The 113,075-nt window shown below is 70.5% G+C and carries 108 protein-coding genes (2 of these 108 only partly in view); 47 read left to right on the top strand and 61 right to left on the bottom strand.

All coding sequences use genetic code 11. From position 1 onward, the window contains the following. Both J4573_RS25165 and J4573_RS25160 read right to left on the bottom strand, forming a co-directional pair. Nucleotides 1–97 carry the 5' portion of a hypothetical protein gene (locus J4573_RS25165; RefSeq protein WP_208258290.1) on the bottom strand. It extends 317 nt beyond the left edge of the window, so only the first 97 of its 414 coding nucleotides appear in the window; its start codon is at nucleotides 95–97; the stop codon falls past the left edge of the window. Continuing rightward, nucleotides 94–1,095 (bottom strand): DUF4037 domain-containing protein, encoded by a 1,002-nt coding sequence (locus J4573_RS25160; RefSeq protein WP_208258289.1) that lies wholly within the window; start codon nucleotides 1,093–1,095, stop codon nucleotides 94–96. The genes J4573_RS25165 and J4573_RS25160 overlap by 4 nt, the downstream gene beginning before the upstream one ends. A gap of 123 nt (nucleotides 1,096–1,218) precedes the next feature. Between J4573_RS25160 and J4573_RS25155 the strand changes: the two genes are divergently transcribed. After that, on the top strand, nucleotides 1,219–1,608 hold the full coding sequence (locus J4573_RS25155; RefSeq protein WP_208258288.1) for a hypothetical protein: 390 nt from the start codon (nucleotides 1,219–1,221) through the stop codon (nucleotides 1,606–1,608). Nucleotides 1,609–1,675: 67 nt separating this feature from the next. Here J4573_RS25155 and J4573_RS25150 read toward each other — a convergent pair whose 3' ends face one another. Then, complete coding sequence (locus J4573_RS25150; RefSeq protein ID WP_208258287.1) at nucleotides 1,676–2,104, bottom strand: TIGR03667 family PPOX class F420-dependent oxidoreductase; 429 nt, start codon at nucleotides 2,102–2,104, stop codon at nucleotides 1,676–1,678. A gap of 12 nt (nucleotides 2,105–2,116) precedes the next feature. Continuing rightward, nucleotides 2,117–2,632: an NIPSNAP family protein gene (locus J4573_RS25145; protein ID WP_208258286.1), complete on the bottom strand. Its 516-nt coding sequence runs from the start codon at nucleotides 2,630–2,632 to the stop codon at nucleotides 2,117–2,119. A gap of 74 nt (nucleotides 2,633–2,706) precedes the next feature. On the opposite strand from J4573_RS25145, the gene J4573_RS25140 reads away from it, so the two are divergent. Continuing rightward, complete coding sequence (locus J4573_RS25140) at nucleotides 2,707–3,654, top strand: helix-turn-helix domain-containing protein (RefSeq protein WP_208258285.1); 948 nt, start codon at nucleotides 2,707–2,709, stop codon at nucleotides 3,652–3,654. Between the two features lie 45 nt (nucleotides 3,655–3,699). On the opposite strand, the gene J4573_RS25135 is transcribed toward J4573_RS25140, so the two are convergent. Continuing rightward, nucleotides 3,700–5,157, bottom strand: a complete 1,458-nt coding sequence (locus J4573_RS25135) for an MFS transporter (protein ID WP_208258284.1) — start codon at nucleotides 5,155–5,157, stop codon at nucleotides 3,700–3,702. Between the two features lie 241 nt (nucleotides 5,158–5,398). On the opposite strand from J4573_RS25135, the gene J4573_RS25130 reads away from it, so the two are divergent. The 4 genes from J4573_RS25130 to J4573_RS25115 all read left to right on the top strand — a co-directional run bounded on the left by J4573_RS25130 (nucleotide 5,399) and on the right by J4573_RS25115 (nucleotide 8,767). Further along, entirely contained in the window at nucleotides 5,399–5,599 is a 201-nt protein-coding gene (locus J4573_RS25130; RefSeq protein WP_208258283.1) for a hypothetical protein, read from the top strand. A 280-nt stretch (nucleotides 5,600–5,879) separates the two neighbouring features. After that, nucleotides 5,880–6,581, top strand: coding sequence for a helix-turn-helix transcriptional regulator (locus J4573_RS25125; RefSeq protein WP_208258282.1), 702 nt, complete (start codon nucleotides 5,880–5,882; stop codon nucleotides 6,579–6,581). 153 nt (nucleotides 6,582–6,734) lie between these two features. Next, nucleotides 6,735–7,745, top strand: a complete 1,011-nt coding sequence (locus J4573_RS25120; RefSeq protein WP_307796867.1) for an aldo/keto reductase — start codon at nucleotides 6,735–6,737, stop codon at nucleotides 7,743–7,745. Between the two features lie 92 nt (nucleotides 7,746–7,837). Continuing rightward, nucleotides 7,838–8,767, top strand: coding sequence for an MBL fold metallo-hydrolase (locus J4573_RS25115; protein WP_208258281.1), 930 nt, complete (start codon nucleotides 7,838–7,840; stop codon nucleotides 8,765–8,767). Here J4573_RS25115 and J4573_RS25110 read toward each other — a convergent pair. Genes J4573_RS25110 through J4573_RS25085 form a run of 6 tightly spaced genes read right to left on the bottom strand, consistent with a single transcriptional unit; the run spans nucleotide 8,764 to nucleotide 15,743 of the window. Further along, nucleotides 8,764–10,287: a beta-N-acetylhexosaminidase gene (locus tag J4573_RS25110; protein WP_208258280.1), complete on the bottom strand. Its 1,524-nt coding sequence runs from the start codon at nucleotides 10,285–10,287 to the stop codon at nucleotides 8,764–8,766. The two genes, J4573_RS25115 and J4573_RS25110, sit on opposite strands and share 4 nt — an antisense overlap. Nucleotides 10,288–10,296: 9 nt before the next feature. Further along, nucleotides 10,297–11,265 carry an NAD-dependent epimerase/dehydratase family protein gene (locus J4573_RS25105; RefSeq protein WP_208258279.1) on the bottom strand — a complete coding sequence of 323 codons (969 nt, stop codon included), beginning with the start codon at nucleotides 11,263–11,265 and terminating at the stop codon, nucleotides 10,297–10,299. Beyond that, nucleotides 11,262–12,779, bottom strand: a complete 1,518-nt coding sequence (locus tag J4573_RS25100) for a class I adenylate-forming enzyme family protein (protein WP_208258278.1) — start codon at nucleotides 12,777–12,779, stop codon at nucleotides 11,262–11,264. The genes J4573_RS25105 and J4573_RS25100 overlap by 4 nt, the downstream gene beginning before the upstream one ends. Further along, nucleotides 12,776–13,942 (bottom strand): cytochrome P450, encoded by a 1,167-nt coding sequence (locus J4573_RS25095; RefSeq protein WP_208258277.1) that lies wholly within the window; start codon nucleotides 13,940–13,942, stop codon nucleotides 12,776–12,778. The genes J4573_RS25100 and J4573_RS25095 overlap by 4 nt, the downstream gene beginning before the upstream one ends. After that, on the bottom strand, nucleotides 13,939–14,691 hold the full coding sequence (locus J4573_RS25090; RefSeq protein WP_208258276.1) for a glycosyltransferase family 2 protein: 753 nt from the start codon (nucleotides 14,689–14,691) through the stop codon (nucleotides 13,939–13,941). Before J4573_RS25090 ends, J4573_RS25095 begins: the two co-directional genes overlap by 4 nt. 2 nt (nucleotides 14,692–14,693) lie before the next feature. Continuing rightward, complete coding sequence (locus J4573_RS25085) at nucleotides 14,694–15,743, bottom strand: 3-oxoacyl-ACP synthase III family protein (RefSeq protein ID WP_307796866.1); 1,050 nt, start codon at nucleotides 15,741–15,743, stop codon at nucleotides 14,694–14,696. A gap of 190 nt (nucleotides 15,744–15,933) precedes the next feature. Here J4573_RS25085 and J4573_RS25080 point away from each other — a divergent pair, with 190 nt between their 5' ends. Beyond that, nucleotides 15,934–17,121 (top strand): cytochrome P450, encoded by a 1,188-nt coding sequence (locus tag J4573_RS25080; protein ID WP_307796864.1) that lies wholly within the window; start codon nucleotides 15,934–15,936, stop codon nucleotides 17,119–17,121. A 7-nt stretch (nucleotides 17,122–17,128) separates the two neighbouring features. Here the strand turns inward: J4573_RS25080 and J4573_RS25075 are convergent, their stop codons facing one another. After that, on the bottom strand, nucleotides 17,129–17,431 hold the full coding sequence (locus tag J4573_RS25075; RefSeq protein WP_208258274.1) for a hypothetical protein: 303 nt from the start codon (nucleotides 17,429–17,431) through the stop codon (nucleotides 17,129–17,131). A 31-nt stretch (nucleotides 17,432–17,462) separates the two neighbouring features. Next, nucleotides 17,463–18,191, bottom strand: coding sequence for a signal peptidase I (lepB, locus tag J4573_RS25070; RefSeq protein ID WP_208258273.1), 729 nt, complete (start codon nucleotides 18,189–18,191; stop codon nucleotides 17,463–17,465). 101 nt (nucleotides 18,192–18,292) lie between these two features. On the opposite strand from lepB, the gene J4573_RS25065 reads away from it, so the two are divergent. The 4 genes from J4573_RS25065 to J4573_RS25050 all read left to right on the top strand — a co-directional run bounded on the left by J4573_RS25065 (nucleotide 18,293) and on the right by J4573_RS25050 (nucleotide 22,988). After that, entirely contained in the window at nucleotides 18,293–19,453 is a 1,161-nt protein-coding gene (locus tag J4573_RS25065) for a steroid 3-ketoacyl-CoA thiolase (protein ID WP_208258272.1), read from the top strand. 60 nt (nucleotides 19,454–19,513) lie between these two features. Further along, nucleotides 19,514–20,524, top strand: coding sequence for an MBL fold metallo-hydrolase (locus J4573_RS25060; RefSeq protein WP_208258271.1), 1,011 nt, complete (start codon nucleotides 19,514–19,516; stop codon nucleotides 20,522–20,524). Between the two features lie 179 nt (nucleotides 20,525–20,703). After that, nucleotides 20,704–21,597, top strand: a complete 894-nt coding sequence (locus tag J4573_RS25055) for a 3-oxoacyl-ACP reductase (RefSeq protein WP_307796863.1) — start codon at nucleotides 20,704–20,706, stop codon at nucleotides 21,595–21,597. A gap of 137 nt (nucleotides 21,598–21,734) precedes the next feature. Beyond that, the gene (locus J4573_RS25050) at nucleotides 21,735–22,988 is read left to right on the top strand and encodes a cytochrome P450 (RefSeq protein ID WP_208258270.1); all 1,254 of its coding nucleotides are present in this window, start codon (nucleotides 21,735–21,737) and stop codon (nucleotides 22,986–22,988) included. A 26-nt stretch (nucleotides 22,989–23,014) separates the two neighbouring features. Here the strand turns inward: J4573_RS25050 and J4573_RS25045 are convergent, their stop codons facing one another. Continuing rightward, the gene (locus J4573_RS25045) at nucleotides 23,015–24,283 is read right to left on the bottom strand and encodes a cytochrome P450 (RefSeq protein WP_208258269.1); all 1,269 of its coding nucleotides are present in this window, start codon (nucleotides 24,281–24,283) and stop codon (nucleotides 23,015–23,017) included. Nucleotides 24,284–24,529: 246 nt separating this feature from the next. Here J4573_RS25045 and J4573_RS25040 point away from each other — a divergent pair, with 246 nt between their 5' ends. The 3 genes from J4573_RS25040 (at nucleotide 24,530) to J4573_RS25030 (ending at nucleotide 27,786) form a co-directional block, all read left to right on the top strand. Continuing rightward, nucleotides 24,530–25,825, top strand: a complete 1,296-nt coding sequence (locus J4573_RS25040; RefSeq protein WP_307796861.1) for a glycosyltransferase family 4 protein — start codon at nucleotides 24,530–24,532, stop codon at nucleotides 25,823–25,825. An 82-nt stretch (nucleotides 25,826–25,907) separates the two neighbouring features. Further along, nucleotides 25,908–26,669, top strand: coding sequence for a class I SAM-dependent methyltransferase (locus J4573_RS25035; protein ID WP_208258475.1), 762 nt, complete (start codon nucleotides 25,908–25,910; stop codon nucleotides 26,667–26,669). Further along, entirely contained in the window at nucleotides 26,659–27,786 is a 1,128-nt protein-coding gene (locus J4573_RS25030; protein WP_208258267.1) for a prenyltransferase, read from the top strand. Before J4573_RS25035 ends, J4573_RS25030 begins: the two co-directional genes overlap by 11 nt. An 85-nt stretch (nucleotides 27,787–27,871) precedes the next feature. On the opposite strand, the gene J4573_RS25025 is transcribed toward J4573_RS25030, so the two are convergent. Further along, on the bottom strand, nucleotides 27,872–28,564 hold the full coding sequence (locus J4573_RS25025; RefSeq protein ID WP_208258266.1) for a class I SAM-dependent methyltransferase: 693 nt from the start codon (nucleotides 28,562–28,564) through the stop codon (nucleotides 27,872–27,874). Between the two features lie 126 nt (nucleotides 28,565–28,690). Between J4573_RS25025 and J4573_RS25020 the strand changes: the two genes are divergently transcribed. The 5 genes from J4573_RS25020 (at nucleotide 28,691) to J4573_RS25000 (ending at nucleotide 32,842) form a co-directional block, all read left to right on the top strand. Continuing rightward, on the top strand, nucleotides 28,691–29,143 hold the full coding sequence (locus tag J4573_RS25020) for a pyridoxamine 5'-phosphate oxidase family protein (protein ID WP_208258265.1): 453 nt from the start codon (nucleotides 28,691–28,693) through the stop codon (nucleotides 29,141–29,143). 16 nt (nucleotides 29,144–29,159) lie between these two features. Next, nucleotides 29,160–29,351 carry a ferredoxin gene (locus tag J4573_RS25015; RefSeq protein WP_208258264.1) on the top strand — a complete coding sequence of 64 codons (192 nt, stop codon included), beginning with the start codon at nucleotides 29,160–29,162 and terminating at the stop codon, nucleotides 29,349–29,351. A 48-nt stretch (nucleotides 29,352–29,399) separates the two neighbouring features. Beyond that, the gene (locus tag J4573_RS25010; RefSeq protein ID WP_208258263.1) at nucleotides 29,400–30,485 is read left to right on the top strand and encodes a Zn-dependent alcohol dehydrogenase; all 1,086 of its coding nucleotides are present in this window, start codon (nucleotides 29,400–29,402) and stop codon (nucleotides 30,483–30,485) included. Nucleotides 30,486–30,670: 185 nt separating this feature from the next. Beyond that, entirely contained in the window at nucleotides 30,671–32,488 is a 1,818-nt protein-coding gene (locus tag J4573_RS25005) for a DUF8508 domain-containing protein (protein ID WP_243773525.1), read from the top strand. A gap of 168 nt (nucleotides 32,489–32,656) precedes the next feature. Further along, nucleotides 32,657–32,842 carry a hypothetical protein gene (locus J4573_RS25000; RefSeq protein ID WP_208258262.1) on the top strand — a complete coding sequence of 62 codons (186 nt, stop codon included), beginning with the start codon at nucleotides 32,657–32,659 and terminating at the stop codon, nucleotides 32,840–32,842. 251 nt (nucleotides 32,843–33,093) lie between these two features. On the opposite strand, the gene J4573_RS24995 is transcribed toward J4573_RS25000, so the two are convergent. Together J4573_RS24995 and J4573_RS24990 are read right to left on the bottom strand one after the other, a co-directional pair. Next, complete coding sequence (locus J4573_RS24995; protein ID WP_208258261.1) at nucleotides 33,094–35,772, bottom strand: hypothetical protein; 2,679 nt, start codon at nucleotides 35,770–35,772, stop codon at nucleotides 33,094–33,096. A gap of 112 nt (nucleotides 35,773–35,884) precedes the next feature. Beyond that, nucleotides 35,885–36,463, bottom strand: a complete 579-nt coding sequence (locus J4573_RS24990; protein ID WP_208258260.1) for a DUF1707 SHOCT-like domain-containing protein — start codon at nucleotides 36,461–36,463, stop codon at nucleotides 35,885–35,887. A 197-nt stretch (nucleotides 36,464–36,660) separates the two neighbouring features. On the opposite strand from J4573_RS24990, the gene J4573_RS24985 reads away from it, so the two are divergent. The 3 genes from J4573_RS24985 (at nucleotide 36,661) to J4573_RS24975 (ending at nucleotide 38,996) form a co-directional block, all read left to right on the top strand. Continuing rightward, on the top strand, nucleotides 36,661–37,248 hold the full coding sequence (locus J4573_RS24985) for a Uma2 family endonuclease (protein WP_307796859.1): 588 nt from the start codon (nucleotides 36,661–36,663) through the stop codon (nucleotides 37,246–37,248). Nucleotides 37,249–37,372: 124 nt separating this feature from the next. Continuing rightward, on the top strand, nucleotides 37,373–38,299 hold the full coding sequence (locus J4573_RS24980; RefSeq protein ID WP_208258259.1) for an NADP-dependent oxidoreductase: 927 nt from the start codon (nucleotides 37,373–37,375) through the stop codon (nucleotides 38,297–38,299). A gap of 22 nt (nucleotides 38,300–38,321) precedes the next feature. Further along, a complete protein-coding gene (locus J4573_RS24975) occupies nucleotides 38,322–38,996 on the top strand; it encodes a cupin domain-containing protein (RefSeq protein ID WP_372442884.1) in 675 nt (224 codons plus the stop codon). A gap of 88 nt (nucleotides 38,997–39,084) precedes the next feature. Here J4573_RS24975 and J4573_RS24970 read toward each other — a convergent pair whose 3' ends face one another. The 16 genes from J4573_RS24970 to J4573_RS24895 form a co-directional block, all read right to left on the bottom strand. Next, nucleotides 39,085–40,092 carry a sugar phosphate isomerase/epimerase family protein gene (locus J4573_RS24970; RefSeq protein ID WP_208258258.1) on the bottom strand — a complete coding sequence of 336 codons (1,008 nt, stop codon included), beginning with the start codon at nucleotides 40,090–40,092 and terminating at the stop codon, nucleotides 39,085–39,087. Then, the gene (locus tag J4573_RS24965) at nucleotides 40,089–41,234 is read right to left on the bottom strand and encodes a Gfo/Idh/MocA family protein (protein ID WP_208258257.1); all 1,146 of its coding nucleotides are present in this window, start codon (nucleotides 41,232–41,234) and stop codon (nucleotides 40,089–40,091) included. The genes J4573_RS24970 and J4573_RS24965 overlap by 4 nt, the downstream gene beginning before the upstream one ends. After that, on the bottom strand, nucleotides 41,234–42,286 hold the full coding sequence (locus tag J4573_RS24960) for an ABC transporter substrate-binding protein (protein WP_208258256.1): 1,053 nt from the start codon (nucleotides 42,284–42,286) through the stop codon (nucleotides 41,234–41,236). Before J4573_RS24960 ends, J4573_RS24965 begins: the two co-directional genes overlap by 1 nt. Before the next feature lie 38 nt (nucleotides 42,287–42,324). Continuing rightward, nucleotides 42,325–43,311: an ABC transporter permease gene (locus J4573_RS24955; protein WP_208258255.1), complete on the bottom strand. Its 987-nt coding sequence runs from the start codon at nucleotides 43,309–43,311 to the stop codon at nucleotides 42,325–42,327. Next, nucleotides 43,308–44,789, bottom strand: a complete 1,482-nt coding sequence (locus J4573_RS24950; RefSeq protein WP_243773524.1) for a sugar ABC transporter ATP-binding protein — start codon at nucleotides 44,787–44,789, stop codon at nucleotides 43,308–43,310. Before J4573_RS24950 ends, J4573_RS24955 begins: the two co-directional genes overlap by 4 nt. Nucleotides 44,790–44,869: 80 nt before the next feature. Continuing rightward, on the bottom strand, nucleotides 44,870–46,060 hold the full coding sequence (locus tag J4573_RS24945) for an ROK family transcriptional regulator (protein WP_208258253.1): 1,191 nt from the start codon (nucleotides 46,058–46,060) through the stop codon (nucleotides 44,870–44,872). Nucleotides 46,061–46,184: 124 nt separating this feature from the next. Beyond that, nucleotides 46,185–46,805, bottom strand: coding sequence for a GTP-binding protein (locus tag J4573_RS24940; protein ID WP_307796857.1), 621 nt, complete (start codon nucleotides 46,803–46,805; stop codon nucleotides 46,185–46,187). Between the two features lie 25 nt (nucleotides 46,806–46,830). Then, complete coding sequence (locus J4573_RS24935) at nucleotides 46,831–47,259, bottom strand: DUF742 domain-containing protein (protein WP_208258252.1); 429 nt, start codon at nucleotides 47,257–47,259, stop codon at nucleotides 46,831–46,833. Nucleotide 47,260: 1 nt separating this feature from the next. After that, the gene (locus J4573_RS24930) at nucleotides 47,261–47,698 is read right to left on the bottom strand and encodes a roadblock/LC7 domain-containing protein (protein WP_208258251.1); all 438 of its coding nucleotides are present in this window, start codon (nucleotides 47,696–47,698) and stop codon (nucleotides 47,261–47,263) included. Then, a complete protein-coding gene (locus J4573_RS24925; RefSeq protein WP_208258250.1) occupies nucleotides 47,695–50,244 on the bottom strand; it encodes a nitrate- and nitrite sensing domain-containing protein in 2,550 nt (849 codons plus the stop codon). Before J4573_RS24925 ends, J4573_RS24930 begins: the two co-directional genes overlap by 4 nt. A gap of 139 nt (nucleotides 50,245–50,383) precedes the next feature. Then, the gene (locus J4573_RS24920) at nucleotides 50,384–50,962 is read right to left on the bottom strand and encodes a GTP-binding protein (protein ID WP_243773572.1); all 579 of its coding nucleotides are present in this window, start codon (nucleotides 50,960–50,962) and stop codon (nucleotides 50,384–50,386) included. 145 nt (nucleotides 50,963–51,107) lie between these two features. Continuing rightward, nucleotides 51,108–51,488, bottom strand: a complete 381-nt coding sequence (locus J4573_RS24915; RefSeq protein WP_208258248.1) for a DUF742 domain-containing protein — start codon at nucleotides 51,486–51,488, stop codon at nucleotides 51,108–51,110. Between the two features lie 6 nt (nucleotides 51,489–51,494). Next, nucleotides 51,495–51,905, bottom strand: a complete 411-nt coding sequence (locus tag J4573_RS24910) for a roadblock/LC7 domain-containing protein (protein WP_208258247.1) — start codon at nucleotides 51,903–51,905, stop codon at nucleotides 51,495–51,497. Continuing rightward, nucleotides 51,902–54,604, bottom strand: a complete 2,703-nt coding sequence (locus J4573_RS24905; protein ID WP_208258246.1) for a sensor histidine kinase — start codon at nucleotides 54,602–54,604, stop codon at nucleotides 51,902–51,904. The genes J4573_RS24910 and J4573_RS24905 overlap by 4 nt, the downstream gene beginning before the upstream one ends. A gap of 151 nt (nucleotides 54,605–54,755) precedes the next feature. Further along, nucleotides 54,756–55,127 (bottom strand): DUF742 domain-containing protein, encoded by a 372-nt coding sequence (locus tag J4573_RS24900; protein ID WP_208258245.1) that lies wholly within the window; start codon nucleotides 55,125–55,127, stop codon nucleotides 54,756–54,758. Between the two features lie 6 nt (nucleotides 55,128–55,133). After that, on the bottom strand, nucleotides 55,134–57,572 hold the full coding sequence (locus tag J4573_RS24895) for a sensor histidine kinase (protein ID WP_208258244.1): 2,439 nt from the start codon (nucleotides 57,570–57,572) through the stop codon (nucleotides 55,134–55,136). 264 nt (nucleotides 57,573–57,836) lie between these two features. On the opposite strand from J4573_RS24895, the gene J4573_RS24890 reads away from it, so the two are divergent. Further along, nucleotides 57,837–59,552: an AMP-dependent synthetase/ligase gene (locus J4573_RS24890; RefSeq protein ID WP_208258243.1), complete on the top strand. Its 1,716-nt coding sequence runs from the start codon at nucleotides 57,837–57,839 to the stop codon at nucleotides 59,550–59,552. Between the two features lie 52 nt (nucleotides 59,553–59,604). After that, on the top strand, nucleotides 59,605–60,444 hold the full coding sequence (locus J4573_RS24885; RefSeq protein ID WP_208258242.1) for a sirohydrochlorin chelatase: 840 nt from the start codon (nucleotides 59,605–59,607) through the stop codon (nucleotides 60,442–60,444). A gap of 84 nt (nucleotides 60,445–60,528) precedes the next feature. Here J4573_RS24885 and J4573_RS24880 read toward each other — a convergent pair whose 3' ends face one another. The 3 genes from J4573_RS24880 to J4573_RS24870 all read right to left on the bottom strand — a co-directional run bounded on the left by J4573_RS24880 (nucleotide 60,529) and on the right by J4573_RS24870 (nucleotide 63,111). After that, entirely contained in the window at nucleotides 60,529–61,251 is a 723-nt protein-coding gene (locus J4573_RS24880; protein WP_208258241.1) for a tyrosine-protein phosphatase, read from the bottom strand. Between the two features lie 75 nt (nucleotides 61,252–61,326). Further along, nucleotides 61,327–62,136 (bottom strand): enoyl-CoA hydratase/isomerase family protein, encoded by an 810-nt coding sequence (locus J4573_RS24875; protein WP_208258240.1) that lies wholly within the window; start codon nucleotides 62,134–62,136, stop codon nucleotides 61,327–61,329. Between the two features lie 72 nt (nucleotides 62,137–62,208). Further along, complete coding sequence (locus tag J4573_RS24870) at nucleotides 62,209–63,111, bottom strand: SDR family oxidoreductase (RefSeq protein WP_208258239.1); 903 nt, start codon at nucleotides 63,109–63,111, stop codon at nucleotides 62,209–62,211. Between the two features lie 255 nt (nucleotides 63,112–63,366). Here J4573_RS24870 and J4573_RS24865 point away from each other — a divergent pair, with 255 nt between their 5' ends. Further along, on the top strand, nucleotides 63,367–64,449 hold the full coding sequence (locus J4573_RS24865) for an NAD(P)H-dependent amine dehydrogenase family protein (protein WP_208258238.1): 1,083 nt from the start codon (nucleotides 63,367–63,369) through the stop codon (nucleotides 64,447–64,449). 27 nt (nucleotides 64,450–64,476) lie between these two features. Here the strand turns inward: J4573_RS24865 and J4573_RS24860 are convergent, their stop codons facing one another. Next, nucleotides 64,477–65,142, bottom strand: coding sequence for a DedA family protein (locus J4573_RS24860; protein ID WP_208258237.1), 666 nt, complete (start codon nucleotides 65,140–65,142; stop codon nucleotides 64,477–64,479). A gap of 125 nt (nucleotides 65,143–65,267) precedes the next feature. Here J4573_RS24860 and J4573_RS24855 point away from each other — a divergent pair, with 125 nt between their 5' ends. Further along, nucleotides 65,268–66,188 (top strand): glutathione S-transferase family protein, encoded by a 921-nt coding sequence (locus J4573_RS24855; RefSeq protein ID WP_208258236.1) that lies wholly within the window; start codon nucleotides 65,268–65,270, stop codon nucleotides 66,186–66,188. Here the strand turns inward: J4573_RS24855 and J4573_RS24850 are convergent. After that, a complete protein-coding gene (locus J4573_RS24850) occupies nucleotides 66,175–67,197 on the bottom strand; it encodes a serine/threonine-protein kinase (RefSeq protein WP_208258235.1) in 1,023 nt (340 codons plus the stop codon). The genes J4573_RS24855 and J4573_RS24850 overlap by 14 nt on opposite strands. A 127-nt stretch (nucleotides 67,198–67,324) precedes the next feature. Here J4573_RS24850 and J4573_RS24845 point away from each other — a divergent pair, with 127 nt between their 5' ends. The 5 genes from J4573_RS24845 to J4573_RS24825 all read left to right on the top strand — a co-directional run bounded on the left by J4573_RS24845 (nucleotide 67,325) and on the right by J4573_RS24825 (nucleotide 73,973). Further along, the gene (locus J4573_RS24845; RefSeq protein ID WP_208258234.1) at nucleotides 67,325–67,993 is read left to right on the top strand and encodes an AIM24 family protein; all 669 of its coding nucleotides are present in this window, start codon (nucleotides 67,325–67,327) and stop codon (nucleotides 67,991–67,993) included. 345 nt (nucleotides 67,994–68,338) lie between these two features. After that, nucleotides 68,339–72,061: a multifunctional oxoglutarate decarboxylase/oxoglutarate dehydrogenase thiamine pyrophosphate-binding subunit/dihydrolipoyllysine-residue succinyltransferase subunit gene (locus tag J4573_RS24840; RefSeq protein ID WP_208258233.1), complete on the top strand. Its 3,723-nt coding sequence runs from the start codon at nucleotides 68,339–68,341 to the stop codon at nucleotides 72,059–72,061. A 95-nt stretch (nucleotides 72,062–72,156) separates the two neighbouring features. Beyond that, nucleotides 72,157–72,333, top strand: coding sequence for a DUF6104 family protein (locus tag J4573_RS24835; RefSeq protein ID WP_208258232.1), 177 nt, complete (start codon nucleotides 72,157–72,159; stop codon nucleotides 72,331–72,333). Nucleotides 72,334–72,415: 82 nt separating this feature from the next. Beyond that, nucleotides 72,416–73,249, top strand: a complete 834-nt coding sequence (locus J4573_RS24830; protein ID WP_243773523.1) for a DUF4097 family beta strand repeat-containing protein — start codon at nucleotides 72,416–72,418, stop codon at nucleotides 73,247–73,249. 1 nt (nucleotide 73,250) lies between these two features. After that, nucleotides 73,251–73,973: a PadR family transcriptional regulator gene (locus tag J4573_RS24825; RefSeq protein ID WP_208258231.1), complete on the top strand. Its 723-nt coding sequence runs from the start codon at nucleotides 73,251–73,253 to the stop codon at nucleotides 73,971–73,973. Here the strand turns inward: J4573_RS24825 and J4573_RS24820 are convergent. Beyond that, complete coding sequence (locus J4573_RS24820; RefSeq protein ID WP_208258230.1) at nucleotides 73,963–74,931, bottom strand: zinc-binding dehydrogenase; 969 nt, start codon at nucleotides 74,929–74,931, stop codon at nucleotides 73,963–73,965. The genes J4573_RS24825 and J4573_RS24820 overlap by 11 nt on opposite strands. Before the next feature lie 254 nt (nucleotides 74,932–75,185). Between J4573_RS24820 and J4573_RS24815 the strand changes: the two genes are divergently transcribed. Together J4573_RS24815 and J4573_RS24810 are read left to right on the top strand one after the other, a co-directional pair. Next, entirely contained in the window at nucleotides 75,186–75,488 is a 303-nt protein-coding gene (locus J4573_RS24815; protein WP_208258229.1) for a hypothetical protein, read from the top strand. A gap of 57 nt (nucleotides 75,489–75,545) precedes the next feature. Then, nucleotides 75,546–75,842: a hypothetical protein gene (locus J4573_RS24810; protein WP_208258228.1), complete on the top strand. Its 297-nt coding sequence runs from the start codon at nucleotides 75,546–75,548 to the stop codon at nucleotides 75,840–75,842. A gap of 64 nt (nucleotides 75,843–75,906) precedes the next feature. Here the strand turns inward: J4573_RS24810 and J4573_RS24805 are convergent, their stop codons facing one another. From J4573_RS24805 to J4573_RS24795, 3 genes are read right to left on the bottom strand one after another with little or no spacing between them, the layout of a single operon-like run. After that, nucleotides 75,907–76,707, bottom strand: coding sequence for an amino acid ABC transporter ATP-binding protein (locus J4573_RS24805; protein WP_279575573.1), 801 nt, complete (start codon nucleotides 76,705–76,707; stop codon nucleotides 75,907–75,909). Beyond that, nucleotides 76,707–77,669 carry an amino acid ABC transporter permease gene (locus J4573_RS24800; protein WP_208258227.1) on the bottom strand — a complete coding sequence of 321 codons (963 nt, stop codon included), beginning with the start codon at nucleotides 77,667–77,669 and terminating at the stop codon, nucleotides 76,707–76,709. The genes J4573_RS24805 and J4573_RS24800 overlap by 1 nt, the downstream gene beginning before the upstream one ends. Before the next feature lie 4 nt (nucleotides 77,670–77,673). Continuing rightward, the gene (locus J4573_RS24795; protein WP_208258226.1) at nucleotides 77,674–78,585 is read right to left on the bottom strand and encodes an ABC transporter substrate-binding protein; all 912 of its coding nucleotides are present in this window, start codon (nucleotides 78,583–78,585) and stop codon (nucleotides 77,674–77,676) included. 352 nt (nucleotides 78,586–78,937) lie between these two features. Between J4573_RS24795 and J4573_RS24790 the strand changes: the two genes are divergently transcribed. Beyond that, nucleotides 78,938–80,128, top strand: a complete 1,191-nt coding sequence (locus tag J4573_RS24790) for an NAD(P)-dependent malic enzyme (RefSeq protein ID WP_307796855.1) — start codon at nucleotides 78,938–78,940, stop codon at nucleotides 80,126–80,128. Between the two features lie 296 nt (nucleotides 80,129–80,424). Then, nucleotides 80,425–81,006, top strand: coding sequence for a CGNR zinc finger domain-containing protein (locus J4573_RS24785; protein ID WP_208258225.1), 582 nt, complete (start codon nucleotides 80,425–80,427; stop codon nucleotides 81,004–81,006). 72 nt (nucleotides 81,007–81,078) lie between these two features. Here the strand turns inward: J4573_RS24785 and sodX are convergent, their stop codons facing one another. Continuing rightward, the gene (gene sodX, locus J4573_RS24780; protein ID WP_208258224.1) at nucleotides 81,079–81,435 is read right to left on the bottom strand and encodes a nickel-type superoxide dismutase maturation protease; all 357 of its coding nucleotides are present in this window, start codon (nucleotides 81,433–81,435) and stop codon (nucleotides 81,079–81,081) included. Nucleotides 81,436–81,629: 194 nt separating this feature from the next. Here sodX and sodN point away from each other — a divergent pair, with 194 nt between their 5' ends. The 3 genes from sodN (at nucleotide 81,630) to J4573_RS24765 (ending at nucleotide 84,128) form a co-directional block, all read left to right on the top strand. Then, nucleotides 81,630–82,031 (top strand): superoxide dismutase, Ni, encoded by a 402-nt coding sequence (gene sodN / locus J4573_RS24775; protein ID WP_307796854.1) that lies wholly within the window; start codon nucleotides 81,630–81,632, stop codon nucleotides 82,029–82,031. A 184-nt stretch (nucleotides 82,032–82,215) separates the two neighbouring features. Next, entirely contained in the window at nucleotides 82,216–83,628 is a 1,413-nt protein-coding gene (locus tag J4573_RS24770) for a M1 family metallopeptidase (RefSeq protein ID WP_208258222.1), read from the top strand. 56 nt (nucleotides 83,629–83,684) lie between these two features. Continuing rightward, nucleotides 83,685–84,128: a GNAT family N-acetyltransferase gene (locus tag J4573_RS24765; protein ID WP_208258221.1), complete on the top strand. Its 444-nt coding sequence runs from the start codon at nucleotides 83,685–83,687 to the stop codon at nucleotides 84,126–84,128. 72 nt (nucleotides 84,129–84,200) lie between these two features. On the opposite strand, the gene J4573_RS24760 is transcribed toward J4573_RS24765, so the two are convergent. From J4573_RS24760 to J4573_RS24705, 12 genes are all read right to left on the bottom strand, one after another. After that, the gene (locus J4573_RS24760; protein WP_208258220.1) at nucleotides 84,201–85,457 is read right to left on the bottom strand and encodes an enolase C-terminal domain-like protein; all 1,257 of its coding nucleotides are present in this window, start codon (nucleotides 85,455–85,457) and stop codon (nucleotides 84,201–84,203) included. Beyond that, complete coding sequence (locus J4573_RS24755; protein ID WP_208258219.1) at nucleotides 85,458–88,496, bottom strand: glycoside hydrolase family 38 N-terminal domain-containing protein; 3,039 nt, start codon at nucleotides 88,494–88,496, stop codon at nucleotides 85,458–85,460. A 55-nt stretch (nucleotides 88,497–88,551) separates the two neighbouring features. After that, nucleotides 88,552–89,376, bottom strand: coding sequence for a carbohydrate ABC transporter permease (locus J4573_RS24750; RefSeq protein WP_208258218.1), 825 nt, complete (start codon nucleotides 89,374–89,376; stop codon nucleotides 88,552–88,554). Continuing rightward, entirely contained in the window at nucleotides 89,376–90,371 is a 996-nt protein-coding gene (locus J4573_RS24745; RefSeq protein ID WP_243773522.1) for a carbohydrate ABC transporter permease, read from the bottom strand. Before J4573_RS24745 ends, J4573_RS24750 begins: the two co-directional genes overlap by 1 nt. 8 nt (nucleotides 90,372–90,379) lie before the next feature. Next, on the bottom strand, nucleotides 90,380–91,657 hold the full coding sequence (locus J4573_RS24740; RefSeq protein ID WP_208258217.1) for an ABC transporter substrate-binding protein: 1,278 nt from the start codon (nucleotides 91,655–91,657) through the stop codon (nucleotides 90,380–90,382). A gap of 269 nt (nucleotides 91,658–91,926) precedes the next feature. Next, nucleotides 91,927–92,619 (bottom strand): FadR/GntR family transcriptional regulator, encoded by a 693-nt coding sequence (locus J4573_RS24735; protein WP_208258216.1) that lies wholly within the window; start codon nucleotides 92,617–92,619, stop codon nucleotides 91,927–91,929. Between the two features lie 36 nt (nucleotides 92,620–92,655). Next, nucleotides 92,656–93,651: an alpha/beta hydrolase gene (locus tag J4573_RS24730; protein ID WP_208258215.1), complete on the bottom strand. Its 996-nt coding sequence runs from the start codon at nucleotides 93,649–93,651 to the stop codon at nucleotides 92,656–92,658. Nucleotides 93,652–93,655: 4 nt separating this feature from the next. Beyond that, complete coding sequence (locus J4573_RS24725) at nucleotides 93,656–94,888, bottom strand: DUF5005 domain-containing protein (RefSeq protein ID WP_208258214.1); 1,233 nt, start codon at nucleotides 94,886–94,888, stop codon at nucleotides 93,656–93,658. Between the two features lie 17 nt (nucleotides 94,889–94,905). After that, nucleotides 94,906–95,727: an SMP-30/gluconolactonase/LRE family protein gene (locus tag J4573_RS24720; protein WP_208258213.1), complete on the bottom strand. Its 822-nt coding sequence runs from the start codon at nucleotides 95,725–95,727 to the stop codon at nucleotides 94,906–94,908. Nucleotides 95,728–95,731: 4 nt separating this feature from the next. Then, a complete protein-coding gene (locus J4573_RS24715; RefSeq protein ID WP_243773521.1) occupies nucleotides 95,732–96,571 on the bottom strand; it encodes an SDR family NAD(P)-dependent oxidoreductase in 840 nt (279 codons plus the stop codon). Further along, entirely contained in the window at nucleotides 96,568–97,551 is a 984-nt protein-coding gene (locus J4573_RS24710; protein ID WP_208258212.1) for a DUF4432 family protein, read from the bottom strand. Before J4573_RS24710 ends, J4573_RS24715 begins: the two co-directional genes overlap by 4 nt. Before the next feature lie 3 nt (nucleotides 97,552–97,554). Beyond that, nucleotides 97,555–98,754 (bottom strand): DUF5005 domain-containing protein, encoded by a 1,200-nt coding sequence (locus tag J4573_RS24705; protein ID WP_307796851.1) that lies wholly within the window; start codon nucleotides 98,752–98,754, stop codon nucleotides 97,555–97,557. Here J4573_RS24705 and J4573_RS24700 point away from each other — a divergent pair. Beyond that, nucleotides 98,726–99,745 (top strand): sugar kinase, encoded by a 1,020-nt coding sequence (locus J4573_RS24700; protein WP_279575572.1) that lies wholly within the window; start codon nucleotides 98,726–98,728, stop codon nucleotides 99,743–99,745. The two genes, J4573_RS24705 and J4573_RS24700, sit on opposite strands and share 29 nt — an antisense overlap. A 70-nt stretch (nucleotides 99,746–99,815) precedes the next feature. Here the strand turns inward: J4573_RS24700 and J4573_RS24695 are convergent, their stop codons facing one another. After that, nucleotides 99,816–100,577 carry a phytanoyl-CoA dioxygenase family protein gene (locus tag J4573_RS24695; protein WP_208258209.1) on the bottom strand — a complete coding sequence of 254 codons (762 nt, stop codon included), beginning with the start codon at nucleotides 100,575–100,577 and terminating at the stop codon, nucleotides 99,816–99,818. Nucleotides 100,578–100,709: 132 nt separating this feature from the next. Here J4573_RS24695 and J4573_RS24690 point away from each other — a divergent pair, with 132 nt between their 5' ends. Together J4573_RS24690 and J4573_RS24685 are read left to right on the top strand one after the other, a co-directional pair. Then, nucleotides 100,710–101,141 (top strand): ATP-binding protein, encoded by a 432-nt coding sequence (locus J4573_RS24690; protein ID WP_208258208.1) that lies wholly within the window; start codon nucleotides 100,710–100,712, stop codon nucleotides 101,139–101,141. Continuing rightward, nucleotides 101,138–101,956: an RNA polymerase sigma factor SigF gene (locus J4573_RS24685; RefSeq protein WP_208258207.1), complete on the top strand. Its 819-nt coding sequence runs from the start codon at nucleotides 101,138–101,140 to the stop codon at nucleotides 101,954–101,956. The genes J4573_RS24690 and J4573_RS24685 overlap by 4 nt, the downstream gene beginning before the upstream one ends. Nucleotides 101,957–101,968: 12 nt before the next feature. On the opposite strand, the gene J4573_RS24680 is transcribed toward J4573_RS24685, so the two are convergent. After that, nucleotides 101,969–102,424 carry a hypothetical protein gene (locus J4573_RS24680; protein WP_208258206.1) on the bottom strand — a complete coding sequence of 152 codons (456 nt, stop codon included), beginning with the start codon at nucleotides 102,422–102,424 and terminating at the stop codon, nucleotides 101,969–101,971. 94 nt (nucleotides 102,425–102,518) lie between these two features. On the opposite strand from J4573_RS24680, the gene J4573_RS24675 reads away from it, so the two are divergent. Together J4573_RS24675 and J4573_RS24670 are read left to right on the top strand one after the other, a co-directional pair. Beyond that, nucleotides 102,519–103,460, top strand: coding sequence for a diacylglycerol/lipid kinase family protein (locus tag J4573_RS24675; RefSeq protein ID WP_208258205.1), 942 nt, complete (start codon nucleotides 102,519–102,521; stop codon nucleotides 103,458–103,460). A gap of 292 nt (nucleotides 103,461–103,752) precedes the next feature. Further along, nucleotides 103,753–104,025 carry a WhiB family transcriptional regulator gene (locus J4573_RS24670; protein ID WP_208258204.1) on the top strand — a complete coding sequence of 91 codons (273 nt, stop codon included), beginning with the start codon at nucleotides 103,753–103,755 and terminating at the stop codon, nucleotides 104,023–104,025. A 255-nt stretch (nucleotides 104,026–104,280) separates the two neighbouring features. On the opposite strand, the gene J4573_RS24665 is transcribed toward J4573_RS24670, so the two are convergent. Further along, complete coding sequence (locus tag J4573_RS24665) at nucleotides 104,281–105,861, bottom strand: GAF domain-containing sensor histidine kinase (RefSeq protein WP_208258203.1); 1,581 nt, start codon at nucleotides 105,859–105,861, stop codon at nucleotides 104,281–104,283. Between the two features lie 61 nt (nucleotides 105,862–105,922). On the opposite strand from J4573_RS24665, the gene J4573_RS24660 reads away from it, so the two are divergent. The 3 genes from J4573_RS24660 to J4573_RS24650 all read left to right on the top strand — a co-directional run bounded on the left by J4573_RS24660 (nucleotide 105,923) and on the right by J4573_RS24650 (nucleotide 108,685). Next, nucleotides 105,923–107,101, top strand: a complete 1,179-nt coding sequence (locus tag J4573_RS24660; RefSeq protein WP_208258202.1) for an 8-amino-7-oxononanoate synthase — start codon at nucleotides 105,923–105,925, stop codon at nucleotides 107,099–107,101. Nucleotides 107,102–107,138: 37 nt separating this feature from the next. Then, nucleotides 107,139–107,927 carry a GntR family transcriptional regulator gene (locus tag J4573_RS24655; protein ID WP_372442883.1) on the top strand — a complete coding sequence of 263 codons (789 nt, stop codon included), beginning with the start codon at nucleotides 107,139–107,141 and terminating at the stop codon, nucleotides 107,925–107,927. 77 nt (nucleotides 107,928–108,004) lie between these two features. Further along, entirely contained in the window at nucleotides 108,005–108,685 is a 681-nt protein-coding gene (locus tag J4573_RS24650) for a Uma2 family endonuclease (protein ID WP_208258201.1), read from the top strand. Nucleotides 108,686–108,707: 22 nt separating this feature from the next. Here J4573_RS24650 and bioB read toward each other — a convergent pair whose 3' ends face one another. Then, nucleotides 108,708–109,703 (bottom strand): biotin synthase BioB, encoded by a 996-nt coding sequence (gene bioB / locus J4573_RS24645; protein ID WP_208258200.1) that lies wholly within the window; start codon nucleotides 109,701–109,703, stop codon nucleotides 108,708–108,710. Further along, a complete protein-coding gene (bioD, locus tag J4573_RS24640; protein ID WP_208258199.1) occupies nucleotides 109,700–110,422 on the bottom strand; it encodes a dethiobiotin synthase in 723 nt (240 codons plus the stop codon). The genes bioB and bioD overlap by 4 nt, the downstream gene beginning before the upstream one ends. 143 nt (nucleotides 110,423–110,565) lie before the next feature. On the opposite strand from bioD, the gene J4573_RS24635 reads away from it, so the two are divergent. Then, complete coding sequence (locus J4573_RS24635) at nucleotides 110,566–111,387, top strand: hypothetical protein (RefSeq protein ID WP_208258198.1); 822 nt, start codon at nucleotides 110,566–110,568, stop codon at nucleotides 111,385–111,387. Nucleotides 111,388–111,553: 166 nt separating this feature from the next. Here J4573_RS24635 and J4573_RS24630 read toward each other — a convergent pair whose 3' ends face one another. Then, nucleotides 111,554–113,075: the 3' portion of a carotenoid oxygenase family protein gene (locus J4573_RS24630; RefSeq protein WP_208258197.1), read on the bottom strand. Its footprint extends 164 nt past the window's final position; the window shows 1,522 of its 1,686 coding nt (coding positions 165–1,686); its start codon lies beyond the right edge, outside the window; the stop codon is at nucleotides 111,554–111,556.

The following is a 113,075-nucleotide window of genomic DNA, read 5'->3' as shown; positions in this document are numbered from 1 at the left end:
CGGGCACCCAGCGTTCCTCACCACGAGGGGTGAAGAGCTGCAGGGAGTCGGTGGCGGGCTGAGGGACGTTCACGTGACCCGTGAGTTGGACTCTCATCCGTACATGATGCGCAGAGAGGCCCGGCGCGTGGCGTCGGTGAGGGCCTTGACGTTGTCCGCCCACTGCTCGACCGAGCCGATCAGGGGAAGGGACCTGATGTGCGGGTCCTCGATGTCGGCCAGGAGCATCTCTGGGATCTCGTTCGTCGTGGTGCGGTAGGGGCGGTTGAAGAACGGGATCGTGGCCTTGTCGGGGGCGGGTAGGCGTTCGCGTTGGAGGTTGAGGAGTTCCTCTGCCGCCTCGGCCAAAGCCGCTTCCCGCTCCTGCCAGGTGGGGGCGGACATGACGGTTTCCACGGGCAGCGAGACAGGGAGTTGGGCGAAGACCGTTCCGCGCCACTTGGGATAGGGCGGCCACCTGCGGCACAGGACGAAGGCCAGGTGAACGATGTCGTCGGCCAGGCGGGCTGAGAGCAGGCGCGACCCGAGCTCGTCGCCCCGTTCGGCGGTACGGCCGACCATCGGCATGTACTCGGCGATGCGCTGCCAGGCGCAGGCCACGACGTAGCGTTCCAGGTCAGCCGGGTACCAGGCGAGCTGACCCCGGAGAGGCGCCAGGGTCTTGGTCTGGTCGGCGAAGACCGGCCCCGCGGTGACCTCAAGGATGCTCTGACCGGTGAGGACCAGCCAGTCCGCGGTGGAGAGGCCGTCGGTCGGGTCTACGCCCAGGCGCGATTCGGCGAACGCGCCGACCGTGGCCACCTCGACGTTGTGGGTCATCGCGTCGTCCCAGGTGACCGGGAAGCGGACGGGATGGTCCTCGTAGCCGTCGGGGAGGCCCTCCAGGCGGCGCAGGATCTCGGGGACGGCGTCCGGGTCGTCGGTGAGGACGGTCAGGCGGCATCCCCAGTCGTGGTCGCGGCTCAGCGCGTCGTCCAGGCCGAGGACGTCGGACCCCGAGCCCAGCCGCGCCGCCGCGTACCGGATGCCTTTCAGCAGCGGCGCGACGACATCGGCGTGGAAGGCGCGGGAAAGGCCGGCGCCCTGATGGTTCATGCCTCCAGGATCGCGCATCGGGTCTCAGCCGCCTTTCAGCCTCGGCCGAAAGGGGGCCTGTCCGAGCGCTTCATGTGATCCACGATGCCGGTTCGGACTGCTCCTGAACGAGGGGAATTCCTTATGAAGATCCGATCGCTGGCGGCGACCGCCGCCGGTGCCGCTCTGGCGGCCGGGACCTTGGTCGCCGCTGCGCCGGCCGCCTCGGCGGCCACGCTCCACTGCCCGTCGGGCGCCGCCTGCGGCTACCACCGAGGGCACACCAATCCGGACTGGCGGACCTGGGTCAGCTCCACCAAGCACCACTCGGCCAACAAGATGAAGAACAACGGCTACAAGGCTTACCTGGACGCCGTTTACGTCAAGTACAAGTACATCCACTACGGCGGCGGAAGCGCTCCCGACTGGAAGTACAAGCACACCTGCATCAAGCGCGGGAAGAGCAAGTACCTCAAGCACGAGTCGCCCTCGGACGCGGTCGTCTACTCGGTGAAGTGGGTTCACAGCTGCTGAGCCGCTGCGCGCTGAAGGGATGAAGGGATGAAGGGCCCTACCTCCGCGGAGGTGGGGCCCTAGCGCGTTAATTGATGCGGAGCCTGGTGGGAGTGACGATGAGGGCTGCCGCGAAAAGGTCGGCGAAGTCGGCCGGGGTGCCGAAGAGGGACTGCATGCGTTCGATGTACTTGGCCGTGTAGGCCGGGACCTCGTTGGCGGGCGGGACGTCGAACGCGCGCTGGACGGTGCCCTCCATGCGGACCATGTTGCGGCCGAGGTCGGCGCCGTCGAGGACCATGCTGACCTTGGGGTTGGCCTCGAGGTTCTTCAGCTTGGCCTTCTCGGGGCGGGTGTACATCAAGATCGTCTCGTCGTCGCGCATCAGGAACCAGACGGGGACGGTGACCGGCTGGCCGTCCTCGCGGACCGTGGTCAGCCAGGCGATCAGGTTGTGGTCGAGGCGGGCCTCGACGCGCTCGCGGTCGGCGGAGGAGAGGTGGTCGGTGAGCTTCATCGGTCGTGCCTTTCAGAGAGCGGAGGACAGGCGGAGGGCGCCCGGGATGTCGGTGCTGAAGAGGGAGACGTCGATGGGGCCCTCGTCGGTGCGGACCGGGAGGCGCGGGAAGTTGTTGGCCGCGTCGAGGGTGGTGAGGGTGATCAAGGCTCCGGGGGCGGGCGTCCCGGGCTGGTTGATCGTGATGGAGTGCGTGCCCTCGTAGGCCTGGGGGAAGTCGCCGGCGACCGGGCGGAGCAGGCGGGCGTCGGAGCTGTCGAGCATGGTGGCGTTGGCCGCGTTCGCGTGCCGGGCCCAGATCGGGCCGTTGTAGAACGCGTCGAGGGAACGGGCACGGCTCGGCATGTCGGGGAAGCCGCGGAGCCAGACGAAGCGGTCCGGGTCGTCCAGGTCGCGGAAGACGCCGAGGATCGTCATGCCGTCCTTCTCCTGCGGCTCGATCAGCTCCCCGACGAACAGGTCGATCAGCTCGTCCCGGCGCCCGGGATGGAGCGTGTACTGGCGGAGTTCGATCACGGTGAGGGTCACACCGACAACGATGGCCGGGCGCGGGCCAGGGGCGTGAGTGGCAAGACTGCCCATGTTCGTTGATAAATTGCCATATGGGCATCAGCGTGGCCGTGACCGTGACCGACGGCATCCCCGACTTCGAGCTCTCCATCGCCTGCGAGGTCTTCGGGATGGACCGGAGGGACCTCGCCGACCCCTGGTACGACTTCCGGCTGTGCGCCGCCGATCCGGGCTCGACGCGGACGCAGAACGGCTTCGTACCGGACACCCCGTACGGTCTCGACGGGCTGAAGGGCGCCGACACGGTGATCGTTCCGGCGCTGTGCAACGGCTACCCGCTGGAGGGCGAGGGGCCCGACGAGCGGCTGGTCCAGGCGCTGCGGGCGGCGCACGCGGCCGGGTCGCGGATCGTGTCGCTGTGCACGGGCGCGTTCGCGCTGGCGGAGGCGGGGCTGCTGGACGGGCGGCGGGCCACCACGCACTGGCTGTACGCCGACACCCTGGCCGAGTGGCATCCGGCGGTGAAGGTCGAGGCCGACGTTCTGTACGTCGACGACGGCGACATCATGACCAGCGCGGGCCGCAGCGCCGGGCTCGACCTGTGCCTGCATCTCGTACGGGAGGACCACGGCGCGCGGGTCGCCAACCAGCTGGCGCGGCGCATGGTGGCGCCGCCGCACCGGTCGGGCGGGCAGGCCCAGTTCGTTGAGGCGCCGATCCCGCAGCGGCAGGACGACCTGCTGGAATGGGCGTCCCAGCACCTGGACGAGCGGCTGACCATCGCGTCCATGGCGCGGCACGCGGGCCTCAGCTCCCGTACGCTCATCCGGCGCTTCCACGAGACGACGGGCATGACGCCGATGCGGTGGCTGCACACGCAACGGCTCGCCCTCGTACGGGAGCTGCTGGAGTGCACCGACCTGTCCGTCGAGCAGATCGCGCGCCGCGCCGGGATGGGGAACGCACCCAACCTGCGGCACCACTTCGTCCGCGCGACGGGCGTCACCCCGACCGACTACCGCCGCACGTTCAAGCAATGACGAAGGCCCCGCCTCCACCAGGAGACGGGGCCTTTCACCGTTCGATCAGTGCATCTCGCGCGCCTTCTTCGGGAGGAAGAAGCCGATCGCGACCGCCGCCACGGCCAGCCCGGCCGCGATCAGCGTGACCTGCTCGGCGCCGCCGAGCGCGTTGTGCGGGGCGTCGCCGCCCGCCGCGGTGAAGTGGTCGAAGAAGACCGTTCCGAGGACCGCGACGCCGAGCGCCGCCGCCAGCTGCTGGATCGACTCCAGCGAGGCCGAGGCCGAGCCCACCTCGTCGTCGGCGACCTCGCCCATGATGATCCCGAACAGCGGGACGAAGATCATGCCCATCCCGATCCCGAAGACCAGCAGCGGTGCCGCCAGATGCCAGCCGCCGAGGTCCACGCCGACGCTGCGGAAGACCAGGTAGACCCCGGCCATCCCGGCGATCATGATCGTCAGCCCGAGGTGCAGGATCTTGCGCCCGAGCCCCGGCGCCATCGCGCCGCCCGCCGAGCCGAGGAACGCGCCGATCGCCAGCGAGGACATCGCGACGCTCGCGCCGATCGGGCTGTAGCCGAGGCCGAGCTGGAGCATGAACCCGAGCGCCAGGGTGAAGCCGATGATGGCGATGAAGAACGCGACCACGAACACCACGCCCGAGGTGTAGGACCGCCGCGCGAAGACGCTCAGCCGCACCAGCGGGGTCTTTCCCTGACCCGCACGCCGCAGCTGCTGGATCACGAACACACCGAGCACCACCACCGAGGCACCGAGCAGCGCGAAGATCCAGGCTGGCCAGCCCTGCTCACGACCCTGCACCAACGGGTAGACCAGCAGCGCCATGCCCGCCGCCGCGAGGATCCCGCCGACCACGTCCAGCCCGCCGGTCCGGTCTCCCTTGCCGTTCGGCAGCGCCTTCAGCCCGCCGAGCACCGTCACCAGGCCGAGCGGCAGGTTGATCAGAAACACCATCCGCCAGCCGGTGCCGAACAGGTCGGCCTTGATGAACAGCCCCGCGACGATCGGGCCGAGAATGCTCGCCAGGCCGATCACCGGGCCGACCACGCCCCACGCCTTGGCCTGGTCCGGCCCGGGGAACAGATCACGGATCAGCCCGAACCCCTGCGGGATCATGACCGCCGCGAACACGCCCTGCGCCACCCGCGCCGCGATCATCGTCTCGGGCGAGAACGCCATCGCGCAGGCCACCGAGGCCAGCACGAACCCGGCCGCCCCGACCAGCAGCATCCGCCGCCGCCCGAACATGTCGCCGAGCCGCCCGCCGATCAGCAGCCCCGCCGCCATGACCAGCGTGTAGCTCGCCACGATCCACTGCAGCGAGGCGTACGACCCGCCGATGTCCTTCTGGATCACCGGGAGCGCCACGTTCACGATGCTCGAGTCGAGCAGGTTCATCAGCATCGCGGTGAGGATCGCGAACAGTCCGAGCCAGCGCCCGCGCGCCGGGGCGGCCGCGCTCACCGGCGTCGTGACCTGGGCTTCAAGTGTTGCAGTCATCCGGGGGATCTCCATCTCCAGAACGGGAACGGATCGCTTCGTTCTGTTTCCAGATTAGCAGAACGGAACACTTCATTCCACTCCAGCGCCCAAGATCTTTGCCCTGCCCGAGGCCTCGCCCGCTACCGGTCGACCTCGACCTCGAGGTTGAAGAGGTAGCCGACCGTCTCCTCATCGATCCGAGCCCTCAGCTCGGCGAACCCGCTCTCCGCGAACCGTCTGCACCGGGCGACACGGCGCCGTGATCCGGCCGGGTCGAGCACCAGGCAGCTCGCCAGGTCCGGGCACCCGAGCGTCCAAGACCCCGTCCGCGGGCACGATTCCGGCCGAGATCTTCGGCGTCATCTGGGGCCTGGGCGTCATCGCCATCGCGAACAAGCCGTTCCTCCGCCGCCTCTCCGCCAAGAACCCCGGCCCCGGCACCCACGCCCGCCACGCCTGATTTCGCCGCGCGCGGCGCTGTCCCCCGGTCGCGCCCGCGTTCGACGCCGCCGAGCGGCACAACCCAGCCGTGAAGTCTCCTCACTAGCCTGGCTGGGGTGATCGAGGGTTTGGGGCGGGTGGCCGCGATGTGCCGGGAGACGCTGGGTGACGGGCCGGGATTCAGACGTCCTCTGGCGGAGGACTCGTCCGTCGACATTGTCGAGATCACCTGTTGTGACGACCGGCGGTCGTTTCGGCCGCCGGTGTTGGTCTCCGGGCCCGGGGCCGGGGTCACGCGGATGCTGTTGGTCCGTTCCGGCGGGTTCTTGGCGCGGGTCAACGGCCGTGAGGAGTTCACCGACCCGGTCACGGGATTTGTGCTCCGCCAGGGCGATGAGGTGGCCTTCGCCCACCCGGCCCGCACCCGCGACATCAGCACGATGCTCGATCTCGGCCAGGACGTCTACGGTGACCTCCTGCCACCGGCCCGGAATCCTGTCGTACCGGTGACCGCCGCGCTCGACCTGGCCCACCGGCGGCTGGTCTCGGCCTGCCGGGCAGGAATTGACCGCTTCGAGGTCGCCGAGCGGGTGCATCACCTGCTCACCGTGGTCCCCGCCCCGCGCGCTCCGGCACGGACCGGGCGGCGCGCCGCCACCGTCCAGGCGCACCGCAGGCTGGTCGACCACACGCGGGCGGTGCTGATCGACGGGCCGCCGACGGTGAGCCTGGAGGAACTCGGCCGCCAGGTGGGCTGCTCCCCCTTCCATCTCAGCAGGGTGTTCCACCAGGTCACCGGGCAGACCCTCAACCACTACCGCAACCAGCTACGGGTCCGGGCCGTGGCCGAGGACCTCGCCGACGGACACTCGTCACTGCGGACGCTGGCGACCACGTACGGCTTCGCCGACCAGGCCCACCTGACCCGCGTGTTCCGACAGCACACGGGACAGGTACCCAGCGCGGTCCGGGCGATGCTGAGACCGGCCGGGCCCGGGTGAGTGGAAATGAACAGGAATCTTCTACGCCACCGCGGTACGTGCAGGTGATCATCATCATGAAGACCGTGACGTTCTCTGGCCTTTGAAGCACGGAGCGCGTTGCGGAAATGCTGTTCACGCTGCCATTGGCTAGGCCGATTGAGAGGGAACTGAGTGAAATACCGCACTATCGGCGCTGACCCGGCGACGCGGCGTGAGGTGAGCGTGCTCAGTCTCGGCGCGATGTTGTTCGGCACGACCACCGACGAGGAGACGTCGTTCGCGATTCTCGATCGGTATGTCGAGGCGGGCGGCACGTTCATCGACACCGCGAACAACTACGCGTACTGGAACACCGGCAGCCAGGGCGGGGAAAGCGAGGCGCTGCTCGGCCGCTGGCGGCGCAGCCGCGGCGTCGGCGAGGAGATCACCATCGCCACCAAGCTCGGCGGCCGGCCGACCGCCACCACCGAGCCGACCGGCTCCACCAGCAGGCTGGCCCCCTCAGACGGCGTTGAGGGGGTGAACGCCAAGGTGATCCGGGAGGCCTCGGCCGCCAGCCGCGAGCGCCTCGGCGTGGAGAGGCTGGACCTGTTGTACGCCCACATCGGGTTCCCGGACGCGCCGTGGCAGGAGATCGTTGAGGCGTTCGGCGCGCTGGTCGCAGACGGCACGGTCGGCCTGCTGGGCGCCAGCAACCACTGGGCGTGGAGCCTGGAGCGGGCCAGGAACCTGGCCGCCACCGCCGGCCTGCCCGGCTACGAGGTCCTCCAGTACCACCACAGCTACCTGCGGCGGCGGGGCGACCTGCCCAGCAGGCGCTCCCCGGACGGGGAGATCGGCACGGTCTCCGGTGACCTGCTCAGCTATGTGCGGGCCGAGCCCGGCCTCGCGCTGGTCGCCTACTCCCCGCTGCTGGGCGGCGCCTACGTACGCCGGGACAAGCCCCTGGACGCCGGCTTCGACCACGCGGGCACGCCCGCCCGCCTCTCGGCGCTGCACCAGGTGGCCGACGAAACCGGGGCGACCCCCAACCAGGTGGTGCTGTCCTGGCTCATCGGCGGCGAGATACCGATCATCCCCCTGGTCGGCGCGTCCTCGGTGGCGCAACTGGAGGAGAGTCTGGCGGCCGTGGACCTGGAACTGACAGTGGAGCAGCGCGCCAAACTGGACGCCGCACACTGAGCCCTCTGCTGTTCGGTAGCGTGAAAGTAGCCACATCTGACCGGGCGGAAAATCGGGGGCGGCCGCGGGAGCGTGACGGCTACGCTCGCCGGATGACGCAGGTCGGCCATCCGGAATTGCTGGAACGTGGGCACCCGTTCCGGCAGTGGAAGACGTGGCAGCTGCCCGGTGCGGAGCTGACGCTCACCGGCTATTCGCGTGCCAACGACAAGACGTTCTTTCATGTGCCGGAGCTGCGGTGCAGCCTTGACGCGGGGTTGTGCGAGGGGCGCCAGGTGGACACGGTCTTCCTCACGCACACACATCATGACCACGCGAAAGATCTGGACTTTCTCGCCGCCAAGGACTTGGGTGCGGACATCTACCTGCCTGAGGCGGCGGTGCCGTACGCGGAGGGTTATCTGCGGGCGTCAGCCGAGTTGAACCACGGGGCGAAGTACGATCCGGCGCTGGCTGGTCATCGGCTTCATGGTGTGAAGGGTGATGACGAGTTCGTCCTCGGGCGGCGTGGGCATGTTGTGCGGGTCGTTGAGTGCGAGCACAAGGTGCCTTGCGTGGGCTACGCGTTCTCTGAACGGCGCAAGGCGCTGCTGCCGGAGTTCGAGGAGTTGCGCCGGTCTTTGCCCAAGGCGGAGTTCGGCCGGGTCATGGCGAGTAAGCGGAAGGAAGGCATTCAGGTAGATGGGGAGGTCCGGCGGCCGCTGTTCGTCTTCATGGGCGACACGCATGTGAACGTCTTCGAGCGGAGTCCGTGGGTTCTGGATTATCCGGTCGTTGTTACTGAGTGCACTTTCCTTGATGATGCCGAGCTGGAGCGGGCGGATAGGGTCGGGCACACGGTGTGGAGCCGGCTCAGGCCTGTTGTTGAGGCGCACCCGGAGACCTTGTTCGTACTGACGCATTTCAGCTTGCGGCATTCGGACCGGGAGATCTTCGAGTTCTTCGAGCGGGAGCCGTTGGAGAACGTGGTGGTGTGGGCGCATCCCGAGAGCCGCCTGCCCGAGATGCACCAGCACGGTTAGTCGGCCATGCGCCAGGTGCGGCGGGGTTTGCCGTGCATGCGGCCTGGGACGCCTGGACGTTGCTGCCACGGGAGCGGGCCGGAGGGCGGGCGATAGGCGACGCCCATCGCGTCCAGGCGGGCGTAGTGGGCGTTGTTCATGCGGCGCTCGAAGTCGGCGTAGTCGCGGTCGTCTGGCAACGGGAGGTTCGACCAGGCGACTTCGGCGAACGCGGCCAGGCGGGGGAACGTCTGGTAGTCGGCCCGGGAGCGGCTCTCCACCACCTCGGTCCACAGGTTGGCCTGGGTGCCGATGACGTTGGACTCGTGAGGAGTGCCGGCCAGGCGTGGCGGGATGGGCTCGAAGCGGTAGACGTCCTCCAGGGTGTGCACCCAGCCGAACGGAACGGGCTCGTCGGGGTCGGAGGACTGGACATGGTCCAGATAGACCTCTTGCTGCGGGCACATGACGACGTCGTGGCCTGCTTCGGCGGCCTCCATGCCGCCGTAGTACCAGCGCCAGCACGCCACGGCGGCGCCCTCGGCCAGGCCACCCTGGAGGATCTCGTCCCAGCCGATGAGGCGGCGGCCGCGTGCGGTGAGCCAGCGGTCGAAGTGGCGGATCATCCAGGACTGGAGTTCGTCTTCGTTCTTGAGGCCCAGGTCGCGCATGCGGGCTTGGGCCGTCGGCGAGGCGCGCCATTCCTCCTTGCGGCACTCGTCGCCGCCGATGTGGATGAACCGGCTCGGGAAGATGTCCAGGACCTCGTCGAAGACGCCTTCGTAGAAATCCAGGACTTCGTCGGTGGGGGCTAGGGAGTGGGGGTTGAAGCCCCACTCAGTCCACACCTCCAGCGCGGCGGTGTCGATGACGTCGGCGTTGCCGAGCTCGGGGTAGGCGGCGATGGCGGCGTGCGAGTGGCCCGGCAGGTCGATCTCGGGGACGACGGTGATGTGGCGTTCGGCGGCGTAGGCGACGATCTCGCGCAGGTCGTCTTGGGTGTAGAAGCCGCCGTGCGGTCGTTCGTCGTAGGTGACCGGCTCGCCCCAGCCCAGGCGGGTCTTGCGGCGCCACGCACCGACCTCGGTCAGGCGAGGGTGCCGCTTGATCTCGATGCGCCAGCCCTGATCGTCGGTCAGGTGCAGGTGCAGGACGTTCAGTTTGTGGGCGGCCAGCAGGTCGACGTAGCGCAGTACGTCGTCCTTGGGCAGGAAGTGGCGCGCGACGTCCAGCATGAAGCCGCGCCAGTGGAAGCGCGGGACGTCCTCGATGCGGCCGTACGGCATCTCGAAAGGGTGAGGGGAGATGCGGGCGCGGCGGAACGCGTCGGGGCCCTGCAACTGCCGCAGAGTCTGAAGCCCCCAGAAGACGCCCGCCTCGTCCCCGCCGACGATCTCGGCGCCGGAGGCCGAGGTCGTGAGGGTGTAGGCCTCGGGTCCCAGTGACGGGTCGACGCGGGTCTGAACTTCGCCGGTGAACGGGCCGGACTCGCCGGTCAGCTCGAGGCGTCGGGGGGCGGGGATCAGGTACGCCTCGGGCATCGGGGCTCCTCACCAATCGGCGGCCCCGGCGAAGGTCGTCTCCTTGGGGTCGTAGCCAAGATTCTCACGCGCCGCGGTGATGTCGAGGGTGCGTTCGACGGACAGGTGGCTGATGGCGTAGCGGGTCAGGCGCGGCGGGCCGGGGCGGCGGGCGAGGAGGAAGGCGCCCTCCACGGCGGTGGCCACCGGGCGCAGAGCCGTATACGGGAGGTAGAGCGGGCGGGCGTTGATGCCGCGTTCGGCGAGGATCTCGCGGAACGCGTCGTCCAGCGTGATGGGGGCGGCGTCGGTCACGTTGAAGACGCCGGTGCCGACCGCGCCGGTGGCGGCCAGGACGCAGGCCTGAACGAGATTGCCGATGGACGTGAGGCTGACCAGGGTGTCCGGCGTTCCGGTGGCGGGCAGGAACGGGCCTCGGACCGAGGACAGGACGCGCGGCAGGAGGGTCGTGTCTCCCGGGCCGTAGACCGCGTGGGGGCGCAGGATGATCGCCTCGCGGCGGCGGCCTGCCCAGGGTGTCGGGCCCCAGCCGCGCATGCGGGCGAAGACCGCCTTCTCGGCGGCCATCTTGGAGGCGCCGTACGCGTTGAGGTAGCGCGTGACGGGCGCCTGGTCCTCGGTGGCCATGACGGTGGGCCGGTACGGGTCGTAGACGCTGGCCGTGCTGACGTGGACGAAGCGCGCCGTAGGGAAGGTCTTCAGCGCGTTCTCGGTGCCGCCGAGGTTGGTGATGAAGAACGTCGCCGCGGGTCCCCAGTCGGTCACCGTTCCCGCGCAGTGAACGACGGCGTCGACCTCGGGGGCGCCCGGGAGGGGGCCGGTCGTCAGGTCCCATGAGGTGTAGGTCGCGCCGCCGAGGTGGCCGGGCGGGACGGCGGCCCGGCGGCCGTAGGCGAACGTGTCGATGCCCTGTCCCGCGAGGGCGCGGCAGACCGCTCCCCCGACGAAGCCGGAGGCGCCGGTGACTGCGATCTTCATGCGTTCCCCCCTTGGACGAGTTCGCGGAGCAGGTCCCGGTCGAGCTTACGGCCGCGGCCCGAGCGGGGCAGCTCGGGTACGGCGACGATCCGGTCGGGCAGCGCGTCGTGGTCGATCACGTCGGGCAGGCGGCGGCGAAGGTGCGCGGGCGTCGCGGTGCCGACGACGGCGAGCACCACTTCCTCGTCGCCGGTCTGCGGGTCGGGCAGGCCGACGATGGCGGCCTCGGTGACGCCGTCGAGCGCGGCGATCGCGGGCTCGTACAGGCCGGGATAGAGGTTGAACTTGCCCCGGATCAGCATGTCCTTCTTGCGGCCCATGAGGACCAGGGCGCCGTCAGGAGAGAGGCGGGCCAGGTCGCCGGTGGGCAGTTCCTTCAGCGGCGGGTCGCCCAGGTAGCCAAGGCAAAGGTTGGGCCCGGAGAGGAGCAGTTCGCCATCGTCGGCAAGGGTCACCCCCACCCCAGGCAAGGGCTGCCCGAGCAGATCCCCGTCCGCGCCCGAGGCGGTGTGGGCGAGCTTCTCCTCGGCGGTCGCGATGGCGACGGGCAGGATCTCGGTCATCGCGTAGACCGACAGCACCCGGGCGTTCGGCGCGGCGGCGACGGCCCGGCGGAGGATCCCGGCGGGCGCGGGCGCCGCTCCCAGCAGAACGTGCCGGAGGGTCGCCGACAGCGTCGGGTCGGCGTCGAGGATCTCGGCGAGGTGGACCGGCACGCAGAACGTGTGGGTCGCGCGGCGCTGCCGGAGCTGCGTCGCGAACTCCAGCGGCGAGGCGAACAGCGGCGGCATCGACCAGCGGGCGCCCGAGATCAGCGTCGGCAGGCCGAGCATGAGCTGGTCGGTGTGCACGATGTCGCCTGGCCCGAGCGGGAGCCGCGCGCGGAAGAGGTCCAGCGCGGACGCGAGCGAGGACTGCGTGTGGACGACGGCTCGCGGGTGCGCGGTGGTCCCGGACGTGAAGATCACGGCGGCGGGCGCGTGCGGATCGGCGTCGTCCTCGCCACCGTCCGGCTCCGGCGCGCCCCCGCCAACGAGACGATCGAACGGGATGGCCGACGGAGGAACGCCGGGCAGGCGGCGACCCACGTAGATGTGGCCGGGGATGCCGAGGTCCGACAGGTCGGGGAGCAGCAGGCCGCGGCGGCGCGCGTACGCCCGGACGAGCCGGAGACGGCTGCCCGCGTAGAGGATCGACTCGGCCGCCGACCAGCGCGGATTGGCCAGCCGGAGCCGCGCGGTGAACATCTCCGGGCCGGCTCCGGGATCGGCGAAGACCACGACACCGCGCGCCGCGACCACGCCCAGCGCCAGGACCAGCGACTGAGGCGAAGGCCGCACGGAGAAGAGCACGCCGTCGCCGGGCTCAAGCCCCGCAGCGATCAGGCCGTGCCGCACGGCCAGGACCCGGCGGCGCAGCTCGCCGTAGGTCGTCTCGGCTCCGTCGCCCGCGACCAGCGCCACCGCGTCCGGCGTGCGGGCGGCCTGGTCGAGCAGCTGACGTACGAGCGTCACGAGGAGGCCTCCGATCGGATCACGAGGCGGCGGTAGGTCGGGATCAGCACGCCGCGAGCCGCCTCGCGCCGCGTGATGCGCAGCGGCGCGGCGGCCAGGACGGTCCGCGCGACGGCACGGATCTCGGCCATCGCCAGCGGGTAGCCGATGCAGAAGTGCGGCCCCGCCCCGAACCACAACCGCCGCAGCTCCCCGCCGCGCGAGGAGTCCACGTCGAACGGGCCGTACGCCTGGCAGCAGTTGTGCGTCGCTATCAGAATCCGGTCGCCCGGCTTCACCGCCACACCGCCGACCTCCACCCGGCCGTGCACGCTGCGCAGCATCACGGGCGTCGGCGTCGTGACCCGCATGGCCTCGTCGATCGCCCGGTCCAGCAGAGCCGCATCCCCAGAGGCCACGCGGTTCAGCGCGCCCGAGTCGTGCAGCAGCGCGACCAAGCGCGGCACGAGCGTCGCGACGGTCTCGGTGCCGGTGAGGAAGAACGCCCCGGCCGCGCCGCGCGCCTCCGCCTCCGACAGGCCCAGCGTGCGCATGCGGCCCATCACCGTGCTCTCGTCGCCGGACGCGTACGCCTTGGCGGCGATGTCGCCGAGCGGATCGAGGACGGCCCGGGCCCGTTCGACCTGCCGGTCTGACAGCCGCCGGGACCGCAGCGAGACCATCGAGACGATCTCCTCGCCCTGCTCGAAGAGATGCCTGTAGGCGGCCTCGTCGTGCGCCTCCAGGCCGATGACCTCGCCCATCACGGCGCCCGCCGTCACCCGCATCGTGTCGACGAGATCGACGACGCCGCCCCGCTCCAGCCGGTCACCGAGCCGCGCCAGAGGCTCGGCCAGGACCCGCTCGCACAGCGCTTCTGTATACGAGGGCGTGAAGAGGTCGGTCAGGCGCCTCCTTAGCGCGCGATGCCCCTCCCCCTCCATGTTGAGCAGAACGGACGGCCCGAGGATCGGTGTCCACAAATCCCCAGGCGACCCCGGCCCGTCCTTGCGAAAGGTCTCCCCGTTCATCAAAACCGACCGCGCCACGGCCGCGTCGTTCACCACGACACCGACCCCCGGCACGCGTACGACAGCCCCTCGCCGCGCGAGCCCGCGCAGCAACGGGTAAGCGAACGGGTGGGCTGCCATATAGAGCCGCCGTTCCCAATCCCTAGCCCTCATCGGATGTCCACCACATCGGGCTTGTAGCGGTGGTCGGCGTACCAGCCCAGCGTGCGCACCAGGCCGAACGCCCGCAGCCGCCGCACCGACCCGTACACCACGACGTCCTTGCGCAACCCGTAGGCGGCCGTCAGGTAGCGCACCCGGTTGACCAGCGCCCGGTCCTCGTGCACGTCCTCAATGCAAGTACGCGGGAAACCGCCCGCCCGCTCATACAGCTCAGCGGTGATGGCCACGTTGCAGCCGGGCATCATCACGTACGGTCCGAGATACATCGGGTCCTGGTTGCCCGGCCGGAAGCGCCCGAACATCGCGGCCATCTCGACCACCGCCGGCAGTAGCCGCCGTTCCCACAGCCGCAGCGCGAACTCGTCCGTGCGCGGCCGGAGCGGCCCGCTGACCAGCTCCAGCCCCTCGTCGAACGCCCGCTTCACCGCCCCGATCCAGTCGCGTTCGGGCAGGCAGTCGGCGTCGGTCCGCGCGAGGTGAGTCGCCCCGGCCGAGATGGCGTGCCGGATGCCGGTGTCGGCGGCGGCGCCGGTGCCCTTCTGCGTCTCGCGGACGATCCGCAGGTCGAGCTTGGGATGCTCCTCGGCGAACTCGCGCACCACCTCGGCGGTACGGTCCGTGCTGGTGTTGTCGACCACGACCAGCGTGAAGTCGGCGTCGGCCTGCTCGTTCAGCCGGCGCAGCGTCGCGCCGATCGAGCGCTCCTCGTTGTACGCGGGGACGACCACCCAGAGATCCATGATCACAGCTCCGCGAAGACGACGCCGAGGCTCACGCCGCCCGCCAGCCCGACCATCGCGACGCGGTCGCCGGGGCCGCAGCGCCCCTCCTCGATCGCGGTGGCCAGTTGCAGCGGCAGGGTCGCGGACGCGACGTTCCCGTGTTCGGGCAGGGTCACCACGAGCCGGTCCGCCGGTATGCCGAGCACGCTCCGCAGCACCTCCAGGTAGGGCATGGTCACCTGGTGAACGGCCACGACGGCGAAGTCGTCCCAGCCCAGCCCGGTGTTCTCCAGCGCACGGACGAAGATCTCCGGCCCGTTGGCCAGGAAGGCGTCCTTCAGCCGCCGCCCGTCGCCGCTGAAGTAGGAGTGCTCGGGGTCGCGCGGGTGCATCGAGCCGCCGCCGGGCAGCGTCCCGATGTCCCAGGCCGTCGAGACCGCCGCGAAGTCCCGGTAGAAGATCCCCGAGTCCCCGTCCGGCCCAGAGCCGGGCCCGAGGCAGGGCCCGGAGCCAGGCACGGCCTCGAGCAGCATCGCCGCACCCGCGTCCGACAGCGTGTAGCCGGCGAACGCGTCGACGAACTGCGCGCGGTCGCGCACGCTCCACCGGATCGCGCGCGACGGCGTCTCGCCGCCGCAGACCAGCACGCGCCGGTGCTGCCCGGTGCGGATCAGCGCGTCGGCCGTCTGGACGGCGTTGAGGAAGCTGTTGCAGGCGTTCTTGACGTCGAACACCGGGCAGGCCGCGCCGAGCTTGGCGGCGACGATGTGCGCGGTGGCCGGTTCGATCAGGTCCTGCGACGCCGATCCGAAGATCAGCAGGTCCAGGTCCTCGGGCGCCGTGCCCGCGTCGGCGAGCAGCTTGCGGGCGGCCTCCACCGCCAGGTCGGAGGCCTGCTGGTCGTCGCGCATGACATGACGTGCGCGGATGCCGGTCATCCGTTCGACGATCGTCGGATGCGGCCGGTAGCCGCCGCTCTCGGCGGCGACCCGGGCCTCGACCTCGGCGCTGGTGCGGGTCCGCTCGGGCAGGTGCGCGGCGACGCCCGCGATGCGGGTTCTGATGGACACGTGTACGTCCCCCGGGACTCGAAGATTTCGTCGGGATCAGCCTCACGGGGCCGGGGCTCCGGCGAATAGAGAGACCCTACGCAGGCCGACCGGGGCGCTGGTGCTCATTCGGACGTGAGTACTACCACTCACCCAAATGAGTCATTCCACGCGTCCCTGCCCGCCCGCACTGACCTGCACAATCATCCATGTGACAACGACCAGGACCAGGACCGGCCACGCGGAGCGCCATGAGGCGAGGCTGCTGTGGGCGGGCAACAGAGGCCTCTACGCGCTGCTCCAGGCGGCCCGCCACACCGGCCCGATCGCGCGCGTTCCCCGGCTCGGCTGGGTGGTGACCGACCCCGTTCTGGCCCGCCAGGTGCTGAACGATCACGCCGCGTTCGGGATGGCGGGCGAGGGCGGCGTAGGGCACCTGTGGAGCCAGCTGTTCGGGGACGAGATGGCGGCGTTCTTCGGCGGTGCCCGCCATGCCGAGCTGCGCACCGGCGCCCGCGACCTGTTCACCGAGGCGAGCGCCCGCACCCTGGTGGAACGCTCCCAGGGCGCCCACTACCGGGCCCTCGCCGCCCACCTGAAGGCAGGCGAAACGATCGACGTGGCCGACGCCACCCGGGTCCTGGCGGGCCGCCTGGTCTCCGACGTCCTCGGCCTCCCGAACAGGACGGACGACGACGCCTACCGTCAGGTCTTCGCGTCGGGGGAACGCCTCGCCGCGCTGGCCATGGGCACGACCGCCTCCACCGAGTTGGCCGATGACGTGATCCAGCAGGCCCGCACGATCGTCGAGGGCATCACGGCGAACGTCCCGGACGCCTACCTCACCGCGGGGCCGGACACGATCCTCGGCCGCTGCCGCGAGATGGGGCTCGGCCTGCCCCTCGCCAGGGGCCTGGCCACCCTGCTGGTGATCGCGGGCACCGAGACCGGCGCGTCCGGCACGTCCCGTACGGTCGCGCTCCTGCACGACACCGGCCAGCAGCACGACCTGCTCGCCGACCCGGCCCTCATGGAGAACGCTGTCCGGGAAGGCCTGCGCGTCTCGACCCCGGCCCCGGTGATCGGACGTCACGTCGCCCGCGACACCACCGTGGGCGGGCGTTCGCTCCGCGCCGGGGAACGTGTCCTGCTGCTCACCTACCTCGCCGACAACGGCGTGGGCCCATTCGACGTCCACCGCGAGTACGTGCCGGAGACCCGCCAGCTGTGGTTCGGCGGCGGCCGTCACCTCTGCCTCGGCGCCGCGGTCGCCCGCACCCAGATCACCCGGATGCTGGAGACGCTGCTGGTCACGGGCCCGTACCGCATCCCGTCCCGCCGCCCCGCGCGCGGGGTGCTCGTCCCGACCTACGCGAGCCTGCGCGTCGCGGCGGCCTGAACCGGAGTCACGGCAGCTTGAACTGGAGCTGCCACGACGGCCCGATCACCACGGCGAGGAGCACGGCCACCAGCACCAGCGCGCCGATGATCAACAGCGTCTTGGCCCTCGCCCGGTCGCCGTCGAGCCCGGCCCCGGAGCGAGCCGCCCGCGGCCTCCGCGACCGCCACCGCGCCAGCGGCCCGGGGCCACGCGGCCGCTTGGGCGGCTTCAGCGGCTTGGCACGGTCGTCGGCCGACGGTTCGGTGAAGGACGCCGACTTGACGAAGTCCTCGTCGAACGCCGGCGGCGGTTCGGAATCGGGAGCCATAGCCATACGACGCGCAAACCTCCGGATCAGATCACGTCCGGAACGCAGGATCTCGCGGCGCCTTCGACCCGCGCAACACCACGACCAGGACAACCGGCAGGCTGATCAGGAAGAGCACCGCGGCCACGGCCGCGACCAGCAGGGCGATCACCGGCACCGGCATCCCGGAGCGCGAGGGTGACGTGACCTCACGCCAGGAGGAGCCTTTCCCGGCCTCGATGACGCGGCCCTTGACGTTGCCGGCCTGCAGCGTTCCGCCGCCGGGGTCGCCCACATGAAGAGGGGAATGGGCCTGGAGCGGCCGGTTGTCCCCCATCACCCAGATGCGGCCGGGCGGGACCTTGACGTTGAACGGCCTGCTCAGCGCCGGGCCCGGCTTGACGTAGTCCTCGTGGAGGGCCCGCCCGTTGACGGTCAACTGCCCACGGGCGTCCGAGGCGACCTGATCGCCGCCGACGCCGATGACCCGGCTCATGTAGACCCTGTCCGCGCCGCCGCCGACGCCGCCGACGCCGCCCGCACCGCCCCATTCGGGGGCGGTCACCGTCACGACGTCGCCACGCCGCACGTCGTGCCCGCGCTGGACGATGACGCGATCCCCCACCTGGGCGGTGTTCTCCATCCCTCGCCCGGGAACGGTCATCACATCGGTCGATCCGACGACGACGCCGATGGCCGAGATGCCGACCAGGACCTCCAGGCCCAGCAGGGCGAACAGCAAGGGGTTGCGGAGGCCGCGGCCCCCTGAAGATCGGTTCACGGCCGAGAGGGTATGCCCGGCGTCCCGGGAAGGGAGGCTTTCGCGAGAAAATAGAACGCGTTATAGTTTTCGCGGCGAATGACGTTCTAGAAGGAGACCGCATGGGCACCCCGGTGATCGTCGAGGCGGTTCGGACGCCTCTCGGAAAGCGCAACGGATGGCTGGCCGGACTGAAGGCCCAGGCCGTCCTGGCGCACGCCATGCGGTCGCTGGTGGAACGGGTCGACCTCGACCCCGCGCAGGTGGAACAGGTTTTCGCCGGGTGCGTGACGCAGGCGGGTGAGCAGGGCGGCCACGTCGGCCGGTACGCCTGGCTGTACGCGGGACTGCCCTGGGAGACGGGCGTCACGACCATCGACGCGCAGTGCGGGTCGGCGCAGCAGGCCGTTCACCTGGCCGCTTCGCAGGTCGCCGCCGGTGTCGTGGACGTGGCGATCGGCTGCGGCGTCGAGGTGATGTCCCGGGCGCCGCTCGGGAGCAACGTGCTGCCCGCCAACCCGCGGCCCGACGACTGGTCGATCGACATGCCGAACCAGTTCGAGGCGGCGGAGCGGATCGCGCGGCGGCGCGGGCTGACCCGGGACGACCTGGACGCGTTCGGCGCCCGTTCGCAGCAGCGGGCCGCCAAGGCCTGGGCGGACGGCCGGTTCGAACGGGAGGTCGCGCCGATCGACGCGCCCGTGCTGGACGGCGAGGGCAACCCGACCGGCGAGACCAAGACGATCACCCGCGACCAGGGACTGCGCGAGACCACGGCTGAGGGGCTCTCCAAGCTCAAGGCCGTGATGGGCGAGAGCGGCCTGCACACCGCCGGGACGTCGTCGCAGATCTCCGACGGCGCCGCCGCCGTGCTGGTCATGTCGGAGGAGAAGGCGTTCGAGCTCGGACTGCGGCCGCGGGCGCGGATCCGCGCGCAGGCGCTGGTCGGCTCCGAGCCGTACTACCACCTCGACGGGCCCGTCCAGTCGACCGAGCGGGTGCTCGCACGGGCCGGGATGACGATGGGCGACATCGACTTCACCGAGATCAACGAGGCGTTCGCCTCGGTCGTGCTCTCCTGGGCGTCGGTCCACAAGCCCGACATGGACAGGGTCAACGTGAACGGCGGCGCGATCGCGCTCGGCCACCCCGTGGGCGCGACCGGCGCGCGGCTGATCACGACCGCGCTGCACGAGATGGAACGCCGCGACGCGGGCAACGCGCTGATCACCATGTGCTGTGGTGGCGCGCTGTCGACCGCCACCATCCTCGAGCGTGCCTGATGCCGACGAAGTCGGCCCGGGGGGCGCGTGGGGGGCCGTCCCCCCTTGAGAGGTACTGACGTGGGCCCGCCGGCGCGACCCCGGCCGGAGGAGCTGGGCGGTGGGCTGTGGAGCATCCCGGTGCCGATCCCGGGCAATCCGCTGGCGTACACGCTGGTCTACGCCCTGGAGAGCCCGCGCGGGCCGGTGCTGGTCGACGCGGGCTGGGAGCACGAGGACGCCTGGTCCGCGCTGCGCGACGGGCTCGGCACGTTCGGCATCGACATCGCCGACGTGTACGGGGTGGTGGTCACGCACCACCACCCCGACCACGCCGGCCTGGCGGGCCGCGTCCGGGAGGCGTCGGGCGCGTGGATCGCCATGCACCGCAACGACGTGGCGGTCATCCGGATGTTCCGCGAGGTGGTCGAGCAGGACGTGGAACGCAGTTGGATGCGTTCCACGCTCGCCCGCGCGGGCGCCGACGACGGCGAGCTGGCGGCGCACGGCAAGCGCGAGCACATCGACCCGCCCGCGCTGCCCGACCGCGAGCTGGAGGACGGCGAGCTGGCCGACCTGCCGGGGCGGCGGCTACGCGTGGTGTGGACGCCGGGGCACTCCCCCGGGCACATCTGCCTGCATCTGGAGGACGGCGACCGGATCTTCACCGGTGATCACGTGCTGCCGCGGATCACGCCGCACATCGGGCTCTACCCGTACGACCTGCCCGACGTCGATCCGCTCGGCGACTTCCTCGGCTCGCTCGGCCGCGTGGCGGGCATGAGCGTGAACGAGGTGCTCCCGGCCCACCAGCATCGCTTCAACGGGCTCTCCGAGCGCGCCAAGGCGATCGCCGAGCATCACGAGGAACGCCTCACCGAGATCACCGAGCTCCTCACGCGCGAGCCCGCGACGCTGTGGCAGCTGGCCGCCGGGATGCACTGGCGCAATCCCTGGGAGGCGATGGACCTCCAGTCGAAGCAGATGGCCGCGGGCGAGGCGGCGGCGCATCTGCGCGTGCTGGAGAAGCGCGGCAGGGCCCGGCGTTCGGGGACCGATGACCCCATCCGCTTCGTCCGCGCAGGCCTGTGAGCTCTTCAAACCGGTATAAACCACCCTTTTTCGTGGCGTAGGCCACAGTCGAATCTCACGTCTAGACTCTTGATGAGACTGGAGTCTCATGTGAGACTCGTTTCCATACGGGCGCGACCAAGCAAGCGATCGGTCATTCGTGTGCTGGACCGTGAGAAGACCGTGTGGAAGGGGCGTCAGTGACAGGTCAGGATGTGGGCCTAGCCGGACGGGTGGCCGTGGTCACCGGGGCCGGCGCGGGACTCGGCCGGGCGGAGGCGCTCGCGCTGGCGGCCGCCGGTGCCCGGGTCGTGCTGAACGACCTCCCGGGCGACGCCGTCGAGGCGGTCGCCGAGGAGATCGGCAAGGCGGGCGGCGAGGCCGTCGTGCACGCAGGCGACATCGCCGAGTGGTCGACCGGCGAGGCGCTGGTCAAGACCGCCGTCACCGAGTTCGGCTCGCTGGACGTCCTGGTCAACAACGCGGGGTTCACCCGCGACCGGATGCTCTTCAACATGGCCGAGGAGGAGTGGGACGCCGTCGTCCGGGTCCACCTCAAGGGCCACTTCGTCACCTCGCGGCACGCCGCCTCCTACTGGAGGGAGCGGTCCAAGGAGACCGGCGCCCCGGTCTACGCCCGCGTCATCAACACCGCGTCGGAGGCGTTCCTGCTCGGTGCCCCCGGCCAGCCCAACTACGCCGCGGCCAAGGGCGGCATCGCGGCCCTCACCCTGTCGACCGCGCACGCGTGCGGCCGGTACGGGGTGCGCGCCAACGCGATCTGCCCGCGCGCACGCACCAACATGACCGCGGACGTCTTCGGTCCGGCGCCCGAGGACGGGCCCGACCCGCTCTCGGTCGACCACGTCGCCCCGCTGGTCGCCTACCTGGCCTCGCCCGCCGCCGAGGGCGTCACCGGCCAGGTGTTCGTCGCGTACGGCGGCCGGGTCGCGGTGATGGCGCCGCCGACCGTGGCCGCGCAGGTCACCACCGATGGCATCTGGACCCCCGGCGACCTCGCCGAGGCCCTGAACCCGCACTTCGCCACTGGTTCGGCCGGTTTCAGCGCCGCCGAAGCCCTCAAGTTCAGCTGACCGACGGCTCCACCACTCGACAGCTCTCACAACTTCAGGCGCGAGCTCCACAACTTCAGGCGCGAAAAACCCCCTGGCAAACGCCACGTCCTGGCGTCAGCCTGCCCTGCCCTCCACCCCGGCGAGAAGGATCTCTCATGGCCCCCGAGATCGACATCATCGACCCGAACGTCTACGAGCGCGGCGGCATCCCGCACGAGCAGTTCACCTGGCTGCGCGACAACGACCCCGTGCACTGGCACCACGACCTGAACGACGGCGTCCCCGGCTTCTGGGCGGTGACGCGGCACGAGGACGTGGTGACGGTCTCGCGGAACTCGCAGCTGTACTCCAGCCACGTGCGCACCTCGATGTACGAGGAGTTCACCGACGACGAGGTCCTGCTCTACGGGATGATGATGCTGTTCCAGGACCCGCCGGACCACACCAAGAACCGCTCCAAGGTGAACCGCGGCTTCACGCCCCGCATGATCAAGCAGCTCGAGGGCCACATCCGCGACATCTGCAACGAGCTGATCGACGACGTGGTGGAACGGGGCGAGGCCTGCTTCGTCGAGGACATCGCGGCGCACCTGCCCGCGTACGTCATCTGCGAGCTGCTCGGCGCGCCGGTCGAGGACCGGCAGAAGATCTGCGACTGGTCCAACCACATCATCGGGTTCGCCGACCCCGAGCTCGCCGGGGCCAAGGAGAAGGCCAAGGTCTTCGCGGGCGAGCTGATGGAGTACGCCGCGCAGCTCGCCCACGAGCGCCTCGCCGAGCCCCGCGACGACATCGCCAGCACGCTGCTCAAGCCGGACGAGAGCGGTGAGCGGCTCAGCATCGAGGAGTTCCAGCTCTTCCTGCTGATGCTGATCATCGCCGGCCACGAGACGACGCGGAACGGGTCGGTCGGCGGCATGCTGGCGTTCTTCGAGAACCCCGATCAGTGGGCGAAGCTGAAGGCCGACCGGTCGCTGCTGCGCACCGCGCCGGACGAGATCGTGCGCTGGACGTCCCCCATCAACCTGTTCCGCCGTACCGCCACGGCCGACACCGAGCTGGGCGGCAAGCAGATCAGGGCGGGCGACAAGGTCGTCATCTTCTACGGGTCGGCCAACCGCGACGAGCGGGTGATCGAGGACCCGTTCACCTTCGACATCTCCCGGGACCCGAACCCGCACATCGGGTTCGGCGGCGGGGGCGCGCACTTCTGCCTGGGCACGCACCTGGCGCGCCTGGAGCTGAACGTCCTGTTCGACACGATCCTGGAGCGGATGCCCGACATCGAGCCGGTCGGCGAGCCGCGGCGGCTGCGGTCCAACTTCGTGAACGGCGTGAAGGAGATGCGCGTGCGCTTCACCCCCTCCACGCCGCTCGGCACCAAGGCCGCCGCCCTCAGCCGAGGCTGAGGGCAGGCAGGCAGGCAGGCTCGGGCTCAGCGAGTCTCCGGGCTGAACTCCACTCTCATTTCCTTGATCCCGTTGATGAAGTTCGAACGCAGCCGGCGAGGCTCGGCCGCGAGCCTGATGTCGGGCATGCGGTCGAGCAGCGCCTCGAACAGCACGCTCAGCTCCAAGCGGGCCAGATGCGTGCCGAGGCAGAAGTGAGGCCCGCCTCCCCCGAACCCGATGTGCGGGTTCGGGTCGCGGCCGATGTCGAAGGTGAACGGGTCGTCGATCGCGCGCTCGTCGCGGTTCGCGGACGGGTAGAAGACGACGACCTTGTCACCGGCCTTGATCTTCTTGCCGCCGAGCTCGGTGTCGGACAGGGCGGTGCGGCGGAACTGGTTGACCGGGCTCGCCCAGCGGACGATCTCGTCCGGCGCCGTGCGCAGCAGCGCGCGGTTGGCCAGCAGCCGCTGCCACTGGTCGGGGTGGCGGAAGAACGCGAGCATGCCGCCGGAGGAGGCGTTCCGCGTCGTCTCGTTGCCCGCGATGATCAGGATGAGCACGAACAGCGCGAACTCGTCGTCGCTGAGGGCCTCGCCACTGGCGTCGGGCTGCAGCAGCTTGGTCGCGATGTCGTCGCGCGGCTCGGCCCGGCGCAGCGTCGCGAGCTCGCCCGCGTAGGCGAAGATCTCGGCGGCGGTCTGCCGGCCGATCTCCTGGGACCCGAACTCGGGGTCGTCGGCCCCGATCATCAGGTTCGACCAGTGGTAGATCTTCTGCCGGTCCTCGACCGGGGCGCCGAGCAGCTCACAGATGACGTACGCGGGCAGCGGCGCGGCGATGTCCTCGACGAAGTCGGCCTCGCCGCGGGCCGCGACCCCGTCGATCAGCTGGTGCGCGATGTCGCGGATGTGCTGCTCGAGCTGCTTGATCATGCGGGGCGTGAAGCCCTTGTTGACCATGCTCCGCCGCTGGCTGTGCTCCGGCGGATCCATGTACAGGATCATCATCTGGTAGAGCGCGAGGTCCTCGTCGGTGGACTCGGGGAACATCGGGCCGCGCTCGTGCGAGGAGAAGATCTCCGACCGGCGCGAGACCTCCACCACATCGGCATGGCGGGTCACCGCCCAGAAGCCGGGGATGTCCGGGTGCGGGTCGGCGTGCCAGTGCACGGCGTCGTGGTCGCGCAGCCAGCGGAACTGGTCGTGCGGTACGCCGCCGCGTTCATAGGTGTCCTGGTCGATCAGGTCGATCGCCGGGGCGTCGTTCTCAGGGGTGTTCTGAGAGGTGTTCTCGGGGGTGTGCTCAGGGGCCATGCGAGCTCCCGTCCGGACCGGTCGCGCGGTCGAGTGACCGACCGGTCGCTTGCTCGGCAGTTTCCTAGAACACGTTCTAACATGAGACATAAGTCTCATCAAGGGTCCAGCCTGCGGATCCATACCGTTCCGGGGTCGCACATCCGGCCCAAGGGGCACGGGCGCCCATGTCCCACCATGCGACCGTCCGGTAACATCAATCAGCCGAAGTCTCGTGCTTCAGCAGGTCGATCAAAGGGGTGGTTCGTGAGCAGGGCCGAGGACGACGCGCATCGCGATCGATTGCGGATCGCCCTGCTCTCCTACCGGAGCAAGCCGCACTGCGGCGGCCAGGGAGTCTATCTGCGGCACCTCAGCCGCGAGCTGGTCGATCTCGGGCACACGGTGGAGGTCTTCTCCGGCCAGCCCTATCCGGAGCTGGATCGCAAAGAGATCACGCTGACCAAGATCCCCAGCCTGGACCTCTACCGCGACGAGGACCCGTTCCGCACCCCGGCGCTGAGCGAGTTCCGCGACTGGATCGACGTCCTGGAGTTCGCCCACATGAAGACCGGCGGCTTCCCCGAGCCGCTGACGTTCTCCATCCGGGCCCTGCGCGCGCTGAAGCGCCGCCGCCGCGACTTCGACGTCGTGCACGACAACCAGGTGCTCGGCCTCGGCAACCTCGGCATCGGCCGGCTCGACATCCCGCTGGTCACCAGCATCCACCACCCGATCAGCGTGGACCGCCGCATCGAGCTCGAGGCCGCGGAGGGCATCAAGCAGAAGCTCGGCAAGCGCCGCTGGTACGGGTTCGTCGCCATGCAGTCGCAGGTCGCCCGCCGCATCGGCCCGGTGCTGACCGTCTCGGGCTCCTCCAAGGTCGACATCGTCAAGGACTTCAAGGTCGACCCGCGCGACATCGAGATCCTGCCGCTCGGCGTCGACACCCGGATCTTCCACCCGCGCGGCCCGGTCTCCGAGCGGGTGCCCGGCCGCATCGTCGCGATGGCCAGCGCGGACGCCCCGATCAAGGGCGTGGACGTGCTGCTGCGCGCGGTCGCCAAGGTCGCCACCGAGCGCGACGTGCACGTGATCGTCGTCAGCCGCCCGCAGAAGGACGGCCCGACCGAGAAGCTCGTCCGCGAGCTCGCCCTCGGCGACCGGGTCCGCTTCGTCAGCGGCATCAGCGACGACGAGCTGGGCGAGCTGATGGCCTCCGCGGAGATCGCGGTCGTGCCGTCCCGCTACGAGGGCTTCTCGCTGCCCGCCGTGGAGCACATGGCGTCCGGCAGCCCGCTGGTCGCCAGCCGCGCGGGCGCGCTGCCCGAGGTCGTCGGCGACGCGGGCGTGCTCGTCGAGCCCGGCGACGTCGAGGAGCTGGCCGCCACGCTGCGCCGCCTGCACGACTCCCCCGAGGAGCGTGCACGGGTCGGCGAGGCGGGCCTGGCCAGGGTGCAGGAGCGCTACGCGTGGCCCGCCGTCGCCCAGGCCACGGTGGAGCACTACCGCGCGGCCATCACCCAGCGGAACTACCTGCGGCTCGCCGCGGGCAAGCAGTAGTAGGGAGTACGCGGCCCGCCGCGCACTCCCACCAGAGGGGACGTACCCGCGAGGACGTCTCCCGTACGGAAGGAGCACGACCCTGCTGACCGTGGATTTCCAGCGGTTCCGCGTCTCTCCCGGAGACCGCATCCTCGACATGGGATGCGGCGCGGGCCGGCACGCCTTCGAGCTGTACCGGCGGGGTGCCGACGTCGTGGCCTTCGACCTGGACGCCGACGAGCTGGCCGGCGTGGAGAAGATGTTCGGGGCCATGCGCCTGGAGGGCGAGGTCCCTGAGGCCGCCAAGGCCGAGACCGTGCAGGGCAACGCGCTGGACCTGCCGTTCCCCGACGACCACTTCGACAAGATCATCGCATCCGAGGTGCTCGAGCACATCCCGAACGACATGGACGCGATGCGCGAGCTGCTGCGGGTACTGAAGCCCGGCGGCCGGCTCGCCGTCACCGTTCCCAGCTGGCTGCCCGAACGGGTCTGCTGGGCGCTGTCGGAGGACTACCACACCGCCCCCGGCGGCCACGTGCGCATCTACACCCGCGCCGAGCTGGAGGCTAAGCTGAAGGCCACCGGCTTCACGGTGCGGGGCCACCACCACGCACACGGCCTGCACGCCCCGTACTGGTGGATCAAGTGCGCGGTGGGCGTCGACAACAACGACAACCCGCTCGCCAAGGCCTACCACCAGATCCTGGTGTGGGACATCATGAAGCGCCCCCTGGCCACCCGCCTGGCCGAGCGCGCGCTGAACCCCCTCATCGGCAAGAGCGTGGTCGTCTACTTCGCCAAGCCCCGCACGCCCAGCGCACCGGTCGCCGACGACCGGGAGACCGCAGATGCCGTCTGAGCTGAGCGCTCCCTCTGTCTCTGGCGTGGTCACCTCCGAGGAGATGCTGGCCACGGCCCACAGCATCGTCGCCCAGCAGGAGGAGTCCGGGGCGATCCCCTGGTTCACCCCGCTGGAGGGCGTACCCGGGCACGTCGACGCCTGGAACCACATCGAGGCCGCGATGGCGCTCACCGTGGCCGGCCTGCACGAGCCCGCCCGGCGGGCCTACGAGTGGCTGCGGTCCGTTCAGCGCCCGGACGGGTCCTGGCCCGCCAAGTGGGTGCTCGGCGAGGTCACCGAGCCCGGCGGGGAGTCCAACCACGCCGCCTACGTCGCGGTCGGCGTCTGGCACGAGCTGCTGATGACCGACGACGACGCGTTCGCCCGCGCCATGTGGCCCACGGTCCGCCGCGCGATCGACTTCACGCTGGGGCTGCAGACCCGGCGCGGCGAGGTCATCTGGATCCGCCATGAGAACGGCGAGCCCAGCGACCACGCCCTCCTCACCGGCTGCTCCTCGATCTACCAGTCGCTCCGCTGCGCCGTGGCGCTCGCCGAGCAGCTGGGCGAGCCGCAGCCCGACTGGGAGCTGGCCGCCGACCAGCTCGGCCACGTGGTGGCCGCGCATCCGGAGGCGTTCGCCGACAAGAGCCGCTGGTCGATGGACTGGTACTACCCGGTCCTCGGCGGCGCGGTCCGCGGCCGGGCCGCCGCCGAACGCCTCGCGTCCGAATGGGACACCTTCGTGGTGGACGGCCTCGGCTGCCGCTGCGTGTCCGACCAGCCCTGGGTGACCGCCGCCGAGAGCTGCGAGCTGGTCATGGCCCTGGACGCGGCGGGCGACCACCGCCGCGCCTTGGAGCTCTTCCGCACGATCCAGCATCTGCGCCACGAGGACGGCTCGTACTGGACGGGCTGGCAGTTCGAGAACAAGCGCCACTTCCCCGGGGACCGCTCCACCTACACCGCGGCCGCCGTCATCCTGGCCGCCGACGTCCTGGAGGGCACCTCGCCCGGCGCGAGCCTCTTCAAGGAGATCGCCGGGCGCCCCCTGGGCCCGTCCGAGGCCGCCGACCCCGACGCCTGCGGCTGCACCCTCATCTCGGTGGCCAACCCCATCCGCACCCGCCTCTGAGCCCCATCAATACGCCGATCTTGCTCTGAGCGCCCTCAAATGGGGAGTTTGAGGGCGCTCAGAGCAAGATCGGCGTTGTGCATGGTCAGGCGGGGGTGAGGGGGTCGGTGTCGTTAATGCGTTCCAGGACGCGCAGGGAGCCCTCCACGCGGCGTTCCTCGAAGGCGCCGCTGGCGATCGCGCGCTGGTAGACGTGGAACGGGGCCTGGCCGCCGTCGGCGGGGTCGGGGAAGACGTCGTGGATGACCAGGGCTCCGCCGACCTGGACCCACGGGGCCCAGCCCTCGTAGTCGGCCTGGGCGTACTCCTCGGCGTGGCCGCCGTCGATGAACAGCAGGGCCAGCGGGGTCTGCCAGAAGCGCGCGACGGTGCGGGACTGGCCCACGATCGCGACAACCTCGTCCTCCAGGCCCGCCGAGCCGATGTTCTTGCGGAAGACGGGCAGCGTGTCCATGCGGCCCGTGCAGGGGTCGACCAGGGACGGGTCGTGGTGCTCCCAGCCCGACTGGTTCTCCTCCGAGCCGTGGTGGTGATCGACGGTGATCACGGTCGTACCGGCCTGGCGGGCGGCGGCGCCCAGGTAGATGGCGGACTTGCCGCAGTACGAGCCGACCTCAAGCAGCGGGCCGTTCGCGCCGTACAGCGCGGCGGTCTCGAAGAGCGCCCGGCCCTCGGCGGGCGGCATGAAGCCCTTGGCCGCCAGGGCGGACCGCAGCAGGTCGGGGGGCATGGCAGGGGTGGTCGTCCCCGCCGAGGTGGACGCCATGGTCTCAGTCATCGATCTCCTCCGCGGGCACTTTATCCGGCCTTGAACATGCCCCGGCCAACGACCCCTCGAACCGAGATCCACATTGATGAGACTCGAGTCTTGCCGGGCCATACTGAAACGTGTTCTACTTTTCCGGTGAGCGAGCGTACCAAGATCGCATTGTCCGAGGACGAGGTGACCTCCCTGGTCGGGACCCAGCGCAAGCTGCAGCTGGGCACGATCAACCCGGACGGCACCCCGCACATGGTGACCATGTTCCACGCGGTCATCGACGGGCAGATCGCGTTCTGGACCTACCGGTCCTCGCAGAAGGCGCGCAACATCGCGCGGGATCCCCGCGTGACCTGCCTGATCGAGGCCGGCGAGGACTACTTCGAGCTGAGCGGCGCGCTGATTTACGGCCGTGCCGAAGTAGTGACCGATCCGAACCGGGTTCGGTATGTTGGCAGCGAAGTGGTCCGGCGCATGATGGACCTCACCGATGACGACGCGATCGCGCCCTTCGTGGAGGCCACCGCTGCCAAGCGCCATGCCTACCTCGTAGAACCTGTTCGCGTCGCCTCGTGGGACCACCGCAAGCTCACGTGAAAGGAACGAAACAGCGATGAGAGTAAGTGTCGATCCGCTGGTGTGCGAGGCCAACGCGGTCTGCGTCGGGCTGGCGCCCGAGGTCTTCGACCTGAACGACGACGACGAACTCACCATCCTCCAGCCCGAGCCCCCCGCGGACCAGCTGGACCGTGTCCGCCACGCGGTGCGTTCCTGCCCGAAGGCCGCGCTCACGCTCGACGAGTAACCCACCCCCGGGCGCCGTGTGCGCCCTCACCTCGATGTGGAGGCAGCCATGGCACGTGCCGCGGTCCTGCATGCGGTCGGCGACACCGAACTCGACCTGCGCGACGACGTCGGCACCGTCGACGCCGGTCCCGACCAGGTCAAGGTTTCGATCAAGGCGACCGGGGTCTGCCACTCCGACCTCTCGGTCATGACCGGCGTGCTCCCGATGCCGATCCCGGTCGTGCTCGGGCACGAGGGCGCCGGCGTCGTCACCGAGGTCGGCGCCCATGTGACCAACGTCCAGGTGGGCGACCACGTGGTCGTCAACTGGAGCCCGGACTGCGGGAAGTGCCCCGAGTGCCTGCGCGGTGAGCCGTACCTGTGCATGGCCTTCATCGGCGCGACCTTCACCGAGGCCCGCTTCACCAGCGACGCCGGGCCGGTGTTCGGCATGGCGGGCTGCGGCACCTGGGCCGAAGAGATCATCGTGCCGTTCCAGGGCGTGATCAAGGTCGCCGAGGACGTGCCGTTCGAGTACGCGGCGCTGCTCGGCTGCGGCATCCCGACCGGGGTGGGCGCGGCCATCAACACCGCCAAGGTCAAGCCGGGCTCCAAGGTCGCCGTGGTCGGCGCGGGCGGCGTCGGGCTGAGCGTGATCCAGGGCGCCAAGATCGCGGGCGCCTCGACGATCCTCGCCATCGACCCGAACGAGGCCAAGCACCCGATCGCCAAGCAGTTCGGCGCGACGCACACCGCGACGCTGGAGAACCTGGACGAGACCAACGGCCTGCTGACGCTGGGCCAGGGCTTCGACTACGTCTTCGAGGTCGTCGGCAAGTCCGCGGCGATCCAGACCGCGTGGGGCGTCACCCGGCGCGGCGGCGACGTGATCGTGGTCGGCGCGGGCGCGGCGGACGACAACTGGCAGCAGAGCGCGTTCTCGCTGCTGTTCGAGGGCAAGAGCCTCAAGGCCTCGCTCTACGGCGGCTGCGACCTGAAGCGCGACATCCCGATGTTCGTGGACCTGTGGCGGGCCGGCCGGCTGGACATCGACAGCCTGATCACCCGCCGGATCCGCTTCGAGGACCTGAACGACGCGGTGCAGGCGCTGAACAGCGGCGAGCAGATCCGCCAGGTCGTCCTGTTCGACTAGGACCCGGCCGAGCCGGAACGAGCACAGCCGGAACGAGCACAGCCGGAACGAGCACAGCCGGAACGAGCACAGCCGGAACGAGCACAGCCGGAACGAGCACAGCCGGAACGAGCACAGCCGGAACGAGCACAAAACGACATGGCGGGGCGGTCGCGCAGATCGCCCTGCCATGCCATTCTTTCTCCGTGTTTGCCAGGCTTGTCGCCGGGGCGATCATCGCGCTCCCCCTCGCTGCCCTCCCGCTCGGCCCGACCGCCGAGGCCGCGACCGTACGGATCCGGGACGTGCAGGGCGCTGCGCACAGATCGCCGCTGAACGGCAGGCACGTCACGGGCGTCGCCGGGATCGTCACCGCGGTCACCGGCAACGGCTTCTGGATGCAGGACCCCTCCCCCGACAAGAACGACGCCACCTCCGAGGGCGTCTTCGTCTTCACGCGCACCCGTCCGACCGCCGTCGTGGCGGACTCGGTGAAGGTCGAGGGCAAGGTCAGCGAGTTCCGTCCCGGCGGCTCCAAGACCGCGAACCTGAGCCGTACGGAGATCGACGCGACCAGGACCGCAGTGCTCGCGCACGGCCGGCCCCTCCCGGCCCCGATCCTCATCGGGCCGAAGGGCCGCAGGGCGCCCGGCGCGATCAACACCGGCCGCCTGGGCGACATCGAGACCAAGGGCGGCTTCGACCCCGCCCGCAACGCACTCGACTTCTACGAGTCGCTGGAGGGCATGCGCGTCCGGGTCCAGAACGCCGTCGCGGCGGGCCCCACCCAGGACGGTGAGGTCCCGGTGATCCCCGAGGGCGGCAAGGGCGGGCAGCGCCTCGGCGCCGCCCCCGACGACACCCGCCGGATCGTCCTCGACGACGGGCTGGCCGCCCTCCCTCCGGTGAGCACCGGCGACCGGCTGCCCGGCCCGGCCGACGGTGTGCTGGACTACGGCTTCGGAACGTTCAAGCTCCTGCTCACCGCCACCCCGCGCGCCGAACGCGGCGGGCTGGCCCCCGAGGCCACCCGGGCGCCGAAACCGGGCGAGCTCGCGGTCGCGACGGTGGCGCTGGAGAACTTCAGCCCCGACACCCCCGCACCGCGGCTGCGCGCGTACGCCGGGGACATCGTGCAGGGCCTCCGGTCGCCCGACGTCGTCGCCGTCTCCGGGCTGCTGGACAACAGCGGCGCCAAGGACGACGACACGGTGGTGGCCGACCAGACCGTCGCCGACCTGGTCACCGCGATCAGCGCCGCGGGCGGCCCGCCGTACGACTGGCGCTCGATCACCCCGCGCAACAAGTCCGACGGCGGCGAGAAGGGCGGCAACAACCGGGTCGGCTTCCTTTTCCGCACCGACCGCGGGTTGTCGTTCGTCGACTCACCCGCCGAGGGCTCCGACGACGGCCCCTCGGGCGACGACGGCGACACCGGGCCGAACCTCACCGCCACGCCGGTCAAGGCCGTACGGGCGGGCAAGGGCGTGCGCCTGTCGCTGAGCCCCGGACGGGTCGCGCCGACCGACCCCGCCTGGGCCGGAACGCGCAAGCCGGTCGCGGGCGAGGTGACCTGGCAGGGCAGGCGGATCATCATCATCGCCAACCACTGGTCGCCGCGGACCAGCGACGACCAGCCCGACTTCGGCCGCTTCCAGCCCCCGGCGCGGCCCACCGCGTGGCAGCGCGAGCCGCAGGCCCGCGTCGTCGCCGGGTTCGTGAAGTCGATCCGTGCGGCCGACAAGAACGCCGACGTGATCGTGGCGGGGAACCTCAACGAGACCGAGTCGACCGAGCCGCTGCGGATGCTCACCCAGGACACCGGCCTGCGGGACCTGCCCGCCGAGGTGCCCGCCAAGGACCGCTACACGGCCCCGGCCGGGGCGCTCGACCACATCCTGCTGAGCCCGGACCTCAGCCGCCGCAAGCACGAGTACGACATCGTCCACCGCGCCTCCGACTTCGCGGACCGGGCGGGCGACCACGATCCCTCGCTCGTGCGGATCGACTTCTCGGCGAAGTAGGCGTGCGGCGGCCCCGGCCGGTGCGAGCGTGACGAATCCACTACCTGAATTAGGGAAGGCCGAAGAATCGGCGCAGAACGGTACCGAATGGCACCGGTCGTTTTTCCCTGACCGGGGCGGGCACCGCTCGGGCGACACTCACCCCCGCTTCGGGAGGAGCCGCCCACCATGGCACATAGATTCCGCACGAGCTTCAGCTGGTTCTGGCTGATCTACATCGTCATCGGCGTATTCGTCGCGTGGGATCGCGGCTATCTGTACGCCGACCTGCTCCGGCGCATCGGCAGCGCGCTGCTGGCGATCTTCCTGTGGTTCCTCATCCTGCTCGGAGTCGATCTGCACATTCACGGATAGCGCACCGATAGCGAACCGATAGACAGGGCGCGTGAGCCGAACCTCGCGCCCGGGCCATAGTCGCCGAGTCATCACGGAGGTACGTTCCGAACATGGCTAAAGGTGGATGCAGTTGTGGACACGGCGGTAGCTGTTCATGCCCGAAGGGATGTTCCTGCGGCTGTAACGGCTAGCGCGCATCATCCGAACGCGCATCATCCGAACGCGCATCGACCAAGCGCGTAACGACCGAGCACGTGACAACGGACGGCTCAGGGAGCCGTCGTCCGCCACAGCGTCGGGGTCTCGCCGCGGTAGTCCGCGGTGAGCCCCGCCGCGGTCACGTCGTTCCCCGTGGCGGCGAGCGCCGTGAGGCGCTGGTCGCCCGGCCCGTCGAGGCCGCCGCCGCGCACGGGCGCCTGCCGCCAGGCGATGCCGTCCTGCGAGGTCCACAGCGCGACGTCCTGGCGTCCCGGCGCGCCCGCGACGCCCGCCACCAGGAAGCTCTTGGCGGTGGCGACGACGCCGGTGAGCACGGTCGCCTGGGGCGCGCCGGTCGGGACCGCCGCACGCCACGTCCTGCCGCCGTCGGCCGAGACGCCGACGAACGGCGCTCCTCCCGAGCCCGTGGCCACCAGGAGCCCGCCGCGCGCCGCCACCTGGTCGAACCCGCCCGCGCTCATGCCGGGCGGAACGGGGGGCTGCGCGGCGGCGGTCCACCGCACGCCGTCCGGCGAGGTCCAGGCGGCGGGCCGGACGCGCCCCTCGCCCGCCTTGCGCCCGCCGACCGCGACGAATCCCTTGCCCGTGCCGGTCAGGGCGGTCACGTCGTTCATCCAGGCGCCGCCGTCGAGGTCGCCGCGCCCGGCGTTGCCGCCGCGGATCCAGCGGCGCAGGTCGGGCGACTGCCAGACGGCGGCCGAGTCCCCGTCCCTGCCGACGGCGACGTAGCCGCCCGTTCCGGCGGTTGACGCCACCGGCGCCCCGTCGCCCGGGACCGGCGCCTTCTGCCACGATGAGCCATCGGCCGACGTCGCGACCAGTGCCTTGCCGCCGTTCTTCACGCCCGTGTCGCCGACCGCGAGCCACCCCTGCGAACCGTACGCGACGTCGCCGAGCCGTCCCGGGCCGAGGGAGGGGCCCTGGGCTCGCGTCCAGGCGGTGCCGCCGCCGGTCCAGGCCACCGCGTCGCCGTTGGTGCTGCCGACCGCGACCGTGCGGCCGCCCGCGCCCGGCGCCAGGGCCGTGACGGTACGTTCCGGACGGACGAAGTCGGGGACCTTGGTGAGATCGACGGGCTGGCCGAGGAGCGAGAGGTAGGCGTTCTCTCCGCGCCGTCCGGCGAGCACCGGCGCGCCGCCGTCCACCACCGTGAGGCCGCTCGCGACGGTTCCCTTGCCGCCCGACTCGGCGCTCGGCTGCCACATGCGGCCCTCGGCGCTGCGCAGCACGGCGTTCTGGTCGTCCTTGCCCGAGACCAGTACGGCGAGGCCGGCGGGCGAGCCGCCGATCGCGGCGACGCCCGTGTACTGCGGGGCGCCGACCTGGCCGTAGGGCGACCACGAGGAGCCGTCGGCCGAGCCGAGGACCACCCCGTAGCGTTCGGTTCTGCGGTGCTTCTTGCTACCGGTGGTGCGGCGGCCCTCACGTGCGAGGAAGAAGCCGCCCGGACCGGCGACCACGCCCTTGATCGGCCCGTACGAGCCCTGCCCCTGCGGTACGTTCACCCAGGTCCAGGTGCGGCCGCCGTCGGCCGAACGCCAGATGGCGTCGCCGCGGACGGTCTGGTCGGTCGTGCGCTTCTTGCCCTTGCGCTCGACGGTCTTGGTCACCGTCTTGCGGAACGAGCCGTGCGCGACGACGAGGTTCCCGCTGGCCGCGACCCGGTCCAGGCCCGCGATCGTGGCGTCGCTCAGGTGGTCGGCGCGCTGCCAGCCGCGCCCGTCCGCCGACGTCCACACCACGCCGCGCCCGTCGCCGGTGAACCGGCCGCTGGGCGAGGTGGAGCCGACCGCGACGAAGCCGGTGGCGGTACGGGTAACGGAGGCGACCCGGTCGGTCGGGCCGAAGGCCGCGCCGGTGCCGGGCGCCTGCCGGGTCCAGGTCTTGGCGTCGGTGCTGGTCCACACCGGCGTCTCGGACGTTCCGGCGCCGATCGCCACCCACGCGCCCGGCCCGCCCGCCAGCAGGCGGGGTCGTTCGCCGGGGGCCGGCTCGGAGCCGTCGGCCGCGCGCACCCGGCCGAGCCGCCAGGTCTGGCCGCGGTCGCCGGACCACAGGAACTCGGCGCGCGCCCGCCTGGCGCCGCCGTCCGCCGCCGCCTCGGCTCCGGCGGCGACGACCGTGCCGCCGGCCGCCGCGACCGTGGTGAGCTGCTGGGTGAGCCCGTCGGTAGAGGCCGCCGGGTCGACCGCGAAGATCGCACCGGCCGGGAGCGCTCCCGGCGTCGCCGCCGCGCGCCCCTCGTCCTCGTCGCCGGTCACCGCGTACACCGCGAACCCGACCACCAGCACGCCGCCGACCCCGAGCGCCAGCACGGCCCGCCCGCTCGGCACCTTCAACACGACCGGCACCCGCACCCGCGGCGCCGACCGCGCAGGCCGTGCCTTCCCAGGCGCCGCAGCCGTCTGCTCGGGCGCGGCCGAGGTCTTCGCGGGCGTCTTCCCGGCCGCCGAGCGCGCCCTCTTCCTCGGCGCGGGCGCGGGGGTGGGGTCGGGCTCGGCGATGAGGTGAACGGTCGGCCGCGTGCGCGTTCTGGTCACGGGGTCGAGGTCCAGGGGGGCGGCGGCGTCGTCGCCGGCGTTCTCCCAGGCCACGCCGGAACGGCGCCACGCCTCGTGCGACTTCGCCCACGGAGAGCCACCGCCGGAGGGGGACGCTTGGAGGCTCAGCCGCCGCCGGGTCTGCCGTGAGCCCTGCGGACCCGAGAGTTCAGGGGTCCTCGCCGTCACACGCGCTCCTTCGCCATTGCGATGACCACCATCAAACCGCGCCACTTCCGTCTCTGTGCGGACATCGGTTCGATCGGCAGCCATTTCAGGCTGCGGGAGCGTTCATATCACCTCAGGGGCGCGCAGGATGATCCTTTGCTTCGATCCTGCCCTTGTACGCGAATCCCTGCACGTGGATGACGGGTCCGCCGTCGGTCGCGCCGTGCACGTCGGTGGAGACCCCGACGCCTCCGGCGATGACGCGGGCGCCGGCGGGCACCAGGATCTCGACCGTGGACTTGTAGGCGAGCACCCGGATGGAGGTGATCGGGCTCTCCAGCTCGGCGGTGCGCAGATCGAGCACGGCGCCGCCCTTGTAGATGACCGACGTGTAGCGCTGCGGCACGAACCACCGGCCGACGCGGCGGACGTGGTCCTTGTAGGCCAGCTGGAAGCGGCTGCCGAACCCGGAGCGTTCCAGCCCGCTCGCGGAGGGTGCCGCGTCGACGGCGTCGGCCGCGCCCGTGGGAAGGTCGGCGGACAGCCGGTCCAGGTCCTCCTGGGTACGGGAGGCCAGCACGAGATCGATGCGCTCGTCCAGCTCGCCCTCGGTCAGCCTGCCCTCGGCATAGGCGGTGTGCAGCCTCACGAGGACGTCGTCCCGGTCCTTGTCCGAGGCGCGCACGGCCGGCCTGGTCCGCTCGACGCTCATCGCATCTCTCCTTCGAGGAAGAACGAGATGTATCTTAACTCGGCTCCCCCTCGTAATCCGAGAGATATGTGCAAAAAGCCTCAGTCGGCCGACACCCCGGCCGCCCCCGGCCGCCCCCGGCCGCCCCCGGCCGCCCCCCGACGCGCCCGGCGCCGCCTCCGGCCCCGGCCTGGGGATCTTCGCTAGATTCTGATCTCGTGGGGACCTCCGTGGGCCACGCTCATGGCCCGTACACGCTCTACGACCTGGACGCGATGCCGGACAACGGCCGTCGGCACGAGCTCGCCGACGGCTGGCTGACCGAGCTGCCCGGCGACATGTGGCACGACAACGCGGCCGAGGTGCTGAAGACCATCCTCAAGAACGCGGTCCGGCAGGACGGCGCCGACCTGCACGTGGCCGGGCTGCCGCAGGACGTCACCACCCCGGCCGGGGTGCGCAAGCCCGACGTCTTCGTGGTGAGCCGGGACGTCGCGCGGACCGCGCTGGAGAGCCGCACCCGCCGCACCTACTACGGGCCCGACCTGTTGTTCGTGGCCGAGGTCGTGTCGCCGCGCACCGGCAGCGAGATCAGCGACCGGGTGACCAAGGTGAACGAGTACGCGAAGATCGGCATCCAGCACTACTGGATCATCGACCTGGAGCCGCGCCCGAAGGTGACGGCCCTGGAGCTGGACTCGGGCCGGTACCGCGTGCGGCACAAGGTGAAGGCGGGCGACGAGCTCGCCACCGAGCACCCGTTCCCGATCGGCTTCGACCCGGCGCGCCTCTCCGAGATGGAGTGATCCCCAGTGATCCGGCCACCAGGGTTGGCCGGATCCTTTCACTTCTTGGCGATCCGGCCACTGTCGGCGGCCCGGCCTCATCGCGCAGGCTGATCTCGTCCCGTTCAACGGTTAAGGAGAGATCATGCGCGCCATCAGCCAGGACGTCCTCGGCGGCCCGGAGGTTCTGAAGCTGGTCGAGGTGGAAAAGCCCACGCCCGGCCCCACCGAGGTCCTCGTGCGGGTGCACGCGGCCGGGGTGAACCCGACCGACTGGAAGCACCGCGCCCACAAGATCTTCCTTGGCGATCCGCCGTTCGTGCTCGGCTGGGACGTGTCCGGCGTGGTCGAGGAGGTCGGGTTCGGCGTCACGCTGCACAAGCCGGGCGACGAGGTCTTCGGCATGCTGAAGTACCCGGAGGGCGTGGGCTCGCACGCCGAGTACGTGGTGGCGCCCTCGCGCTACTTCGCCCGCAAGCCCGCCAACATCGATCACGTTCAGGCCGGTGCGCTCCCGCTCGCCGCGCTGACCGCCTGGCAGGCCCTCGTCGAGGTCGCGGGCGTACGGGAGGGGCACCGGGTGCTGATCCACGCGGCCGCCGGAGGCGTCGGGCACCTGGCCGTGCAGATCGCCAAGGCGCGTGGGGCGCACGTGATCGGCACCGCGAGCGCGCCCAAGCACGAGCTGCTGCGCGGCCTGGGCGCCGACGAACTGATCGACTACCGCACGACCGACTTCGCGGAGGCCGTCCAGGATCTGGACATCGTCCTCGACACGATCGGCGGCGACTACGCCGAGCGGTCGCTGATCGTCCTGCGCCGGGGCGGCTCGCTGGTCTCGATCGCGGGCCGCCAGACGCCCGACCTGGACGCCGACGCGCGCGGCGTGAAGTGGGAGCGGATGCTCGTCGAGCCCGACCAGTACGCGATGCGCGAGATCGCCGCGCTGGCCGCCGAGGGACGGTTGCGCGCCGAGATCGACACCGTGCTGCCCCTGGAGGAGGCGGCCAAGGCGCACGAACGCGGCGAGACCAACCGCGCCACCGGGAAGATCGTGCTCACCGTCGCCTGATCACAGGGCTAGGCTTCCTAGGGTGCTGCTGCTCACCACGCTCGACGGCTGGCGCGACCAGCCCGGGCCCAGGTTCGTGCTGGAGGAGGCGGGCGCCGTCTGGGCCCCCGACGATCCGGCCGACGCCCTCCAGGTCGCCGACGACGTCTTCGCCGAGGGCCAGGTCCTCGCGGTCGAGATGGACACCGCCCCGCGCGGGGTGATCGACCGTTCGCAGGCGGGGCGGGTCCGGTACGCGCGGCGCGCCCCGCACGGGCGGCACGTCGCGCTGCTCGACCGGCCCGCCACCGCCGAGGCGCTGGACCTGCTCCCGCATCCCGAGGGCGGCTGGTTCCGCGAGACGTGGCGTACGTCGGCGGCCTTCACGCCCGACGGCTACCCGGGCGAGCGCGTCTCGGCCACCGGGATCTACTTCCTGCTGCCGCCCGGCGAGGAGTCGGTCTGGCACGTCGTACGGTCCGACGAGGTCTGGCTCTGGCACCGCGGCGGCCCGCTGACGCTCGTGCTGGGCGGGTCCGGCGAACGGCCGGGCGCCGAGGGGAAGATCACGCTGGGCGCGGACGTCGAGCGCGACGAGGTCCCCCAGGCCCTCGTCCCGGCCGGATTCTGGCAAGCCGCACGGCCCGCCGCGGGCGAGGAGGTCCTCGTCAGCTGCGTGGTCTCCCCCGGCTTCGACTTCGCCGACTTCAGGGTCTGACCCGCCCGTCGCCACGACGCCGCCTAGCCGTCGCCGCGACGCCGCCTACCCGTCACCGCGACGCCGCTAGCCGTCACCGCGACGCCGCCTACCCGTCACCGCCGAAGGCCGAGTCGAACGAGGCGGTGGGCGGCGTGATGGAGTTCAGCGCGCGGGCGAACTCCAGGGCCTCGGGGGCGCCCTGGAGCCGGTCCATGCCCGCGTCCTCCCACTCGATCGAGATCGGCCCGTCGTAGCCGATCGCGTTCAGCGCGCGGAAGCAGTCCTCCCACGGCACGTCGCCGCGGCCGGTCGACACGAAGTCCCAGGACCGGCGCAGGTCGGCCCACGGCAGGTGCGAGGACAGCCGCCCCCGGCGCCCGTCGCGCGCCCGGATCTTGGTGTCCTTGCAGTCCACGTGGTAGATCCGATCGGCGAAGTCGGCGAGGAAGTTCACCGGGTCGATGTCCTGCCACATCATGTGCGACGGGTCCCAGTTGAGGCCGAACGCGGGCCGGTGGCCGATCGCCTCCAGCGTCCGCTCGGTCGTGTAGTGGTCGTAGGCGATCTCGCTCGGGTGCACCTCGTGCGCGAACCGCACCCCGACCTCGTCGAACACGTCGAGGATCGGGTTCCAGCGGGCGGCGAAGTCGGCGTACCCGCGTTCGATCATCGACTCGGGCACCGGCGGGAACATCGCGACCGTGTGCCAGATCGACGAGCCGGTGAAGCCGACGACCGTGCTCACGCCGAGGCGGGCGGCGGCCCGCGCCGTGTCCTCCATCTCGCGCGCCGCCCGCTGCCGCACGCCCTCGGGCTCCCCGTCGCCCCAGATCCGGGCGGGCAGGATCGCCTGGTGGCGCTCGTCGATCGGGTGGTCGCAGACCGCCTGGCCGAGAAGGTGGTTGGAGATCGTCCACACCTTCAGGTCGTGCTTGGCCAGCGTCTCCAGCTTGCGCGGGATGTAGGAGTCGTCGGCGAGCGCCTTGTCGACCTCGAAGTGGTCGCCCCAGCAGGCGATCTCCAGCCCGTCGTACCCCCAGCCCGACGCGAGCCGGCAGACCTCCTCGAAGGGCAGGTCGGCCCACTGGCCGGTGAACAGCGTGACGGGTCTCATGTGGTCCTCCACGTTCCGGTCTCCGCGCTCTCCGCGACGGCCGCGAGGACCCGCTGGACCTGGAGCCCGTCGGCGAACGAGGGGCTCGGGTCGGTGCCGCCCGCGATCGCCGTGAGCAGGTCGGCGATCTCATGGGTGAAGGTGTGCTCGTAGCCGATGATGTGGCCGGGCGGCCACCACGCCGCCATGTAGGGGTGCTCCGCCTCGGTGACCAGGATCCGCCGGAAGCCCCCGGTCAGCGAGTCCTCGGCGGCGTCGTGGAACCACAGCTCGTTCAGCGACTCCAGGTCGAACGCCAGGCTGCCCTGTGAGCCGTTGAGCTCGATGCGCAGCGAGTTCTTGCGCCCGGTGGCGAAGCGCGTCGCCTCGAACGAGGCGGTCGCCCCGCCGCTCGTGCGCCCGATGAACAGCGCCGCGTCGTCCACGGTCACCGGGCGTGTGCCGCCGTCGTGCGGGCGCTCGTGGACGAACGTCCGCAGCAGCGCGGAGACATCGGTGATCTGCTGGCCGGTGACGAACTGGGTCGTGTCGATGATGTGCGCGGCGATGTCGCCGAGCGCGCCCGATCCGGCACGTTCCTTGTCCATCCGCCAGGTCCACGGCGCGCCGGGGTCGGCGAGCCAGTCCTGCAGGTACTGCGCCCGTACGTGCCGGATCGTTCCAAGGCGCCCCTCGGCGACCAGCCGGCGCGCCAGCGCGATCGCGGGCACCCGCCGGTAGTTGAAGGCGACCATGGACCGCACGCCGCGTTCCCTGGCCCGGTCCGCCGCCGCCACCATCGCCTCGGCCTCGGCGACGCTGTTGGCGAGCGGCTTCTCGCACAGCACGTGCTTGCCCGCGTCCAGCGCCGCGATGGCGATCTCGGCGTGCCCGTCACCGGGCGTGCAGATGTCGATCAGGCCGATGTCGTCGCGGCGCAGCAGCGCCTTCCAGTCGGTCTCCGTCGACGCCCAGCCGAGCTCACGGGCGGCGCCCTGCACCTTCGCGGCGTTCCGGCCCGCCAGCGCGGTCATCTCCGGCCGCAGCGGCGGATCGAAGAACGGCCCGACGCTCCGCCACGCATGGGAGTGGGCACGCCCCATGAAGGCGTAACCGACCATGCCGATCCCGAGACCGGGCGCGTTCTCCCCGAGCGCCGCCATCAGGACTCGAAGCCGAGCGGCAGGTAGCGGTCCACGTTCTGCTTGGTGATCGTCTCGGAGGCCAGCGTGATGGACTGCGGCACCTCCTGCTCGACCAGGTCGCTGAACCCGCGGCCCTGCGCGATCAGCCGGGCGACCTTGATGGCCGATCCCGCCATCGTGGGGCTGTAGGTCACCGTCGCCTCCAGCACGCCCCCCGACTTGATCTCGCGCATGGCGTTCGCCGAACCGGCTCCGCCCACCATGAAGAACTCCTTCCGTCCGGCCTGCTTGATGGCCGCGAGCACGCCCACGCCCTGGTCGTCGTCATGGTTCCAGAGCGCGTCGATCTTCTTGTGCGCCGACAGCAGGTTCGTGGCGACCTGGTTGCCCGACTCGACGGTGAACTTGGCGTCCTGCTTGGCCGTCACCGTGAATCCGTGCGCCTTCAGCGCGTCGGCGAAGCCCTTGCTGCGGTCCTGCGTGAGCGGCAGCGTCGCGATGCCCTGGATCTCGACGATGACCGGCTTGGCGACGCCCTTCTCCTTCAGCCGCTTGCCGACGTAGTTCCCGGCGGCGACGCCCATGCCGTAGTTGTCGCCGCCGATCCAGTTGCGGTACGAGAGCTTGTCGGGGAAGACCCGGTCCAGGTTGACGACCGGGATGCCCGCGTCCATCGCCTTGCGCGCCACCTGGTTCAGCTGGCCGCCGTCGTTCGGCAGCAGCACCAGCGCGTCGACCTTCGCCGAGATCAGCGACTCGACCGCGGAGATCTGCTGGTTGATGTCGTTGGTCGGCTCGACTGCCTTGAACGTGACGTCGGAGTACTGCTTGGCCTGTGCCTGCGCGTTCTTGGCGATGGCTGCGATCCAGCCGTGGTCGGCGGCGGGCGCGGAGAACCCGAGCGTCACCTTCTTGCCCGGCTTGTCGTTGTCGCCGCCCGCGGCGCTGATGTTGGCGGCGGGCGCGGGGTCCTTCTCGTCGTTGCTGGTGCAGGCGGCGGCGAGCGTGCCCGCGCCGATCATCGCTCCGCCGAAGAGGATTCCCCGGCGGCTGGGGGTGCGTGCGGTCATGACGTGCTCCAGGGGTGGGTGAACGAACTCCAAGAGGGCTATGTGGTGGTGCGCAGGCCGCGGCGCTGCAGCAGGACGGCGATCACGATGATCACGCCCTTGGCGATGAGCTGGTCGCTGGTCTGCAGGCCGTTCAGGATGAACAGGTTGGTGATGAGGGTGAAGACGAGGACGCCGAGGATCGAGCCCAGGAGCGTGCCGCGTCCGCCGGTGAGCAGCGTGCCGCCGATGATGACGGCGGCGATCGCGTCCAGCTCGTACAGGTCTCCGTGGGTGCTGGAGCCGGTGGTGGTGCGGGCCATGATGATGATCGCGGCGATGCCGCAGCAGAGGCCGGACAGCGCGTACAGCAGCACGGTGTGGCGCCGCACGTTGATGCCCGCGAGCCGGGCCGCCTCGGGGTTGCCGCCGACCGCGAAGGTGCGGCGGCCGAACGTGGTGCGGTTCAGCAGGATCCAGCCCGCCACCCCGACCGCCGCGAAGATGTAGACCACCAGCGGCAGCCCGAGGACCTTGGTGGTGGACAGCGACTGGATGGCGTCGTTCTCGGGCTTGATGAGCTGGGTCTTGCGGTCGGACATGCGCTGCGCGAGGCCGCGCGCGGCGACGAGCATGGCGAGGGTGGCGATGAACGGGACCATCCGCCCGTAGGAGATGAGCAGGCCGCTCACCACGCCCGCGCCGGTGCCGACGAGGACCGCGCAGAGCGCCATCACCCACGGCCCGTACGACTGGGTGGCGACCGTGGTCGCCCACACCGAGGCCAGCGCCATGACCGCGCCGACCGACAGGTCGATGCCGCCGCCGATGATCACGAACGTCATGCCGACGGTGATGACGCCGATCGTCGCGGCGAGCGCGAGGATGCCGACCACGTTGCCGGAGGTGGCGAAGTTGTCCGGCTCGGTGATCACCCCGATGATCGCCAGGATCACCAGCGCGGCCACCAGCCCGAGGTGGTGGATCTCGCCCATGCGGCCCTGCAGCGGGTTCTTCACGTTCTTGAGGGAGGTCGCGGGGTTCATAGGGCGGAGCCCTCCATGAGCATGTTCAGGACGCTGGGTTCGTCGAGGTCGCCGGCGGGCGCCTCGTGGATGAGCCGTCCCTCGCGGACGACCAGGACGCGGTCGGCGAGGCCGAGCACCTCGGGGACCTCGCTGGAGACCAGCAGCACCGCGATGCCGTCGTCGGCCAGCCTTCGGATCACGCCGTACAGCTCGGCGCGGGCGCCGACGTCCACGCCGCGCGTGGGCTCGTCGAGGATCAGCAGGCGGCGGCCGTTCAGCAGCCAGCGCGCGAGGACGACCTTCTGCTGGTTGCCGCCGGACAGGGTCGCGACGGCGCGGCGCGGGTCGTGCGGCCGGATGTCGAGGGACTCGATCTGCTCGGTGGCCTCGGCCTGCTCGCGGCGCCGGTCCAGCCAGCCGGCCGTGGCATAGCGGCCGAGCCCGGCGAGGCTGATGTTGGCGGCGATCGACTCGTTCAGGAGCAGGGCCTGGCTCTTGCGCTCCTCCGGCGCCAGGCCCATGCCGCGCTTCACGGCCGCGCCGGTGTCGCCGGGACGGACCGGGCGGCCCTCCATCAGCACGCGGCCGGACGTCGGGCGCCGCGCGCCGTAGATCGCTTCCAGGATCTCCGAGCGGCCCGCGCCGACCAGTCCCGCGAGGCCGACGATCTCGCCCGCGCGGACGCTGAACGAGACGTCCTCGAAGGAGCCCGCGAGGCCGAGGTTCTCGACCTTGAGCACCTCCTTGCCTGCGTTCTCGCCGGGGCGCTCGGGGAAGACGTACTCGATGTCGCGGCCGGTCATCAGCGACACGATCCGGCTGGTCGGCGTCGTCTTGGCGTCGAGGTCGCCCGCGACGGCCCGGCCGTCCTTGAGCACGGTCACCCGGTCCCCGATCTCGCGGATCTCCTCCAGCCGGTGGGAGATGTAGACGACGGCGACGCCCTTGGCGGTGAGCTCGCGGATGATGCGGAAGAGGTTGTCGACCTCGTCGTGGGCGAGCGCCGCGGACGGCTCGTCCATGACGATGAGCCGCGCGTCGTGCGAGAGGGCCCGCGCCATGCTGACCACCTGCTGGCCGGCGGCGGGCAGCCGCCCGGCCTCGCGGCGCGGCGGGATCTCCGGGTGCCCGAGCCCGGCCAGCAGCTCGCGCGCGGCCCGTTCGGCGTCGCCCCGGCGGGTGAAGCCGAACGCGGCGCGCTCGTGGCCGAGGAAGATGTTGTCGGCGACCGACAGGCCGTCCACCAGGTCGAGCTCCTGGTAGATGGTCGCGATCCCGGCGCGCATCGCCGCCGTCGGGTCGGCGAAGCGCGCCGGGGCCCCCGCGAAGTCGATCTCGCCTTCGTCCGGCCGGTACGCCCCGGCCAGGATCTTGATGAGGGTGGACTTGCCCGCACCGTTCTGGCCGAGCAGGCAGTGCACCTCGCCCGCGCGCACGTCCAGGTCGACGCCGTCGAGGGCGCGCACGCCCGGGAACTGCTTCACGATCCCCCGCATCCGCAGAAGCGGAGGCGGACTTTCCTGGCCCATGGGCCCTCCGGCGATGAGGAGGAATGGAGGTGGAGGAGAAAGGAGGGTTAGGAGGAGGTGGAGAAGACGTGGTCGCTGATGAGGCGGCCCGCGCCGATGACCCCGGCGGTGCCGGGCAGCTCGGTGAGCACGATGGGGAGGTTGCCGGTCGCCAGCGGGGCCGAACGGCGGTAGACGACGCTGCGGATCTCGGCGAGCAGGGTGTGGCCGAGACCGGCGACGCCGCCGGAGATGATCACGAGGCCGGGGTTGAAGAAGCTGACCAGGCCGGCGAGCACCTGGCCGACGTGCCGGCCGCCCTCGCGGACCAGGCGCAGCGCCTCGGGGTCGCCCGCGCCGAGCGCGTCGGCGACGTCGGCGGCGTTCAGCGCGCCCGCGTGCTCCAGCCGCTCGGCGAGGTGGGCGGAACGGCCGTCGCGGGCGGCGGCGAGCGCGTCCCTGGCGAGCGCGGCGCCGCCGAAGTAGGCCTCCAGGCAGCCGGCGTTGCCACAGGCGCAGACCGGGCCGTCGTCGTCGATGCGGATGTGGCCGATGTCCCCCGCGCTGCCGGAGACGCCGCGGTAGATCGTGCCGTCGACGACGATGCCGCACCCTATGCCGGTACCGATCTTCACCAGCAGGAAGTCGTCGACCTGGCGGGCGGGCCCGGCGTGCAGCTCGCCGAGCGCCATGATGTTCACGTCGTTGTCGACCAGGACCGGGCAGCCGAGCTCCTGGCCGATCGCGTCCCGGACCGGGAACCGGTCCCAGCCCGGCATGATCGGCGGTACGACCGGCATGCCGTCGCGGAAGCTGACCGGGCCCGGCACCCCGATGCCGGTGCCGTGCACCTGCGGGATCAGGCCCTCGTCGCGCAGCTTGCCGAGCAGGTCCAGCGCGCGGTCGAGCACGACGGTCGCGCCGAGGCGCACGTCGCACTCCTCGGACACGTGGCCGAGGACGTCCAGCTCGCCGCCGAGCACCGCGACGTCGATCGAGGTGGCGCCGATGTCGAACGCGACGAAGCGCAGCGCGGGAGACAGCCGGACGATCGCCGACCGGCGCCCGCCGCGCGAGGCGGCCAGGCCCGCGCCCTCGACCAGGCCGAGCTCCACCAGGCGGTCCAGCTCGGTCGCGAGCTTGGACCGCGACAGCCGGACGACGTCGCCGAGCTCGGCGCGTGAACGCGGGCCGTCATCGCGCAGCAGCTTCAGCAGCCGCGCCTGATGGGCGTTCTCTGGCCGCGCCGTCATCCGCATCACGCCGTCCCTTCGGGGGTCTTGGCGTGAAACGTAACGTGCTTTCGCTCACCTGAGAAGACCTTTACGTCAAATCAGGCGAACTTTCTCCAGTCGGAGAACAAAGTGAGGTCGGCGACGGCTCCTAGCCCACCGCCTGACGGCCGCTCATGGTCCGCATGATGTGCTCGACCAGGGTGATGAGCACGCGCTTGGCGTCCTCCTTGTTGCGCACGTCGCAGTCGATCACCGGGATGTCCGGGGACAGGTCCAGCGCGTCGCGGACCTGGTCCGGCGTGTGCACCCCGGCGCCGTCGAACCGGTTGACCGCGATGATGAACGGCAGGCCGCGGCGCTCGAAGTAGTCGACCGACTGGAAGCAGTCGGCCAGCCGCCGGGTGTCCACCAGGATCACCGAGCCGAGCGCGCCCTTGGCGAGCTCGTCCCACATGAACCAGAACCGGTCCTGGCCGGGCGTGCCGAACACGAACAGCACCAGGCCGTTCGGCAGCGTGATCCGGCCGAAGTCCATCGCCACCGTCGTCGTGGTCTTGTTCATGACCGCCGACGTGTCGTCGATGCCGATGCTCTTCTCGGTCAGCGCCTCTTCCGTCCGCAGCGGCCGGATCTCGCTGACCGCGCTGACGAGGGTGGTCTTGCCGACGCCGAAGCCGCCGGCGACCAATATCTTCACGGTGAGCGCGGACTCGCCCGAGGTCTGGGCGGCGTCCGCGTCAGTACCGCTCGAGGGGGGACGACCCCCCACACCCCCCGGACCGACTCCGTCGGGGCTAGAGCGCACGAATTCCATCGATCACTTCCTTGAGTACGCGCTCGCTGGGGAACTGAGCCACCGGCGCGGGGCGTCGGACGAGGATGAGCGAACGGTCGAGCAGGTCGCCGAGCAGCACCCGGACGACCCCGAGGGGGAGTTCGAGCTCCGAGGCGATCTCCACCACCGAGAGCGGGGTGCGGCAGAACCCCAAGATCATCTCATGTTCGGGGTCCGGCGCCCACCGGGTTCGCGGCATTCCGGGCGGTCCGGGCCGATCCGGATGCGCCCGGCCCTCGTCCGTGGTCTCGATCAGGGCGACGAGATCGAACTCGCCGCCGTCATAATGCGTGCGGCCGCCGGTGAGGGCGTAGGGGCGCACGATCGGCCCCGCTTCGTCGTCGAACCATGCGGATCCCCCGGACTCCGGACCGCTGGTAGGGGTCATGTCAGACTCCGCCTTGGTCGCCGCCGCGCGGACCGGCGGACAGGTGCTGGCCGACGCGGGTGACCAGCATCGCCATCTCGTACGCGATCACGCCGAGGTCGGCCTCGGCCTCGGCCAGAACGGCCAGGCACGCGCCACGACCGGCCGCGGTGACGAAGAGGAAGGCGTTCTCCATCTCGACGATGGTCTGCCGTACCGCCCCGCCGCCGAACGACTCGCCCGCGCCGCGTGCCAGGCTTTGGAAGCTGGCCGCGACCGCCGACAGGTGATCGGACTCCTCGCGTTCCAGCCCGCGCGAGGCGGCGATGCGCAGCCCGTCGCTGGACAGCACGACGGCGTTCTGCACCTGGGCCACTCTCTGGACCAGGCTGTCGAGCAACCAGTTCAGCTCGCCGTGCGGCGCGGCGGACTCCACACCGATCTGCTGGGCTTCGGTCATGGGCTCTGGTCCTCCTGGTCGGCGTTGTTCTGCCCGGAGCCGGCCGGTCCGGCCGCCTCCCGGCCGCGCTGCCAGCCTCGCTGCATGGCAGCCATCATCGATCGCATGGCCTCGGGTGATCGTTCGAGCTCGTCGGGCTCGGCCGCCGCGGCGAGGTCGGCGTCGACCCGTTCGCGCAGCTGCGGTGCCAGGTGCTGCTGCCGCCGGCGCTTGGGCAGGTCCCCGTCCGCGACCGGCTGCGGGGGCCGCGCGGGCGAGGGCGAGGGCTCCGCGGCAGGCGCCTCGACAGGCGCAGGCGACAAGGGCTGCGCGGGGCGGGGTTCCGGCGTGGGCGCGGACGGTGGAGGAGCCGCGGGCCGTGGCCGCCGAACGAGCGGAGGCGGCGGAGACGCGGGGGCCTGCTCGAGGGCGGGGACGGGTCCGGGGTCCTGCGGCTCGGCGACGAGCCGTACGACGCCGTTCTGAACGGGCGCGACCGCCTCGGCGGACTCGGGCAGGGCGCGCATCGGGCCGGTGCCCGCGCTACGGCGTGCGATCGGCTCGGGCTCGTCCGGCTCCACGATCAGCGCGCCGGGCAGCAGCGCGATCGCGGTGGTGCCGCCGTACGGCGACGGACGCAGGGTGACCTTGATGTCATGCCGCCGGGCCAGCCGCGCGACCACGAACAGGCCGAGCTGGGCGCTGTCGGACGGGTCGAACTCGGGCGGGTCGGCCAGGCGCGCGTTGGCCGTGACCAGCGCGTCCTCGCTCATCCCGAGGCCGCGGTCCTCGATCTCGATGGCGAAGCCGCTCGCCACCGGGTGCCCGGAGATCTGCACCGGAGAGTTCGGCGGCGAGTACGCGGTCGCGTTCTCGACGATCTCGGCGACCAGGTGGATGACGTCGGCGACCGCTGCGCCGAGCAGCGCCTTGCGCGGCAGCGGCTCGACCCGCACCCGCGGGTAGTCCTCGACCTCGGCGACCGCGCCGCGCACCACGTCGACCAGCGGCACCGGCCGCCGCCACGCGCGCCCGGCGCTCTTGCCCGCCAGGATGACCAGGCCCTCGGCGTGCCGCCGCATGCGGGTCGCCAGGTGGTCGAGGCGGAACAGGTCGGCGAGCTCCGACGGCTCCTCGGTGCGCCGTTCCATCGTGTCCAGCAGGCTGAGCTGCCGGTGGACCAGCGCCTGGTTGCGCCGGGCCAGGTTGACGAAGACCTCGCTGAGCCCCTCGCGCGCCGCCACCTCGCCGGCGGCCGCGACCAGCACCGCCTCGCGGGCGCGGCTGAACGAGTCGGAGATCTGCCGGATCTCGTTGATCCGGTAGTCGTACTCGGGCAGGTCGTCGGCCTCCAGCGGATCGGTCGGCTCGCCGTCGCGCACCTGCTGCGCCAGTTCCGGCAGCCGCTGCTGGGTGAAGTGGACGACGCGGCCCGCGAGCGTGCGGCACTCGCGCACCAGCCGCCGCGCGTTGCGGAACGCGATGTAGGCCGACACGATCACCGCGATCAGGCCGAGGCCGCCCGCGACGCCGAGCCGGACGAAGACGCCGAGCGCGATGCCGTTCGCCCGCTCGGTGACGCCCGCCAGGACCTCGTTCTCGAAGTCGAAGAGCTTGCCGTTGGCGGCGTCCGCGGTGGCCCGCCACGTGGCCGGGTCGACCGGCAGGGCGGTCGCCTGCGCACCGGGCTCGGTCCGCGGCGCTCCGGCGCCCGCGCCCTGGCCGGTCTTCGCGCCGCCCGTGCCGCCGGTGCCGTCCGTGCCGCCGGCGGGGATCGGATCGGGCGGCCGGATGACCTTGTCCTCCAGCGCCCGCAGCTGGCCGAACTGCGGCGAGGCGACCAGCTCGCGGTAGCGCGCGAGGTCGGCGGAACGCAGGTTCGGCGAGGTGTCGGAGTAGAGCGTGCGCTGCGCGCCGGCGAGCTGGGTGAACTGCACGCGTTCGAAGGCGCCGAACCGGCCCGCCGCCAGCGCCCCGGTGAGCAGCGCGTCCTCGCGCGACAGGTACTCGCGGGCGCGCCCGATCGTGGTGAGCGTGCGCGCGTCGATCGCGATGGTGCCGTTCTCCGGGACGACCGCGTTGTAGACGGCGAAGCCCGCGTCGATCATCCCGGCGTACTCGTCCAGGACCCGCGACCGTTCGGCGCCGCCGTCGTCCACCAGGCGGCGCACCGCGTCCAGCGCGCCCATCCGCGCCACCTGGGTGTCGATCCGGTCCCGTACGAGCGGCAGGACCGCGCCGCGCAGGCCCGAGTCCCGGCTGTAGCGGGTGACGGCCGCGCGGGCCGAGTCGGTCACGCGGCGCTGGGCGTCCAGCGCGGACCGGTCGCCGCCGCGTCCCGCGCCGAGCTGCCACAGCGACAGCCGCCGTTCCTTCTGCAGCGCCTCCATGAGCCGCTGCGTCGGCAGCACCGACTTCTGCTGGAAGGTGTGAGCACCGATGAGCTGTTTGGCGTCCCCGTAGGTGATGCCGGTGACGAACACCCACAGGGACGCGAGCGCGAGCAGCGGAACGAGGATCAACGCGATGATCCTCGCCCGGATCGACGCCAGGCGCCGGGCGAACATGCGGGGAAACCTCCCGATGCGGGGGTCTACGGGGGTCTTCGGATCTGCCGGAGCCTACTACGCCCAGGATCACTCAGGATGGGCGGTCCGCCACACTCGGCAGCGATCCGGAGACGTAGGGGAGCGGCTCCTGCGGGCCTCAGCCGGCCGGGGCGGTGGCCCCGGCGGTGCCCGGTTCAGACTCCGACCAGGTCAGCACGTGTTCGACCAGTGCGATCAGCACCTCCTTCGACGAGTCGCGGTGACGCACGTCGCACAGCAGCACCGGGACCCCGGGGTCGAGGTCCAGCGCCACCGAGATGTCCTCGGGACGGTGCCGTTCGGCGCCGTCGAAACAGTTGACCGCGACGACGAACGGGGTGCCGCGGCGCTCGAAGTAGTCGATGGACGGAAAGGAGTCGGTGAGCCGCCTGGTGTCGGCGAGCACCACCGCGCCGAGCGCGCCGAGCGCGAGCTCGTCCCACATGAACCAGAACCGCTCCTGGCCCGGCGTGCCGAACAAGTACAGGACCAGCCGGTCGGTCAGCGTGAGGCGCCCGAAGTCCATCGCCACGGTCGTGGTGGACTTGCGCTCCACGCCCGAGGTGTCGTCCACGCCGACACCGCGGTCGGTGAGCGGCTCCTCGGTGCGCAGCGGCCGGATCTCGCTGATGGAGCCGACCATCGTGGTCTTCCCCACCCCGAACCCGCCGGCGATGAGGATCTTCGTGGTGACCAGCGGCGGATTCCCGCTCGCCGTGCCCGTGGTCTCAGTTCTACCCGAGGGGGGACGACCCCCCACACCCCCCGGACCGGCTTCGCCGGGATCAGTTCTACCCGAGGGGGGACGACCCCCCACACCCCCCGGACCGGCTTCGCCGGGATCAGAGAGCCCGAAGGCCATTGAGCACCTCCCTCAACACCCCTGTCTCAGGCCGGCGGTCCACCGCCGGCTCGATCGCCGAGACGACCGTGACCAGTCCCTGGTCGCGCAGGTCGCCGAGCAGCACGCGCACGACGCCGACCGGCAGGCCGAAGTCGGCGGCGAGGTCCACCACCGACACCGGCCGCGTGCACCGGCGCAGCAGCCGCGCGTGCTCCGGGCTGTAACGCAGCCGGTCCCCCGGCTGCTCCCCGGTCGCCGTGACGACCGCGATCAGGTCGAACGTCTCGCCCCGCGGGCGGGTGCGCCCGCGGGTCATGGCGTACGGCCGCACGACGGGCCCGGCCTCGCGGTCCAGCCAACGGTCTCCCGGCGGATTCATCTCCGATCAGGCTCCGGGCGTGAACCGCGGGTTGGCCTGCAGATGCTGGCCGACGCGTTTCACCAGCACCGCCATCTCGTAGGCGATGAGGCCGGCGTCGGCGTCGGCCCCGGTCAGCACGGCCAGGCACGTGCCGTCGCCGGCGGCGGTGACGAACAGCAGCACCGCGTCCATCTCGATGATGGTCTGGCGGACGTTGCCGCCGTTGAAGTGCCGCCCGGCGCCGCGCGCCAGGCTCTGCACGCCGGCCGCCAGCGCGGACAGATGCTCGGCGTCCTCGCGGCCCAGTTCCTGGGACGCGGCGATGGCCAGGCCGTCGCGCGAGAGGATCACCGCCTGCCGCACCGCGGGCACCCGCGAGGCGAAGTCGTTCAGCAACCAGTTGAGTTCGCCGGTCGCGGTCGTGTTGTGCATCATCGGGCTTCCTCCCCGTTCAAGTCCGACGGTCCTGTTGTCGAGTCACCCGGCCCCGCGGCACGACCGCGGCGCCATCCCTGCTGGATCGAGGACATCAGCGATCGGGCCTCTTCTGGCGAACGCGCCACGACGCCGTGGGCGCTCTCCCCGACCGCCGGCGGCGTCGGCTGGCGGTCCGCACGCAGTTGCGGCGCCAGGTTCTCCTGTCTCCTGCGCCGTGGGAGTCCGGCGTAGGTATCGGCATTGTCCGTCGTCTCGGCCGGTTCGGTGGGCGATTCCTGCGAATTGCCGCCGTTGCCGTTGCCACTCCCGTTTCCGCTCCCGTTTCCGTTGCGGTAGGTGAGGGTGGGCTGCGGTGGCGGTCCGAACGCCTCCGGCCCGGTCAGTTCGTCGAACCACGGGTTGCCCGCGCCCGACCCGGTGCCCCCGATGAGCGCGGGCCGCGTCTCGGGCGTCCCCCACGGTCCCTCCAGCGGCGCCGAGGGCTCGTCGGCCTCGGCCGCCGGCTCTGCGGCGGGTTCCTCGGCGACCGGATCGGGTACCGCCGCCGGCGCCGGAGCCACAGGGGCGGCCGGGGCCTGGGATCGCGCCTGGAGCTCCAGCGACGGAACGGCCTGCGGTGGAACGGGTTCCATCGGGACCGGCCGCGGCGGCTCCGCGGGGACCTGCTGCGGCGCCGTGACGGTCTCCCAGGGCGCCTCGTACAGGCTGGCCGAGTCGGCGGGCTGGTGCGTGACGGCTCCCCGCCGCATCGCGCCGACGTCGCGCAGCGGCACGACCTCCTGCGACGACGACGGCTCGGCGGGCTGCTGCTGATCGGTGTCCTCCGGCGGCGGCGCGTCGATCTCGGCCACCGGCACGACGAGCTCGTGCGGCAGCAGGACGATCGCGGTGGTGCCGCCGTACGGGGACGGCCGCAGCGAGACCTTGACGTTGTGCCGGGCGGCGAGCCGCGCGACCACGAACAGGCCGAGCTGGTCGGTGTCCACCAGGTCGAACTCGGGCGGCAGTCCGAGCCGCCGGTTGATCTGGTCGAGCAGGTCGGGGCGCACGCCGAGGCCGCGGTCCTCGACCTCGACGACGAAGCCGCTGCCGACCCGTTCGGCCATCACCCGCACCTCGGTGCTCGGCGGGGAGAACGAGCAGGCGTTCTCGACCAGTTCGGCGAGCAGGTGGATGACGTCGGTGACGGCGGCGCCGAGCAGCCCGTCCTCGGACTCGGTCAGCACCGCGACCCGCGTGTAGTCCTCGACCTCGGCGACCGCGCCGCGCAGCACGTCGCTGATGCGCACCGGCTGGCGCCAGCCGCGGCCGGGCGTCGCGCCGGACAGGATGATGAGGCTCTCCGCGTGCCGGCGCATGCGGGTGGTGAGGTGGTCGAGGCGGAACAGGTCGTCCAGGTCGTCGGCCTCGGCGCGGCTCTCCAGGCTGTCCAGCATCGCCAGCTGGCGGTGCAGCAGCGACTGGTTGCGGCGCGCGATGTTGAGGAAGATGCGGCTGACGCCGTTGCGCAGGTCGGCCTGGCCGACGGCGGCCTGCACGGCGGTGCGCTGCACGGAGGCGAACGCCTCGGCGACCTTGGCGACCTCGGTGGTCTTGCCGCTGGCCGGCGGCGGCGACTCGGCGGCCACGTCGACCTTCTCGCCGCGGATCAGCCGGGCGACCACGCCGGGCAGCTGCCGTTCGGCCAGTTCCTGGGCGGACGCGCGCAGCGTGACCAGCTCGCGGACCAGGCCACGGCCGAACCGGACCGACACCAGGATGGACGCGAGCACCGCGATCAGCCCGAGGCCGCCCGCGATGATCAGGCGCGTCAGGATCTCGTTGCTGCGCTCGTCCTGGTCGTGGCCGAGCAGCTTGCTGTTCTCCAGCGCGGCGGTGGTGAAGCCGCCGAGGAGCGCCTTGACGTTGCCGTCCATCGTCTTGGCGTCGTCGCCGAGCCGGCCGTTCTTGGCGTCGGCGATCTGTTCCTCGGTCGCCTTCAGCCCCGTGTACGAGGAGGAGCTGAGCAGCGGCTCCCAGGTCCGGGCGTTGATCTTCGGGTCCAGGTCGGACTTGGCCTCGGCCCACAGCATCCGCTGCTGGGCGACCAGCCCGGCGAAGTAGCGTTGCTCGGCGGCGCTCATCCGGCCGCCGGTGATCTGCGCGCCCGCGACCAGCGCGCTCTCGCGCATGACCATGTCGACGGCCCGGCCGCCCGCGACCAGGCTGGACGCCCAGTAGTGCAGCCGGCCGTCGTCGGTCGGGGTCTGCTTGGCGGAGAACTCGAAGAGCGCGTCGATCGGCGCGTTGTAGGCGTCGAGCGCCTGCAGCCGGTTCACGCTGTGGCCCTCGACCGCCGAACGCGTGGCGGGCAGCGCGTCGAACTGCTTGAGGAGGGCCTGCAGCAGGAGCATCCGCTGCGCGCCGCGGTCGTCGGCCGCGTCGACCTCTTCCTTGGCTGCCTTGCGGAACATCGCGATCACACCGTCGGTGCGCGCGCGTATCCCGTCGAAGGTCTGCTTCGGCGCGGCGCTGCCCGCGCTGATGTACATCACAGCGACCTGCCGCTCGGCCTCCAGCGCCTGCGAGGTCTGCTGGAGCGGCTTGGTCATGCGATTGGTCGACTGCTCGCCACGGCGATGCTCCAGCGCGGCGCCCAGCGTCACGCTGGCTGCGAAAGCCCAGAGCGCGACCAGTGACAGCAGCGGAACGAGCAACAGCACAACGGTCTTCGACCGAATCGATCGTGTGCGAGGACTCATGACACCTCGTGGCTGTACGACCCCCGGTACGGCAAATTCCGACCGATCATAAGGCCTGGGACCCCGCCACATTCGCCACTTGCCGACATTTCCGGCACTTCCGGCGTCACAGGGCGCGGAGGCCGTCCAGGACCTCCCGCAGCACGCCGAGGTTCGGACGGTCCGCTGACCGCTCGATTGTGGCGATGGTCCGCACGAGTCCGTGGTCGCGCAGGTCACCGAGCACCACCCGCACGACGCCGAGCGGAAGGCCGGAATCGGCCGCGAGGTCGACCACCGCGACCGGGGTCTCGCAGCGCCGCAGGATGTCCTGGTGCTCGGGGCTGTAGCGCAGCCGGTCGCCGGGCGGCTCGCCGGTCGCCGCCACCACCGCGATCAGGTCGAACGTCTCGCCGCGCGGCCGCGTCCTGCCCTGCGTCATCGCGTACGGGCGGACGAGCGGGCCGGCCTCGCGGTCCAGCCAGCGGTCCTGGTCCATCGGCCGCTAGTCCCCGTCCGTCGCGCGTCCGCGCTGCCAGCCGTCCTGCATCGACGACATCAGCGAGCGGGCCTCCTCCGGCGTGCGCACCCGCTGCTCGCGCGGAGGCTCGGGCGTCTCCGGCCGCTCGTCGCGCAGCTGCGGGGCGAGACTCCCCTGCCGTACGCGTCGCGGCAGCCCCGCGTGCGTGCCGGGGTCCTGAACGTCGTCCGCGCGCGGAGGACCCGGCGCCTCAGCCGGCTCGGCGGACGCCTGCTCGGGATCGTCGAACCACGGATTGCCCGCCCGCCGCGGAGCCATCACGGGCGGCTCCGGAGGGAACGGCGGCGTCGGCGCGGCCATCATCGGCGGAGCCTGCGGCGCCGGGGGGTCCGGGGGCTCCGGGATCGGTGCGGACATGGGCTGGGACATCGGCCGCATGTTCGGGATCGGCTCGGCCGCGGGCGGCGCCGCCGGGACCGGGGCGGACGGGACCGGGGCCGTCATTGGCATCGCGGGCTCGGGTGCCGCCTCGGGCGCAGGCTCGGGGGCGTTCATCTGGTCGGCGGACACGACCAGTTCGTGCGGCAGGAGCACGATCGCGTTGGTGCCGCCGTACGGCGACGGGTTCAGCGAGACCTGGATGCCGTGCCGCGCGGCCAGCCGCGCGACCACGAACAGGCCGAGCTGGTCGGTGTCGACCAGGTCGAACTCGGGCGGCTGCGCGAGACGGCTGTTGATGCGTTCCAGCAACTCCGCCCGCATGCCGAGGCCGCGGTCCTCGATCTCCACCACGAAGCCGCTGCCGACGCGTTCGGCCAGCACGCGGACCTCGGTGTTGGGCGGCGAGAACGCGACGGCGTTCTCCGCCAGCTCGGCGAGCAGGTGGACCACGTCGGTGACGACGGCGCCCTGCAGGCCGTCGGTCGAGTCGGTCATCACCTTGACGCGGGTGTAGTCCTCGATCTCGGCGACGGCGCCGCGCAGCACGTCCACGATCCGCTGCGGCTCGCGCCAGCCGCGGCCGGGCGTCGCGCCGGACAGGATGATGAGGCTCTCGGCGTGCCGGCGCATGCGCGTGGTCAGGTGGTCGAGCATGAACAGGTCGTCCAGGTCGTCGGCCTCCGCGCGGCTCTCCAGGCCGTCCAGCATCGCCAGCTGGCGGTGCAGCAGCGACTGGTTGCGGCGCGCGATGTTGAGGAAGATCCGGCTGACGCCGTTGCGCAGCTCGGCCTGGCCGACCGCCGCGTCGACCGCGGTGCGCTGCACGGTCGCGAACGCCTCGGCGACCTTGGCGACCTCGGTCGTCTTGCCGCTGACGGGCGGCGGCGCCTCGGCCGCCACGTCCACGCTCTCGTTGCGCCGGAGCCGCCCGACGACGTTCGGCAGCCGCTGCTCGGCGGTCTCCTGCGCGGATCGGCGCAGGCCGACCAGCTCGCGCACCAGGCCGCGGCCGAAGCGCCACGACAGCAGGATCGACACGATGACGGCGAGGAGGCCGACGCCGCCGACCACGCCGAGCTTGATGTAGGCCTCGCGGCCGAGGTCGTCGGCGTGCTCGCCCGCGCGCTTGGAGTTGCCCAGGACCATCGCGTTGACCGACAGGACCAGCGGCTGGCCGACCGCCTGCCACTCGGCCGCCGCGACCGGGATCGGACCGGCGGTGCGGTCGGCGATCCTGTCCTCCATCGTCTTGAACGCCTGGTAGGGCTGGGACGCGAAGACCTGCGCGGTGCCGGTGTCGTAGACCTGCGGGTCGAGCAGCGAGCGCTGCTTCACCCACTGCGAGCGCTGCTCGCCGACGGCCTCGACGAACATCCGGTGCTCGGGCCCGGTCATCCTGCCCTTGGTGACCAGCGCACCGGCGACCAGCGCGTTCTCCCGCTGCATGAGCTCCATCGCGCGCCCGGCGGCGCGCGTGGACAGCGTCCAGTTGTAGAGCTCGGAGTCGTCGATCACGACGAGGCTGTCGTACAGCCGGTGCATGATGTCGACCATCCGGTCGTAGGCCTGGATCGCCTGCAGCCGGTCCACCGACCGGCCGTCCACCTGGGCGCGCACGCGGGCGAGCCCGTTCAGCTCGGTGAGCACGTCGGCGACGCGGTGCTCCATCGCGGCACTGGTCGCGCTGCGCGCGGTGTTCCCGGTCGACTCGCGGCGGAAGAACGCCACGGCCGCGTCCACCTTGGCGCGCTGGGCGCGCACGGACGCGGGCGGCTCCGGCGCGACGGCGCGCGGCGTGCTGAGGTAGATCGCCGCGGCCAGGCGCTCCTTGCCGAGCTCCACCAGCACGCCCTGGCCGCTGGGCGCGAACTTGCGGTCGAGCGTGTGGTAGCGGCGCTGCGCGAGCGCGGCCTGCCCGGTGCCCGCCGCCGCGTAGCCCCACAGGGCCACCAGGGACAGCAGCGGTACGAGCAGCAGAAGGGCGATCTTGGATCGGATCGACCGGGTGCGGGGGGATGTCAAGGCAACCTCGAACCGTTGAGCGGGGGCCCCGATCATAAAGGCCGGTCCGGATCCGGCCGCAACACCATGTCCGGCGATTTCGGTGATCTGTGACTCATCGAAAAGATTGGCCCAAATTGATCATCTGGTGCGGTCGCGGCACCCGGGACCACCGCCCGAGCAGGGGCGGAGCGGGAGGTGATTTGCCGTGATCGCCCCACTACGGGGCTTTGGATGCGCCATACTCGGCAACCCTGATCTTGACCGAGCGGAGGGCACCTGGACGTGGGTACGGACATCGGTACCGACAGGGCGAGGGCCTTTTCGGCGAGCACGCTCTGCGAGGCGTTCCAGATCACTTCGGCCGAGCGGGCCGGGCAACTGGCGGTCAGGTCGCACGACGGCGCCGTCGAGCTCACGCACGCGGCCCTCGGCGAGCGCGTCCGCGCGCTCGCGGCCGGGCTCGCCGGACTCGGTGTGGAGCGCGGCGACCGGGTCGCGCTCATGCTCACCAACCGGCCCGAGTTCCATCTGATCGACACCGCCGCGATGCACCTCGGCGCCGTCCCGTTCTCCATCTACAACACCAGCCCGCCCGCGCAGATCGCCTACCTGCTCACCGACGCCGCGCCGCGCGTCATCGTCACCGAGCGGCTGTTCGCGGACGCGGTACGGGCGGCGAACGTCCCGGCCGACCACCTCGTGATCGTCGACAGAGACGAGACCGATGGCGACGGCTTGGGCGTGGGCGACCGCGACGGTGCGGGCGACGGCGACACCGTGGGCGGCGGCGTGCTGGACCTGGCGGGCATCGAGGCGACCCCGGCGCCCGAAGGCTTCGACTTCGAGGCCGCGTGGCGCGCCGTACGGCCGGACGACCTGCTCACGCTCATCTACACCTCCGGCACGACCGGCCCGCCGAAGGGCGTCGAGCTGACGCACGCGTCGATGATGGCCGAGATCCGCGGGCTGCAGGAAGCCATGCCGGTGACGCCCGGCGGGCGGCTCATCTCCTACCTGCCGTCGGCGCACGTCGCCGACCGCTGGACCTCGCACTACTCGGGCCTCATGACGTGGGGCATGACCGTCACCACCTGCCCCGACCCGAAGGCGCTGGTCGGGGTCGCCGCGCAGGTCCACCCGACGTTCTTCGGCGGCGTGCCGCGCATCTGGGAGAAGCTCAAGGCCGCGCTCGAGATGCTCTTCCCGGCCGAGCTGGAGGCCGGCGACGCCGCCGCGGCGCAGAAGATCAAGGCCGCCATCGGGCTGGACCAGGCGGAGCTGTTCGTCGCCGGGGCCGCTCCGACACCGCGCGACGTGCTGGACTTCTTCGCCCGCATCGACATCCCGCTGCTCGAAGGCTGGGGCATGAGCGAGACCAGCGGGTTCGTGACCATCATCCGGCCCGGCGACCCGTGCCCCGGCTCGGTCGGCCCGCCGCTGCCCGGCATGGAGGTACGGCTGGCGGGCGACGGCGAGCTGCTGTGCCGCGGTCCGGTGGTCATGCGCGGCTACCGCGACCGCCCCGACCTCACCGCCGAGACGGTGGACGCCGACGGCTGGCTGCACACCGGCGACGTCGCGACCATCGACGCCGCCGGCCGGGTCACCATCGTCGACCGCAAGAAGGAAATGATCATCAGCGCCGGGGGCAAGAACATGTCCCCGGCCAACATCGAGAACGCGGTGAAGGCCGAGAGCCCGCTGATCGCCCACGCGGTCTGCGTCGGCGACAACCGGCCCTACAACGTCGCCCTCATCGTTCTCGACCCCGAGACCGCGGCCGGGCGCGACCCCGCCGATCCCGCCACGCAGGCGGAGATCGAGGCGGCGGTCGGCCGCGCCAACGCGCAGCTCTCCCGGGTCGAGCAGATCAAGAGGTTCGCGGTCATCGCCGACGACTGGGCGCCCGGCGGGGAGGAGCTCACCCCCACCATGAAGCTCAAGCGGAGGCCGATCGCCGCACGTTACGAAAGGGAGATCGAGCATCTCTATCGATAGCGAGACTGGCTCGGGACCGACACTTTTGCCTCGGGGCGTTACGATTCCCGCCGTGAGTCCCGATAGCCAGGCATCCGAGGCACTCCCCTCCCGGCGCCGTCGCAGCCCCCGTGGCGGACGGCACCGCGGCGAGGAGTCGTTCCTCCTGCCCCCCGGCTCCCCCGCAATGGTCCTTGCCGTCCCTCGCCACGCCACCGCACCCAATTCCATCGCCACCGATCTCGCCCGGCTCGTCGAGACCGAGCAGACCGGCCAGCCCGTCTTCCTGGGCTACCTCGACGGGAACGAGTCGCACCTGGCCACGGTCCTCGCCGGGCTGCGGCAACAGCGCGACGACGAGCCCGCGGCCGTGGTGGTCCCGATGATCACCGGACCGGACGCCGACACCGAGGCCGCCATCCGCAAGATGGTGGCGGACGCGCCGGTGCCCGCCGTGGCGGCCGGGCCGCTCGGCCCGCACCCGCTGATCGCCGAGGCGCTGCACGACCGGCTCGCCGAGGCGGGGCTGGCCCGCGCCGACCGGGTCCGCATGATGACCATGGTGACCGGCGCCAGCGGTGTGATCGTGGTCACGCCCGGCGACCACGAGGCGGTCCGCCAGGCGGAGGTGACCAGCGTGCTGCTCGCCTCCCGGCTGGCCGCGCCGGTCTTCACGGCGTCGCTGTCGGACCATGCCGCGCTCTCCGCGGCGGGCGAGCAACTGCGCGCGTCCGGCGCCCAACGGCTGGCGATCTCGCCGCACCTCATCGGGCCCGAGACCACGCCCGACCACATCGCGGCGGCGGCCGCCGCGGCGGGCGCGGAGTTCGCCGCGCCCCTCGGCCCGCACCCGGCCCTCGCCCAGGTCGCCGCGCTGCGCTACGTCGAGGCGCTGGCCAACGCCCTGGCCTGAGGGCTGAGCGCTGAGGCCTGAGCGCTGAAGCTCGAGGGCTGAAGCTTGAGGGCTGAAGCTTGAGGGCCCAGGAGCCCGAAGGGGCTAGGGCCCGACCAGGGCGGCGCGGAGCCGTTCGACGACCTCGGAGCCGACACCGGAGGCGCCGAGGAGAGCCGTCATGTCCCCGTGCCTGGCCCGCAGGTCGGCGATCAGCTCGCTCATCGTGCCGGTGTCGGCGGTCATCGCGTCGCGCGGCACGTAGGCGTAGGTCTCCTTGTACGCCGCGTGCCGTTCCAGGCGCGCCTGGATGCCGACGAGGTTGCGCCCGGTCATCGCGTAGTCGGCGACCACGTCCGCGTCGGCGACGCCGAGCGCGCCCAGCACGACGGCGCTCACCATGCCGGTGCGGTCCTTGCCCGCGGCGCAGTGGAAGACGGCGGCGCCGGGCGCCTCGGCGATCGCGGTGACGGCGTCGGCGAGGGCCGTGCCGGTCGTCTCCATGATGCGGGCGTAGCGCTGCGCGAGGCTGAGATCGGTGTCGCCCATGAAACGGCCGTTCACCTCGTTGATGATCGGCGCGCGGACGAACGCGGCCGCGCCCTCCAGCGGGTGCGGGCCGCCGTCATGGGCCCGCTCGAAGTCCGAGCGCAGGTCGATGACGGTGCTCACGCCGAGGTCGCGCAGGGTGGCGACGTCGGCGGGCGTGAGCTCGTGCAGGGCGTCGCTGCGGAACAGGCGCCGCCAGCGGATCGACCCGCCGTCCGCGCGGTAGCCGCCCAGGTCCCGGAAGTTGACGCAGCCCTCAAGGCCGATCTCCCGCTCCATGCCCGCCGGGCCCCCTCGGTGTCGACTCGTGCCGTTCTGATCGGTTCCGATCCCGGCACGAGTCAACACCCGTGGCTAGCGGTTCTTGAAGTCGGGGGCCCGCTTCTCCATCGTCGCGGTCATGCCCTCGACGAGGTCCTCGGTGAAGAAGGCCATCGTCTGGATGCCGGTCTCGGCGGCGAGCTGCTGCCGGAGCCCGGGGGCGTCCAGCGACATGTTGAGGAGCTCCTTGGTGCGGCGCAGGCCGTACGGGGACTTGGTGAGCAACTCGTCGGCCAGCGCGTTCGCGCCCTCCAGGTCCTTGCCCTCCTCGGCGAGCTCGGTGACGAGGCCGAGCTCGCCCGCCTTGGTCACGTCCAGGCGCTGCGCCCGGTAGAAGACCTCGGCGGCCCGTGCGGGCCCGATCAGGCGCGGCAGCAGCCAGGACAGGCCGCAGTCGCCCGCCGACAGGCCCAGGTTGGTGAACGGGACGACGAACCTGGTCGTGGGGTCGGCCACCCGCAGGTCGCAGGCGAGCGCCCAGGAGACGCCCATCCCCGCGACCGGCCCGTGCAGCGCGGCGATGACCGGCTGCGGGATCTCGCGCAGCCGCGCGGTGACCTCGGCCCCGCGCGCGATGCCGTGGTAGAGCCGCTGGATGCGGCCCTGCTTGACGGCGGACGAGTTCATGCCGTCGTCGCCGGCCTGCAGGTCCATGCCGGAGCAGAACCCGCGTCCCTCGCCGGTGAGGATGACGACCTGGGTCTCGTGGTCGCGCATCAGCTCGTTGAGGACGTCGAGCATCTCCTCGGTCAGCGCGCCGGTGACCGCGTTCAGCCGCTCCGGGCGGGACAGGGTGATCGTGAGCACCCCGTCCCGCCGGTCGAGCTTCAGGTCGGCGCTCATCGGCGCAGCCCCTCCCGCGTCGCGGGGGGTGTGGGGGGTCGTCCCCCCTCGAGCAGCACGTCGCTCATCTCGTCACGAGGTGAGCTGGGTGATCAGCGGGCCCATCTGCTCGCCGACGTTCTTGAAGACCGTCAGCGGGGAGTCGCCGTTGATGGCCGCCCAGTTGTCGCGGACGTCCTCGACCGAGAGGGTCTCCTTCTGGCCGTAGCCGGGGCCCTCCGCGACGAAGATCTTGGCGATCCGGCCACCGCCGACGGTGTAGACCTGCCCGGAGTCCTCGTTGCTCTCGTGCGCCAGGAAGGCCACCAGCGGGGTGACCTGGTCGACGCCGAGCTTGTCGGCGAAGTCGGCGGGCAGCAGGTCCTCGGTCATCCGGGTCCAGGCGACCGGGGCGATCGCGTTGGCCTTGATGTTGTACTTGGCGCCCTCGTGGGCCAGCGTCTTGGTGAAGCCGACCAGGCCCATCTTGGCGGTGGCGTAGTTGGCCTGGCCGAAGTTGCCGAACAGGCCCGCCGGGGACGAGGTGTTCACGATCCGGCCGAAGCCCTGCTCGCGCAGGTGCGACCAGGCGGCGCTGGAGACCAGGAACGAGCCGCGCAGGTGGACGGCGATGACGCCGTCGAACTCCTCCACCGACATGTTCTTGAACGACTTGTCGCGCAGGATGCCGGCGTTGTTGATGACGATGTCGACCTTGCCGAACGTGTCGACCGCGGTCTGGATGATCGCCTGGGCGCCCTCGGGGGTGGCGACGTTGTCGGGGTTCGCGACGGCCTCGCCGCCGTTCTTCTTGATCTCCTCGACGACCTCCTGGGCCGGTCCCGCGGAGGCACCGGAGCCGGACCGGTCGCCGCCGAGGTCGTTCACGACGACCTTGGCGCCGCGGGAGGCCAGCTCGAGGGCGTGCTGCCGGCCGAGGCCGTGCCCCGCCCCGGTGACGACCGCGACCCGCCCGTCGTAGCGCAGTTCCGACATCCTGTCTCCTCACATCGCACCGACTGCGTTCCCCGGCGAGATAACCGGGGGGTTACTTAGTACCACGTGGACCGAATCCCGCTCGGATTCGCCCCCTGTCATCTTCCCCACGCCTCCGGCCGGAACACGCCGACCCGACTGCGCTGGACGGTGCGACTTGCAGGAAAGTTGCGGCATTTGCGCCATTCTGCGGCTCGTACCGCGTAGTCTCCTGCCTCATCGCTCTTAGTGACGAGCACCGGAGGACTCCACCCCATGAATCCGGCCGCCCCGGAATCGGGGCCGAGCACCCGTGCCCTCCGCGTCGTCCAGTGGGCCACCGGAGCGCTGGGCCGCAGCGTGATCCGCGGCGTGCTGGACCGGCCCGACCTGGAGCTGGCGGGCGTACGGGTGTACGACCCGGCCAAGGTGGGGGTGGACGGCGGAACGCTGGCCGGACGCGACCCCGCGGGCGTCACCGCGACCGATGACGTGACCAGGATCCTGGAGCTGGACGCCGACTGCGTCGTCTACGCCCCCGGCCCGTTCGCGATGCCGTTCGACGACCTGGACACCGTCTGCGCGCTGCTCGCCTCGGGCAAGAACGTCATCGCCACGACCGGCTACGTCTACCCGCACTCGCACGGCCCGCGGCTCGTCAACCAGCTGGAGGACGCCTGCAAGCGCGGCGGCACCAGCCTGCACGGGCTGGGCGTCAACCCGGGCTTCATGTCGGACGTGATGCCGCTGACGCTGTCGCGGCTGGCCCGGCAGATCACCCACGTGTACGCGCGGGAGTGCTCGGACTTCTCCGGCCACCCGTCCTGGCGGATGGTCCACGACATGGCGGGCTTCGGCAAGAGCGAGGAGGCCTACCTGGCCTCGATGGGCGTCGCCCGCGCCGCCATGCGGTCGATCTTCTGCGAGAGCCTGCACCTGGTGGCCGCCGGGCTGGGCCTGACGCTGGACGAGATCGACACCGACGTGGTCTACCGGCTGGCGGGCGAGGACTTCGACGTCGCGGCCGGGCGCATCCCCCGCGGCACCGTGGCCGCCGCGCGCTGGACGTTCAGCGGGCTGATCGACCAGCGCCCGGTGGTCACCGTCGAGGCGGTCCACAAGTCGGACGCGGCGCGGATCTCCGACTGGGGCCGGCCCGGCTACTCGGTGCGGGTGCACGGGCGGCCGTCGATCACGCTCACGACCGGCGAGGACTGGGTGTCGAACGGGATCTCCGCGGCGGCCGCGCACGCGCTGAACGCGATCCCGGTGGTCTGTGCGGCCCCGGCCGGGATCCGCACGTTCCTGGACCTGCCGCCGATCCTCGGCCGCGCCTCGCCCCGCGTCACGACCGGTTGAGGTCCGGCAGCCGACTTTCTCCGGCTATCAGGAGCCGGTGAGCTCGGGGGCCTCCGCCGACTCGTCGGCGACGTCCTCGTCCTCGGCGTGCTCGCGGCGGTGCTTGCGCACGCTCCACACGATCACCGCGACCACGATGACCACGGCGACCGCGATCGTGAGGCCCCGGCTGGCCTCCTTGGCGAAGCGCTCGAACGCCTCGCCGGCGAAGAAGCCGCCGAGCGTGAACGTCACGACCCAGACCACGCCGCCGATGAAGTTGAAGAGCAGGAACTTCGGATACGGCATCTTCGAGCTGCCGACCAGCGCGGGCATCAGGGCCCGCAGCAGGGCGGTGAAGCGGCCGATGAAGACGGCCAGCGGCCCGCGGCGCCGGATCAGGTCCTGGGCCTTGGCGACCTTGGATTTGTGCTTGCGCATGGCCTTGGTGCCGAGCAGCCGTGGCCCGTACTTGCGCCCGATCTCATAACCGACCGAGTCGCCGACCACCGCCGCGACCAGCGCGATGATCAGAAGCAGCGTGAGCGAGAGCTTGTTCTGGCTGGCCAGGATGCCGCCCACGATGATCGCCGTCTCGCCCGGGAAGACGAACCCGAAGAACAGCGCCGCCTCGGCGAACACCAGGAACGCGATGAGCAGATAGATCAGCGCCGGCGGCAGTCCGTCCGTCAGGGCGTTGAAATTCTCCAGCATCGGTCCCCCGCCGCCCACTCCATGGGCTTATTCGCTTCGCTTCTGGCGTTTATCGTAGCCACGGGGACGGCGTGCCCGGATCCCCCGCGAGAACGATGATGCGGACCATCCCAGGAGGGATGCGGATGACCACCCGCGAGATGACCGACGGCCGCTTCGTCCGCCAGGCCAACCGCTTCACCGACAAGATCACCGCCGACGGCTCCAGCGGTTATCCCGCCGAGTCCGGCCGCTACCGCCTGATCGTCTCCTACGCCTGCCCGTGGGCGCACCGCACGATGATCGTCCGGTCCCTGCTCGGGCTGAAGGAGGTCATCAACCTCGCGGTGGTCGACCCGATCCGGGACGAGAAGGGCTGGCGCTTCCCCGACCGCGACCCGGTGACCGGCGCGAGCTTCGTGTCCGAGCTCTACCTGGCCTCCGACCCCGAATACCAGGGCCGCTACACGGTCCCGTGCGTCTGGGACACCCGGACGAGGCGGCTGGTGACCAACGACTTCCCGTTCATCACCACGATGATGGAGACCGAGTTCACCGACTACCTGCCGACCGGGGCTCCCGACCTCTACCCGGTCGAGCTCCGTCCCGAGATCGACGGGCTGAACGAGCTGATCTACGCCACCGTCAACAACGGCGTCTACCGGGCGGGCTTCGCCACCTCCCAGGGCGCCTATGACGAGGCCGTCGAGGCGCTCTTCGCCACGTTCGACCGGCTGGAGGAACGGCTGGCCGGGCGCCGCTACCTGTTCGGCGACGCGGTGACCGAGTCCGACGTACGGCTCTACCCGACGCTCGCCCGCTTCGACGCGGTCTACAACGGCCACTTCAAGTGCAACGTGCGGCGGCTGACCGACTACCCCAACCTCTGGGGTTACGCGCGCGACCTCTTCTCCATACCGGCGTTCGGCGACACCACGGACTTCGACCAGATCAAGCGTCACTACTACATCACTCAGCGCAACGTGAACCCGTCCGGGGTGGTGCCCAAGGGGCCGCTCATCGACTGGAGCGAGCCTCAGGACCGTGCGGCGCTCACTTCTGGCTGAGCAGAACGAACAGGGACCCCAGCAACAGCAGCACCATGCCGCCGTAGGCCATCAGGCCGCCCATCCGCCAGGAGAGCTCGCTCTCCTTATCTCTTACGGGCGCATCTTCTACGGGTGCCGTTTCTTCCACGGCCATGGGCAGATCGGCCCGGGTGCTGTCGATGGCCCGGGGTGAGGCCACCGACAGCAGTCCCGGGAGGGGGTCGTTGCTCACGGCCAGAAGGACGGCCTCGGCGACCCCGGCCTCCATGCGCTGCTGTGGGTCCCTGCGCAGGAGGCCTTCCAATACGGGGCGAAGTTCGTTGTCGGGGAAGGTGAGCTCCTCGTTCATCACGGCGCCGAAGATCGTCACCGGGTCCGTCCGGTGGAACGGCGCGCGGCCGGTCAGCGCCGCGTAGAGGGTGGCGCCGAGGGCCCACAGGTCCGAGGCGGGCTGGGCTCGTTCGCCCCGGATGCGTTCGGGGGCGATGTAGGCCGGGGAGCCCAGAACGGCGCCGGTCTGGGTAAGAGAGGCGTCCCCCTCGATCACCGCGATGCCGAAATCGGTGAGAACGGCCCTGTCCCCCGCCCCCAGGAGGACGTTGGCGGGCTTGACGTCCCGGTGCAGGATCCCCGCGCGGTGAGCGGCGCCGAGGGCGGCGAGCACCTGGCGGCCTATCCGGGCCACCCGCGCGGGCGGCAACGGCCCGTCCCTATTGATCACTTGCTGGAGCGAACGGGCCCGTACGAGCTCCATGACCACCCACGGCCGGCCGTCCTCCTCCACCACGTCGAAGACCGTCACCACGCCCGGATGGTTGAGCCGCGCGGCCGAACGGGCCTCCCTGACAGCCCTCTGACACAGGACCTGGCACTCGAATTCCCCCAGGCCAGGGGGCATGCGGATCTCCTTGACAGCGACCTCGCGGTCCAGGACCTCGTCCCGGGCCTGCCAGACCACCCCCATGCCGCCGCTGCCCACGATTTCCAGCAGCCGGTAGCGTCCGGCGACCACGGGCTCGGTGCTCATCACATAGGGGGTTCGTCCTGGGAGGCCGGGTGGATTGCCGGAGCCGGACGAAAGTTCAAGACTGGGTACATCCCGCCGTTATGCTGGCGAATTCCATCAGACCAGTCATGCGAAAGGCCCCTCGGCGATGCGCAGTTCGTTCTTTGGCAACATGGAGCAGGGACAGCTCCCCGGACACTTCACCCTCCAGAACTCCAAGATGCTCAGGGTGCACCTGAACGGAGACGCCCTCGCCCGCCAGGGCTCGATGGTCGCCTTCCAGGGGCAGATGGAGTTCGACTACGAAGGCTCCGGCGGTATCGGCAAGTTCATCAAGAAGGCCGTCACCGGCGAGGGCGTCCCGCTCATGCGGGTCAAGGGTCAGGGCCTGCTGTTCCTGGCCAACGACGCCGACGACATCCACCTCTTCTACCTGGAGAACGAGGGGCTCACGGTCAACGGGTCCAACATCCTGGCCTACGACTCCCAGCTCACCTCCGACATCCAGCGGGTCCAGGGCGCGGGCATCGCGGCCGGCGGCCTGTTCAACACCACACTGCAGGGCACCGGCTGGGTGGCGCTCACCACACACGGCACCCCGGTGATGCTGGACTGCGGCCGCGCCCCGACGTTCGCCGACGGCCAGTCCGCCGTGGCGTGGAGCACCAGCCTCCAGGTCGGCGTGAACCGCACCTTCAAGGCCGGCGCGCTGATCGGCCGTGGCAGCGGCGAGGCCATGCAGCTGGCCTACCAGGGCCAGGGCTTCGTGCTCGTCCAGGCCAGCGAGGGCCCGACCGTCGCCCCCCACACCCACTGATTTTTGGCTTTCACGGCCTCGGCCCACTCGCCTGGCGGCTCGCGAGCCGAACCGCAAAAGCGGCGGGCGCGACATCGCTTCGCGATCTGATCTGCGGGCCCCGGCCTTCGGCTTCGGGCCCGCAGATCAGGTAGCGCGCCCGCGTGGGCGGCTCAGGTCCGATCTAGCTATGGGGGCATGGGCCGATCTTGCCAAATCCGACCATGGGGATTAGGCAAGATCGGCTGGTTTCGGGCGATGGCGGGTGGTGAAGGCACGGCGCTTGCATATGTGACATCGAAGTGCGAGTAGCCTTGACTCGTCTCAGAACTCACCTGCGAGCTGCGGAAGAGGGCGATCTCCGCCGTGTCGACAGAGTCGTCGCATACAAGTGCCGACCCCAAGCACACAGATTTCGGCGCCAACGAGTGGCTGGTCGACGAGCTGTACCAGAAGTACCTCGAAGACCCCAACTCCGTTGACGAAGCCTGGTGGAATTTCTTCGCGGACTACCAGCCGGACTCCCGGCCGGCCGCGACCCCCACCCCGGGCGTACAGACCGCCAACGGCACGGCCGCTCCGCCGACAGCCCCGCCGACAGCCACCGCTCCACCCGCCAAGGCCCCCTCCACGGCGCCTCCGGCGGGCAAGCCCGCCGCCAAGGCCGCGGCCCCCGCCGCGCCGGCCGCCAAGAAGCCCGCCCCGACCCCGGTGCCCGCGGGCGCCGAAGAGGTCCGGATGCGCGGCGTCCAGGCCCGTACGGCCGCCAACATGGAGGCCAGCCTCACGGTCCCGACCGCGACCAGCGTGCGCGCCGTGCCGGCCAAGCTGTTGATCGACAACCGCATTGTGATCAACAACCACCTGAAGCGCGGCCGCGGCGGCAAGGTCTCGTTCACCCACCTCATCGGCTATGCGATCGTCAAGGCGCTCGCCGCGATGCCGGAGATGAACGCCGCCTACACCGAGGTCGACGGCAAGCCGGTGCTGGTGAAGCCCGAGCACGTCAACTTCGGCCTGGCGATCGACCTGCAGAAGGACGACGGCACCCGCCAGCTGGTGGTGCCGAGCATCAAGGCCGCCGACACCCTCGACTTCCGCCAGTTCTGGGCGGCCTACGAGGAGATCGTCCGCAAGGCCCGCAACAACAAGCTGACGATCGAGGACTACCAGGGCACCACGATCAGCCTGACCAACCCGGGCACGATCGGCACGGTGCACTCGGTGCCGCGCCTGATGCCGGGCCAGGGCACGATCATCGGCGTCGGCGCCATGGAGTACCCGGCCGAGTTCGCCGGTGCGTCCTCCGACACGCTGTCCCGCATGGGGATCAGCAAGGTCATGACGCTGACCTCCACCTATGACCACCGCATCATCCAGGGCGCCCAGTCGGGCGACTTCCTGCGCCGGGTGCACCAGCTGCTGCTGGGCGCCGACGGCTTCTATGACGACCTTTTTGAAGCGCTGCGCATCCCGTACGAGCCGGTGCGCTGGGTCCAGGACATCTCGGCGACGCACGAGGACGACGTCGCCAAGGTCGCCCGGGTGCACGAGCTGATCCACGCCTACCGGGTCCGCGGCCATCTGATGGCCGACACCGACCCGCTGGAGTACAAGCAGCGCCGCCATCCCGACCTGGACATCCTGAAGCACGGCCTCACCCTGTGGGACCTGGAGCGCGAGTTCGCGACCGGCGGGTTCGGCGGCAAGCCGACCATGAAGCTGCGCGACATCCTCGGCGTGCTCCGGATGGCCTACTGCCGTACGGTCGGCATCGAGTACATGCACATGCAGGACCCCGAGGAGCGCGCCTGGATCCAGGAGCGCGTCGAGGTCCCGCACGAGAAGCCCTCGCGCGACGAGCAGCTGCACGTGCTGCGCCGGCTGAACAGCGCCGAGGCCTTCGAGACGTTCCTGCAGACCAAGTTCGTCGGCCAGAAGCGGTTCTCGCTCGAGGGCGGCGAGTCGGTGATCCCGCTGCTCGACTCGGTGATCTCCGCGGCCGCGACCGAGCACCTGGACGAGGTCGTCATCGGCATGGCCCACCGCGGCCGGCTGAACGTGCTCGCCAACATCGTCGGCAAGTCCTACGGCCAGATCTTCGGCGAGTTCGAGGGCAACCTCGACCCGCGCAGCGCCCAGGGCTCCGGCGACGTGAAGTACCACCTGGGCGCCGAGGGCGACTTCGTGGCGCCCGACGGCTCCAAGATCCACACCTCGCTGGTCGCCAACCCCTCCCACCTGGAGACGGTCGACCCGGTGCTGGAGGGCGTCGTCCGCGCCAAGCAGGACATCCTGGACGTCGGCGAGGCGGGCTTCACCGTGCTGCCGGTCCTGATCCACGGCGACGCCGCGTTCGCCGGCCAGGGCGTCGTGGCCGAGACGCTGAACCTGTCGCAGCTGCGCGGCTACCGCACCGGCGGCACCGTGCACGTGATCATCAACAACCAGGTGGGCTTCACCACGGCCCCCGAGTACTCGCGCTCCTCGGTGTACGCCACCGACGTGGCGCGGATGATCCAGGCGCCGATCTTCCACGTGAACGGCGACGACCCCGAGGCCTGCGCCCGGGTCGCGCTGCTGGCCTTCGAGTACCGCCAGACGTTCAAGAAGGACGTCGTCGTCGACATGGTCTGCTACCGGCGCCGGGGCCACAACGAGGGCGAGAACCCCTCGTTCACCCAGCCGCTGATGTACGACCTGATCGACGCCAAGCGCTCGGTGCGCAAGCTCTACACCGAGGCGCTGATCGGCCGCGGCGACATCACCGTCGAGGAGGCCGAGGCGGCGCTGCGCGACTACCAGGAGCAACTGGAGCGCGCGTTCACCGAGACCCGTGAGGCCGTCAAGAAGCCGGCCGAGCCGGGCTCGGTGGTGAAGCCGGACGTCGAGGAGCGCATCCCGATCGACCACGGCTCGGCGGGCACCGCGATCTCCCAGGAGGTCGTGAAGCGGATCATCGAGACGCAGGTGACGCTGCCCGAGGGCTTCACCGTCCACCCGCGGCTCCAGCCGATCCTGCAGCGCCGCGTGCAGTCGGTCGAGGACGACGCGCTGGACTGGGCGACCGGCGAGATGCTGGCGATGGGCTCGCTGCTGATCGACGGCCACCCGGTCCGCCTGGTCGGCCAGGATACCCGCCGCGGCACGTTCGGCCAGCGCCACGCGGTGCTGGTGGACCGCAAGACCGGCGAGGAGTACACCCCGCTGCGCCAGTTCGGGCAGGGCATCTCCAAGTTCTACGCGCACGACTCGCTGCTCAGCGAGTACGCGGCGATGGGCTTCGAGTACGGCTACTCGATGACCCGGCCCGACGCGCTGGTCGCCTGGGAGGCCCAGTTCGGCGACTTCGCCAACGGCGCCCAGTCGATCGTCGACGAGTACATCTCGTCCGGCGAGCAGAAGTGGGGCCAGCGTTCGGGTGTCGTGCTGCTGCTGCCGCACGGCTACGAGGGTCAGGGGCCCGACCACTCCTCGGCGCGCATCGAGCGTTACCTGCAGCTGTGCGCCCAGGACAACATGACCGTGGTCTACCCGACCACCCCGGCCAACTACTTCCACCTGCTGCGCTGGCAGGTGCTGGCCGAGCGCAACAAGCCGCTGGTCGTGTTCACGCCCAAGTCGCTGCTGCGGCTGAAGGCGGCGACCTCGTCGGTCGAGCAGATCACCGCCGGCGCGTTCCAGCCGGTCATCCCCGAGGTCGACCCGGCGATCCAGCCGTCGTCGGTCAAGCGGGTGCTGCTCACCACCGGCAAGATCTACTACGACGTGATCAACGCCCGGAAGGCCGCCGGCGTGACCGACACGGCCGTGGTCCGGGTCGAGCGGCTCTACCCGCCGCCCGTCGAGGAGATCAAGGCCGAGCTGGCCAAGTACCCGGATGACGCCGAGATCGTCTACGTCCAGGACGAGCCGGCCAACATGGGCGCGTGGCCGTTCTTCGCGCTCAAGCTGCCGCAGCACCTGGAGGGCAGGCAGCTGGCGCGGGTCTCCCGCCCGGCGTCGGCCTCCCCGGCCATCGGCTCGGCCAAGCTGCACGCGGCCGAGCAGGAAGCCCTGCTGGGCCGGCTGTTCGACGAGAAGAAGTAAGCGCGAGAGCAAGGGCGTTCAGCCCGTTCCGGGGGCCTCGGCGCGCAGGTGGCGCGCCGGGGCCCTCGGCATATCACCTGAGAGAGATCACGAGAATGTACTTCACCGACCGGGGGATCGAGGAGCTGGTCGAGCGCCGCGGCGGCGAGGAGGTCAGCCTGTCGTGGCTGGCCGACCGGCTGCGCGAGTTCGTCGACCTGAACCCCGAGTTCGAGACGCCCGTGGAACGGCTGGCCACCTGGCTCGCCCGGCTGGACGACGACGAGGACTGACCCCGGGGGCAAACGCGATACATCTTGACTTTCGGTGAACGCGACATATCGTGTTTACTGAACGGTGGAGCGGACGGAAGGCATGCCCATGTCGCGGTGGACGATCGACGAACCGACCTCGCTGGACTTCGACGGCGTGGTGGCGCTCAAGGCCACGCTGATCTCGGGCAGCATCTCGGTACTGGCCTCCGACGAGAAGCCGTCGGTGCACATCGACTCGGTCGACGGCCCGCCCCTGGTCATCACGCACGAGGCGGGCATGCTCACCATCAGCCATGAGCGGATGTGGGAGGGCGTGCTGAGCTGGCTGCGCCAGCAGCGCTGCCGGGCCACCGTCACCGTGACCGTGCCGCGCGACTGCCCGGTCAGCATCAACCTCGTGTCGGCCGACGGCATGATCACCGGCCTGCACTCGCGTACCTCGATCAAGAGCGCCGCCGGGACCGTCACCCTGGACGGCGTGACCGGCGCCATCGACGCCAACACCGTCTCCGGCGCGATCGAGGCTCAAGGCCTGGACGGCAAGGTGTCCTTCACCTCGGTCTCCGGCGACCTGTCGCTGGCGGGCGGGGCGGTCGAGTCGCTGGCCGCCCGGACGGTGAGCGGCCGCATCGCCGCCGACGTCGACCTGAACCCCGACAGCCGCATCGACGTCAACACCGTGTCGGGCGAGGTGGTCCTGCGCGTTCCGGACTGGATCTCGGCGGGGGTCTCGCTGACCTCGGCCGCCGGCCGGATCGACACCTCGTTCGAGGGACTGGACCGGCAGGAACGCCCGTTCGGCCGGAACATCGCCGGGCAGCTGGGGGACGGCACCGGCCGCCTCTCGGTCAACTCGGTGTCGGGCCGCGTCACCGTCCTCGGACGCCCCTCGGACGACGCCCCCGCGATCAGCACACCCGAAATGGAGAAGTGAGTTGAGCCCCGTCTTCGGCCATGGCCGCCTCCGGCTGTACCTGCTCAAGCTCCTCGAGGAGAGCCCGCGGCACGGCTATGAGGTCATCCGGCTCCTTCAGGACCGGTTCCTCGGGGTCTACTCGCCCTCACCCGGCACGATCTACCCGCGTCTCGCCCGGCTGGAGTCCGAGGGCCTGGTCAGCCACGAGCTGATCAAGGGCAAGAAGGTCTACTCGCTGACCGACAAGGGCCGCGACGAGCTCGAACGCCGGATGGACGAGCTGGCCGAGCTCGAGGAGGAGATCTCCGCCTCGGCCCAGGAGTTCGCCCGCGAGGTCCAGCAGGACGTCCGCCAGACCGTGCGCAGCCTCCGCGAGGAGCTGACCGCCGCCGCCCGCGACATGCGCGACCAGGGCAAGACCACCTCCAAGCAGGCCTGGCGGGACGCCACCGACCGCCAGAAGGAGGAGTGGCGCCGCCAGAAGGACTACTGGCGCGAGCAGAAGCAGGCCTGGAAGGAAGAGTGGCGGCAGAACTGGGAGGACGCCTGGCGCACCGCGACCGGCTCCCAGGACGACCTGGCCCGCCTCAAGCTGGAGCGCCTGCTCGGGGGGTTCGTCGAGGACGTCCGTTCGGCCGTCAAGGACTCCAGCCTGAACGACGACGACCTCGCCGCCGTCCAGGCCGTGCTGGAGGAGACCCGCGACCGCCTGCGCGGCGAGGTCTTCCGCGCTAAGGAGTAAAGACGATCTTTCCGAAGATCTCGCCCTCGTGCATCGCGGCGAACCCCTCGTCCGCCCGCGCCAGCGGCAGCACCCGGTCGATCTTCGGCCGCACGCCCGTCTTGACCAGGAACTTCGCCAGCCGCGCCAGCTGCTCCCGCGTCCCCATCGTGGACCCGACGACCGACAGCTGCAGGAAGAACACCCGGTTGAGCTCCGCCGGCGGCACCTGACCGCTCGTCGCGCCCGACACCACGATCCGCCCTCCGGGCCGCAGCGACTTCAGCGAGTGCGACCACGTCGCCTCGCCCACGGTCTCCATGACGGCGTCCACCCGCTCGGGAAGCCGAGCCCCCGGCTCGAAGACCCCATCGGCGCCCAGTTCCAAGGCCCGCTTCCGCTTGGCCTCACTCCGCCCGGTCACGTACATGCGATACCCCGCCGCCGACCCCAGCGCAATCAGAGCAGTGGAAACACCCCCACCCGCCCCCTGCACCAGCACGCTCGACCCCGGCTGCAGCCCCGCCTTGTCGAAGAGCATCCGATAGGCGGTCAGCCAGGCCGTAGGCAGGCAGGCCGCCTCCTCAAAGGACAGCTCCGCCGGCTTGGGCACCAGATTCCGCTTCGGCACCGCCACCTTCTCGGCGAACGTCCCGTCATAGGACTCCGACAGCAGCGACCGCTTCGGGTCGAGCGTCTCGTCCCCTCCCCCACGATCCGGGTCGCCGATCACCGAGTGCACGATGACCTCGTTCCCGTCCTCGTCGACCCCGGCCGCGTCGCACCCCAGAACGATCGGCAGCCGCTCCTCCCGCAGCCCGACCCCCTTGAGCGACCAGAGATCGTGATGGTTGAGGGCGGTCGCCTTGACCGTGACCAGCGCCCACCCCTCGGGCACCTCAGGATCGGGCCGCTCCCCGAGCGTCAGCCCGTTCAGGGGATTGTCTCCATCGAACCGCGAAGCCGTGACAGCGAACATGCGCCCCACCTTAGGCCGCGGCCCCGGACGACGAGCGGCCCACCCACGGCTGAACACGGGGCCGGGGACATCACGCCAGGACTCCACGTCCTGAACGACTCAAAGCCGGAGCAAATTGAACAAATGGGACCTTCTGCTTGAATCTTCATATTTCGTGTGATCTACCCCACCTTGACTCCGCATTGGACCTCCGAGAAGATCTCTCCACCCAATCACGGGGAGAACCAATCCATTGGGACCAGCTGGAGTGTTGAATGCACTTGCGCCGAATCACCGCGCTGGGAGCGGCAACCGTTCTGTCCCTCGCCACCGCGACGGCACTTTCCACTCAACCGGCGTCCGCCGATCCCGGATTCTGTGGCGTCCGCGCCTTTGGACCGAAGGGAAGCGGCGCAAAGTGGATCTACGCGGTCCGGAACAAGTGCTCCAAGACGCACAGCTTCCGCATCGTTCTCTCGGCCGCGGGAAAGCAGGTCTGCAAGCCGATCAGCCCGAACGACTGGGAGGCCTGGTCGCTGATCACGCTCGACAAGAACTGGTGGGTCGAGGCCTGCTAGCACCCGGGCACCGTTCTCACCGCGGCAGCACAGACAGCGAGAGAAAGGCGTGATCGAATGACCAGGGCTCGAATCGCAACGCTCGGAGCAGCCGCCATGGTCGCCTTCGCGGGCGCGTCCGTTCCGATCCAGTCGGCGTCGGCCGACCCAGGCTTCTGCGGCGTTCGTTCCTTCGGACCGAAATACGGAGAGAACGACTACATCTACGCCGTCCGCAACAAGTGCTCGAAGAAGCACAGCTTTCGAGTGAATCTGGACGGCTGGAAGCTGAACTGCAAGACGATCGATCCGGGTGAGACCGACGCGTGGGCGTCCGTCCGATACACCACCAACTGGCGGGTCGAGGCCTGCTGATCACCGGCGAATGCCGAACGGCCCGTACACCTTTCCTTCGGTGTACGGGCCGTTCGGCTTCGACTCAAAGGACCTTGGAGAGGAAGTCCTGGGTGCGGGGGTGCTGGGGGTTGGTCAGCACCTCGCGGGGGGCGCCCTTCTCCACGATGACGCCGCCGTCCATGAAGACCAGGGAGTCGCCCACCTCGCGGGCGAAGCCGATCTCGTGGGTGACGACGACCATCGTCATGCCGTCCAGGGCGAGCTGCTTCATGACGTCCAGGACGTCGCCGACCAGCTCGGGGTCGAGCGCCGAGGTCGGCTCGTCGAAGAGCATCAACGCGGGCTCCATGGCGAGCGCCCGGGCGATCGCCACGCGCTGCTGCTGGCCGCCCGAGAGCTGGGACGGGTAGCTGTCGACCTTGTCGGCGAGGCCGACGCGGTCGAGCAGTTGCCTGCCCTTCTCGCGGGCCTCCTGGCGGGGAACCTTCTTGACCCCGACGGGCGCCTCCATGATGTTCTGCAGGGCCGTCTTGTGCGGGAAGAGGTTGAAGCGCTGGAAGACCATGCCGATCTCCCGGCGCTGGGCCGACACCTCACGGTCGCGGAGCTCGTAGAGCTTGTCGCCCTTCTGCTTGTAGCCGACGAGGTGGCCGTTCACCCAGAGGCGACCGGCGTTGATCTTCTCCAGGTGGTTGATGCAGCGCAGGAACGTCGACTTGCCGGAGCCGGACGGGCCGATCATGCACATGACCTCGCGCGGCTTGACCTCGAGGTCGATGCCCTTGAGCACCTCCAGACGGCCGAACTGCTTGTGCACCTGCTCGGCCTTGACCATCAGGCCGTCACTCGCGCCGCCGGTGTCCTTGGACAAGGGAACGCTCATCATGCACCTCCGCTGCCGCTGCCGAAGCCGAGGGCTCGCAGGCCCCTGCGTTTCTCTCCGGTGACGGCCGTGCCGCGCGCGAAGTGGCGCTCGATGAAGAACTGCCCGACCAGCAGAACACTCGTCAGGCCCGCGTACCAGAGGCATGCGGCCACGAGCATCGGGAACGGGAGGAACATCCGGGTGCCGACCGCCTGAAGACGGAAGAACAGCTCGTTGGTCACCGGGACGAATGCGACGAGCGCCGTGTCCTTGAGCATGGCGATGGTCTCATTGCCCGTCGGCGGGATGATCACCCGCATGGCCTGCGGCAGCAGGATCCTGCGCATGAGCCGCGTCTGGGACATGCCCAGGGCCTGAGCGGCCTCACGCTGGCCCGGGTCGACCGACAGGATGCCGGCCCGGACGATCTCGGCCATGTAGGCGGCCTCCGACAGCGCCAGCGCGAGCAGGCCGGCCATCAGCCCGCTCAGCAGGGTCGCGGCCTTGACGCTGAAGATCGTGGTGTTGAGGTCGATGCCCAGCAGGTCCCCGACCTGCTGCTCGAACGGGAACCCCAGCGTGTACTTCTTGTAGAGGATTCCCATGTTGCCGAACAGGATCGCCAGCACCAGCCGGGGCACCGCGCGGAAGAACCACGTGTAGAGCCACGAGACCGTGCTGAGGATGGGGTTGCTCGACAGCCGCATCACCGCGAGCACGATGCCCAGCAGGATGCCGATGATCATCGACGCGATGGTCAGGAAGACCGTGGTCCGCACACCCTCGATCACGTTCGGCCGGAACGCGTTGTCGACGATGATGTCCCAGTGGAAGTTCTTGTTCGTGACCAGCATGTGCACGAACATCGCCGTGAGCACGGCGAGGACGGCGACGGCGAGCCAGCGGCCGGGGTGCCGGACGGGCACGGCCTTGATCGCCTCAGGCCGCGCCCGCTCCGGTTCGTTGGTGGTATCCGTCATGGCGTCAGGGGTTGATGACCGACTTCTCGATGAAGCCGGACTTCAGTGCCCACTTGTCGGCGATCTGCTTGATCGTCCCGTCGGCGATCAGTGCCTGGACGGCGCCCTGGACGGCCTCGGCCAGCTGGGTCTGCTTCTTGTCGACCACGATGCCGTAGTTGAACGGGTCGTAGGCCTCGCCGAGGGTCTCGAGCTGGCCGTTGGTCTTCTTGACCGCGTACTGCACGACGGGGGCGTCGGCGAGCATCGCCTGGTCCTTGCCGGTGGCGACCGAGGTGGTGGCCTGGCCCTGGTCCTGGTACGGGTCGACGGTGATCCCGGGCTTGCTCGCGGACTTGCAGGCCTTCTGGCGCTTCGGAACGTCCTCGTCCGACTGCGTCGTGTCCTTCTGGACGGCGACCTTCTTGCCACAGGCGTTGTTGATGTCGATCTTGTCCGGGTTGCCCGACTTCACCAGCCACTGGGTGGCGCCCTGGAAGTAGCTGATCATGTTGACCTGCTTCTTCCGGTCCGGGTTGATGGTGAACGAGGAGATCGCGGCCTCGGTCTTCCCGGAGGTGACACCCGGGATGACCGCGGCGAAGGGCGCCGGGGTGAAGGTGGCCTTCAGCCCGAGCTTGCCCGCCACCGCCGAGATCACGTCGGCGTCGAAGCCGATCACGGTCTTGTTGTCGGTGTCGAGGAACTCCATCGGCGCGTACGTGGCGTCGGTGCCCACCGAGAGGTTGCCGTCGGACTTGACGTCGGCGGGGACCTTGGCGGCCAGCGCCTGGTCGGCTCCGGTCTTCGGAGTGACCTTCGTCGTCGGCTGCGCCGACTCGTCCTTCTTCTCGCCACAGGCCGACAGCGCGAGGGCGCCCGTCAGCACGAGCGCGCTCGCCGTCACGGCACGACGGCGCAGAGAACCGGTGTTCACAGGTCCCCCTCCAGGTTGGTTCGCCGGATCAGGAGATCCGATGGTCAGGTGCACATTTTGGCCTACACCTGGAGTGATCTGGATTAAGGGTCCGAAACAATCGGACAACAAGCCTGCTCAGCGGCCGTGCGGCGCGTCACGGAAGGTTACCCTAAGTTATAGTTCGGTGGCGTCACGTCACGTGAGTGATGGCCGCCACCTCACGACTCCAGCGGAATTCGAGGACGGGTGTGGCACAATCGGGCAACGGGTGACCCCCGTACGTCGCGAGATGTCCACGAGGTGACTGGCCACCAGACCAACATCACCGCGGCGGCATCGCCCGAATCCGCTTTCACTGACAGGGGTCGCTGTGGCTGCTGAGCCCATTCCCACCGAAACGTTCTCCTACGACGACGATCCGGCCTTCCCGCTGCACCGCGGCGGCAAGCTCGAGATGCGCTCGACCATCCCGGTGCGCAACAAGGACGATCTGTCCCTGGCCTACACCCCGGGTGTGGCGCGGGTCTGCACCGCCATCGCCGACCACCCCGAGCTCGCCTACGACTACACCTGGACCTCCAAGGTGGTCGCCGTCGTGACCGACGGCACCGCCGTGCTGGGCCTGGGCGACATCGGCCCGGCCGCCTCCATGCCGGTCATGGAGGGCAAGTCGCTGCTGTTCAAGGAGTTCGCCGGGGTGGACTCGGTGCCGATCGCGCTGAGCACCACCGACGTCGACGAGATCGTCAACACGGTGATCGCGATGGCGCCCAGCTTCGGCGGCATCAACCTCGAGGACATCAGCGCCCCGCGCTGCTTCGAGATCGAGGACCGGCTCCGCGCGGCGCTGGACATCCCGGTCTTCCACGACGACCAGCACGGCACCGCGATCGTGGCGCTCGCCGCGCTGACCAACGCCGCCCGCCTGATCGGCAAGCCGCTGTCGGAGCTGCGCGCGGTCGTCGCCGGCGCGGGCGCCTCGGGCATCGCGGTCTCGCAGATCCTGATCGAGGCCGGCATCGGCGACATCGCGCTGTCGGACAGCAAGGGCCTGATCTACGACGGCCGCGACGGGCTGAACCCGGTCAAGCAGCGGATCGCCGGGATCACCAACCGGTCGCACCTCAAGGGCTCCACCGAGGAGGCACTGAACGGCGCCGACGTGTTCATCGGCCTGTCGGGCAGCACCGTTCACGAGTCCTGCGTCGCCACGATGAACCAGGACGCGATCGTGTTCGCGCTGTCCAACCCGACGCCCGAGGTGCACCCCGACGTCGCGCGCCGGCACGCCCGGGTGGTCGCGACCGGCCGCAGCGACTTCCCCAACCAGATCAACAACGTGCTGGCGTTCCCCGGCATCTTCAAGGGCGCGCTGGACGTGCGCTCGCACTCGATCACCGAGGGCATGAAGCTGGCGGCGGCCCGCGCGATCGCCGACATCGTGGGCGACGACCTGTCCCCCGACTACGTGATCCCGAGCCCGTTCGACGAGCGCGTCGCGCCCGCCGTGACGGCCGCGGTGGCCGAGCAGGCCCGCCTGGACGGGGTCAGCCGGATCTAGCCCGGACGAACGACGATCTCCTGTCTTCATCACGGCCCGTGACCCGGACTGCGGTCACGGGCCGCGATCGTTCCAGCTCCGGTGCACGATCGGCCACCCAGCGTGATGACCTTGAAACATCCGCCGCGATCGCCGGACTCCGAGCAAATTGTCGGCTATGGACCGTGCCGACAGCACAATATTTCATATTCGGCCGACACGACTTCTGCTCGCCTCTCCCCCGAAGGTGTAATACTCGACATAGGGGAATGACCCTTACGATTCGCACGATCAGGTCGACTCCATCTGGAGCGCACGTGGACCTCGCCTCTTATGCAGACCTGGCGATCGAACTCGTCAACACGCAGAACCCGCCGGACGACACTCTGCGTGATCTCGAAGGGTTGCACGCCCTTCTGGAGATCCGGCCGCACCTGGGCGGCCGGACCACGCACCGTGACCTCGACGGCATGCGCGAGCTGCGCGCGGAGCTGCGCGCCATCTTCCTGTCCGCGAGCCGCGGCGACGAGGACGGCGCCATCGACCGGCTCAACTCGTTGCTGATCCAGCATCCGGTCCATCCGCAGATGTCGGGCCACGAGGGCTCGCGCTGGCACCTGCACCTGAACGAGGGCGGCTCGATCCCCGACCGGTACGCCGCCTGGGCCGCGATGGGCCTCGCCGTCAAGATCAGCGACCACGGCCTGAACCGGCTCGGCATCTGCCGCGCCGACGGCTGTACCCGGGTGTTCTTCGACACCACGACGAACCGGTCCCGCCGCTACTGCTCCGACCGCTGCGCCGGCCGCCCGAGCGTCGCCGCCGCCCAGCACCCCCCGAGACCAGAGGCTGCGTTTTCACTACCCCGGCCTACGGCCTCGCCTGGCGGCTCGGCCTGACCGGGCTCAGGCAAACGCGACATCGCTTCGCGATCTGAGCCGGGGAGCTCGCCTCCGGCGTTACTCCCCGGCTCAGGTAGCGCGTTTGCGCGGTGGCCAAGGTCGTCGCGAAACACTCCCTAGCCTGGTCGGCGGCCAGTAGCGCAGGGCGACGCGACCGACGATCAGGCCGTCGGGGACGGCGCCCCAGTCCCAGCTGTCCTGGCGGCCGGGCGCCTTCTGGTTGTCGCTCTCCAGCCACCAGCCCTCGCCCTCGCGATGGCGGGCGCGCTTGACGGTGAGGACGTCCGCCTCGTACGGGTGCCGCGCGACCACCACGTCCCCCGCCGCGACGTGCCGTCCGAGCCGTACGAGCAGCCAGTCGCCGGGTTTCAGCGTGGGCAGCATCGACTCGCCGGTCACGGCGACGGCCCGCCATGGCAAACGCATCTTTACCCCCTGCATAGGACGGCCGTTGGCGGATACGACAGACAGGAGACGGGCATTCCAGGCATGCCTCCGGCTGATCCCACGGGATCGGGACCTAGGCCCAAATACCGAGCGCCCTGCCCGTACCCGGCCGGAGCCACAAGAGTAATGTCGATGCCCTGAGCATGATCCGTAACGAGGGAAGGGAAACGCAGGTGCTCGTCAACCTTCTGCGTCCGAAGACCACGGTCTCCGCCCACTGCGACCTGCCGTGCGGCGTCTACGACCCGGCACAGGCCCGGATCGAGGCCGAGTCGGTCAAGGCGATCTGCGAGAAGTACGCCGCCAATGAGGACCCGGAGTTCCGGGCGCGTGCGATCGTCATCAAGGAGCAGCGCTCCGAGCTGGTCAAGCACCACCTCTGGGTGCTCTGGACCGACTACTTCAAGCCGCCGCACTTCGAGAAGTACCCGCAGCTGCACCAGCTGTTCAACGAGGCCACCAAGCTCGCCGGTGCCGGCGGCACCAAGGGCAGCCTCGAGGTCAAGGTCGCCGACGACCTCCTCGGCAAGATCGCGGAGATCGACAAGATCTTCTGGGAGACCAAGAAGGCCTGAGGCCTTCACCAGCGCAGCCCGCGGGGGCCGTCCGAGCACATCGGACGGCCCCCGCGGCGTGTCCCGAGCCGCATTGGTCCTCGCCACATGTCCACCATCGGTAACGCGCGAAACACCAAAAACTACTGACAACCCGGGCATCACGTGATCTTCTATGGCAGGTCAGACATAGAAGGGATGATTCATGCCCCCCAGCATCAGATCCGCCGCGGCCGTCTTCACGGCCGGCGCCTGCGTGCTCGCGGCCGCGGTTCCCGCCGCGAACGCCGACGCGCGCCCGCGCTTCACCCCGGGTGCTCCGGGCGGCGGTGACGCCTACTACCCGATGGAGGGGAACGGCGGATACGACGTCGGTCACTACGACCTGGCGCTGAACTACAACCCGAAGGCCAACACCCTTCGCGCGACCGCGCACATCACCGCGCGCGCGACCAAGGACCTCTCGCGCTTCGACCTGGACCTGAAGCAGCTCAAGGTCAGCAGCGTCAAGGTGAACGGCAAGAAGGCCCGCTACTCCCGCAAGGGCCAGGAGCTGGTCGTCACGCCGGGCAAGGGCCTGCGCAAGGGCTCCAGGTTCAACGTCACGGTGGTGTACGGCGGCACGCCGAAGCCCATCTCGCGCCCCGACATCGGCACGTTCGGCTGGATCAAGACGCCGGACGGCGCGTACGTGGTCAGTGAGCCGGACGCCGCGTCGACGTGGTTCCCGAGCAACGACCACCCGCAGGACAAGGCGACCTACACCTACCGGGTCACCGTTCCCAAGGGCACGCAGGTGCTGTCGAACGGCGAGCCCGGCGGGTCGCGCACCAAGGCCGGCAAGACCACCTGGATCTGGAACCAGCGGTCGCCCATGGCCAGCTACCTGGCGATGCTCGCGATCGGCAAGTACCAGGTGAAGCGCGGCCGTACCGCCAGCGGCGTGCCGGTCATCACCGGCGTGGCTCCGAACCGGGCGAGCGAGCTCAACACGATCCACAAGGGCACGATCGACGCCATCAACTGGGAGGAGAAGGTCTTCGGCAAGTACCCCTTCGCCTCCACCGGCGGTATCCGGGTCGGCGTGGACGTGGCGTTCTCCCTGGAGACCCAGAGCCGGCCGATCTACGGCTTCCAGCCCGACCAGGGCACGATCGTGCACGAGCTGGCCCACCAGTGGTTCGGCGACAGCGTGAGCGTGCGGCGCTGGAAGGACATCTGGCTGAACGAGGGCTTCGCCACCTACGCCGAGTGGCTGTGGGAGGAGCAGCACGGCGGCGCGACCGCCAAGCAGACCTTCGACAAGCTCTACGCCGAGCCGGAGAGCTGGAAGTACTACAAGGACCTGTGGACGGCGCGCAAGACCGGCAACCCCGGCGCCGACCAGATGTTCACGATCACCCCGTACTACCGCGGCGGCATGACGCTGCAGGCGTTGCGGGAGCGGATCGGCGACAAGGCGTTCTTCGCCCTTCTGAAGGCCTGGACCAAGGCCCACAAGAACGGCAACGTCTCGACCGCGCAGTTCGTGGCGCTCGCCGAGAAGATCTCGCAGAAGCAGCTCGACGGGCTGTTCAACGCTTGGCTCTACACCAAGACCAAGCCCACCAAGTGGTAGGACTCCGGTAGGACTCGGGTCATAACCGCACTTCAGGGGTCGTTAGGCTGGAACGCATGATCCGGCCTGCGACCCCTGACGACGTTCCGACCATCTACCGCCTCGTGCACGAGCTCGCGGACTACGAGCGCGCGCCCGACGAGGTGAAGGCCACCGAGGACGACTTCCGGAACGCCCTGTTCGGCCCCGAGCCGAAGACGTTCGCCCACGTGGCCGTGCACGAGGGCGAGGTCGTGGGCTTCGCGCTGTGGTTCCTCAGCTTCTCGACCTGGCTGGGCAGGCACGGCATCTACCTCGAGGACCTGTTCGTCAGTCCCGACGTGCGCGGCAACGGCTACGGCAAGCAGCTCCTCGCCGAGCTGGCCCGGATCGCCAAGGAACGTGGATACGGCCGCGTCGAGTGGTCGGTGCTCAACTGGAACACCCCCGCCATCGGCTTCTACAAGTCCCTCGGCGCCCGTCCCCAAGACGAGTGGACCGTCTACCGCCTCACCCCATAAATACGCCGATCTTGCTCTCAGCGCCCTCCCTCCGCCCGAATGAGGGCGCTGAGAGCAAGATCGGCGTGTTGGTCAGATCGCGGTGAGGGCGGTGGCGGGGTCGGCCCAGCGCTCGTTGGGGACCAGGGGGTACCAGCCGGGCCGTCCCGGGTCGCGGTCGTAGGCGTAGCCGCCCAGCTCCTTGTAGAGCTCCGCGTACTCGGCGACTTTGGCACGGTCCAGCGTGACGCCGAGACCGGGGCCGGTGGGCACCTGGATTCGGCCGTCGACGTAGCGGAACGGGCCGCCCTCGATGACGTCGCCCGCCAGGTGGTGATAGTGCGCGTCGGCGGAGTAGGTCAGGTTGGGGAGGACGGCGCCGAGGTGCAGCATGGTCGCGAGCTGGATGCCCAGCTCGCCCGACGAGTGCACCGACACCCCGATCTGGAACGTGTCGCAGATCCCGGCCGCCTTGATGCACGGCCGGATGCCGCCCCAGAACGTGGTGTCCAGCAGCACGACGTCCACGCTGCGGTGCAGGACATTGGTGGCGAGCTGCTCGAAGTTGACCACGACGGTGTTGGTGGCCAGCGGCGTGTCGATCTTCTCGCGGACCTGCCGCAGGCCCTCCAGTCCCCACACCGGGTCTTCGAGGTAGTCGTTGTTGAGGTCCTCGATCGCCTTCCCGAACCGCAGGCCCTCGTCCATGCTGAGCACCGCGTTCGGGTCGTAGCGCAGCCGGTCCTCCGGCATCGCCGCGGCCAGCGCCCGGTAGCACTCCAGCTCGTAGGCGGGCGGGAAGACGCCGCCCTTCAGCTTGTGGACCGTGAAGCCGTGCCGCTTCTTCAGGTCCAGCGCGTGCGCGACGAGCTGGTCGGGCGTGCGCACCTCCGGCGTACCGCCCGAGCCCGAGCCCGTGCCCGTGCCCGCGCCCGGGTAGCGGTAGAACAGGTAGGACGCGAACGGCACGCTCTCCCGGATCCGCCCGCCGAGCAGGTCGTAGGCGGGGACGCCCAGGTGCTTGCCGATCAGGTCGATGCAGGCGAACTCGATGGCCGCGAGCATTTGCGTGCGGTTGTTGTAGAGGCTGGCCGTCGGGTTGGCGATCTTGAAGCGGAGCGCCTCCAGCTCGAACGGGTCGTGCCCCTCCAGATAGGGCGCGAGGGCGCGGAACGCGGCCTCGGCGCTCTCCCCTCCGCCGCCCATCTCGCCGAGCCCGACCAGGCCGTTGTCGGCCTCGACCTCGACGATGGTGCGGACGAAGCGGCCCCAGTGGGCACCGTTGCTGTGCAGCAGCGGGGCCTCCAGGGGCACGGCGACCGTGGTCGCCCTGATGCCGGTGATCTTCATTTACAGGCTCCCCTTCACCGTCACGGAGACGACCCCGCAGGCGGGGAGGCGGACGATCGCGGCGCCGTCGCGTACCGGCGCCTCCTCGACGTCGCGGCCGAGGCCCGAGTCGACCAGCGCCCGGGTCAGCCCGGGAACGGTCAGCGCTGCCTCCACCGGCCCCGAGGCCAGCGACTGGAGCCGTACGACCAGGTCGTCGCCCTCCCGCCCGACCGAGCTGATCTGCACGTCCGCGTCGTCCACGCGCACGAACGACCGGCTCGCGTCGGCGACCTCGGTGCCGGTGGCGAGCGTCGCCACGAAGGCGTCGGTCAGCCCGGCGGCCGTGGCGGCGCCGAGCCGCCGGCCCGACACCCCTCCCCCGGCGGACGCGACGGCGTACCGGAACGTGGTCTCGCCCGACTGCTGGGACGGGAAGTTGGTGTCCCAGATGTTGTTCAGCGCCCACGAGTAGACCGTCGCGGCCTCCTCGTCGATCGTCGGCGGGAACGGCGCGTACGGCATGTGGATCGAGCCGAACTGCACCAGCGGCGCCTCCAGCGTCGCCCACGCCACCGTGAGGTCGGGGTCCTCGAACGCGGCCCAGTGCCTGATCGGCCGCATGTGCTCGGCCGATCCCGGCACGCTCGGCACGTCGGTGCCGCCGACGCCGCCGGTCAGCTCCCACACCGACGGCGGCCCGCCGACCGCGAACGGGAAGGCGAAGAACACCGCCTCCTTCCCGGCGGTCGGCTGTTTGCCGAGCTGGAAGCGCAGATCCAGGCGCGGCACGCCCGCGTAGAGCTCGATGGTGGTGCGCAGCCAGTCCACGCCCTTGCCGTTCAGCTCCACGATGAGCCGCTCCCCGGCAGGGGTGCGTTCACACTTCACCACGGCGGCGTGGCGCCCGATCGCGCGGTCGCCCAGCAGCGTCCTGTCGTGCACGAGCATGTGCCCGGACAGGTGGTTGAAGTGCGGCGCGGTGGCGTAACGGTCGTAGACGTACTGGCCGAACCCGGCCTGCGCGTCGGCGTTCACCAGCTCCCGGCCCGCGACCTTGTCGAACACCGACGAGAGGTGCCCCTCGCGGACGTCGTAGGTCACCCGGTAGAACTCGTTCTCAATGGTCCCGTCGTTGCCGAGGTCGATCGGCTCCGGCGCCGGCCGGTCGGCCGGAACGACGTCGAGGCGCACCTGCCCCAGTCCCGGAACGTCGCGGATCACGACCTCCAGGTGGCGGCCGATCGGGCGGGTCGGCCACTCGTCCGGGTCGACCTCCTCCTCGTGGTGCGGCACGGTCTCGCCCGTACGGGCGTCCACGAGCGCGACCGGGACGTCCACCGCCACCACGTCGCGCGGCAGGAAGGCGCGGACGACGTCGGTACGGTCGGCCGTGCCCGGGTTCACGACGGCGAACGAGGCGAGCGCCTCGGGCGCGGGCCCGACCGTCGCGCCGAACCGCCGCGCGCCCGCCTGGAGCAGGTCCAGGGCGTCGTCGTAGGACTGATAGCCGACCGCGGACTTGCGGGTCCACTGCAGGCCGCCCGAGTCGCCGCCCTCCTCGGCGTCCTCCCAGGGGTTGGCGGCGCCCCAGGTGTGCTCGTCGAACAGCGCGGCCTTGTCGTAGGCGTCGTTCAGCCCCTCGGCCTGCGCTCCGGCCAGCGAGTGCAGCGTCTCGGCGGCGCGCAGCACGTTCTGGGCGCGGCGGACGTAGCCGAGCGGGCGCGCGCCGGAGCCGAGCCCGTCGGCCCACCAGTCGGTCCAGTCGCCCTCGTGCACCTGGAGGGAGTCCAGGTGGTGCTCCTCGACGTGCTCGAAGAAGTCGGCGTTGGTCGCCATCCGGACGCGCGGGTACTCCCATGTCTGGTTCCAGCGGTGCGCGATGTCGGCGGGCATGATCGACGGCCCGGCGTTGTCGGCGTGCGCGCCCTGCACCCGCAGGTGAACGGCGTCCAGTACGTCGGGGGACTTGTCGGCGCCGACCTGACCGGGCGCCGCGTACCAGCCGAAGGTGCCCGGGCCGTAGGGGTAGGGGCGGTCGGCGAGCGAGCTCAGGTAGCGCGGCAGCAGGTCCTCGGCGAGGTCATAGCCGTCGACCAGGCCGACGGTGTTGCCCTCCATGTAGGCCATGCCGTGCGGGGTGTCGGTGAACCACACGATCAGCTCGCGGCCGCTCGGCGCGCGCCAGCGGAACGGGCGGCCCAGCTTGTCGCCGCCGGTGATGTACGGCACGGACCGGCCCGCCCAGTTGTGCGCGGCGGCCAGGTAGCGCACCCCGGCGGCGTTCAGCGCGTCCACGACGCCGACGACCGCGCCCGGGATGTCGGTGTGCATCGCCGAACGGACGTCGATCCCGTAGTTGCTGCGCAGGCCCTCGACGAAGCGGAGCTGCCGGTAGAGCTCCTCGGTCGAGCACGCCTCGGTGTGCAGCTGCATCGGGAACGCGGTGACCTCGATGTTGCCGGCCCTGGTGCGTTCCACGAACTCGGCGACCATGTCGTCGGGCCGCGTCGCCAGCCAGCGCAGCGCGGGCAGCGACGACTCGACCGACCACCGGAAGTGCGCGTCGTCGGGCCTCCCGTCGGTCTCCCGGGAAAGCCGCAGCGCCGCGTCCAGATAGTCAAGGTGATGCCGTAGGACGGTGCCCTGGGTGTCGGTGTAGCCGATGTCCAAATGGGAGTGGTGAACGACGAAGACGTTCCACTTGCGCTGGGGCGTCACGTCGAGCGGCGCGGCGCCGACCAGGCCCGCGTCGTCGCGCACCTCCAGCGTGATCCGCCGGATCTCGTCCACCGCCGGGACCAGCAGGGTCGCGCGGCCGTCGTCGCCCGTGCGCTCCTCGATGTCGCCGAGGCGCAGGGTGAGGCCCGGGGCGGCCTCGATCCGTACGGCCTGCCGAAGCGCCCCCGCCTCGTCCCGCTTGAACAACGGCAGCACCGCCGCGCGCACCGACAGCCCGCGCACGGCCAGGACCTCGACCGAGGTGTCGTGGCGGAGGGCCGCGCGGATCCCGTCGTAGTCCGGCGAGCCGAGGCTCTCCGTCAGGAGCCGACTGGTCATCCTCGTCCTCTCAAATGAAATTCAGGAATTACAGGGGGTCAGAACCAAGCGAACGTCAGAACTGCGCGAGCGTCAGCCCGCGGGTGAACAGCCGCTGGGTCGCCAGGAAGAGCACGACCGTCGGCAGCGAGACCACCAGGCCCGCGGCCAGCGCGATCGGCACCGGCGTGCCCGCGTAGACGTCGGTGGTGAGGGCCGACAGCTCCGCCCACACCGGCCGCACGTTCTCCGACTGCGCGAGCGTGAGCCCGAACAGCAGGTCGTTCCACACGTAGGTGAACTCCAGGATGAACACGGCGGCGAGCGCGGCCGACGACAGCGGCAGGTAGATGCGGAAGAAGATCCGCAGCGTGGACGCGCCGTCCAGCCGGGCCGCCTCGAAGATCGAGACCGCCACCGAGCCGAAGAAGTTGCGCATCACCAGCGCCGCCAGCGGCGTCATGATCGCCGTGTGCACCAGCACCAGGCCGAGTTGGTTGTCGTAGAGCGACACCTTGCTGTAGCCGACGAACAGCGGCACCAGCAGCATCTGGAACGGCACCACCGTGCCCGCGAAGATCACGATGAACCAGGCGAACCCGAACCGGACCTTCAGCACGACGATCGCGTAGCCCGCGAGCGCGCCGAACAGCACGGCGAGGCCGGGCGCGACGATGCTGTAGAGGGCGGTGCTGTAGAGCGTGCTCCCCACGTTGGTGCGGCTCCACGCCTGGCTGATGTTGTCGAACAGCCCCATCGAGGACGGCGGTTTGACCGCGTCCGTGGGGTTGTACTCGGTCGCCGGGCGCACCGCGTTCGCCACGATCAGGTACGTCGGGAAGAGCCACACCAGCCCGAGCACGACGAGCACGATCTTGCGGATCAGCTGTCCTCCCTGCATCAGCGGTCCTCCTTGCCGATCTGGTGGCGGAGATAGAGGTAGGAGGCGAGCCCGGTGACCGTGGTGAGCGCCACCGCGATCGCCGATCCGTAGCCGTACTCGTCGGCCACGAAGACCTGCCGGTACATGGTCACCGCGAGCGTCTCGGAGGACCGGCCGGGGCCGCCCTGGGTCATCACCCAGACGATGTCGAACGTCTTCAGGCTCGCCACCAGCGCCAGCCCGAACACCACGGTGGTGAGCGGGCGCATCAGCGGCCAGATGATGTGCCGGAACAGCTGCCAGCCCGAGGCGCCGTCGATCCGTGCCGCCTCGATCGGCTGTCTGGGGATCGACTGCAGGCCGACGACGAACAGCAGCATGTTGACGCCGAGCTGCTGCCACGCCCAGACCACGATCATCGCGAACGTGTTGCGCGGCCCGTCCTGGAGGAACTCGGTGTTGCCGCCCGGCATGCCGAGGAACGTCAGCACCTGGTTGGCCATGCCGTCGGGCTGCAGGATGAAGCCCCAGATGAGGCCGAGGCCCGCGCCCGACATCGCGTACGGGATGAGGAACGGCAGCCGGAACCAGGCGCCGCCCTTGATGTTGTACGACAGCACCGCGACCAGCAGCCCGAGCCCGACCGGCAGGATCGTCGTCCCGACGACCCAGATCAGGGTGTTGCGGACCGAGGTGAGCAGCGCCTCGTCGTGGAAGAGCCGCCGATAGTTGTCGAGCCCGGTGAACTTGGGCGACCCGAGCCCGTCATAGGAGGTGAAGCTCAGGTAGGCCGTCCACAGGAACGGCAGGTAGATCAGCACCGCGACGAACAGGACCGCGGGGGTGACGTAGATCTGCCGGAACCTGCCGTACATCGCGAACCCGCCGCGGGCGGGCAGCCCTCCCCCGGCGCCGCCGTGCTTGGCGCGGCCCTTGCCGCCCCGGCCGGCCTTCCCGCCGCGCGCGCGTCCGGCCGAGGCCTTCGCGCGCACGGCGGTCGTCTGCTCACTCATCTCCAGGCTCAACTTCCGGCCTTGTGCGTCTTCCAGTACTCATCGGCGACCTTCTGGATGTCCTCCAGCACCTTCTTGTAGGTCCCGGGCTTGTTCAGGAAGCCGTCGAAGCCGCTCAGCGCGGCGGTGAGCACCGGCGCGGGCGCGGCCTCGAAGTAGCGCAGCACCAGCCGGTTCTGATCGGACGCGGCCTCCTTGGTGGTCGCGTCCAGCGCCGGGTCGGCGACCTTCACCTTCGGGTTGCCGGACACGTCACCGCGCGCGTTGGCCCACTTCTCCTGGGCCGCCGGGGTGATCCACCACTTCAGGTACTTGGTGCTGGCCTCCTTGTCGGGGGCCTTGTTGAGCGAGCAGAGCGGCCCGCTCTCGAAGACCAGCGAGGTCTTCGGCAGCGAGGACACCACGTTCGGGATGATGAAGAACCCGTAGTCGGTGCCCTGCTTCAGCCCGCGCTGGGTCATGCTGGTGTTGAACCAGGTGCCGTTGATCACCATCGCGGCCTTGCCCGCCTTGAAGCTGTCGGCGGGGTCGGCCTTGTCGCCGGGGTTGCTGAAGTAGCCGGAGTCGATCATCGACTTCCACTGCTCCATCACCTTGACCACGCCCGGGTCGGTGTAGGAGGCCTGGCCGATCGACAGCTTCTCGTACAGGTCCGGGTCGGTGCCCGCGAGCAGCTGCTCGAACCAGGCGAACGAGAACAGCGAGGTCGGCGTGGTCTGGTTGAACGGGACCTGGCCGTGGCTCTTCAGCGTCTGCGCGGCCTTCATCAGGTCGGCCCACGTCTTCGGCGGCTGCAGGTTGTACTTGGCGAAGATCTTCTTGTCGTAGAACATGCCCCAGTAGCCGGTGTTCAGCGGCACGCAGTACTGCTTGCCGTTCACCGTGTAGTACTTGGCCAGGTCCTGCGTGAGGTCGCCGTTCTTGATCCCCTCCTGCCAGATGGCGGAGGTGTCGGCGACCTGGTTCTGCGCGACGATCTCCTGGAGGCGGCCGCCGGTGGACCAGGTGAACAGGTCCGGCTTCACCTTGGTGCGGAACGAGGACTTGATGAACGCGGTGTAGGTCGGCTCGTCGGTGTAGCCGACCGGCTTCATGTCCAGCCCGGTCTGCTGCTTGCCGAGCGTGCCCATCTGCTCGAAGAAGGGCTTCCAGGCGCCCTTGTCGTTGTAGAGCTTGAGCCCGGACTTCGACCCGCTGGAGTCGCTGCCGGACGCGCAGCCCGCGACCGCGAGCAGCGCCGTGCCCGCGGCGAGAACGGCGGTCGCCCGCATACGCATCGACGGCATAGGGGGCCTCCCTGGTTCTTGGGGTGGATGGAGGTCGTACGGAGGAATGGAGGTACTGAGGAACGGCTGTACTGAACGGCTGTGTTGAAGAACGGCGGTGCTGAGGAACGGCGGTGCTGAAGAACGGCGATGCTGAGGAACGGCTGTGCTGAGGAACGGCGGTGCTGAGGGTTGGCTGAAGCGGCCGTCAGCGAGGTGCGGTGCGGACGGCCTGTTGAGATGGAGTGGATCGGGGTGGGCGGGGTGGATCGAGCGGGATCGGGGGTCGGTCAGGTGAGCCGGGACTCGATGACGCTCTTCACGTCGAGGAGATGCGCGCGCATCAGCTCCTCGGCGCGTTCGGCGTCGCCGGCCTTCATGGCGGCCAGGATGGCCCGGTGTTCGTCGTGGTCGCGGGCCCGGTCATCGAAGATCCGCAGTATTTCGCGCTGCTCGCTGGCGTGGACCGACAGCAGCGAGTCGATGACCTCGCCGAGCACGGCGTTGCCCGAGGCTCGGGCGGCCGCGCGGTGGAAGGTCCGGTTGGCGGTGTCCAGCTCGGCGTCCTCGCCCTCCAGGTGGCGTCCCGCCTGGTCGAGAGCGGTGCCGAGCCGGTCCAGGTCGGCCGGGTCGGCGCGCCGCGCGGTCATCGCGGCGAGCGGCGGCTCGATCAGGAGCCTGGCGTCCAGCAGCTGCAGCATCTGGTCGGCCTGGAGGCGCCGGAAGTTCGGGTTCGGGATGACGACCCGTTCGAGGTCGGCGCCGACGTAGATGCCCGATCCGTGCCGCATCTGCACCGCGCCGGTGGCCTCCAGCCTGCGGAGCGCCTCGCGGAGAGTGGGTGTGGTCACCGCGAAGCGCTCCGACAGTTCCCTGGCCGAGGGAAGCCGGTCGCCGGGACGCAGCCCGCCCGCGCGGATCAGCTCCAGCACGCGCTCGGTCAGCGCGTCGGAGAGACTGGGGCGGGTCACGTCCTGGGCCATCGACTACCTCGTTCAACCTGGAAGAAGTTAAGTCATCTAATCACTTGATGTGCTGTGATGTCCAGCACTGAGATGAAACACATCGCGCAACGCCGCACGTTGTTCCGCGTGCGCGCGCCGGGCCACCGCGGCCGACTGCACGCCGTCGAAGCCGTGGTACGCGCCGGGCACGTGACGCAGCTCGGTCGGCACGCCCGCCGCGATGAGCCGGCACGCGTACGCCAGGTCCTCGTCCCGCAGCGGATCGGCCTCGGCGACCAGCATGTACGCGGGCGGCAGCCCGGACAGGTCGGCCGCCCGCGCCGGCGCCGCGTACACCGGAGCCTCGGGCTCTCCCCCGAGATAGTGGTGCCACATGTGCTCCACCTCGCCCCGGTTGAACAGCGGCGGCTCGGTGTAGGTGCGCATCGACGGCGTCTCCATCCGGTCGTCCAGCACCGGGTAGAGCAGCAGCTGGAACGCCAGCGGCGGCCCGCCCTCGTCCCGCGCGCGCAGCGCCACCGCGGCGGCCAGCCCGCCGCCCGCGCTGCCGCCCCCGACCGCGATGCGGCTGGGCGCGGCGCCGAGCTCACCCGCGTTCGCGTGGGTCCAGACGGTCGCCGCGTACGCGTCGTCGAAACCCGCGGGGAACGGGTGCTCGGGCGCGAGCCGGTAGTCCACGGACACGACCACGATGCCGAGCTCGCCCGCGAAGTCCAGGCAGCGCACGTGCTCGTTGTCCAGGTCCCCGGTGACGAAGCCGCCGCCGTGGAAGTAGACGAGCGCCGGCCCCTGCGGCCGCGCCGGACGGTAGATCCGCACGGGAACGCCGTCCGGAATGATCCGGTCGGTCACCTCGACGCGTTCACGAGATGCCGGCGGAGTCGGCCCGGGGGGTGTGGGGGGTCGTCCCCCCTCGAGAGGTTCGGACGCCGGAGGGCCCGACAGGGTGGCGGCGAGGTCGCGCATGGCGGCCCTCGCCTTCACCGGGTCGGCCAGGCTCACGTACGGCATCCCCGCGAGCGCCTCGGTCAGCTCTGGATCGATCGCCATCGCGTCAGCCCGTCACCGGAACGTTGACGAACCGCGGCCGGTAGATGCTGACGTCGCGGTAGACGTCCTTCTGCGCGGCCGGGGTGGTGAAGTCCAGGCTGTTCATGTTGTACGAGAACACCAGGTTGTTCGCCGAGCTCAGCGACGCGTGCGCGTGGGCGTTGTAGGTGTAGAGGTCCGCGTCGTTGTACGGGGTGCCGTCGGGCTTGGCGATCGGGGTGTTGTAGACGGTCTTCTCGTCGCCGAACGGCCCGGCCGGCGAGCAGCTCAGGTAGGTGTCGATCTCCATGCTGAACGCCAGCTTGGTGTCCTGGGTGAGCAGGATGTTGAAGTTGCCGCGCCTGCTGACGCTGAACTCGTTCGACACCCCGCTCAGCACCCGCAGCGCCGCCGACTCCGACGTCGACCAGGTGTCGTCGGCGGGATCGGTGGGGTTGCTGCCGTACGAGGCCAGGTAGCTCCACTGCCCGCGCAGGTCGGTGCCCGAGACGCGGGCGACGTACATGTGCTTGCCGTCGGTGCCGAGGTCCTCGGTCCCGTAGATGTAGGTGTAGCCGTCGGCCTTCATCAGCCCCGAGCCCCACATGATCTTCCGGCTGGACGGCAGCGGCGTGATCGAGATCGGCTGCTTGAGGTTGCTCGTCGAGAAGCGCGCGAGGACGTTGTCCTCCCAGGCCACGTTCAGGTCGCCCGACCCGACCTTGTACTCGCGGTAGGGCTGCTGGATCTCGGTGCTGCCGTTGGTCGTCAGGTCGCCCGCCCAGTACAGGTGCGAGTCGTCGCGCGGCGGCAGCAGCGCGGTCGGGCTGGAGGCGGTGCCGCCGTGCGCCGTGCTCGACAGCGTCCCCCCGGACGACTGCACGACGAAGGTGTTGTTGATGAACGGCGTCGTTCCGCCGTCCTGGATCGCCAGCGGCCTGGACCCGTTGGCGTTGACCGTGCCGAGGAAGGTGTCGGAGAAGCCGAAGACCGTGCGGCCGTCGGCCAGCTTCACCGAGTAGGTGCTGTCGGCGCCCGTCCAGTCGTCGGTGAGCGCGTTGCTGTTGCCGTACGAGGTGAACTTGTTGTTCATCGAGGTGTTCGGCGTGCCCGTGCCGATCGTCGGGGCGGCGCTGCCGTTGCAGGTCAGGGCGGCGGCAGCGGCGGCTGCATGGGCGGCGTTGGCGCTGGTGGCCGGGACGAGCAGGGCGGCCGCGAGCAGGGTCGAGGCGGCGGTCACTGAGGGGACGAAACGCATGACGGTCCTCCGTGGGGCTAAAGATCGAATGCGCTGATGTGCCAGCGGCCCAGGTTCGCCACGTACGCCGTGGTGCCCCGGAACGCCAGGTTGGTCGGGTGGCAGAGGGTGTGGGCGGTGAGGTCGTGGGCGACGGTCTCGGGCCGCCCCTCGGGGGTGAGCCGCAGCACGGTGCTGGGCTCGTAGCAGCCGACGTACAGCAGTCCGTCGGGGCCGAACGCGATCCCGTCGGGGACCGTGCCGGGAAGCTCGGCGACCGTGGCGCGGTCGCCCGCGCTGCCGTCCGCGCGGATCTCGACCCTGGTGATCCCGGGCAGGAACGACTCGACGACGTACAGGCTCGCCTCGTCGGGAGCGAGCGCGAGGCCGTTGGCGAACGCCATCGGCCGCTCGTCCCAGACCTCGCCCTTGCCGTCGGGCTCGTACCGGAAGACGGCGGGGCCCGGCTCGTCGAGCTGACGGCTGTCGGAGACGTAGATCCGGCCCTGCGCGTCGATCACCGGGTAGTTGGGGTTGACGAAGCGGTGGCCGCCCGCGCCGTCGGCGAACAGCGACACCTCGCCGCTCGCCAGGTCGAGGCGGAAGACGCCCGGGTGGCCGATGTCGCAGATGTAGAGGTGCTCGGCGGCGTGGTCGAACGCGATGCCCAGCACGAAGCCGTTGGTGGTGGCGACCTGCTCGACGTTCTTGCCGTCGGGGTCGATGCGGAAGATCTGGCCCGCCTCGCCGCCGCACCACACGCTGCCGTCCGGGTGGACCGCCACGCCCTCGGGGTGGTCCAGGCGCGGGCTGGTGAACAGGCCGTCGAAGAAGACGCGGGCCTCGGTCAGGGGTGCCATCGGTTCACGCCTCCGGGAGTGCTGCGGGGTTGCGGGCGAGCAGGCCGCCGTCGACGCGGTGCTCGGCTCCGGTGATGAACGAGGAACGCGGACCGGCGAGGAAGGCCACCACCTCGGCGACCTCCTCGGCCCGCGCGACGCGGCCGAGCGGGTGGGCCCGGCCCCATTCGGCGACCTGGTCCTCCTGGCTGGTGTCGCCGCGGAAGAGGTCGGCCGCCCAGCGCAGCATCGGGGTGTCGACCGAGCCGGGGCAGACGACGTTCGCGCGGATCCCGTCGGCGGCGTGGTCGAGCGCCATCGCCCGGGTCAGCCCGTTGATCGCCGACTTGCTGGCGGTGTAGGCGGCGACGCGGTCCTGGGAGGCGAACGCCTGGACCGACGACATCGTGACGATCGTTCCTCCGCCGCGCCGCCTGAGCTCGGGAACGGCGGCCTTGCAGGTCAGGAAGACGCCCTTGAGGTTGACGTCCAGGACCTCGTCCCAGAGCTCCTCGGTGGTGTCCTCGACCGTTCCGTACCGCTGGATCCCGGCGCAGGTGGCGAGGACGTCGAGCCCGCCGTGCATCTCCACGGCCAGCCGGATCAGCCCGCGCATCTCGCCCGCGTCGGTGACGTCGGCGGCGACGCCGGTCACGTCGAGCTCCTTGGCGCGCAGCTCGGTCTCGGTGGCGGCGACGCTCTCCTCGTCGAGCCCGCAGTAGACGACCGCGGCGCCGCCGGAGGCGAGGCGTTCCACCACCGCCCGGCCGATGCCGAGCGAGCCGCCGGTGACCACCGCCACCTTGCCGCCGAACTCGTTCGTCACCTCGTTCATCGGGCCTTGGCTCATCGGGCCTTGGCTCATCGGGTCGCGCCTCCTTCGATCACGTTCGCGGTCAGCCACAGGGAGCGGGTGGCGCGCGGTTCCAAGGGCATCGCCGAGCCGTTGCGGACCGCCTCGGCGAGGCCCTCGGTCGGGTGGCCGGCGAACGGCTCCAGGCCGACCACGTACGCCCGTCCCCACCAGGGCGCCTCGCGGGTGGCGCCCAGCTCGCGCCACACCCACAGGTGCGGCAGGACGGACGCGTCCCAGGAGACGCGGAGCCCGAGGGCGGTCTCCGGATCGGAGATCTCGTACCAGCCGTCACCGTCGGGGAACCCGGTGAGGTAGTGGATGTCGCTGGGCGCGCCGCGTTCTGGAACCACGGTCAGCCCGGCCTCCGCGACCACCGGATCGGCCGCCACTTCGTCGGGGAGGTCGATCCGGTGGCCGGGACGCAGGAACGGGGCGCCGAAGACGATGTGGTGCCCCCACATCACCTCCAGCGGCACGTCCGACTCGTTCGTCAGTTCCTCCTCGATGCGCAGCCGCGGCTCGCCGCCGGTCAGCCGGAACGTCTTGGCGACGTACAACGGCGTGCGGCGGGCCCGCACGGTGAGGCGGACGGCCACCTCCCCCGGCTCGTCGGCCACGATGTCGGCGTCCCAGGGCAGCCCGGCCACCTCGCCGTGCTGCGCCAGCGCGACCCCGCGATGCGTGCTCGGCTCGCCGCCGTTCGGCAGCACCTCCTGCCAGCCGCCCTCGTAGTGGTCGAGGAACGCGGCGACATCGTCGGAGGCGCCGCCCGCGACGTCACGCGGGTTGCGGATCCCGTCGGGCGCCAGCCAGACGAAGTCGGTGTCGCGCCGCTTGTAGAGGAACTCGGCGACGTCACCGCCCTTGTCCACCAGCACGGTCACCCGGAGCAGCTCGTTCTCCAGCACTATCGCGCGCAGCCCGAACCAGGTGATCTCGTGCAGGCGGCATCCCCAGTTGCGGGCCGAGCGGTGTCGTCGGTAACTCATGTGTCAGCGGAACCTCAGGTCGATGAAGCGGGGCCGGTAGATGCTGGTGTCCTTGTAGTGGTCGGTGTTGACGAAGCTGTTGACGTTGTAGGAGACCACTATGCGGTTCCGGCTGCTCATCTCCGGGTGGGCGTGCGCGTTGTAGGTGAAGATGTTGGGGTTGCCGTAACTACCGGCGGCACCGGTCTCGGGCGTGGAGTAGACGGTCGTCTTGCCGGTGAACGGTCCCTGCGGTGAGCAGGAGAAGTAGGCCACGATGGCGGTGTTGAACTTCACCGTCGTGTCCTGCGTGATCAACATGTAGGCGCGGCCCATGCGGCTGACGCTGTACTCGTTCGCGACGCCGGGCATGATGCGGGCCGAGTCGGCCTCGGTCTTGGACCAGGTGCCGTCGCCCTTGTAGAACTCCCACGGCTTGGCGAGGTCGCCCCCGCGCACGCGCGCCAGGTGCATGTACTTGGTGTCGCCGAGGTCCTCGACGCCGTAGACGTAGATCGTGCCGCCCGACCGCTCCAGCCAGGACGCCCAGGCGATCTTCGTGGAGGACGGGATCGCGGTCACGCTCTCGGGCTTGGACAGGTTGTTCGGCTTGAACTTGGCGACCACGTTGCGCAGCCAGCGCCAGTCCCAGATGCCGTCGCCGAAGCGCTCGTACTCCTGGTAGGTGACCTGCACCTTGCCGCCCGCCGTGATGGCGTCGCCGGCCCAGTACCAGTGCTTGGAGTCGCGCGGCGGCATGACCGCCTTGGGGTCCTTCTTCGTACCGCCGTGGACGGTGGTGAAGCGCTTGCCGTCCTTGATGACGAACGAGTTGTTGAGGAACGGGGTCGTCCCGCCCTCCTCGATGACCGGCGAGCGGCCGCCGTCGGGGTTCACCTTGCCGAGGAAGGTGTCGGAGAAGACGAAGGCCACCCGGCCGTCGGGCAGCTTCGTCGAGTAGGTGCCGTCGGCACCGGTCCAGTCGTCGGTGCGGCCGTTGTCGTTGCCGTAGCGGGTGAACTGGCCGTTCAGCCCGGCGTCGGGGGCCGAGCTCTGGAAGGTCGGGGTCCGTACGCCGTCGCAGACCAGCCCGGTCCCGGGCTGGCCCGGCTTGGGCGGTGCGGTGGCCGTACGGGCCTGCGCGGGGGTGGTGAAGGTCGTCGTGGACAGGGCGAGCGTGAGTACGCCGGCGGCGATGCCGCTCCAGGGGGATCTTCTTCGCACGGCAGAAGTCTGGTCATTAGATGACTTGTTGTCTAGATGTATCGTGCTGCGCGTGGATGTTTCGCGCAGTGTCACCTCTCGCACGGCCCTCATCGGCGAATGCATGATCGAACTGCGTCACCTGTCGGCGGACCGGCTCGCGCTGGGATACGCCGGGGACGCCTTCAACACCGCGGCCTACCTGGCCCGAAGCGCCCCGACCATGGACGTGCAGTTCGTGTCGGTCACCGGCGACGACCCGTACAGCGGCATGATGCGCACCCACTGGGCCGCCTACGGCGTCGGCGACACCTATTCCCGCGTCCAGCCCGGCGGGCACGCCGGGCTCTACATGATCCGCACCGACGACAACGGCGAGCGCACGTTCCAGCACTACCGGAGCGACTCGGCGGCGCGCACGCTCTTCGGCCCCGGCCAGCCGGGCTCGATCGACGACGCGATCGCCGGCCACGACCTGGTCTACCTGTCCGGCATCACGCTCTCGATCCTGACCGAGGCCGCGCGCGAACGCCTGGTCGCCGTGCTGGCCGAGACGCGGCGGCGCGGCGGCCTGGTCGCCTACGACGGCAACTACCGCCCCAGCGGCTGGCCTTCTCCTTCCTCGATGGCAGAGGCAGCCGCCCGGGTCCTGCCCCACACCGACATCGCACTGCCCTCACTAGAGGACGACCGGCTCGTCCACGGCGACCGTTCCGCCCGCGACTGCGTGGAGCGGCTGCGCGCCGCGGGCGTCGGCGAGATCGTCGTCAAGCTGGGCCCCGAGGGCTGCGTCATAGCCGACCAGACGTCCTCCGAGCCCGTCCCCGCCGTACCGAACGCCCGTGTGGTCGACACGACCTCCGCCGGCGACGCCTTCAACGGCGCCTACCTGGCCGCCCGCCTGACCGGCGCGGCCCCACGCTCCGCCGCCGAGGCCGGCACCCGCCTGGCCGCCGAGGTCATCGGCCACCCCGGCGCCCTCCTCCCGCCCCTCAACCGCGCCCTTCTCTAAATACGCCGATCTTGCTCTCAGCGCCCTCCGAAGCCCGTTTCAGGGGCGCTGAGAGCAAGATCGGCGTTGTTCAGGACCAGGCGGCGGAGTCGCTGAAGGGGTAGTGCTCGCCCTCGAGGTAGCGGGGCTTGGACTGGTAGGTGTTCACGCCGGGCTCGCCGCGCAGCAGCAGGGCGCTGGGGAACGGCTGGGGCTCGGCGGTGATGCGCGTCGAGGTCGGGATGTAGCGGATGGTGAGGCCGCAGCGCCGGTTGGGCGAGGCGTTGGCGTTGCTGCCGTGCATGATCCCGGGGTGGTGCACCTCGACGTCGCCGGGGCGCAGCACCATGTCGACGGCCCGCGACTCGTCCACGGTCACGTCGCTCTCCACGTTGAAGACCGCGTCCTCGCCCTCGTGCTCCCGTACGGCGTGCAGTTCCTCGCGGTGGGTGCCGGGGATGACGCGCAGGCAGCCGTTCTCCGGCGTGGAGTGGTCGACCGAGACCCAGAGGGTGACCACCTGCATCGGGTCCAGGGGCCAGAACGCGCCGTCCTGGTGCCACAGCACGGCCTTGCCGGTGTACGGCGGCTTGGCGATGTAGTGCGAGGCGAACAGTGCGATGTCCGGGCCGATGAAGCGTTCGGCGATGTCCAGCAGCCGGTCGTCGGAGACCAGGCGTACCCAGAACGGGTCCTTGGCGACCAGCTCGGTCGACAGGTCCTCGCCGCTACGTCCCGGATAGCGCTCCTGCAACCAGCGGACATGCCCGTCCGCCTCGGCGACGAGGGCGGGGTCGAGCACGTCTCGGAAGATCGCATAGCCGTCGGTCTCGTACTTCTCCATGAGGTCCATGCGCGCAAGATATCTAGAGACCAAGTCATCTAGTCAATAGTTCGCAGAAACCCGTGCGCGGCGGAGTCTCGCAGCGGGCCTCCCACGCGGTAGTTTCGAAAGCAGCGGGACGATCCCCGATTAGGGAGTGTTGTGACCGAGGAAACCGCTGCGATGCCGGCGAGTACGAAGTTGTCCCTGCGCGACGTGGTGACCGTGAAGTTGCCCGCCGCCAGCGCCTACCTGTCCGTGTTGCGGACGGCGACGGCGGGCCTGGCCGCCAGGCTGGACTTCACGCTGGACGAGATCGAGGATTTGCGCATCGCGATCGACGAGGCGTGCGCCATGCTGCTCGCCCAGGCGGTCCCCGGGACCGACCTGACCTGCGAGTTCGAGCTCACCGGTGATGCCATGCGCATCTCGGTGTCGGTGCTCACCGTCGACGGCGCGCTGCCGAGCCGCGACACCTTCGCCTGGACCGTCCTGTCGTCGCTCGCCGGCGAGGTGGACTCCCAGGTCGGTGCCGACGACCGGGTGACCGTGACCTTGCAGAAGCGCCGCGGCGCTGCGGCGGGGGCCCCGTGACGGAGAAGACCACACTCGCAGGCGGGAACGCCGGGAACGAGCGCTCCGACAGCGCGGTTCCCGACCGGGCCCGCGCGCGTGCGCTGTTCGAGCGCCTCGCCGAGCTGCCCGAGGGCGACCCGGAGCGCCAGCGGATCCGCGACCAGCTGGTCGAGCTGCACCTGCCGCTGGTGGAGTACCTGGCCCGCCGGTTCCGCAACCGCGGCGAATGGCTGGACGACCTGATCCAGGTCGCCACGATCGGTCTGATCAAGTCGATCGACCGCTTCGACCTCGGCCGCGGCGTGGAGTTCTCCACCTACGCCACGCCCACCATCGTCGGTGAGATCAAGCGCCACTTCCGCGACAAGGGCTGGGCGGTCCGCGTACCGCGCCGGCTCCAGGAGCTGAAGCTGTCGCTGACCAAGGCGATCAGCGACCTCGCCCAGCGCGAGGGCCGCGCGCCCACCGTCAGCGAGCTCGCCGCGCACCTGCAGATGAGCGAGGAGGAGGTGCTCGAGGGCCTGGAGTCGGCGAACGCCTACTCCACCGTGTCGCTCGACGCCCCCGACTCCGGCGACGAGGACGCCCCCGCGGTGGCCGACTCGCTCGGCATGATCGACGAGTCGCTCGAGGGCGTGGAGTACCGCGAGTCCCTGAAGCCCCTCCTGGAGAAGCTTCCGGCGCGCGAGAAGAAGATCCTGCTGCTGCGCTTCTTCGGCAACATGACGCAGTCGCAGATCGCCGCCGAGCTCGGCATCTCGCAGATGCACGTGTCCCGGCTGCTGGCCCGCACGCTCGCCCAGCTCCGCGAGGGCCTCACCGCCGACGAATAGCCGGCGGGAGGGTCAGGCGTCCGACCGGGGCTTCGCATCCCCGGTCACTTCGTCGTTCTCGCCTGCGCCCTCGACCTCTTCTTCGTCGCCGTCATCGTCATCCTCGTCGTCGGCGACGAGCCAGGCCGTGCTGGGCGGGCTGACCACCGCCACGAGCGCGATGACCGCGGCCACGCCGAGCGGCAGACCGATCAGGTGCTGGTCGCTCTGCCAGAGCGACCACGCCACCGGGAGCGAGAACAACTGGGTCAGCGCCGTCGGCGCGCGGCTCCACGACTCGGCCCGCACCAGGCCCCAGGCGCAGCCCAGCATCCCGGCGCCGCCGAGCAGGGCGATCACCGTCAGCCCGATCGCGCTGGCGGCGTCCACCGCCTCCCCCGCGATGGTCTCGTACGCGGTGAACAGCCCGAATCCGACCGCGGCCAAGCCCTGCGCGGCCTCGACGGCGGCGGCGACGGTCACGGTCATGGGAGGACGCTTCGACACGGTCCAAACCCTACCCGGCGGGGCTCCTTCACCCGCGCCACCTACGAGGTCACTCTCGGCCTATACCCTGAACGCCGTGCGCGCCCTGCTGATCGCCAACCCGAAGGCGACCTCCACCTCCCGCCGCGCCCGCGACATCCTGGTCCGGGCGCTGACGGGCGACCTCGACGTTCAGACCGCCGAGACGCAGCGGCGCGGCCACGCGACCGAGCTCGCCTGGCAGGCGGCCGAGGAGGGCTATGACGTCGTCATCGCCCTCGGCGGCGACGGCACGGTCAACGAGGTGATCAACGGGCTGCTCACCAACGGCCCCTCCCCCGACCTGCCGGCCCTGGTCGTCCTGCCGTCCGGCAGCGCCAACGTCTTCGCGCGGGCGCTCGGCCTGCCGAACGACCCGGTCGCCGCGGCCCGCGCGGTCCTGGAGGCGATCCGCGCCGGGCGATACCGCAGCGTCGGGCTCGCCGCGGCCTCCCTGCCCGAGGGCGCCCAGCGCTACTTCACCTTCAACGCCGGCGTCGGGTTCGACGCCGAGGTGGTCCGCGAGGTGGAAAGGCGGCGGGTGAACGGCGCCAAGGCCGACCCGTCACTCTATGTACGGACCGCCCTGCGTCATTTCTTCTCCAGCGCCGACCGCAAACACCCGGCCATCACCATGGAGCTTCCCGGCCGGCCCGCGAAATCGGGACTGTTTCTCGCGTTCGTTTCCAATACGGCGCCGTGGACTTATATGGGCCGCGTTCCGGTGAATCCGAGTCCCCGCGCCAACTTCTCGCGCGGCCTGGACGTGTTCGGGATGCAGTCGATGGACGTGCTGCCGATGCTGGGTGGCCTGAGCCAGATGATGCTGGCGCGCTCCAGGCCCGTACAGGGCAGGCATGTGCTCAACGTGCACGATGCGGCGGAAGTCACCCTCCGCGCGGAGCGTCCCGTCGCCTTTCAACTGGACGGCGACTACCTTGGGGAACAGGAGAGCATCACCTTCCGATCGGTGCCCAAGGCGATACGCATTGTCATATGACGCTGATCACAGGCACTGTTAACAACCAAGCAACAGCGCCGACTCACTGATGTGACACATACGACACCCATACTTTGAGAAACGTTTCTCAAAGGTCTTGCGCCTGGCTGCGCCGCTTTGACACGCTCAAAGTGCGCCGGACGACAGGTGGCCCAATGCCGTCAGCCTCCTGATCGCAGCGCCGCAGAACAATCACCCCTGGACACAAGCCCTCGCGGCTCCGGGTGTTCGCGACATGTGAAACCGTTCACAAGTGGAGCCGCATCTCCACGCTGACGAAGGAGTGGACCGCATGGACTGGCGCCACCGCGCAGCCTGCCGTGACGTGGACCCCGAGCTGTTCTTCCCGATCGGCAACACCGGGCCCGCGATCCTGCAGATCGAAGAGGCCAAGCAGGTATGCCGCAAGTGCGACGTCACCGACGCCTGCCTCCGCTGGGCCATCGAGTCCGGCCAGGACTCGGGCGTATGGGGCGGCATGGGCGAGGACGAGCGCCGAGCCCTGAAGCGCCGCAACGCCCGCGCCCGCGCACGCGCCGCGGCCGCCGCGAACGCCAACATCTAGAACCTCTCACCGCGACACCCGTAAGCGGCGCCGCCTCCGAACCTCCCAAGCCGGAGAGCACCCGCGCCGTACAGCGACACCCGAGCGCCCCTGGCATGCCCATTGCCAAGGGGCGCTCGCGCGTTCCCACAGCTCTACACGCCCGGCCGTACGCGAGCGCGCTACCTGAGCGGGCGGCGAGCCGAAGGCGAAGTCGCCCGCTCAGATCGCGAAGCGATGTCGCGCTCGCCGCCTTTGTGGTTCAGCCCCGAGCCGCTAGGCGAGGGGCTGAGGCCGCGAAGGCCTTGTAGACACAGCGCCTCGGTGGCTCTGGTCCAGTGGGACGTCCACGACTACTTCGGTGCCGCCGCCTTCTCGGGGGCGGAAGTCGAGGCGGCCGCCCAGTTCGCCGACGATGAGGGTGCGGACGATCTGGAGGCCGAGGCTGTTGCTGCTCTCCACGTCGAAGTCGGCGGGCAGGCCCACGCCGTCGTCGGCGACGACGGTGACCAGGCGGGCCTCCTTGTCCTCGTCGTAGCGGCGGGCGCGGACCTCCAGGGTGCCGTCGCGGTGGGCGGGCAGGCCGTGTTCCAGGGCGTTCTGCAGCAGCTCGGTGATCACCATGGCGAGCGGCGTGGCGACCTCGGCGGGCAGGACGCCGAAGTTGCCGGTGCGCTTAGGAGTGACGCGGGTCTCGGGGGTGGAGACCTCGCCGGCCATCATGATCACCCGGTCCGCGATGTCGTCGAAGTCGATCAGCTCGTCGGGGGTGAGCGAGAGGGTCTCGTGCACGATGGCGATCGAGCCGACACGGCGGACGGCCTCGTCCAGCGCGGCGCGGCCCTCGGGGATCCGCAGGCGGCGGGCCTGCAGGCGCAGCAGCGCGGCGACCGTCTGCAGGTTGTTCTTCACCCGGTGGTGGATCTCCCGGATGGTCGCGTCCTTGGTCATCAGCTCGCGGTCACGCCAGCGCAGCTCGGTGACGTCGCGGATCAGCACGATGGCCCCGATCCGGGTGCCGCCGACGACCAGCGGGATCGTACGGAGCTGCATGATCGAGCCGTTCGACTCGACCTCGACCTCGCGGGGCGCGCGGCCGCTCAGCACGGCGGTCAGCGCCTCTTCGAGGGGCTCGCCGGTGTCGCAGAGGGTGGCGGTGACCTCGCCGAGCGACTCCCCCACCAGGTCGGTGGCCAGGCCGAGGCGCCGGTACGCCGACTGGGCGTTCGGGCTGGCGTAGGTGGCCCGGCCCGTACGGTCCAGGCGGATCAGGCCGTCGCCGACGCGCGGCGAACGGACCAGGTTGGGCTCCTCGCCCGGGACCGGGAAGCGACCCTCGGAGATCATCTGGGCCAGGTCGCTGGCGCTCTGCAGGTAGGTGAGCTCCAGCCGGCTGGGCGTACGCGCCGAACTGAGGTTGGTGCTGCGCTGGATCACGCCGAGCAGCTTGGCGCCGCGCCGCACCGGGATGGACTCCTCGCGGACCGGGATGCCGCTGCCCCACTCGGGGTCGCCCTCGCGCACTATCCGCCGTTCGCGCCAGGCGACGTCGATCAGCCCGCGCCGCCCGGTCCGTACGATCTTGCCGACCAGGTCCTCGGGGTAGGCGGTCGGGCCCGTCGTCGGCCGCATCTGGGCGACCGCGACCCAGCCGGGCACCGGGGAGGCGGCCGGGTTCTTCGGGCGGCGGGCCTCGGCGGGCAGCTCGGCCTCCGCGTGCAGCGGCACCCAGAGCAGCAGGTCGGCGAACGACAGGTCGGCCAGCAGCTGCCAGTCCGACACCAGGGCGTGCAGCCACTCCAGGTCGGTCTCGGTGAGGTCGGTGTGGTCGCGCACCAGATCGGTCAACGTAGGCACGCCCCTATCATCGCCCATCCCCACCACCGTCCCACCAGCAGGACCTGGCAGGATGCAGCCCATGACCGACGCCCCAGGACGCGATCCGCTGCTCCGTCTCCGGGCCGCGGCGCGGGTGCGCGAGGACGCCGGGCTGCGCCGCCGGCTGCGTCCCCGTACCGGCGATCACGACGGCCTGATCGACCTGGCCTCCAACGACTACCTGGGCCTGGCCCGCGACCCGCGCCTCGCCGAGGCCGCCGCCGCTGCCGCCCGCGACTACGGAACGGGCTCCACCGGGTCCCGCCTGGTCACCGGCACGACGCACCTGCACGCCGAGCTGGACGAACGCCTGGCCGCCTTCGCCGGGTCGCCCGCCGGCCTGGTCTTCTCCTCCGGCTTCCTGGCCAACCTCGGCGCCGTCACGGCCCTGGCGGGCAAGAACAGCCTCGTGGTGTCCGACCAGGTCAACCACGCCTCGATCGTGGACGCCTGCCGCCTCTCCCGCGCCCGCGTGGTGATCACCCCGCACCACGACGTCGCCGCGGTCGCCCAGGCGCTGGCCGAACGCGACGAGGAGCACGCCGTGGTCGTCACCGACGCGGTCTTCTCCGTGGACGGCGACCTGGCGCCCCTCGCCGAGCTCCACCGGACGGCCCGCGCCCACGGCGCCCTCCTGGTGATCGACGAGGCCCACTCGTTCGGCGTCGTCGGCGAACGGGGCCAGGGCGCCGCGCACGCAGCCGGGATCTCCGGCGAACCCGACGTCGTCCTCACCCTGACCCTGTCCAAGTCCCTGGCCTCCCAGGGCGGTGCGGTCCTGGGTCACCCCGAGGTGATCGACGCCCTGATCGACACGGGCCGGGCGTTCATCTTCGACACCGGCCTGAACCCGCCCGCCGCCGGCGCCGCCCTCGCCGCCCTGAACGTGATCGAGGCCGATCCCGGCCTACCGGCCCAGGCCCGCGACCGTGCCGGCCGAATTTCGGCCATTGCGGCCGATCTCGGCCTTGAGACCACAAAACCCGCCGCGGCCGTGGTACCGGTGTTCTTGGGAGAACCGCGCGCAGCTCTCGCGGCGGCGGAGATCTGTGCAGCTCACGGGGCCAGAGTGGGCTGTTTCCGCCCGCCCTCGGTGCCCAAGGGCCGCGCCTGCCTGCGTCTGACCGCCCGTGCGTCACTCAGCGAGGCCGAACTCACAACGCTCCGGGAGGCCCTGACGGCGGTCGCGCACTCTACCGCCCGTAGTCTTCACAGTTAACATCGGGGACAACCGACGGTGAACGTAAGGAGAGACCGTGACGGAGGTCAGGGGCGGGCCCCGTCAGGGGTACGAGACCGATCGCGTCGACCTTGGACGCCACCACTCGGCCCAGGCGCCGCGGATCCCCAAGTATTACAAGCTCAAAGAGCTCCTGGTAGAGCTGATCCAGTCCCTGCCCCCAGGCAGTCCCCTGCCCCCTGAACGCACCCTCGCCGAGAAGTACGAGACCTCCCGTACAACGGTCCGCCAGGCCCTGGCCGAGCTGGTAGTGGAGGGCCGTCTCCAGCGCATCCAGGGCAAGGGCACCTTCGTCGCCAAGCCCAAGGTCTCCCAGGAACTGCAGCTGGTCTCCTACACCGAGGACATGCGCCACAAGGGCCTCCACCCCGAGACCCGCATCCTGGAGATCGGCTACATCAGCGCCGACGAACGCATGGCCGCCCTCCTGGGCATCCGCCCCGGCGGCCGCGTCCTGCGCATCCACCGCCTCCGCCTGGCCGACGGCGAGGCCATGTCGATCGACACCTCGCACCTCCCGGCCCGCCGCTTCCCCGGCCTGCGCCGCGAGCTGCCCCGCCACCACTCCCTGTACGAGACCCTGGCGACCGCCTACGACGTCCACCTGGCCGAGGCCGAAGAGACCATCGAGACCGTCCTCGCCACCCCCCACGACGCCCAGCTCCTGGGCGTCGACGTAGGCCTCCCCCTCCTCCTGCTCTCCCGCCACGCCTTCGACTCCACCGGCCAGCCGGTCGAATGGGCCGAGTCCCTCTACCGCGGCGACCGCTACAAATTCATCACCCGCCTCCGCCGCGACAGCTGACCTCGCCGCTGATCAGCGATTCAGCTCGTTCGGCTACGCTCTGCGAACAACGACCTCTACGATTCCGGGAGCAGATCGTGAGGGAGGAGTCGCCGAACGTGAGTACGGCAACCGAGATAACCGGCGTAGTGCAACTGCCGGACACCGCCTACAACATGTGGGTCCGCGGTGAGCTCGACGACTTCGTCCACGCACCTCAAGATCACCGGGTCGAGGTCATCAGAGGCAAGGTCGTCGTGTCACCGCCCCCCTTGTTCGAGCACGACGCCATCACTGACGACATCGTCGAAGCCATGGTCATGGCGCGTGCAGCTCAACCCGACTTCCCCTGGAAGACCAGCAATGGAGCGGGGCTGTCGCTGGTGGGCATCGGGGACGGCTACATCCCTGACCTGATGGTCCTTGACCGAGAGATATATGAAGCCGCGCGGTCGGCGCGTGTGAAGACTCTCGTTCCGGATCAAGTCGAACTCGTCGTAGAGGCCACTTCTCCCGGGAACGCCCGAAACGATCGGCGGCCGGATCGAGAGTCACAGGGGCACAGCAAGTGGAACGGCTACGCGGTCGCCGAGATCCCCTACTACCTGCTGATCGACCGCTCCCCCAAGTTCGCTCGCAGCACGCTGTACTCCATCCCGGAGCAAGGCTCAGCGGCCTACCTGCACGAGGAGTCGTGGGCGTTCGGCGAGACCGTGTGCCTGCCCGATCCGTTCGGCATCGAGATCGATACGAGCAAGTGGCGGCCCTGGGACGGCTGAGCGCCCAAGGCCGCACCGGGCTTCAGAGGGTCTGCGAGAGGGCCTTGATGGGCATCTGGAGTTCGGTGAGGAGCTCCAGGTCCTTTTCGGCGGGGCGGCCCAGAGTGGTGAGGTAGTTGCCGACGATCATGGCGTTGATGCCGCCGAGCATGCCGTTGCGGGTGCCGAGGTCGCCGAGGGTGAGCTCGCGGCCGCCGGCGTAGCGCAGGATGGTGCGCGGGAGTGCCAGGCGGAACGTGCCGATGGTCTTGAGTGCCTCGGGGCCTTCGACGAGGGGGAGGTCGGCGAACGGGGTGCCGGGGCGGGGGCTCAGGAAGTTGAGGGGGACCTCGTCGGGCTCGAGCTCGGCCAGCTGGCCGGCGAACTCGGCGCGCTGCTCGACGGTCTCGCCCATGCCGATGATGCCGCCGCAGCAGACCTCCATGCCGGCCTCCTTGACCATGCGGAGGGTGTCCCAGCGCTCCTCCCAGCTGTGGGTCGTGACCACGTTGGTGAAGTGGGAACGGGCGGTCTCGAGGTTGTGGTTGTAGCGGTGCACGCCCATCGCGGTGAGCTCGTCGACCTGGGCCTGCGTGAGCATGCCGAGGGAGCAGGCGATGTTGATCTCGACGGCCTCGTTGATGGCCTTGATGCCGTCGCGGACCTGGCTCATCAGGCGCTCGTCGGGGCCGCGGACGGCGGCGACGATGCAGAACTCGGTCGCGCCGGTCTTGGCGGTCTCCTTGGCGGCCTCGACCAGCTCGGGGATGTTCAGCCAGACGGAACGGACCGGGGACATGAACTGGCCGGACTGGGAGCAGAAGTGGCAGTCCTCGGGGCAGCCGCCGGTCTTGAGGGAGATGATCCCCTCGACCTCCACCTCGGGGCCGCAGTGGCGCATGCGGACCTCGTGGGCCAGGGCGAGCAGCTCTTCGAGGCGGTCGTCAGGGAGGGTGAGGCATTCCAGTGCCTGCTCGGCGGTCAGTCCCTTGCCCTCTTCGAGCACCTGCCGCCGGGCCACCTCGAGGATGTCGGTCACGGAATCTCCTTAGCGTAGGTATCGCGGAAGGTAGCAGCGTTGAAGACGCCGCCGAACGCCGGGGCCAGCGCATCATGCGCGGTGAGGAGGAACTCGGGGGCGTCCAGGGACCCGGAGCCGGCGGGCATCGCCCCGGCGAGGGGGCGGGCCGCGACGGTCTCCAGGTCCTCGATGTTGCTCCGCATGGCGAGGTCCGGTTCGGCCGGCCATTCGCCGAGGACGACGCCGGCGAGCTGGACGCCGCGGTGCGCCATCGCCTCCAGGGTGAGGGCGGTGTGGTTGAGCGTGCCGAGGTCGGGGCGTGCGACGAGGACGACGGCCGCGCCCAGCCAGCGGGCCAGGTCGGCGATCGTGGCGCCGTCGTCGTACCGAACGAGGAGGCCGCCCGCGCCCTCGACCAGCACGAGGCGGCGGGTCTCGGAGAGGCTGCGGATGCGTTCGGCGGCCGCGGGCAGGTCGACCGGGTCCATGCCCGCCTGCCGGGCCGCGGCGGCGGGCGAGAGCGGATCGGGGAAGCGGGCGTATTCGTGCAGGTCGGTGACCCCGGCGAGGCGGCGGACGTCGTCCAGGTCGCCGGGCTCGCCGGGCTGGACGCCGGTCTGCCCCGGTTTGACGACGGCCACCGACGCGCCGCGCGCCGCCGCCAGCGCCGCCAGCGCAGCGGTGACGACGGTCTTTCCGACGCCGGTACAGGTTCCGGTCACGACGAGCACACTCACGGCCGCAGATTAGCGTGATGGTCCTCGAGGATCGCTCGTGTACCCCACAGGTTTGGCGGGTGGAATCTTGTACAAGGCCGGAACTCGCCCGGGAGAACGCGCGTCTAAGGCGCATGGCCGAACCATCCGTACGATCAGGCGCCATGATCATGGCGACGGTGCTGATGAGCGCGGGGGCCCTCACAGCCTGCGGCGGGACGGACGATGCCAAGGCCCCCGCCAAGACGGTTTCACCGACGCCGGCCGCGTCCGCACCGGCGAGCACGGGAGCGGCGACCAGTCCGCCGACCGATCCGGGGCCGCTGGCCTCGGGCAGGCTGCTGCTGCGGTGGCGGATGACCGGCGGCTTCGCCGGCGTCGGGAACCCCGGGTCGCTGCCCGAGTTCTCCCTCTACGGCGACGGCCGCGCGGTGGCGGCGGGCAAGAACGGCGGCAAGCCGATGGAGTACCGCCTCAAGCCCGACGCCCTGGCGCGGCTCATGAACGAGGCGAAGGCGGCCGGTCTCGACCACTCGCAGACGATCGGGCCGGAGAACATCGCCGACGCGATGATCCTGCAGATCACCATGGGCGACGCCAAGACCCGCGTCATCCAGCCGGAGAGCCAGAGCACGCCGATCACGCAGTTCTGGAAGAAGCTGGAGCCGGCCGCCTGGCCCAAGACCGACCAGGCCGCCCCCGCGCGCACGTACGAGCCCGCGAAGGTCGCGCTGCTGGCCGGGCAGACCGGCGGCACCGAGGGCGAGAACACGCGTCCGTTCACCCTGGTGCCGCTCGGCCGCGGCGAGCAGGCGAGCGGGGGCATGTGCACGGTGGTCTCCGGCGACAAGGCCAAGGAGGCGCTCAAGCTGTCCTCCGCCGCCAAGCCCACGACCCAGTGGCGGAACGAGGGCAAGGTCTACTCGCTGCGCTTCCGCCCCCTGCTCCCGGACGAGAAGACCTGCGCGGACGTCGCCGTGTCCTAAGAATCTCGGCCCACGGCCTCGCCTGGCGGCTCGGCCTGACCGAGCTTCGGCGAGCGCTGCATCGCTTCGCGATCTAGCCTCATTCCTCGGCCAGACCTTCGGCCGCGCTGTTCCTCGGCTAGACCTTCGGCCGCGCTCGCGCGGTCGCCGAGCTTTGAACCACGCCCTAGCCCGCCAGCTCTGCGGCCACCTCGCGGGCGGTGGCGGCCAGGTCGGGAGGTAGCTGGTCGAGGCGTGAGTCGAGGTCGTCGGCGAAGCGGAGCCGTTCGATGTCCGCCGGTGCCGTACGGGCCTCCGGCATCCACGCCGAGTGGATCAGGAACGGCACCGTGACGCCGTGCGCGGGCGCCAGCACCGCGATCGGCCCGCGTGACACGTCGGCGGCGTCGAAGACCTCGATCCGGAAGCGGTCGTCGTTGTGCACGGCCACGACCAGGTAGCCGTCGTGCCCGCCCGGATCGGCCCCCGCATAGCGCGAGCGTCCGGAGGAGCCGAGTCCGCGCGGCACGAACGAGGGCGAGGTCGGGTAGTCGTCCAGCGCGAACGTCCACTCGTTCAGCGGCTTCAGCCCGTCGCGGTCGAACGAGACCAGCACCGCCGGGGTCTCCTCGTTCGGGAAGAGCGAGCGGTCGATGCGGTCGCCGTAGTTGTCCAGCGCGCGCTGGTTGATCGCCTCGGGGTGGAAGCCGAGGAAGATCAGGTGGTGCCGGGTCGGCTCGGCCTGTCCCTCCAGGCTCCAGTCGATCGCCGACAGCTCGGCCTGCCACCAGCGGCCCGGGTCGTAGGCCCGCGCCCGCTCGCTGACCTGACCGTTCTCCGGGTCGAAGCGCAGCACGGTGGTGAGCGCGGGGGTCATGCCGTGGCAGTACATGCCGCGCAAGGCAGGGTCGACCGGGCGCCCGAACGCGTCCACGTCGTCCTCGCGCAGGTACATGCCGATGTCGACGCCCTTGCTGTGCTCCATGACGACCTCGATGCCGTCGGCGTCGTCGTAGCGGGCGTAGAAGTGGTTGACCTCGGGCGCGATCCGGAACTGCCGGCATCCGGCCGTGGAACGCCCCGGGTCCAGGTCGTCCTTGCGGATCAGCAGCAGCGGCCCGTCCGGGTTGTTGGCGACGGTCCGGTCGCCGCCGAAGATCTCCTCGGGGTCGACCTTGTACGCGGTGTCGGCGAGGACCAGCCAGTCGCGGGTCTGGGTGATCGTGTGGGTGGCCTGCGGCAGCGTCGCGCCCTCGACCTCCCAGCGCCGCACGTTCCGGCCCGTTCCGTCGTAGCGGATCACCGAGGTCACGCCGGTCATCACGTCCCGGCTGACGCTCCACAGGCAGCCGCGGTCGGGGTCGACGACCGGGTGCGCGGTCGAGGAGACCAGCGGCAGCACGGCCTGGTCGATGGTCGGCTTCCAGTCGTCGCGGTGGCCGACCTCGGCGACGAACGCCAGCGTGACCGGGTCGACCTCGACCGGCCGCCCGGCGTCCCAGGTCGCGAAGAGCCGGTCGCCCCAGGGCAGCGGCGCGGTGTTGGCGGCGTTCACGAAGCCCCACGGCGAGTTGGTGCCGACGGGCCCGGCGGCGAACAGGTCAGGCCGCTTGCGGCGCAGCCGTACGGAGGGGGTGTCCACGACGCGGGGCCGCCACGCGAAGCGACCCGCCGGGGCACCGTCGGTCCCGGGCCGGAGCGCGAGCCGC

The organism is Actinomadura barringtoniae, from assembly GCF_017573505.1.
GTDB classification, from domain to species: Bacteria; Actinomycetota; Actinomycetes; order Streptosporangiales; family Streptosporangiaceae; genus Spirillospora; species Spirillospora barringtoniae.
The sequence above is the reverse complement of the archived record's forward strand: the minus strand, read 5'-3'. Positions and strand labels throughout refer to the sequence as shown.

Coding starts and splice junctions, on each gene's coding strand:
- J4573_RS25160 (WP_208258289.1), bottom strand. CDS start 1,095: ATGAACCATCAGGGCGCCGGCCTTTCCCGCGCCTTCCACGCCGATGTC.
- J4573_RS25155 (WP_208258288.1), top strand. CDS start 1,219: ATGAAGATCCGATCGCTGGCGGCGACCGCCGCCGGTGCCGCTCTGGCG.
- J4573_RS25150 (WP_208258287.1), bottom strand. CDS start 2,104: ATGAAGCTCACCGACCACCTCTCCTCCGCCGACCGCGAGCGCGTCGAG.
- J4573_RS25140 (WP_208258285.1), top strand. CDS start 2,707: ATGGGCATCAGCGTGGCCGTGACCGTGACCGACGGCATCCCCGACTTC.
- J4573_RS25135 (WP_208258284.1), bottom strand. CDS start 5,157: ATGACTGCAACACTTGAAGCCCAGGTCACGACGCCGGTGAGCGCGGCC.
- J4573_RS25125 (WP_208258282.1), top strand. CDS start 5,880: ATGCTGTTGGTCCGTTCCGGCGGGTTCTTGGCGCGGGTCAACGGCCGT.
- J4573_RS25115 (WP_208258281.1), top strand. CDS start 7,838: ATGACGCAGGTCGGCCATCCGGAATTGCTGGAACGTGGGCACCCGTTC.
- J4573_RS25110 (WP_208258280.1), bottom strand. CDS start 10,287: ATGCCCGAGGCGTACCTGATCCCCGCCCCCCGACGCCTCGAGCTGACC.
- J4573_RS25105 (WP_208258279.1), bottom strand. CDS start 11,265: ATGAAGATCGCAGTCACCGGCGCCTCCGGCTTCGTCGGGGGAGCGGTC.
- J4573_RS25095 (WP_208258277.1), bottom strand. CDS start 13,942: ATGAGGGCTAGGGATTGGGAACGGCGGCTCTATATGGCAGCCCACCCG.
- J4573_RS25090 (WP_208258276.1), bottom strand. CDS start 14,691: ATGGATCTCTGGGTGGTCGTCCCCGCGTACAACGAGGAGCGCTCGATC.
- J4573_RS25075 (WP_208258274.1), bottom strand. CDS start 17,431: ATGGCTCCCGATTCCGAACCGCCGCCGGCGTTCGACGAGGACTTCGTC.
- J4573_RS25065 (WP_208258272.1), top strand. CDS start 18,293: ATGGGCACCCCGGTGATCGTCGAGGCGGTTCGGACGCCTCTCGGAAAG.
- J4573_RS25050 (WP_208258270.1), top strand. CDS start 21,735: ATGGCCCCCGAGATCGACATCATCGACCCGAACGTCTACGAGCGCGGC.
- J4573_RS25045 (WP_208258269.1), bottom strand. CDS start 24,283: ATGGCCCCTGAGCACACCCCCGAGAACACCTCTCAGAACACCCCTGAG.
- J4573_RS25030 (WP_208258267.1), top strand. CDS start 26,659: ATGCCGTCTGAGCTGAGCGCTCCCTCTGTCTCTGGCGTGGTCACCTCC.
- J4573_RS25025 (WP_208258266.1), bottom strand. CDS start 28,564: ATGACTGAGACCATGGCGTCCACCTCGGCGGGGACGACCACCCCTGCC.
- J4573_RS25015 (WP_208258264.1), top strand. CDS start 29,160: ATGAGAGTAAGTGTCGATCCGCTGGTGTGCGAGGCCAACGCGGTCTGC.
- J4573_RS25010 (WP_208258263.1), top strand. CDS start 29,400: ATGGCACGTGCCGCGGTCCTGCATGCGGTCGGCGACACCGAACTCGAC.
- J4573_RS25000 (WP_208258262.1), top strand. CDS start 32,657: ATGGCACATAGATTCCGCACGAGCTTCAGCTGGTTCTGGCTGATCTAC.
- J4573_RS24990 (WP_208258260.1), bottom strand. CDS start 36,463: ATGAGCGTCGAGCGGACCAGGCCGGCCGTGCGCGCCTCGGACAAGGAC.
- J4573_RS24980 (WP_208258259.1), top strand. CDS start 37,373: ATGCGCGCCATCAGCCAGGACGTCCTCGGCGGCCCGGAGGTTCTGAAG.
- J4573_RS24970 (WP_208258258.1), bottom strand. CDS start 40,092: ATGAGACCCGTCACGCTGTTCACCGGCCAGTGGGCCGACCTGCCCTTC.
- J4573_RS24965 (WP_208258257.1), bottom strand. CDS start 41,234: ATGGCGGCGCTCGGGGAGAACGCGCCCGGTCTCGGGATCGGCATGGTC.
- J4573_RS24960 (WP_208258256.1), bottom strand. CDS start 42,286: ATGACCGCACGCACCCCCAGCCGCCGGGGAATCCTCTTCGGCGGAGCG.
- J4573_RS24955 (WP_208258255.1), bottom strand. CDS start 43,311: ATGAACCCCGCGACCTCCCTCAAGAACGTGAAGAACCCGCTGCAGGGC.
- J4573_RS24950 (WP_243773524.1), bottom strand. CDS start 44,789: ATGCGGGGGATCGTGAAGCAGTTCCCGGGCGTGCGCGCCCTCGACGGC.
- J4573_RS24945 (WP_208258253.1), bottom strand. CDS start 46,060: ATGCGGATGACGGCGCGGCCAGAGAACGCCCATCAGGCGCGGCTGCTG.
- J4573_RS24935 (WP_208258252.1), bottom strand. CDS start 47,259: ATGACCCCTACCAGCGGTCCGGAGTCCGGGGGATCCGCATGGTTCGAC.
- J4573_RS24930 (WP_208258251.1), bottom strand. CDS start 47,698: ATGACCGAAGCCCAGCAGATCGGTGTGGAGTCCGCCGCGCCGCACGGC.
- J4573_RS24925 (WP_208258250.1), bottom strand. CDS start 50,244: ATGTTCGCCCGGCGCCTGGCGTCGATCCGGGCGAGGATCATCGCGTTG.
- J4573_RS24915 (WP_208258248.1), bottom strand. CDS start 51,488: ATGAATCCGCCGGGAGACCGTTGGCTGGACCGCGAGGCCGGGCCCGTC.
- J4573_RS24910 (WP_208258247.1), bottom strand. CDS start 51,905: ATGATGCACAACACGACCGCGACCGGCGAACTCAACTGGTTGCTGAAC.
- J4573_RS24900 (WP_208258245.1), bottom strand. CDS start 55,127: ATGGACCAGGACCGCTGGCTGGACCGCGAGGCCGGCCCGCTCGTCCGC.
- J4573_RS24880 (WP_208258241.1), bottom strand. CDS start 61,251: ATGGAGCGGGAGATCGGCCTTGAGGGCTGCGTCAACTTCCGGGACCTG.
- J4573_RS24875 (WP_208258240.1), bottom strand. CDS start 62,136: ATGAGCGCCGACCTGAAGCTCGACCGGCGGGACGGGGTGCTCACGATC.
- J4573_RS24870 (WP_208258239.1), bottom strand. CDS start 63,111: ATGTCGGAACTGCGCTACGACGGGCGGGTCGCGGTCGTCACCGGGGCG.
- J4573_RS24865 (WP_208258238.1), top strand. CDS start 63,367: ATGAATCCGGCCGCCCCGGAATCGGGGCCGAGCACCCGTGCCCTCCGC.
- J4573_RS24860 (WP_208258237.1), bottom strand. CDS start 65,142: ATGCTGGAGAATTTCAACGCCCTGACGGACGGACTGCCGCCGGCGCTG.
- J4573_RS24855 (WP_208258236.1), top strand. CDS start 65,268: ATGACCACCCGCGAGATGACCGACGGCCGCTTCGTCCGCCAGGCCAAC.
- J4573_RS24850 (WP_208258235.1), bottom strand. CDS start 67,197: ATGAGCACCGAGCCCGTGGTCGCCGGACGCTACCGGCTGCTGGAAATC.
- J4573_RS24845 (WP_208258234.1), top strand. CDS start 67,325: ATGCGCAGTTCGTTCTTTGGCAACATGGAGCAGGGACAGCTCCCCGGA.
- J4573_RS24835 (WP_208258232.1), top strand. CDS start 72,157: ATGTACTTCACCGACCGGGGGATCGAGGAGCTGGTCGAGCGCCGCGGC.
- J4573_RS24830 (WP_243773523.1), top strand. CDS start 72,416: ATGCCCATGTCGCGGTGGACGATCGACGAACCGACCTCGCTGGACTTC.
- J4573_RS24820 (WP_208258230.1), bottom strand. CDS start 74,931: ATGTTCGCTGTCACGGCTTCGCGGTTCGATGGAGACAATCCCCTGAAC.
- J4573_RS24815 (WP_208258229.1), top strand. CDS start 75,186: ATGCACTTGCGCCGAATCACCGCGCTGGGAGCGGCAACCGTTCTGTCC.
- J4573_RS24810 (WP_208258228.1), top strand. CDS start 75,546: ATGACCAGGGCTCGAATCGCAACGCTCGGAGCAGCCGCCATGGTCGCC.
- J4573_RS24805 (WP_279575573.1), bottom strand. CDS start 76,707: ATGAGCGTTCCCTTGTCCAAGGACACCGGCGGCGCGAGTGACGGCCTG.
- J4573_RS24800 (WP_208258227.1), bottom strand. CDS start 77,669: ATGACGGATACCACCAACGAACCGGAGCGGGCGCGGCCTGAGGCGATC.
- sodX (WP_208258224.1), bottom strand. CDS start 81,435: ATGCGTTTGCCATGGCGGGCCGTCGCCGTGACCGGCGAGTCGATGCTG.
- J4573_RS24770 (WP_208258222.1), top strand. CDS start 82,216: ATGCCCCCCAGCATCAGATCCGCCGCGGCCGTCTTCACGGCCGGCGCC.
- J4573_RS24765 (WP_208258221.1), top strand. CDS start 83,685: ATGATCCGGCCTGCGACCCCTGACGACGTTCCGACCATCTACCGCCTC.
- J4573_RS24760 (WP_208258220.1), bottom strand. CDS start 85,457: ATGAAGATCACCGGCATCAGGGCGACCACGGTCGCCGTGCCCCTGGAG.
- J4573_RS24755 (WP_208258219.1), bottom strand. CDS start 88,496: ATGACCAGTCGGCTCCTGACGGAGAGCCTCGGCTCGCCGGACTACGAC.
- J4573_RS24750 (WP_208258218.1), bottom strand. CDS start 89,376: ATGCAGGGAGGACAGCTGATCCGCAAGATCGTGCTCGTCGTGCTCGGG.
- J4573_RS24745 (WP_243773522.1), bottom strand. CDS start 90,371: ATGAGTGAGCAGACGACCGCCGTGCGCGCGAAGGCCTCGGCCGGACGC.
- J4573_RS24740 (WP_208258217.1), bottom strand. CDS start 91,657: ATGCCGTCGATGCGTATGCGGGCGACCGCCGTTCTCGCCGCGGGCACG.
- J4573_RS24735 (WP_208258216.1), bottom strand. CDS start 92,619: ATGGCCCAGGACGTGACCCGCCCCAGTCTCTCCGACGCGCTGACCGAG.
- J4573_RS24730 (WP_208258215.1), bottom strand. CDS start 93,651: ATGGCGATCGATCCAGAGCTGACCGAGGCGCTCGCGGGGATGCCGTAC.
- J4573_RS24725 (WP_208258214.1), bottom strand. CDS start 94,888: ATGCGTTTCGTCCCCTCAGTGACCGCCGCCTCGACCCTGCTCGCGGCC.
- J4573_RS24720 (WP_208258213.1), bottom strand. CDS start 95,727: ATGGCACCCCTGACCGAGGCCCGCGTCTTCTTCGACGGCCTGTTCACC.
- J4573_RS24715 (WP_243773521.1), bottom strand. CDS start 96,571: ATGAGCCAAGGCCCGATGAGCCAAGGCCCGATGAACGAGGTGACGAAC.
- J4573_RS24710 (WP_208258212.1), bottom strand. CDS start 97,551: ATGAGTTACCGACGACACCGCTCGGCCCGCAACTGGGGATGCCGCCTG.
- J4573_RS24700 (WP_279575572.1), top strand. CDS start 98,726: ATGCCGCTCCAGGGGGATCTTCTTCGCACGGCAGAAGTCTGGTCATTA.
- J4573_RS24695 (WP_208258209.1), bottom strand. CDS start 100,577: ATGGACCTCATGGAGAAGTACGAGACCGACGGCTATGCGATCTTCCGA.
- J4573_RS24680 (WP_208258206.1), bottom strand. CDS start 102,424: ATGACCGTGACCGTCGCCGCCGCCGTCGAGGCCGCGCAGGGCTTGGCC.
- J4573_RS24670 (WP_208258204.1), top strand. CDS start 103,753: ATGGACTGGCGCCACCGCGCAGCCTGCCGTGACGTGGACCCCGAGCTG.
- J4573_RS24660 (WP_208258202.1), top strand. CDS start 105,923: ATGACCGACGCCCCAGGACGCGATCCGCTGCTCCGTCTCCGGGCCGCG.
- J4573_RS24635 (WP_208258198.1), top strand. CDS start 110,566: ATGATCATGGCGACGGTGCTGATGAGCGCGGGGGCCCTCACAGCCTGC.